Below are 113,393 nucleotides of genomic sequence, written 5' to 3'. Positions count from 1 at the left end.
CGCTCACTTCGGACAAGGGCCTGGAGTTCGCCGTCCTGATCGACCCGCCGGTGCCGTCGTCGATCCACACCGACGAACACCGCGTGCAGCAGGTGCTGCGGAACCTGCTGTCCAACGCGGCGAAGTTCACCGACGAGGGCGGCGTGCGGCTGCACATCCGGATGGCCGACCCGGGCGAGGTCGAAGCCGACTCGCTCCGCCAGGCCCCCGGCGTCCTCGCGTTCGCCGTGGAGGACACCGGGATCGGCATCGCGCCGGACAAACTCGCGATCATCTTCGACGCGTTCCGCCAGGCCGACGGCACCACGAGCCGCAAGTACGGCGGCACCGGGCTGGGCCTGTCGATCAGCCAGCAGCTGACGGAACTGCTCGGCGGCGAACTGCGCGTCCGCAGCGAACCCGGCAAGGGCAGCACGTTCACCCTGTACCTGCCGGTGAGCGCGGCGAACCTGGTCGTCCCGGCCACGAAGGCGAGCGGGGTCCCGCTGATCATGGCCGTGCCGCAGGTGATCCCGGTGTCGCCGTCGCTGCGGTTCCACGGCGAGAAGATCCTGATCGTCGACGACGACCTGCGCAACGTCTTCGCGCTGGCCGCCGTTCTGGAGCGCAACGGCCTGGAGGTCATCTACGCCGAGACCGGCGTCGCGGGCATCCGGGCGCTGGAACGGCACGAGGACACCGCGCTCGTCCTGATGGACGTGATGATGCCCGAACTGGACGGCAACGCCACGATCACCGCGATCCGGGCCGAGGCCGCGCACGAGGACCTGCCCGTGATCGCAGTCACCGCGAAGGCGACCGCGGAGGACAAGGCGCGAACGCTGGCTTCGGGCGCGGACGACTACGTGACGAAGCCGGTGGACACGGACAGGCTGCTGGACCTGATCGCGGTCCACCTGGAGGCCGATGCGGCCTCCAGCGGCCTCTCGCAGGCCGTGACGCCCGCCGCCGGCGAATCCGAGGTCAGCGCGGACTGAGGCGTCGGTCGGGGTGGGAAGGCGTGACTCGCGTGATCAGACACGCGACTCGCGTGATCAGACGGAACCGGCCCGACAGAAGGTATCCGAGAGACGGTTGGCCCGGACACGAAAGACCCGCAGGCCAGAGGGCCTACGGGTCTCGTTCGAAGCGGTGGAGCGGGTGACGGGAATCGAACCCGCGTAGCTAGTTTGGAAGACTAGGGCTCTACCATTGAGCTACACCCGCGTGCCCCCGGAGTACCGGGTGCGAAAACAGCTTAGCGTGACCCGCTAGGCTGTGCGCACACCCCCCGGCAAGATCGGGGAGTCACGGGATGTGGCGCAGCTTGGTAGCGCATCCGCTTTGGGAGCGGAGGGTCGCAGGTTCAAATCCTGTCATCCCGACTCAAGGTCTTCGACCTGCGAGTTCACCGGCCGTCCGGGCCGGTGCGAAGTCCGCGCGGCACTCGGTGATCCTTCGCTTTAATGGATTCATGGAGATCCGCAAGGCACTCACCTCTGATGCCCACGCCGTGACCCCCTTGCTCGCCCAGCTGGGCTACCCGGACAACCAGCCCGAAGACGTGCGCCGCCGGCTCGAACGCTGGGCCGGTCATCCCGAGGGTGCCGCGTTCGTCGCCGTGTCGGGCGACGGCGTGATCGGCGTCATCGCGGTGGTCGCGATCCCGCTTCTCGAACGGGACGGCGCCGTGGGCCGGATCGTGGCCCTGGTGGTGGACGAAAACCAGCGCCGGACCGGGGTCGCACGCGAACTGATCGCCGTGGCCGAAGAGCAGGCGCTGCGGTGGGGCTGCCGCGCCATGGAGGTCAGCAGTTCCCGCCGCCGGATCGCCGCGCACGCCCTCTACCGGGCACACGGGTACGAGGACCGCTGCGAGCGCAGCGCCAAGTTCTACCGCGAGCTGACCGCCTGACCCTGCTTGTCACACCGGCACAAATCACCGCTCGGGCGCCGGTGAGGTTTCTCCGTCAGTCACGAAGACGCGGGCCACGCCACGGAAACACCATTGAGTCTCCGCTTCACGAAGGAGACCCCGAATGAAACCCTTCCACTCGCGGACGTTGAGACGGCTCGTCGTCGTCCTCGCCGCCTTCATGGCGAGCTTCGCTCTCTTCGCCACTCCCTCCAGCGCCGGGGAACTCGGCGCGCCGCGTGCCGCGTTCCACGTCGTCGGCCGGATGGTCGTGAACTCGCCGGGAGCGCCGGTGCGATGCGAGGTCGGCTTCGGCAACGACGTCACGGTGTCCGGTGGCGCGCTGAGCGTCACGTGGGCCGTGACCTGCCGGTGGACCGATGACGGCCAGCTGTCCACCGAGGTCAGGGACATCATCATCCAGATCGCGATCCGCAAGAACAACCGCGTCATCGGCACGGTGCTGCCCTGTCCGCCCGCTCTCAGCCCGTCCACGACGTGCACTCACCGCGTGCCTTTCGACGGCACCTCGGGCCGGTACGACAGCGTGATCTTCGCGCGGGTCACCTGGAACGACGGCTACCCGCCGATCAGCGGCCTGTTCGGCTCCGACGGCACCATCATCACCTGATCCCGGACCTGCACCGATCGAAGCCCTCCCAGGACCGAGCTCAGTCCTGGGAGGGCTTCGATCGCAGGTCCCGGATACTGAGAGCTCTAGGCCCGCCAGCACCCGCTTGCGAATATCGGCACCGTGACCGGCAGGCGGAGCGCCAGTGCCAGCGCGGTGCTCCGCGTGGTGCTGGACGAAGGGGCGATAGCGCGCAGCACCATCGCGCGCCGCACCGGGCTGAGCGCCGCCGCCGTCACGGGGCACGTGGCCGAGCTGATGCGCCGCGGCTTCCTCACCGACCTGCCCGAAGTCGCCGGCGCGGTCGGCAGGCCGCATGTGCCGGTGGACCTCGACACGGAACGGTTCGTGGTGTGCGGCGCGCACATCGCCGTCGACCATCTCACCGTCGGGTTGCTGGACCTGCGCGGGAAAGTGCTGACGCAGCTGGAAGCCCCGCATCACGGCGCCGAGCCCGCCGTGCAGGTCGCGCAGATCGCGGAGTTGCTCGACGACCTCCTGATCGGGCACGCGCCGGAGCGGACGCCGCTCGGGTTGGGCGTGGCGACCGGCGGATGGGTCGACGAAGCGTCGGGAACCGTGGTGGAGCACGGATTGCTCGGCTGGAACGCGGTCCCGTTGCGCGATCTGCTCACCGAGGTCACCGGGCTCGACGTCCGGGTCGACGGGCATTCGCGGGCACTCATCCACGCCGAACGCCTGCTGGGGCAACCGAGAGCGCGCAGCAGTGTCGTGCAGTTGTTCACCGGCAACGTGGTCGACGCGGCCTTCGCCACCGGGGACACCGTCCATCACGGGCCTCGTTCGGCCGCGGGCGCCGTCGCGCATCTGCGGGTCGACGACAGCGAAGAACCCTGCCGCTGTGGGCGTTCCGGCTGTCTGGAGGCCACCGTGTCCGAACGCACGATCGCCCGCAAAGCCGCCGAAGCGAACCTTCTCGAAGAACCGACTTTCGCCGACGTGCTCCATTTGGCGACATCGGGAAACAAAGGCGCCGTCACCCTTTTCCAGGAACGCGCACGGATAATCGGCCAGGCCGCCGCATTGCTCTTCGACGTCCTCAATCCGGAAATCCTCATCGTGCTCGACCAGAGTGTACGCGACGTCGAAGGCTGCCTTTCCACGATCCGGGACGAGGTCTCCCAGCGCTCCTGGATCTGTCAGAACGCGACCGAAAACGTTGTGGCATCCAGCTTTCCCGGAACAGAGCTGGCGACGGCGGGAGGGGCGGTCATGCTGAACGCCCTCTACGAAGATCCTCTTTTCGCGAGCCTCGCCAACGCCTCTTGATACCGGATTACTTCACTAAATCGCAAAATTGACGCTCTCCGCCGGGCCTGCGAAGAATCGTCTTCGACGACGCGAACCCGAACGAAAGAGCCCACCGTGAAGAAACCAGTGCCCTTGATCGCCGCGCTCCTCGCCGGATTGGCGCTGTCGGGCTGCGGCGCCTCCGCGAGCCCGCCGGGCGTGGCCGGGCAACCGGAGAAACTCGAACTCCGTTACCAGGGTTCGGCGAACAACGTGACCTTCCCCGAACTCGCCGAAGACCTCGGCTACTTCGGCCCGGTGAAACTGAAGTGGGTCGGCAACACGATCAGCGGACCGCAGGACATCCAGTCCGCCGCCACCGATCAGACCGACTTCGGCGGCGCCTTCACCGGCGCGGTCGCCAAACTCGTCGACGCCGGCGCCCCGATCAAGGCCGTCGTCAACTACTACGGTTCCGACGAGAAGACCTTTTTGGGCTTCTACGTCAAGGAAGACAGCCCGATCCGCACTCCCCGCGACCTCATCGGCAAGAAGGTCGGCGTCAACACCGTCGGCGCGAACCTGGAGGCCGCCCTCGACACGTGGCTCAAGCGCAGCGGCCTCACCGACGCCGAGATCGACCAGGTGCAACTGGTCGTCCTCCCGCCGATCAACACCGAACAGGCCCTGCGCAACGGCCAGATCGACGTCGCCGCGCTCAACGGCGTCCTGCAGGACCGCGCCCTCTCCGTCGGCGGGGTACGGCCGATCGTGAAGGACGTCGAGGCGTTCGGCCCCTACAACGGCGGGCCGTACGTGCTGCGGACCGACTTCATCAAGAAGTACCCGGAGACCACGAAAACCTTCGTCACCGGCGTGGCCAAGGCGATCGAATGGGCGCGCACCACGCCACGCGACGAGGTCATCGCCCGGTTCACCAAGATCATCCAGAACCGCGGCCGCAACGAGAACACCGAAACGCTCAAGTACTGGAAGAGCGTCGGCGTCACCAAGGGCGGGCTGATCTCCGACAACGACTACACGCTCTGGACGGACTGGCTCAAGCAGTCCGGGTTCATCAAGAACGACCAGGTCGATCTGAAGAAGCTCTACACCAACGAGTTCAACCCCTTCCGCGAAGGCGGTGGCGCGTGACCGCCAAGATCAGCCTCCGCTCGGTCACCAAGACCTTCGGCGCCCTCACCGCGCTGGACGACGTCTCGCTCGACATCGAGGAGGGCACGTTCCTCTCACTCGTCGGGCCCAGCGGTTCCGGCAAGTCGACGCTCCTCGACCTGCTCGGCGGGCTCGCGAAGCCCACCTCAGGCGAGGTCCTGATCGACGGGAAACCCGTCACCGGACCGGGTCTGGACCGCGGGGTCGTGTTCCAGCAGTACGCGCTGTTCCCTTGGCGCACGGCACGCGCCAACGTCGAGTTCGGTCTCGAAGGCGGCACGCTGAACAAGCGGCAGCGGGCCGATCGGGCACGGGAATTCCTCGATCTCGTAGGACTTTCCGGCTTCGAGGACCATCTCCCCCACCAGCTTTCCGGTGGGATGAAGCAACGTGTCGCGATCGCGAGAAGCCTCGCCTACGACCCCGGCGTCCTGCTGATGGACGAGCCGTACGCCGCGCTGGACTCGCAAACCCGCGAGCTCCTCCAGGAGGAGCTGCGGCGGATCTGGCGGCGCACCGGCAAGACCATCGTCTTCATCACCCACAGCATCGAGGAAGCCGTCTACCTGGGACAGAAGGTCGCGGTGCTCACCTCGCGGCCGGGCAGGCTCAAGGACGTCGTCGACATCGACCTCGGCGACCGCACGAGCGACGACCTGCGCTCGGCGCCCGCGTTCGTGGCGCACCGGCATCGGCTGTGGGAACTCCTGCACGACGAGATCCGGAGGGCCGCATGACCGCGACGCTCGAAGCACCGACTGTCCATACAGGACCGAAGCCGGTCGGGAAAGCACGCAAGAAGAGCAGGCTGAGCAAGGCTTTCCGCAGTTCGGCGGCGATCCTGCTCTTCCTCGCCGCCTGGGAGCTCGCTCCCCAGTTCGTTCTCGACGAGGGCACGAGGACCTTCCTTCCGCCGCTGTCGGAGGACCTCACCGCGCTCTGGGAACTGATCCTCAATGGGCAGCTGGCCGATCACCTGCTGGCGAGTCTCGGCCGGTCCGCCGCCGGATTCGTGATCGCGGTGGGCGTCGCCGTCCCGCTCGGGCTGCTGATCGCCTGGTACCGCCCGCTCGCGGAATTCCTCAACCCGCTGCTGGAACTGGCCCGCAACACCGCCGCGCTGGCGCTGCTGCCGGTGTTCACGCTCCTGCTCGGCATCGGCGAGGTGTCCAAGATCGCGCTGATCGTCTACGCCTGCGTCTGGCCGGTGCTGCTCAACACGATCGCCGGGGTGAACACCGTAGATCCCTTGCTGGTCAAGGCCGCGCGTTCACTCGGGCTGTCGAGCCCGAGCCTGTTCCGCAAGGTGATCCTGCCGTCGGCGGTGCCGACCATCTTCACCGGCATCCGGATGGCGGCGGCGTACTCGATCCTCATCCTCATCGCCGCCGAAATGGTCGGCGCCAAGGCCGGGCTCGGCTATCTGATCAACAACTCCCAGGTCAACTTCCAGATCCAGCAGATGTACGCCGCGATCATCACGGTTTCGGTGCTGGGCCTGGCCATCAACGCGGGCTTCGTCGCACTGGAGCGGCGGTTCTCCACCTGGCGTGTCAAGGAGAAGACATGAAACACTTGCACCTCAACGCGTTCGTGATGCCGAACGGTCACCACGAGGCGGCCTGGCGGCATCCGAGCACGGATCCCCGGCGGGCCGCGACACTGCGGCACTATGTCGACATCGCCCGCACGGCGGAGCGCGGCAAGCTGGATTCGCTGTTCCTCGCCGACGGCGTCGCCTTGTGGGGCAACGTCCGCTACAACTCGCACACCCTGTTCGAGCCGCTGACGCTGCTTTCGGCGCTGGCCGGGGCCACCGAGCGCATCGGCCTGATCGCCACCGCTTCGACGACCTACAACGAGCCGTACCACTTGGCGCGGAAGTTCGCGTCGCTCGACCATCTCAGCGGCGGCCGCGCGGGCTGGAACATCGTGACGTCGGCGGGCGAGGACGAAGCCCGCAACTTCAACCGCGACGCCCGGCCGGCACACGCCCTGCGTTACGAACGCGCCACCGAATTCGTCGAGGTGGCCAGGAAACTCTGGGACAGCTGGGACGACGACGCGGCCGTGATCGACAAGGCGAGCGGGGTCTACGCGGACACCGACCGCATCCACCCGATCGACCACAACGGCCCGCATTTCCAGGTCCGCGGCCCGCTGAACATCCCGCGTCCGATGCAGGGACATCCGTTGCTGGTCCAGGCCGGTTCGTCGGAGACGGGCAAGGAGTACGCGGCCCGGTTCGCCGAGGCGGTGTTCACCGCACAGCAGACTTTCGCGGAGGGCAAGGCTTTCTACGACGACGTCAAGGGAAGACTCGCGAAGTACGGGCGTTCGCCGGAGGAGATCAAGATCCTGCCGGGGATCAGCCCGATCCTGGGCCGCACCGAGGCCGAAGCGAAGGAACGCGAGGCCGAACTCAACGCCCTCATCACGCCCGCGTACGGCGTGCGGCAACTGTCGAACATGCTCGACCACGACCTCACGCCGTATCCGCTCGACGGGCCGCTACCCGACGTCGGCACGTTCACCGAAGGCGCGCAGAGCCGGTTCGAGCTGGTCACCGGCCTGGCGCGGCGCGAGAACCTGACCATCCGCCAGCTGATCGAACGGCTCGCGGGCGGCCGTGGTCACCGCGTCTTCGCCGGCACCGCCACGCAAGTGGCCGACCAGTTGGAGCACTGGTTCACCGAAGGCGCCGCGGACGGCTTCAACGTCATGCCGCCCACCCTGCCCGGCGGCCTCGACGACTTCGTCGACCTCGTGGTCCCCGAGTTGCAAAGGCGCGGCCTGTTCCGCACCGAGTACACCGCCACGACCTTGCGCGGCCACTACGGCCTCGCCCGTCCCGTCCACCACACCCGAGTGAAGGAGCACGCCGCATGACCGCCCTCGACACCCAGGTCGAAGTCCGCAAGATCACCGGCAGGATCGGCGCGCAGGTCCTCGGCGTCGACCCGGCCGAGGAACTCGACGCCGCGACCGTCGCGTTCGTGACCGACGCCCTGCACGAGCACAAGGCGCTCGTCTTCCGTGACGTCGACCTCGACGACGCGGGCCAGCAGCGTTTCGCCGCGCAGTTCGGTGAGCTGACCAAGGCGCACCCGACCGTCCCGTCGGTCGACGGCGAACCCGCCATCCTGCCGGTCGACAGCGAGCAGGGCCGCGCGAACCAGTGGCACACCGACGTCACCTTCGTGCACAACCCGCCTAAGGCCAGCACGCTGCGCAGCCTGGTCGTGCCGCCCTACGGTGGCGAGACGCTGATCGCCAACTCGGCCGCCGCCTACCGTGACCTGCCGGAGCCGCTCCGGGCGTTCGCGGACACGCTGCGCGCCGAGCACACGAACGACTACGACTACGCGAAGGCGCCCGAGACTCTCGACGACGCGGAGCAAGAACGCCGCAAGGTGTTCGTCTCGCAGAAGTTCCGCACGGTCCACCCGGTGGTGCGGGTGCATCCGGTGACCGGCGAACGCGGGCTGTACATCGGCGGGTTCGCGCAGCGGATCATCGGGCTGTCCAAGGGCGAGTCACGGGACGTCCTGCGGCTGCTGCAGTCCTACGTGACGCGGCCAGAGAACGTCGTCCGGGTGAGCTGGGAGCCGGACCAGCTGGTGCTGTTCGACAACCGCATCACCCAGCACTACGCCGTCGACAACTACGACGACCTGCCCCGCCGCCTGAACCGGGTGACCGTGGCGGGCGACGTCCCGGTCGGCATCGACGGGGTGCCGAGCGAATCCCTCGAAGGCGACGCTTCGCACTACTCCCCCGTCGCCTGACGTCCGGAATGCGGTAAGACTGGCGTCGTGAAGGACGATCGTCAGGTGGAAGCGCTCCTGAGGGAGCTGGCCCCGCAGGTCATCGGGCTGCTGGCGCGCAAGCACGGGCAGTTCGACGCCTGCGAGGACGCCGTCCAGGAAGCCCTGCTTTCGGCCGCGCAGCAATGGCCGGAGCAGGGCATCCCGGACAGCCCGAAGTCCTGGCTCGCGACGGTCGCGTCACGGCGGCTGGTGGACGAGTGGCGCAGCGAGAGCGCGCGACGGCGGCGCGAGGAGAACGACGCGCTGATGGACCTGCCCGGTCCGGGCGATCCCTCTGCTTCGGACGACACGCTCACGGTCCTTTTCCTGTGCTGCCACCCTTCCCTGTCCGCGCCGTCGCAACTCGCGCTCACCCTGCGCGCCGTCGGCGGCCTGACCACGGGCGAGATCGCGACCGCGTTCCTGGTCCCGGAATCGACGCTCGCCCAGCGGATCAGCCGGGCGAAACAGACCATCAAGAAGGCGGGCGCCGAGTTCGTCCTGCCGCCGTCCGCGGACCTCGCCGAACGGCTCCGCGTCGTCCTCCAGGTGCTGTACCTGATCTTCAACGAGGGTTACACGACCAGCGGCGGCCCCGACCTGCACCGCGCCGACCTGACCGCCGAGGCGATCCGGCTGACCCGGCTGCTCCGGCGGCTCATGCCGGACGAGGACGAGGTCACCGGCCTGCTCGCGCTCATGCTGCTGACCGACGCCCGCCGCGCCGCCCGCGCCGATGACGACGGCTCGCTCGTCCCTCTCGCGGAACAGGACCGTTCGCTCTGGAACGCGGAGACGATCGCCGAAGGGGTCTCGCTGGTGAGCGCGGCCTTGGAAGCGGGTCCGGTCGGGCCGTACCAGGTGCAGGCCGCGATCGCCGCCGTCCACGACGAAGCCGCCACCGCGGCCGCCACCGACTGGTCCCAGATCCTCGCGCTCTACGACGTCCTCGAAAAGGTTTCGCCCGGCCCGGTCGTCACGCTCAACCGCGCCGTCGCGGTCGCCGAGGTCAACGGTCCGGAAGCGGGCCTCGAACTGCTCGCCACGCTCGACGAGGACACCCGGATGAGCCAGACCCACCGGCTCGATTCCGTCCGCGGGCATCTGCTGGAGCTGGCAGGGGACGTCGTCGCCGCGCACGAGGCCTACCTGCGGGCGGCGCGAAAGACGGCTAGCGAACCCGAGAAGCAGTATCTGACCAGGCGCGCGGAGCAGCTCTCCTAGTCTTCGGCTTTCCGCGCGGTGGCCATGGCGCGCTCGGTCTCCCAGAACGCCCGCATCGAGGCGATCAGGCCGTCCTCGCGCACCCGGTAGACGAAAACGCCGTCGGTGTCGACGCGGTAGCCGCCGGGCAGGTACGTGGTGATCGTCCCGACGTTCGCGACCTCGTCCCCGGCCGCGTGGGAATCGCGGATGGTGAACTGGAAGCGCTCGACGTTCGCGATCGTCTTGTCCCAGAACGCACTGATCCCGTCCTGGCCGTGGTGCCCCTTGCCCTCCTCGTCGAACATCGACGGGCCAATCGGGTCCTCGACGACGGCGTCCCCGGCGAAGAGCGCGAGCCAGGCGGCCTTGTCCCCGGCGGTGACGGCGGTCATCGAGCGGAACGCGGCCTGCCGCGCGGGCGGCTGTTCGGCGGCCGGATCCCAGCAGACGTCGACACCCATGCTCAGTCTCCGATCTTCGCGATGATCTCGTCGCCGAACTTCTTGATGGAATCGAGCTTCGGGCCGACCTCGGCGTCGAAACCGAGGCCGTCGAACACCCACGGCATGGTGATGATGTCGGTGACGCCGATGTCGCCCTGCTCGCGATAACCGTCGAGCCCGAACTTGTCGATGCAGACGGCCTGGTACTCGAACGGGTCGTCGGCGCGGCCCCGCTCGGCCAGCAGTCCGCGCAGTTTGGCGATCGTGTCGCGGAGGTCGTCGAACTTCATCATCGCCGAGGACCAGCCGTCGGCGACGCGCGCGGCCCGGCGCAGCGCGACGTCGGTGTGGCCGCCGATGTAGAACGGCACGCGCGACGGCGGCGTCGGGCTCATGCGGAGCTTGTCGAAGTCGAAGAACTCGCCGTGGAACTCGACCATCCCGCCGTCGAGGATCAGCCGCAGCACGTCGATGGCCTCGTCCACGCGCTTGCCGCGCTTCTCGTATGGCGCGCCGCACCACTGGAACTCCTCGGGCGACCAGCCGACGCCGAGCCCGAGTCCGAACCGGCCGCCGGTCAGCGCCGCGACCGAGTTGACCTGGCGCGCCAGCAGGACCGGGTTGCGGGAGCCCAGTTTGAGCACGGAGGTGTAGAAGGTGAGCCGCTCGGTGACCGCGCCCATCGACGCCGCCGCGACCAGTGGATCGGCCCACGGCGTCTCCTCGGTCCAGAACCGGCTGCCGTCGGGCGTGTACGGATAGTCGGCCGAAACCGTCTCGGAATAGAACAGGGAATCCGGGAGCGCGATCGAGGAGAACCCCGCCTCTTCGGCGGCCCGGGCGAGCTCGCCCAGCTGATCGAGCGGATTCATCGCGATCGACAGGGTGAACTTCATGGCGCGAACTATAACGTGTTCTAGTTTTCCCCGCCAGTGGTGACCGGGACCACGGCGGGAACCTCGGACCGGCCGTCCACGTTGTCCGGAGCAAAGGCCGAACGATTCCTGGAGTTGAACCCATGGGCACCGCGATCTTCCTGATCGTGCTCCTCGTCGTCGTGGTCGGCGGCGGCATCTACTTCGCGAAATCCCAGGCGGCGGCCAAGAAGCGCCAGCTGGACGACGCGAAGGCGGACGCACGGCGCCTCGTCGAACGACTGGGCGGTCAGGTCATGAACCTCACCGGCACGGACACCGCCTCCCAGCAGGCGATGGCGGACGCGTCCGAGCGTTTCACCGCGGCAGGCTCCCAGATGGAGCAGGCGCAGACCATCGAGCAGGCGCGGCTCGTGCGCGAGACCGCCATCGAGGGTCTCTACTACGTCCGCGCCGCGCGGGTCGCGATGGGCATGGACCCCGGTCCGGAACTGCCCGGCAGCGAAGAGCGCGACAAGGCGGGCAAGGTCACCGAGCACCGTTCGGTCGACGTCGAGGGCGAGCACTACGAAGCTTCGCCGGACCCGAGCCAGCGGACGCCGCACTACTACCCCGGCGGTCGCGTGGCGGGCCGTCCGGTGCCGCAGGGCTGGTACAGCGAGCCGTGGTGGAAGCCCGCGCTCGTCGCCGGCGCCTGGGGTCTCGGTTCGATGCTGCTGTTCAGCGCGATGTTCTCCGGGATGTCGGGCATCGCGAGCGCGTCGGCCTGGGAGTCGGGCTACGACGCGGGCCAGGAGGACGCGGCCGCGGACATGGGCGACGCCGGTGGTGACATGGGCGGCGACATGGGCGGCTTCGATGGTGGCGGGTTCGACGGCGGCGGCTTCGACGGCGGCGGCTTCGACTTCTAGCGTCGGCTTCCTTCCCAAGTACATGAAGGCCCCCTTCCTTGCGCCTGGCGCAAGGAAGGGGGCCTTCATGTACTTCAGGTGAGCGAGAGGGAGCCGAGTCGGCGGTTTCGCGTGACGGGACGGCCACCTCACGTGATCAGACGGACGACACGCGTGCTTGGACGGACGACACGCGTGATCAGAGAGACGGCACGATCGTGACCGGGCTCCGCCGCGTGTCGTCCATCCCGTCACGGGTGTCGTCCACCTGGACACACGTGTCGTCCATCCCGTCACGCGAAACCGCCACCGACCCGAGTACGTGAAGGCCCCCTTCACGTACTTGCCGAAATCCGTCAGGCGGGTTGGCAGGTCGGGCACCAGAAGAGGTTCCGTGCCGCCAGGTCACTCCGCAGCACGGCGGTCCCGCACACGAGACAAGGCTCCCCCTCGCGGCGGTAGACGTAGACCTCGCCGCCGTGCCGGTCCTGCCGCGGCGCGCGGCCGGTCGCCTCGGGCAGGTGTTCCGGCGCGACCGTGTCGATCCGTCCCACCCGGACACCGTGCCGCATGAGCGTCACCAGATCCGCCCACATGTCGTCCCACAGCCCGCGATCGAGCGCGCGGCCCGGGATCAGCGGCGCGACACCGTGCCGGAACAGCACTTCGGCGCGATACACGTTGCCGACGCCCGCCAGCACGGACTGGTCCATCAGCAGCGCGGCGATCGACGTCTTCGACCGGGAGATCCGGTCCCAAGCCTTGTCCGGTTTCGCGTCCCGGCGCAGCGGATCCGGGCCCAGCCGCGCCTTGATCGCGTCGACCTGCGGCACGTCCAGGAGTTCGCACTGGTTCGGTCCGCGCAGATCGGCGGAATGCGTCGGGCCGACCAGCCGCATCCGCACCTGACCGACCGGTTCGCCCACCGGCAGCGGCACGTCGGAGAACGTGCCGTAGAGGCCGAGGTGGACGTGCACCGTCCCGTGTGGACCGTAGTCGTGGAACAGGTGCTTCCCGTACGCCTCGGACTTCACCAGCACCCGGCCGTCCAAACGGGACGCTTCCCCGGCGAACCGCCCCTGCGGGCTGCTCACCTCGACCGGGTGACCGGCGAAACGGCGTTTGTGCAGACGTGCCAAGCGATGGAGCGTGTGCCCCTCGGGCATGTCAGTTCTCGGGGAGCGGCGGCGGCCAGCCGGTGTTCTCGTAGTCCAGGATCTGCTGGACGCGACGGCCGTGGCGCTCGTCCGGGCTCGGCGGGGTCGCGAGGAACGCCTCGACGATCTCCGTGGCCTCTTCGGTGGTGTGCATCCGCGCGCCGACGCCGATCAGCTGGGCGTGGTTGTGCTCGCGGGTGAGCTTCGCGGTCTCGACGCTCCACGCGAGGCCGGCGCGGGCGCCCTTCACCTTGTTGGCCGCGATCTGCTCGCCGTTGCCGGAGCCGCCGACGACGATGCCGAGGCTGCCCTCGTCCGCGACGACACGGCGGGCCGCCTCGATGCAGAACGCCGGGTAGTCGTCGGCCGCGTCGTAGGCGAAGGGACCGACGTCCTCGACGTCGTGACCCTGCTCCTTGAGGTGGGCCACGAGGTGGTTCTTCAGTTCGAAACCGGCATGGTCGGAGCCAAGGTAAACACGCACAGCGCGGAGTCTGCCATCACGTTCCGGAGCGAGCATGCTGTGGGGGTGGACATCCGAGGGCAGGCCGAAGCGGACATCAGACTCGAATGGGGACCCGAAGGCGTCGAAGCCCTGGGCGGGAATTGCGCCGTACTCGTCGTCGTGGACGTGCTTTCCTTCTGCACCACAACGGATCTCGTCCTCGGCAACGGCGGCCGCGTGCTGCCGGTCCGCTGGCGCGATCAGCGCGGCGAGGAAGCCGCGAAAGAACGAGGAGCCATCCTCGCGGGTGAAAACGCTTGGACGTTGCGGCCTTCGTCTGTGACGGAAATCCCTTCCGGCACGCTCCTCGCGCTCCCCTCCCCCAACGGCGCCACGCTCTGCGACGCCGCCGCCACGACCGGTGCCGAAGTCCTGGCGGGCTGCCTGCGCAACGCGACCGCCGTCGCCGCCCGCGCCGCCGAACTCGCGGACGGCGCGCCGATCGGTGTCATTCCGGCGGGGGAACGCTGGGGCGTCGACATCCGCGGAGCCCAGGAGTTCGGACCGCTGAGGCCGTGCGTCGAAGACCAGCTCGGCGCGGGAGCGATCGTCGCCGCGCTGAACGACTACGGCCGTCTGTCCGCCGAAGCCTGTCTCGCCGCCATCGCGGCGAAATCGATCGACATCGCCGAAGCCCTGACAGAGTGTTCTTCAGGGCGTGAGCTCGCCGCGGCCGGGCACGGGAACGACGTGACCCTCGCCGCCCTGCTCGACACCAGCAGCACGGTTCCGGTGCTGCGCAACGGAATTCTGGAGGATCTGTGACTTGGCTCGAACTCGCCGACGGGGTGTACGCCCGCCGGCACGAGGAGCTGGACCTGACCGTCGGCCTGGTCGTGGGCGACGACCGCTGCCTGGTCGTCGACGTCCGCGGGGACGTCGACCAGGGCGCCGAACTGGCCGCGGCGGTCCGGGAGATCACGCCGCTGCCATGGTCGGTCGTCTACACCCACGCGCATTTCGACCACGCCTTCGGCACGACGGCGTTCCTGCCGTGCGACGTCTGGGCGCACGAAGGCTGCGTGGCCGAGCTGACGACCTACGGCGAAGGCGCGCGGCTCAAGTGGATGCAGCACTACCTCGGTGAAAACCGCCCTGAGATGGCGGAAGCACTGGAACGCACCGTGATCACCCTGCCGGACAAACCGGTCGCCGACACCGCCGAGATCGACCTCGGCGGCCGCACCGTCGTGCTGCGGTTCCTCGGCCGCGCCCACACCGACCACGATCTCTTCGTGCACGTGCCTGACGCTGGGATCATCTTCGCGGGCGACGCCGTCGAGAACGCCGAAGCGGGCTTCAGCGCCTTCTCCTTCAACGACGGCAGCTGGCTGGCCGAATGGCCCGGCGTGATGGACGCGATCCTCGCGCTGGAGCCGAAGACGATCGTGGCCGGGCACGGCGACCCCGTCGACAGCGCGTTCATCGAGAAGCACCGCGACGGGCTTCGCGAACTCATCGCCTTCAAGACCCTGATCGCGGCAGGAGGCCTCACGACGGACGAAGCCGTCGCGAGGTCCTCCTACCCCGGCGATGTCACCAAGGCCGCGCTAGCGACCCCCTAGCTTTCGGACGACTTAGTCGAAGTTCAGTTCCCCGCTCCGGGTGCGCTTCAGCTCGAAGAAGTCCGGGTAGCTCGCCAGCGCGCGGGCGCCGTCGAAGACCTTGACGGCGTCTTCGCCACGCGGGATCGAGCTGAGCACCGGGCCGAAGAAGGCGACGCCGTCGATGTGGATGGTCGGGGTGCCGACGTCCATTCCGACCGGATTCATACCTTCGTAGTGACTCTTCTTGAGCGCTTCGTCGTACTCGGCCGACTCGGCGGCCTCGGCCAGCTCGGCCGGGGCGCCGATGGCTTCCAGGGTCTCCTTGATGACCTTCGGGATGTCCTTGTCGCCCTGGTTGTGGTGGCGCGTGCCGAACTCCGTGTAGAAGTCGCGCAGGGCCTCCTCGCCGTTCTTCTGCGCCAGCGCGGTCGCGACGCGGACGGGACCCCAGCCGCGGCCCAGCAGCTCCTTGTACTGCTCAGGCAGGTCCTCACGGCCGCTGTTGAGCTCGGACAGGCTCATGATCCGGAACCTCAGATCGAGGTCGCGGTGCTTCTCCACCTCCAGGATCCAGCGCGAGCTGATCCAGGCGAAGGGGCAGATCGGATCGAAGTAGAAGTCGACCTTGGTCGTCTCGGACGGGGCGGTCATCAGGTTCTCCCAGTGCCATCGTCTTGGGGTGGGCCGGTACACACACGGTGCTACACAGCGAGCCAACATCACGGCCGTCGGAGTTGTTCCCGTCGTCAGCATCGGCCCGGACATGATTGGATGCCTGTAGTTGGAAACCAGAACCGATACCGATGACCAGAGGTGCCAGTGCCCGCCCCCAATCTGACCCGAGACCAAGCCAAGCTGCGCGCGGAGCTGCTCGACGTCGAGTCCTACGACATCGAGCTGGATCTGACCGACGGCCGCGGCGGTCCCGGTGAGAAGACCTTCACGTCGAAGACGACGATCAAGTTCGCGAGCGCCAGAAGCGGCGAAGCGTCGTGGGTCGACATCGTCGCCGAGGGGATCGAGTCGGCCGTCCTCAACGGGACGGACCTCGACGTCAGCGGGTACGTCGAGGACAAGGGCGTCGAGCTGCCCTCGCTCGCCGAGTCGAACGAGCTCGTCGTGGACGCGGTCTGCCGGTACATGAACACCGGTGAGGGCCTGCACCGCTTCGTCGACCCGGTCGATGACGGCGTCTACCTCTACACGCAGTTCGAGACCGCCGACGCCAAGCGCATGTTCGCCTGCTTCGACCAGCCCGACCTCAAGTCGGTCTACCGGCTCACCGTGATCGCGCCGAAGGACTGGAAGGTCATTTCGAACGCGCTGATCGAGTCCGCCGAGGAGACCCCGGAAGGGGCCGTCCGCACCGTCTTCAAGGTGTCCGAGCGGATCTCGACCTACCTGGTCGCGCTGATCGCGGGCCCGTACAGCGAGTGGCGCGACGAATTCTCCGACGAACACCGCACGATCCCGCTGGGCATCTACTGCCGCGCCTCGCTCGCCGAGCACATGGACGCGGACAAGCTGTTCACCGAGACCAAGCAGGGTTTCGCCTTCTACCACGAGAAGTTCGCCACCCCGTACCCGTTCTCCAAGTACGACCAGCTGTTCGTGCCGGAGTTCAACGCGGGCGCGATGGAGAACGCGGGCGCGGTCACCTTCCTGGAGGACTACGTCTTCCGCAGCCGCGTCACCCGCTACGCCTACGAGCGCCGCGCCGAGACGCTGCTGCACGAGATGGCGCACATGTGGTTCGGCGACCTGGTCACCATGCGCTGGTGGGACGACCTGTGGCTGAACGAGTCGTTCGCGACCTTCGCGAGCGTGCTCGCCCAGGCCGAGGCGACCGAGTACAAGAACGCGTGGACCAGCTTCGCGAACATCGAGAAGTCGTGGGCGTACCGGCAGGACCAGCTGCCCTCGACGCACCCGATCGCCGCGGACATCGTCGACCTGCACGCGGTCGAGGTGAACTTCGACGGCATCACCTACGCCAAGGGCGCGAGCGTGCTCAAGCAGCTCGTCGCCTACGTCGGGCTCGAACACTTCCTCGAAGGCCTGAAGGTCTACTTCGGCAAGCACGCCTGGGGCAACGCGACCCTGGCGGACCTGCTGGGCGCGCTGGAAGAGGCCTCGGGCCGCGACCTGTCGTGGTGGAGCGCGCAGTGGCTGGAGACCACCGGTCTCAACTCGCTGAGCCCGCGCTACGAGATCGGCGCCGACGGCACGTACACCGCGTTCGCCGTCACCCAGACCGGTGCCAAGCCGGGTGCCGGTGAGCTGCGGACGCACCGGGTCGCGGTCGGCGTCTACGACGAGGACGAGAACGGCAAGATCGTCCGCAAGCACCGCGTCGAACTCGACGTCGACGGCGAGCGCACCGAGGTGCCCGCCCTGGTCGGGCTCCCGGCGGGCAAGCTCGTGCTGGTCAACGACGACGACCTGACCTACTGCACGATGCGGCTCGACCCGGCGTCGCTGACCACGCTGATCGACCGCATCGCCGACATCACCGAACCGCTGCCCCGCACGCTGTGCTGGTCGGCCGCGTGGGAGATGACGCGCGAGGCCGAGCTCAAGGCCCGCGACTTCGTCACGCTGGTCCAGCGCGGAGTGCACACCGAGACCGAGGTCGGCGTGGTGCAGCGGCTGCTGCTGCAGGCGCAGACGGCGCTGAACTCGTACGCGAACCCGGCATGGGCGGCGGACAAGGGCTGGCCGGAGCTCTCCGCGCGGCTGCTGGAGCTGGCGCAGGGCGCCGAAGCCGGTTCGGACCACCAGCTCGCGTTCGTCAACTCGCTCGCCGGTTCGGTGCTGGACGACAAGACGCTCCAGATCATCGCCGGCTGGCTCGACGGCACGGCGCCCCTGGAGGGCCTGACCGTCGACACCGACCTGCGCTGGCGGCTGCTGCACGCGCTGGTCGCGCACGGCAAGGCGGAGAACCCGGAGATCGACGCGGAGCTCGCCAAGGACGACACCGCCGCCGGACGGCGTCAGGCGGAGCGCTCGCGGGCGCTGCGGCCGACCGACGAGGCGAAGGCCGACGCGTGGCAGCGGGCGGTGTACGACGACGAGCTGCCCAACGCGGTCAGCGACTCGCTCATCACCGGTTTCTCCCACCCGGGTCAGAAGCACCTGCTCGGCGGCTACGTGACGCGCTACTTCGAGGTCATCGACGAGGTGTGGCAGCGGCGCTCCAGCGAGCGGGCGCAGCCGACCGTGGTTGGGCTGTACCCGTCGTGGGCCGTCGAGCCGGCGACCGTCACGGCGTCGGACGAGTGGCTGGCCGGGGAGCACCCGGCGGCGCTGCGCCGTCTGGTGTCGGAAGGCCGGGCCGGGATCGTGCGGGCGCTGGCCGCCCGGGAGTTCGACTCGCAGGCCGGGATCTAGTCCGCTGTTCGTGTCATGAGGGGTCCCTTCCTGACGAATTTCGTCCGGAAGGGACCCCTCATGACACGCGGGAACCCCGGAAAGCCGTGAAGGCCTCCTTCCCTACCTTGAGAGTAGAGAAGGAGGCCTTCACGGCTTTAGAGCATTGAGCGTCAGCGCTGCGGAGCGCCCGCCTGGTCGCTCAGCATGCGGAGGGCGTTCACGAGACCGCCGATGAGGTCGCCTTCCTTGAAGGAGGCCACCATGCTGGCCACGGCGAGCTTCGCGCCGCGGTCGGGCAGGCGGTGCCGGGCCTGCGAGCCCGTCACGATCTCGATGGCCCGCTGACCGGGCGACACGGCGACGACCACGGAGTCGGCCGCGTTGTCGGTCGAGGCCAGCAGGCCCTCGGCGGTGGCGCGGGTGTCCTCGCCGAGGTCGCCGAGATACACGCTGAAGTCCAGCCCGGTCTCACGGCTGGCCAGGGTCAGCGCCTCGTCCAGCCGCGCAAGCTGCTGGGTCGTGAATGGGCTGATCGGACCAGCGGGTTCGTACATCTTGGCGGCGGAAACCCGGCCGCTGGAGGTAACGGCGGCGCCGTAACCGGGCTCTTCGTCCACAGCGGTGGACGAATGGGTCAGTTCACCAGTTGCCACGAGCGCCTCCCGTCACCGAAGCTCCGTTCGCCGCGTCGACGGCTGTCGCGCCGCCCGCGTGCGAATGCCTGGCGCCGACACCGTCGGGGTTGGCGCTCCACCACATGGCCGGGTACTCCCACGGCTGCCCCGGCCGGTACCGGGCGACGCCCGCGCCCTTCGACCGCAGCGTGGCCACCCCGCACAGCGCGTAGATGACCAAGGGGATCACCGCGAAGACCAGGATCGTCTCGACAAGGTTCACGCGCGTGAGCGTATCCGATGGCGTGTGACCGCACCCGCTCGCACGGGTGTGCGCCGGAGCACCTACCGCTCACCGTCCGGAGGCCGCCGTCCGCCGCTTGCCACGAAAGCGCTCCCACGTTGGGGCGAAGCCCTCAAGGCCGAAAGGTTGCAACTCAACGTACGGGCGGCCGCACCCGGCGCTGTCGTCTTGTCCGGGCCTTGAAATCCTCGTAGCTTTTTCACCTGTACGGGCCTTGCGCCCAGCTCCCCCACCCCAGCAGGTAACGCACCGGTCGCAGGAGGACATGTCATGCAGAGCACCCAGACACCCGGCCAGGCGATCATCGACGACATTTCGTCACTCTTCGAAATGGGTTTTGTCCCCGGTACGCGTGTGACGGCGGGCACACGGGTTACGCGCGGTACTCGTGTCACTCGCGGTACCCGGGTCACCGCCGGAACCCGCGTCACCCGCGGCACCCGGGTGACCAGGGGCACCCGCGTCACCGCCGGCACTCGCGTCACCCGTGGCACGCGAGTCACTCGTGGCACCCGCGTGACCGCCGGAACCCGCGTCACCTGCGGAACCCGGGTCACCCGCGGCACGCGCGTCACCCGTGGCACCCGCGTCACCTGCCAGAGCGACTTCTCCCTCGCCGCCTGAGCTTCGAGCACGACCGGCCAGTAGGGGATCCACAGCGGTAACCAGCGTCACCACGGCATCATCGGCCCGCCCCGGCCGCCGAAAGGCAGCCGGGGCGCCGACGTATTCAGAAACCGATCAGGCCGCCGTGCCCAGGTACGGCCGCCACAACGGGTCGGCCTCCTTGGAATGGGCGAGCAGCCGCCAGTGCGGCCCGTGCGGGGCCCTCGGCACGACGCGCAGGCGCCAGCCGATCTCGGAGAGCAGTTTGTCCGCCTTCCGGTGGTTGCACTTGGCACAGCAGGCCACGCAGTTCGTCCAGCTGTGGGGACCGCCGCGACTGCGCGGGACGACGTGGTCGATCGTCTCGGCCCGCCCTCCGCAGTAGGCGCAGCGGTACCGGTCGCGATGCATCAGCCCGGCCCGGGTCAGCGGCACCTGCGCGCGGTAGGGCACGCGCACGTAGGTGCTCAGCCGGATCACCGAGGGCACGGGCAGCGAGACCGTGGCGGCGTGCAGTTCGAGCCCCGCGGGGTCGCCGTGCACCACCTCGGCCTTGCCGCACATCACGAGGACCACCGCGCGCCGCAACGGCAGCGCCGTGAGCGGCTCGAACGTGGCGTTCAACAGCAATACCCGTCTGCGGCCCCATGACGACGTCGTAGTCGTGGTGGGTACCGCCGTAGTCGACGGATCCCGCCCTCTACGCTGTCCGGGCGGGCGGGCAACACCCCCTGGCCGCGTTCCCGGCCCGCCCGGTGGAGCCCCGTGCGAGGGGGCACCTCCCGGATGGGCGCGCAACACGACCTCCGGCGCCTGTCCGGCCAAGGCTTGGCTCGGGACGCCGAGGGGGATGGGTTGTCGGTCTGGCACTCGACCACCTCCACCGGTGCAGGCATAGTCGACCACAGATCAGCCCCAAAGTGCACGTGTGTTACTGGACGTGTCATATGCGCGCGACCCGGCGGCCACATCGAGTTGGCTGTTTCGCCTCCGCCGGGGCGCCTGTCGCGCCGAGCAGCGCGAACGATCCCCGCCGAGCACGAAAGGACATTTCTTCTCCGTGAACCTGCTGCCCACCGAACCCCCGGCATGCACGAAGGACGCCAGCACCCTGTGCGGCCAGGTGTTCCAGGTCACAAACAACGAATGGCTCTCCGCGTCGGCGGGCTGGCTGCTGACGAAGCCGATCAAGATCCTGATGATCGTCGCCGTGGCGTTCCTGCTGCGCTACGTGGTGCGGCGCCTGATCAACCGCGTGACGCGGATGCCGAGCGGCTCGTCGAAGCTTCCCGCCCTCTTGAGACCGCTGCGGGAGAAGGCTCCCGAAGTGCTCGGGTCCGCGGTGATGGAACGACGCCGTCAGCGCGCCGCCACCATCGGCTCGGTGCTCAAGTCGATGGCGACACTGTTCATCTACGGCCTGGCGTTCATCCTCGTGCTGGGCGAACTGGGCATCGACCTGGCGCCGATCATCGCCAGCGCCGGCATCGTCGGGGTCGCGCTCGGTTTCGGCGCGCAGAACCTCGTCAAGGACTTCCTTTCGGGCATCTTCATGATGATCGAGGACCAGTACGGCGTCGGTGACGTCGTCGACGTCGGCGAGGCGTCCGGCACCGTCGAGGCCGTCGGCCTCCGGATCACCACCCTGCGTGACATCAACGGGACCGTCTGGTACGTCCGCAACGGCGAGGTGCTGCGGGTCGGCAACTCGAGCCAGGGCTTCGCGGTCGCCGTCGTCGACGTCCCGCTCAGCTACTCGGCCGACGTCGAGAAGGCCACCGAGCTGATGGCCGAGAAGTCGAAGACGCTCCTCGAGAGCGAAGGGCTCGCACCGAACGTGCTGGAGCCGCCCGAGATGCTCGGTGTGGAGACCGTGACCCCCGAAGGCATCAAACTCCGCCTCACCGTGAAAGTCCGCCCAGGAAAGCAGTGGGCCGTGCAGCGCGCGCTGCGAGCGCACCTGCTCGCGGTGCTGGACGAAGCCGGCTTCGAGCCCCCGCTGGGGCGCTTTATGTCGTCCGGCCCCGCCGGGCAGTAGGACAAGGGCAGAATGGAGCTGTGTCCGTGACCGAACCTGACCCCACCACCTTGTACGAAGCGATCGGCGGTGAACCGGTGTTCACCCGGATCGTCGCGCGGTTCTACGCCGAAGTGGCGGTCGACGAGGTGCTCCGCCCGCTGTATCCCGAGGAAGACCTCGGCCCGGCCGAGGAGCGCTTCCGGCTGTTCCTCATGCAGTACTGGGGCGGCCCGCACACCTACTCGGACCAGCGCGGCCACCCGCGCCTGCGGATGCGGCACGCCCCGTTCAAGATCGGCCCGATCGAACGCGACGCGTGGTTGCGCTGCATCAAGATCGCGGTCGACGAGGAGAACATCGAGGAGCCCTACCGAGGGCAGCTGTGGGCGTACCTGGAGATGGCCGCCAACAGCATGATGAACAGTTTCGTGTGATGGAACGCGACGTGGCTTGGTGGGACCAGGCGGTCTTCTACCAGGTCTACGTGCGCTCGTTCGCCGATTCGGACGGGGACGGCGTCGGTGACCTCGAAGGCATCCGCGGCAAGCTCGGTTACCTGGAGCTGCTCGGGGTCGACGCGCTGTGGCTGACGCCGTTCTACCGCTCCCCCATGGCCGACCACGGGTACGACATCGCCGATCCGCGCGATGTCGACCCGATGTTCGGCACCCTCGGTGATTTCGACGTCCTGCTGACCGAGGCGCACAAACGCGGCATCAAGGTCACCATCGACGTCGTCCCCAACCACACCAGCAACACCCACGCCTGGTTCAAATCGGCGATGGCGGCGCCGCCGGGCGGCCCGGAGCGGGATCGCTACATCTTCCGCGACGGGCTCGGCCCGCGCGGCGACGAGCCGCCGAACAACTGGGTCAGCGCGTTCGGCGGCCCGGCGTGGACCCGGGTCCCGGACGGACAGTGGTACCTGCACCTGTTCTCGCCGCAGCAGCCGGACCTGAACTGGACCAACCACGAGGTCGCCGCGGATCTGGAGCGGACCCTGCGGTTCTGGCTGGACCACGGGGTCGACGGCTTCCGCGTCGACGTCGCGCACGGCATGGCGAAACCGCCTGGTCTGCCGGACATGGACCCGCGCGTGAACGCGATGGGGCCGAGCGAGTTCTACGACCCGCGGTTCGACAACGACCGCGTCCACGAGATCCACCAGATGATCCGCAAGGTGCTCGACGAGTACCCGGGCACCATGGCCGTCGGCGAGATCTGGGTGACCGACGAGGAACGCCTCGCCCGGTACCTGCGCCCGGACGAACTGCATCTGGCGTTCAACTTCCGGCTCGTGCTCACGCATTTCGACGCGGACGCGCTGCGGACGGCCATCGAGCGGTCCCTGGCGGTGCCGAAGTCGGCCGGGGCGCCCGCCACCTGGACGCTGAGCAACCACGACGTCTGGCGGCAGGTCAGCCGGTACGGCGGCGGTGAGCGCGGCGTCCGGCGCGCGCGGGCGATGGCGCTGGTCGAACTCGCGCTGCCCGGGGCGGTCTATCTGTACAACGGCGAGGAACTGGGACTCGGCAACGTCGACATCCCGCCCGACGCGGTCGCGGACCCGCGCGCCAAGACCTCCGGCGCCGAGTTCGGCCGGGACGCGTCGCGGGTGCCGCTGCCGTGGGAAGGCGACATGCCGCCCTTCGGCTTCTCGCGGAATCCGCACCCCTGGCTGCCGATGCCCGCTTCGTGGGCGTCGGTGACCGTGGAAGCGCAGTTGGAGGATCCGGCGTCGACGCTGTCGCTGTACCGGCGGGCGATCGAGATCCGCAAGTCGCACAAGGCTTTCGGCGGCGACGAGCTGGAATGGTACGGCGCACCGGCCGGGTGTTTCGCGTTCCGGCGGTCCGGCGGCGGGCTGGTCTGCGCGCTGAACACGTCGGCGAGCCCGATCGCGCTGCCGCCGGGCGAGGTGCTGCTGTCGAGCGTGCCCTTGGTGAACGGGAAACTACCGCCGGACGCGGCCGCCTGGCTCGTGTGAGCGCCCCTCGGAACGCCATGAACGGTCCGTTCCTTGCGAATTTCGCAAGGAACGGACCGTTCATGGCATTACGGATCAGTTGTTGAAGCCCGGGTGCAGCTTGTACTGCGTCTGGGCGTTGAACTGGTTCTGCCGGACGAGCTTCGCCGGGAAGGTCCGCCAGTCGTTGAGGTCCAGGACGTCCAGGCCCTTCACGATGTCGGACGAGAAGATGTGGCCGTTGTACCAGTACGTCGACCACGTTCCACCGGTGACGAGCTTCTCGTTCGAGAGCGGGCCCCGCTCCCAGTACGCGATCTCCTTCGGCTTCGCCGAGTCGGTGAAGTCCCACACCGAGACGCCGCCCTGGTACCAGGACTGGACCATGATGTCCTTGCCCGGCACCGGGATCAGCGAGCCGTTGTGCGCCACGCAGTTCTCGTTCTCGGACTGCAGCCGCGGGATCTTGTAGTAGCTGCGGAACTCCAGCTTGCGGTTGTCGCCGCGGCCGGTGATCTCGTAGATGCCGTTGGCGCCCCGGGTGGAGCCGAACTTCTCCAGGCAGGTCGCCATCCCACCGCCGCCGAGCTCGTCGGTGAAGACGACCTTGGTGGCATCGTTGTTGAAGGTGGCGCTGTGCCAGAACGCGAAGTTCACGTTGTCCTGGACGCGGTTGATGACGCGCGGCTTGAGCCGGTCGGAGATGTCGATCAGGACGCCGTCACCCATGCAGGCACCGGCCATCAGGTCCTTCTCCGGCAGCGCCGTCAGGTCGTGGCAGCCCGTGGTCGCCGAGCGACGGGTGCCGTCAGGGTTGTCGCCGCCGGCGTTGCCGCCGTCCGGGAACAGCACCGGCGTCGCGACGAGCTCCGCCTTCGCCGGGTCCTTCAGCGGGACCTTGACGATGGAGATCTTGTCGTGCGGCGGCTGGCAGTCGGGCAGGTTGGCCGCGGGCGCGTACGACGAGACGTAGATGTAGACGTCCTTGCCGCGCTTGTCCGGCACCAGGGTGTTGGTGTGCGAACCGCAGTCGGTCTCGACCGCCGCGACGTACTTCGGCGCGGCGAGGTTCGAGATGTCGAAGATCTTGATGCCTTCCCACGCCGACTTGTCGGACGCGGGCTTCGGGACGCTGGAGCACGAGTTGTCGCTGCGCGAGGCGTCGGTCGAGAGGAAGAGCAGGTCGCCGGAGATCGACACGTCGTTCTGCCCGCCGGGGCAGAGGACCTGGCTGACGATCTTCGGGCGGTACGGGTTGCGGACGTCGAAGACGTTGAAGCCGTCGTACGTGCCGATGATCGCGTGCCCCTTGGTGAACGCGATGTCGGTGCCGGTCGATTCCTTGGTGAACGGTCCCTGCTGCGGGATGTTCGCGATCGACCGGAGGTTGGGGCTGTGGACGATCTCGTCCACACCCGGGATCGTGGTCGCCGACGGCTCCGCGATGACGGCGGGCGCGGCGAACGCGCTGGAGGCCCCGAGGGCGGCGACCGCGGCCGCCGACACGAAGACCCTGGTCAAGCGACGTTTCAGCCCAGGTTGCAGCACGATATGGCTCTCCTTCCACCCAGCTTTACGCGAACCTTATTACTTATTTAGGCTCAGCAGATACCCACCAACGGAGGTTCTCCCGGGATGAGAAAAAGTTTGACATCGGCGCTGGTCGTGGCCGCTTTCGTCGTCTCGGGCTGCACCGGCGCCGAGGAGCCCGCCGCCCCCGCTCAGAGCGCGCCGGTGATCGTTCCCGGCAAACCCGGTGAGCAGGCGGGCACCGGCTCCCCCGGTCCGGTGAACCGCGATCAGCCCAACGAGGCCGACGTCGAGTACATGACGATGATGATCCCCCACCACCAGCAGGCGAAGGTGATGACCGACCTGGTGCCGGGCAAGACGGCGAACGAGCAGATCAGGGCGATCGCCGGGCGGATCTCGGTGGCGCAGGACGGCGAGGTCACGATGATGAAGACGTGGCTGGCCGACCGCGGCAAGCCGGTGCCGGGTGAGGGACACGCGGGCCACGGTGATCACGGTGGCGGTCACGATCACGCGCTCATGCCGGGGATGGCGACCGAGGCCCAGCTCGCGGAACTGCGCGCGGCGAGCGGCGTGGCGTTCGAAAAGATGTTCCTCGACCTGATGATCGCGCATCACACGGGCGCGCTGACGATGGCCGAGACCCAGCTCGGCAAGGGTGTCGAGATCAAGGCGCAGGAGATGGCGCAGGAGGTCATCACCGGCCAGTCCGCCGAGATCGAACGCATGAAGACGATGCGCGCGAAGCTCTAGGCGTCGCCCGAGGAGCCCATGTCGCCGGAGTCGCCTGAATCGCCGACGGTGCCCGAGACGATCCAGGTCGCCAGCGCGGCGGCCTGGACGTAGGGCGCCGCCGCCGCGGCGGCCCGTCCGGCGGCCTTGGCGCGGCCCCATTTCTCCGGGCGTTCGGCGCGTTCCGGCGCCTCCTCACCCGGCGGACGCTCGGTCCGCCACGGGGTCTCCTCCGGCCTGACCTCGGCGAGGAAGTCCGCGGTCGGGTCCTCACCGCCCTTGTCGTTCATGAGGACAGCCTGACACCGCGGGCGGCCGGAAGCCACCCGCGGCGCTCGGCGGTAAGAAACCCGTCAGAACAGCAGCGGCAGAAGCGCGTGACGGCGTTTGATGACGGCGCCGTACCGCGCGTCGATGCGCATCCACGAATCCGTCGCGGTGACCCGGACGACGTCGCCGTCGATCGACGAGTCGACGAAACCCATCCCCGACAACGCGAACAGGCACCGCATCTGGACCTTGATCTCCAGCTCGTTGCCGGAAACGGTGAGCACCGCCTGGTCCATCAGCGACGCGGGCGGCGTGCCGTGCGGGCCGACGTTGTCGCGGGCGAGCGTGACCCCGCGTTCGGCCAGCTCCGAGATCACCGTCGCCGGCAGTTCGTCCACCAGCTGCCAGCGCCCCGGGGCGGGCAGCTCGGAATGCCACAGCAGGTCACGGGCGGGGCCGGGATCCATCCGCTCGCCGCCGGCCACGGTCAGCGCGGCGAGCAGCTCGTTCCCGGACACGGTGATGTCGGACGGCGTGATGTCACCGGCGACGGCCCTGGTGGCGAGGACCTCGAACGGCGTCGTGCTCCATGCCTCGACGACGCCGTCACCACGCTGCCGCAACCGCACCAGCGTGTTCTGGTCGAGCCGGACCGCTCTGGCCACGAAGGCGCCGAGCGTTTCGCGGTCGCCCGCGTCCGGGATGAAGAGCTCAGGCATCCGCGAACCCCTTCTCCAGGAAGGCGCGCTCGTCCTCGGTCAGCCGCCGGGGCCGCTCGGACGCGGTGTCGAACGGCGCGAGCACCGTCTCCGCGGTGACCGCGACCTTGTCGGCCTCGGCGGGCCCGTCGTGCACCTTGTAGCCGAGGGTGAAGCTGGCGTGCTTCAAGTCCTTCAACGAGATCTCCACCCGGATGTCCTGATCGGACACCACGATCGGCGAACGGTAATGGACGGCCAGCTTCACCACCACGATGCCCTTGGGCAGTTCGGTGAGCCCGGCCCGGACGGCGTCCCCGAACAGCAGGGGGATCCGCGCCTCTTCGAGCAGTGTCACCATGTTCGCGTGGTTGACGTGCCCGTAGACGTCCATATCCGACCAACGCGGCCGGATCAGGGAAATGTAGCTCACTACCGCACCGTGCTCCGGATCTGCCTCGCCGCCACCGACAGCGTCGCGAGGTCGAGCTTGCCGGACTGGCTGATCTCGTCCAGCGCGACGCGGGCCCGCTGCAGTCGTGAGGCGTTCGTCTTCTCCCAATGGACGATCTTCTCGTCCGGGTCGGTGTCCGAATCGCTGTGCCGCAAGGCATCCAGCGTGATCGCGCGCAGCGAACCGTAGACGTCGTCCCGCAGCGCCAGCCGCGCGAGCGCGTGCCAGCGGTTGCCGCGTTCGAGACCGCTGATGGACGTCAGCATCTTGTCGATGCCGAGGTGGTCGGACAGCGCGTAGTACAGGCCCGCGGTGTCCGCCGGGGTGTGCACCGCGTCGATCCCCACCTGCTGCTCGGCGAGCTCCGCGACGTCGGTGACGTCGAGCAGGCCGAAGGTGTGCAGCAGGAGCGCCACGCGCTCCGCCAATTCCGCCGGGACGCCCTTCTCGATCAGCCGCTCGGTGTTCTCGTCCACCGAAGCGCACTCGACACCGCGAAGCAGCTCGTGCGCCCGCGGCGCCATCTCGCCGACGACCCGGCCGAACCGGTTGATCTCGGCGAGCGGAGCGAGGGGCTGCGGCCGGTTGGTGAGGAACCAGCGGGCGGCCCGGTCGAGCAGCCTGCGGGTCTCCAGCATCATGTCGTCCGCGACCTCGGTCGGCACGACGTTGTCCAGCGCGTCGATCTGCGCCCAGAGCGAGGGCAGGTCGTAGACGTGGGTGACCACGGCGTACGCGCGGACGGCGTCGGTCGCGGTCGCGTTCATCTCCTCCATCAGGCGGAAGACGTACGAGATCCCGGCGCCGTCGACGACCTCGTTGGCCACCATCGTCGTGATGATCTCGCGCTTCAGCGGGTGCTGGAAGATCGCGTCGCCGAACTGCTCCCGGAGCGGCTTCGGGAAGTACTCGGGCAGACGGCGCGAGAACACCTCGGAGTCCGGCAGTTCGCTCGCCAGCAGCTCGTCCTTGAGGTCGAGCTTGACGTGCGCGAGCAGCGTCGCCAGCTCCGGCGAGGTGAGGCCTTCGCCCGCCTTCTCCAGCGCGCGGAACTCCGCCGAACTCGGCAGCGCTTCGAGCTTGCGGTCGAAGGCGCCCTTCGCGACCAGAGCCGCGACGAGCCGCTGGTGCACCGAGACCATCGGCCCGGCGTGCGCCCGGCTGACGCCGAGCACGGCGTTCTGCCGGTAGTTGTCGGCAAGCACCAGCTCGCCGACCTCGTCGGTCATCTGTTCCAGCAGCTCGTTGCGCCGCTCGGCACCCAGCGACCCGGTCGAGACCAGGTGGTCCAGCAGGATCTTGATGTTGACCTCGTGGTCGGAGCAGTCCACACCGGCGGAGTTGTCGAGCGCGTCGGTGTTGATCTTGCCGCCCGCGCGGGCGAACTCGATCCGGCCGAGCTGGGTCAGCCCCAGGTTCCCGCCCTCGCCGACGACCTTGACGCGGAGCTGGTTGCCGTTGACGCGCAAGGCGTCGTTGGCCTTGTCGCCCGCGTCCGCGTGGGACTCGTTCTCGGCCTTGACGTAGGTGCCGATGCCGCCGTTCCAGAGCAGTTCGACCGGGGACAGCAGGATCGCCTGCATGAGGTCGTTCGGCGCCAGCGAAGTGACGTCGTCGGCGAGCCCGAGCGCCTCGCGGACCTGCGGACTGACCGGGATCGTCTTGGCGGACCGCGAGTAGATCCCGCCGCCCTCGCTGATCAGCGAGCGGTCGTAGTCCTCCCACGACGAGCGCGGCAGGTCGAACAGCCGCCGCCGCTCGGCGAACGAGGTCGCCGAATCCGGGGCCGGGTCGAGGAAGATGTGCATGTGGTTGAACGCGGCCACCAGGCGGATGTGCTCGGAGAGCAGCATGCCGTTGCCGAAGACGTCGCCCATCATGTCGCCGATGCCGACGACGGTGAAGTCCTCGGTCTGGGTGTCCTTGCCCAGCTCGCGGAAGTTGCGCTTGACGCTCTCCCAAGCGCCCTTCGCGGTGATGCCCATGGCCTTGTGGTCGTAGCCGACCGAGCCGCCGGACGCGAAGGCGTCGCCGAGCCAGAACCGGTAGTTCGCCGAGACCTCGTTCGCGATGTCGGAGAACTTCGCGGTGCCCTTGTCCGCCGCGACCACGAGGTAGCTGTCGTCGCCGTCATGGCGGACCACGTTCGGCGCCGGGACGGTCTTGCCCTCGACGCGGTTGTCGGTCACGTCCAGCAGGCCGGAGATGAACATCCGGTAGCAGGCGATGCCCTCGTTCAGCTGGGCGTCACGGTCCAGGCTCGGGTCACCGGTGGCCGTCGGCGGGCGCTTCACGACGAAGCCGCCCTTCGCGCCGACAGGCACGATGACCGCGTTCTTGACCGCCTGCGCCTTGACCAGGCCGAGGATCTCCGTGCGGAAGTCCTCCCGGCGGTCGGACCACCGCAGACCACCGCGCGCGACGTCGCCGAAGCGCAGGTGCACACCCTCGATCCGGGGCGAGTACACGAAGATCTCGTACTTCGGCCGCGGCTCGGGCAGTTCGGGCACCGCGCTCGGGTCGAGCTTGAGCGCCAGGTACTGGCGGGAGTTCCCGTCCTCGTCGGTGACGTGGTAGTTCGTGCGCAGCGTGGCGAGGATGACCGCCATCAGCCGCCGCAGGATCCGGTCCTCGTCGAGGCTGGTGACCTCGTCGACCAGCTTGCCGATCTCGGTGGTGAGGTGGTCGGCCTGCGACGCGCGGACCTCGTCGCCGAGCGAGAGGTCGAAGCGGGTCTCGAACAGCCGCACCAGCGCGGTGGCGATGTCGGTGTGCGCGAGGACGGTGTTCTCGATGTACTCCTGCGAGAACGGGATCTTCGTCTGGCGCAGGTACCGCGAGTAGGCCCGCAGGATGGCCGCCTGGCGCCAGGTGAGCCCGGCGCGCAGGACGAGCCCGTTGAAGCCGTCGACCTCGCAGTCGCCGCGCCAGGCGGCGTGGAAGGCGTCCTGGAAGCGGATGCGGAGGTCGTGGTCCGCGTGGTCGAGGACCTGCGGGTCGATCAGCAGGCCGAAGTCGTAGATCCAGGACCGGCCGCCGTCTTCGCGGCGCAGTTCGTACGGTCGCTCGTCGACGACCTCGACGCCCATGCGCTGGAGGACCGGGAGCACCTGGGAGAGGGTGACGCCCTCGCCGCGCAGGTACAGCTTGAAGCGCCGCTCCCCCGCCTCGGCGTCGGCGGGCAGGTAGAACGACAGCGACAGGTCGCCCTCGTCGGTCAGCGACTCCAGGGCGCGGAGGTCCGCGAGCGCTTCGAGCGCGGTGAAGTCCTCCTTGTAGCCCTCGGGGAACACCGCGGCGAACCGCTGGCCCTGTTCGCCCGCGGACTCCTCGCCCAGCAGGCCGATCGCGACGCCGCTGTCCCCGGCGCGCTCGCGGCGCTCGGCGAGGATCGCCTCGACCATCCGGTCGTCCCAGCTGCGAACGGCTTCGTTGAGCCGTTCCTGGATGCGCAGGGTGTCCGGTTCGGACCGCTGCGAGGGATCGGTGTGCACGATGAAGTGCACCTGCGCGAGCACGGTCTCCCCGATGCGCGCGCTGTACTCGAGCTGGGTGCCTTCGAGTTCTTCGAGCAGGACCTCCTGCATCGCGAGCCGCGAACGGGTCGTGTAGCGGTCACGCGGGAGGTACACGAGGCAGGAGTAGAAGCGGCCGTACGGGTCGCGGCGCAGGAACAGGCGCAGCCGTCTGCGATCCGAGAGCGTGATCGCACCCGTCGTCGTCGAGTACAGCGAGTCGGTGTCGGCCGAGAACAGGTCCGCGCGCGGCCAGTTCTGCAGCACTTCGAGCATCCGCTGGCCGGAGAAGGACTCCATCGGGAAGCCCGCGCGGTGGATGACCTCGCGGACCCGGTTGCAGACCACCGGGATGTCCAGCACGTTCTCGTGCAGGGCGGTGGTGGTGAACATGCCGAGGAAGCGGTGCTCGCCGGTGACGTTTCCCTTGTCGTCGAACGTTTTCACGCCGACGTAGTACGGGTAGACCGGGCGGTGCACGGTGGACGGCGCGCTCGCCTGGGTCAGCACCAGCAGCGTCGGCGCGAGCGCGGACGCCGCCGTGTCGGGACCGGCGGTGAGGCTGCGCGCGGCCAGGCTGTCCTGGCGCAGCACGCCCAGCCCGCTGGCCAGTACGGCGCGCAGGGCGGGCTCGTCGCTGTCCGGGTGCGGGTTGTCGATCAGTTCGTAGCGGCGGTAGCCGAGGAAGGTGAAGTGACCGTCGGCGAGCCAGCGCAGCAGCCGGGCACCTTCGGCGACCTCGCTCGCGGCCAGCCGCGGCGGGTTCCCGTCCAGCTCGTCGGCGAGACGGCACGCGGTCTCGGCCATCTTGTCGGTGTCCTCGACGACCTCGCGCACGTCGCCCAGCACCGACGACAGCCGGTTGTCCAGCTCGCGCGCCCGGTTCGGATCGGTCACCAGGTCGATCTCGATGTACATCCACGACTCGGCCGCGGAGTTCGCCGGCGGGTCGGCCGGGTCGGCGTCCGGGTGGACCTCCAGCAGTTCGCCGGTGAGGTCGCGGCTGACCACGACGATCGGGTGCACGATCCGCTGCACCTGCACCCCGTCCCGCGCGAACTCGGCGGCGACGGAGTCCACGAGGTACGGCATGTCGTCCGTGACGACCTGCACGACGGTGGCTTCACGCGTCCAGCCGTCCTCGGGGCCTGTCGGGTTCAGCAGCCGCACGGCGGGGCGGCCGGGCATCCGGTCCTTCGCCAGCTGCAGGTGCGAACGGACGGCGCCGACGAGGTCGACCGGGTCGTCGCCGAGAATCTCTTCGGCCGGGATGTGCCGGTAGTACAGGCGGATCAGGTCGCCGATCTCCGGGGCGTACGCCGCGGCGGCGTCGATCAGGTCGTCCCGGATCTGCTCCGGGTTCACCGACCGGCGCCGGGCGCCATCCTCGGTGCCGACATCTTTTCCGGGCAGGGACGAGACTCCCGTCGAGCTCATTTGAGGCAACTCTCCACAGTAGCGAGATTGACACCGCGACCGGCACGACTCTGTACCGGCCCAGACCCCAACCTACAGCTCCGGACTGTCGGCTCCACAAGGCCGGGTCATTCCCGTCCGTCGAAGATTTCCCTGCTCAGATACCGGAATCGCCGTGATCGGTTCAGCTACTCGCCGGTCACATCGACGGTCTGTCCGGGCCGCCCCGCGTACCACCGCACCGGGGGTGACCAGCGCCCCTTGCTCCACACGGACCCGCCGCGTGGCGTCACCCGCTCGACTGAATCGTTCAAGACCTCTTCGGCTCACAGCGAGGTGAGCAAGGGACCTTTACTGTCGCCCGGTCAGTCGCTCCCGTTGGCGCGGTGGCGGTCGCGACCGTTGACCGGACGCTTCGCCGAGTCCTGGGAGCCGAGCTGTTTCACGAGCGCGGCGGCACTCGCCGTCCCTGCCTGATGCTCGGCGAGCGCACGGGCGAGCAGATCGGCGAGACCGGCGTCCGGCGGCGGTTCCTCCTCCGCGATCGCACGGGCGTAGCTCTCCGGGAACGGGGTCACCGGCCGCCAGGAGCCGGTGTCGGTAAGCGGGTCCAGCGCGGGCGGCATCCGCAACCGCGGCAGCCACGGATCCGCGACCTCTTCCTGGGCACCCTGCGGAGGGGCGCCATTGCGCGGCGGTGCGGGGTCTTCCCGAGGCGGTGGCGCGAGCGGGACGGCGGGTTCGGCGTACTCGACCGGAGGCTTTTCCCGGCGGGCGCGCGCGGGCTCGGCGCGTTCCTCCGGAACGGGTTCGGGTTGCACGGGATCCGTGGCGTCCGCGCGACGGCGGCCACGGCCTCCGCCGGTACTCGAGATCCCGAGCCGGTCCAGCACCGATTTCGCCGCCACGGAACCATGTTCGGCGTCGTGCCTGGTCTTGCGCGAGGCGGGCGCGGCGGACCGGCGAGCTCGCTCTTCGGCCGCCCACTCGTCGCTCTCCCACAACGGGGCGGCTGTTCCGGGCGGACGCGGCGGCTCGGCCTCCGCGGTCATGCGCGGCCGGGGTTCGGCCGCCGGTTCGGGAGCCAGAAGCAGTTCCGGGACAACGGGTTCCGGGGCCGATACGGGCACCGGCTCCTCATACCGGACAGGCACCTCGGGCTGCCGCCGAGCGGCCGGGGCCGGGGTGTCCAGACGGGCGACCGCCGGATCTTGAGGCGCGACCTCGCGAGCCGCGGGGGTTTCGCGGACCGCGGGTTCCTCTCGACGGCGGCGTCCCGTCGTCGGCTCCGGCCGCGGCGCCGCCTCGGCGCGTGGCGCGGGCTCGGGGCGTGGCTCGGGCTCCGGTTTCGGCGGCGGCGGCATCAGCTTCGGTGCGGCGGGTTCGGCCTTGGGCTCGAACCTGATCGTCGGCTTGGGTTGCCGAGGCTTCGCCGGCACGCGACGGCGCCAATCGCTGTCGGATGCCGCGACCTCCTGGACCGGCTCCGGACGGGACGGTGGTTTGAGTACCGGCGCTTCGGGCTTCTTCTCCACGACCGGGTTTTCCACGACGGGCTTTTCGGCGACCGGCTCCACCGGCCGCGGGGGCGCGGCGGGGCGCGGAGGCTCGACAGGCGCGTACCGCACCGGCGCCGGTTCCGGTTCCGGCTGCCTGGTCTGCCGCACGGGCTGCGGCGGCTCGCGGCGAACCGGCGGCTCGGCGGCGGCCCGCTTCGGCGGTGCCGCGTCGATCGCCGCCATCACCGCGGTCACCTCGGCCGATTCCGGCGCGGGGACCGGAGCCCGGGTCGGGGCGGGGGCAGGCGCGGGGGCCGGAGCCGCGGACGGCCGCGAGGCGACGGCGCGCAAGACGTCGTCGAGGTCGACGGCGGCGTTCTCGGCCGCACCGAACTCGCCGACCAGGACGTTGCACGCCTGCCTGCGCGCGCGGGCGTGCAGATGCTCGGCGGCGCGCGAACGATGCAGGCAGCCGATCGCCTCCTCGGCCCGGCCGAGCCGTTCCTCGATCTGCGCGAGCTCCAGCCACAGCCGTGCCGTGACGGCGTGGAGGTTGTGGTCCTCGGTGGCCGCGACCGATTCACGGACGAGCATGCCCGCGGCTTCCCCGGATCCCGCGGGCAGCAGGACACGGGTGGCCACCGCCAGCCGCAGCCACGCGGCCGGCGCGACCCCGGCGGCCCGGACGGGCGCGTCGAGGATCGGCTGCGCGACCTCCATCGCCATTTCCGTGTCGCCCCGGTCCAGCAACGTGCAGACGAGGTGCAGGATCAGCCTGATCCGGACGAGACCGCCGTCGTCGTCAGGGTTTCCGAGCTTTTCGAGCATGCCCAGCCCGGTCCGCGCGGCGTCGGCCGCCGACGTCAGGTCGCCGTGCCGACGACGGTGCGCCGCCACCCCGACTCGCAGCATCGCGCGGATCAGCAGCTGCGAATCCGCCGTCATCGAGCCGTCGCCGAGCACGAGCTTGTCCGCCTCGGCGAGCACGCGGTCCAGTTCCGCCTTGCGGCCGAACTGCGCCAGGCAGCCGACGAGGTGACTCAACGCCTCGGCCCGGTGCGCCGGTGAGACCGCCGGATCCGCCAGCAGCGGCCGCAGCGCGGCCAGCCCGGTCAGCGGGACGCCCACGCTGCGCGCGCAGACCGCCAGGTCGATCCTCAGCCGAGCGGCGATGTCGCCGTAGCCCGCGTGCTCGGCGGCACGCAGGGCTGCCACCGCCCGGCCGACCGTCCGGGGACGGCCACCGAGCCGGACCCGGGCGGTCACCACGAGGCTCTCCGCACGGATCCATTGCTCGTCGGCACCGGCCGCCTCGGCGAGCGCGGCCGCGCGCTCCCCGAGGACCAGGGCGAGTTCGGGCGCCCTCGAGTGCAGGGCGTCCGCACGTTCGATCAACCTGCCGACAGCGGACAGGGTTACCCCGGTGGCAGCCGTCCGCCCGCCCACCATGGTGGTGGGCGAGCCCGGCCGTTGGCGCTTGCTGGCTTCCACGGGGAACCCCCGGCCCTCAGTCGCGGGTCAGCTTGCGATGGGTGACGCGGTGCGGACGAGCCGCCTCGGCACCGAGACGTTCGACCTTGTTCTTCTCGTAGCCCTCGAAGTTACCTTCGAACCAGAACCATTGCGAGGGGTTCTCGTCGGTGCCTTCCCAGGCGAGGATGTGCGTGGCGACCCGGTCGAGGAACCACCGGTCGTGCGAGATGACCACGGCGCAGCCGGGGAACTGCTCGAGAGCGTTCTCCAGCGAGCCCAGGGTCTCGACGTCCAGGTCGTTCGTCGGCTCGTCGAGCAGGATCAGGTTCCCGCCCTGTTTGAGGGTCAGCGCCAGGTTCAGCCGGTTGCGCTCGCCACCGGAGAGCACGCCCGCCGGCTTCTGCTGGTCCGGACCCTTGAAACCGAACGCGCTGACGTAGGCACGCGAGGGCATTTCGGTCTGCCCGACGTGGATGTAGTCCAGCTTGTCCGAAACCACCTCCCATACCGTCTTCTTCGGGTCGATCCCGCCACGATTCTGGTCCACATAGGACAGTTTGACCGTCTCACCGATCTTGACCCGGCCGTCGTCCGGCTCCTCGAGCCCGACGATCGTCTTGAACAGCGTCGTCTTGCCGACACCGTTCGGCCCGATCACGCCGACGATGCCGTTGCGCGGCAGGTCGAACGACAGCCCGTCGATCAGCACGCGGTCGTCGAAACCCTTGCGCAGCTTCTCGACCTCGACGACCACGCTGCCCAGCCGGGGCCCCGGCGGGATCTGGATCTCTTCGAAGTCGAGCTTGCGGTGCTTGTCCGCCTCCGCGGCCATCTCCTCGTAGCGGTCCAGCCGGGACCGCGACTTGGTCTGCCGGGCCTTGGCGTTGGACCGGACCCAGTCGAGCTCGGACTTCAGCCGCTTGGCGAGCTTGGCGTCCTTCTTGCCCTGGACCTCGAGGCGCTCGCGCTTCTTCTCCAGGTACGTCGAGTAGTTGCCCTCGTAGCCGACGACGCGGCCGCGGTCGAGCTCCATGATCCACTGCGCGACGTTGTCCAGGAAGTACCGGTCGTGGGTGACGGCGAGGACGGCGCCGGCGTAGTTCGCGAGGAACTGTTCCAGCCACAGCACGCTTTCGGCGTCCAAGTGGTTGGTGGGCTCGTCGAGGAGCAGCAGGTCGGGCGCGGACAGGAGCAGCTTGCACAGCGCGACCCGGCGGCGCTCTCCACCGGAGAGGTGGGTGACCGGCTCGTCCGGCGGCGGGCAGCGCAGCGCGTCCATCGCCTGTTCGACCGTGGAGTCGATCTCCCACGCGTCGGCGTGGTCGAGCTCCTCCTGGAGCTTGCCCATCTCCTCCATCAGCTCGTCGCTGTAGTCGGTCGCCATGAGCTCGGCGACCTCGTTGAAGCGGTTGAGCTTGACCTTGATGTCGCCGAGGCCCTCTTCGACGTTCTCGCGGACCGTCTTCTCCTCGTTGAGCTCCGGCTCCTGCATGAGGATGCCGACGCTGGCGCCGGGCTGGAGGAAGGCTTCGCCGTTACTGGCCTGCTCGATCCCCGCCATGATCTTCAGAACGGTGGATTTACCCGCGCCGTTCGGCCCCACCACGCCGATCTTGGCGCCGGGGTAGAACGCGGTGCTGACGTCGTCGAGGATGACCTTGTCCCCGACGGTCTTGCGCACCTTCTTCATGGTGTAGATGAACTCGGCCATACAAGCGATCGTAGAGCGAGCCGATCGAGGCCTTGACGGCGGTCACCACCGAACTACCCACAGTCAGCCCGACATCACTGAGTGAGCATCGGGACCTCACCCCACGGACGCGTCCTCCAGCGCGGTGACCATGGGATTCCCCGACGGCGGCGGGGCCAGCGGAATCGCCCGGGGCCGATCGCGCCCGGCTCGCTGGATCTCGGCCGAACACCGTGCGAGGTTGGGGCCGATGGAGAAGGCCTCAAGCTCAGGTAGACCGAGAGGTGCCGGGATCTCCTCGGCGGTCTCGGCGCCGCGCAGCCGCCCGGCCACGATCACCGGGTCGCCCTTGCTCAGGCACGCGAACGCCGCCATGGCCAGCTTCCGCCAGCAGGTGACCTTGACCGCGAGCTGCCTCCCCTCGCCCCACTCCCCTCTTTCCTTGTCGTACCGGCGTTCGACGCTCCGCAAGCCGAACGACACGACGTCGTGCCCGTGCACGCGTTCCGGATGGTGGACCGGTTCGCTGGTCAGGTTGCCGATCATGGTCACCCACGTCTCGCCCATCGCCATCACACTCGCCTTTCTCCTCGATCCGGGCCGTTCCCGGTGTTTCCCTTGATCACAGAGTGCCTCGGATCAGAGGGCGGAAAAGAGCGTGAACGGGATCTGTGGACAACTGCGGGAGTTGTGGGCTTCCTGTGGACAACTCGGGTGGGAACCCGAGCGGGGCCGGACGGATGTGGTAGCGACGGCGACCGTGTCTTCGGCTGGGGTGAAGGCGTCTTTTGTTTCGTCTGACGCGGCGAGGGACGCCTTCGCCTCGTGGCGTCACGAACGGACTTGTCCTGAATGGGTCCTTCAGGACGTTGAGCGTCTCGAAAGACCCCTTCAGGACAGGCCCGGCGGACTGGACGGGCCGACGCTGTCTTGGGCACGTGCCGGGCGGGCGGTGTCGCGTGCTTGAAGGGACGACACCCGTGACTGTCTGGACGACACGCGTGTCCAGACGGACGACACGCCCGGCAACGAGCGTGCCCGCCTAGGAGCCCTTCCCCGGTCCCCGGCCCTGATCGGCGAGGTTCTTCAGCATCGCGTTGTAGGCGTTGAGATCCGCGTCGCCCGAGGCGTCCTCACGGCGATCCTTCCGCCGGGCCTCACGCTCGTCCTGACGTGCCCACTGCACCAGCAGCGCGACGAGCACCAGCAGGACCGGCAGCTCGCCGGACGCCCACGCGATCCCGCCGCCGAGCCGCTGATCGCTCAGCAGGTCGGTGACCCACGGCAGTTTGAGCCCGCGGTAGAAGTCCTGGCCCAGCACGGTCTGCATGCTCATCAGCGCGATCCCGAAGAACGCGTGGAACGGCATGGCGGCGAACATCATCCCCAGCCGTCCCAGCGGCGGCATCCGGCGCGGCGCCGGATCGACACCGATCACCGGCCAGTAGAAGACGTAACCGGCGAGCAGGAAGTGCGCGTTCATCGCCAGATGCGCCCAGTGATAGTTCAGCGCGGCGTCGAACAGGCCCGAGAAGTACAGGCCGTAGAAGGAACCGACGAACAGCAGCAGCGCGACGATCGGATGTGTCAGGAACCGCGAAAGCGGCGAGTGCACGAAGGCGAGCACCCATTCCCGAGGTCCGGGCGGGGCGTCCTTGCCCGCCGCGGGCAGCGCGCGCAGCGCGAGCGTCACGGGACCGCCGAGCACGAACAGCACCGGCGCCACCATGGACAGCAGCATGTGGTTTCCCATGTGCACGCTGAACATCGCGGGCGCGTACCGCCCGATGCCGGACGACGTCGCCATCAGCAGCACGAAACAGCCCGCGAGCCAGGCGACGATCCGGCCGGTGGCCCAGGTGTCGCCGCGGCGCCGCAGCCGCCGGACCCCGGCGAGGTACAGCCCGGCGAGAACGAGCGCGAGAGTGCCGTAGACGAGGTCGAACCGCCAGTCCGTGAGCAGCCTGAAGACGGTTGGCGGACCGTAGAGGTCGTAACCGATCAGCAGTTCCGTCGTCGACGGCTGGGTGAGCGACTCCTGCGGCGGCGGGGTCTTCGCGAGTCCGGTGGCGATGCCGATCGTGACGAACATGATCAGCACCTCGACCGCGGCGAGCCGCAGCAGCTGACCGCCGCCGGCGCCGTTCACCAGCCCGGCGACGCCCTTCTGCCGTTGCTGGTGCCCGAAGACGCCCAGCAGCAGCAACGCGACGATCTTCGCGACCACCAGCAGGCCGTAGTCGGTGGTGAACAGGTCGGCGATCCGGATCCGCACGAGCGCGTTGACGATGCCGGAGACCGCCATCACGATCCAGCAGACCAGCGCCAGCTTGGAGAACCGCGTGGCGGCGAGCTTGAGGTTCTCGCCCCGGCGCCAGCCGAGCGCGAGCAGCGCCACCAGGCCGCCGACCCACAGCGCGGCGGCGACCAGGTGGTACAGCAGGCTGTTGGTCGCCATGTCGTGCGAGCCGCCGCTCGCGGAGTGCCCGGTGACCGCGACCGGGATCAGGCCGCCGACGGACAGGAAGAAGACCACCGTCGTCCAGCCCCAGGTCAGCGCGAGACGGCAGCCGAGCGCGACCAGCAGCGCGATCAACGCGGTGAACAGCCAGGCCTTGGGCTGCTCGATGGCGTCCACGAGGTCGATCAGCACCTGCGGCGAGAGCACCTCGGTGAACGGGCGCCCCGCGCCGTCGGCCGCGGAGAAGAAGATCGACGCGGCGGCCGCGACGAACCAGACCCACGCGGCGACCCCCGCGACACGGATGGCCGCGTAACCGTCCGCGGCGAGCGTGCCGGACTTCTGCGGCGGGACGAGGAACGCGGCGAGCAGCAGCGAACCCACGCACAGCACCGAAGCCGCTTCGGCCAGCACCCGCACGACGGTGATGCCGTAGCGCGTCACCAGCCCCGGATCCGGCAGACCGGCGATGACGTAACCGGCGCCACCCGTCAGCGCGACCAGACCGACGGCGACCACCGCGGCCAGGAGCGCCCCGATCGACACCAGCGGCAGGACACCGGCCTTCCGTGCGGGCGGGGCCGGCTTCGTCTCGGGGTCTGAAGGCACGTCACGAGGGTAAGCCGGACGCGAAACGGGCAAGATGGCGGCGTGCGGATCATCCTGCTGAGGCACGCCGAGTCGCTCGGCAACGTCGACGAGCTCGCCTACACCCGGATCCCCGACCACGCCCTTCCGCTCACCGAAGAAGGCCGCGAGCAGGCCAGGCTGACGGGACCGGAAATCGGGGAGCTCCTCGGCGGCCGGCGTCCGGCGGTCTACGTCAGCCCATACCTGCGGACGCGGGAAACGTTGCGGCTACTGGACATCAGCGACGTCTGCGAACGGATCGTGCAGGAGCCGAGGCTGCGGGAACAGGACTGGGGCAACCTCCAGGACCCGCGCGAACAGGAGATCCAGAAGCAACGCCGTCACGAGTTCGGGCACTTCTTCTACCGGCTGCCGTTCGGCGAGTCGGGGGCGGACGTCGACGACCGGGTCGCGGCGTTCCTCAGCGAACTGGCGTCGTGCGGCGAAGATCACCCCGAGACCGTGCTGGTCGTCTCGCACGGCCTGACCATCCGGTTGCTCTGCCGACGGCTCTTCGGCTGGAGCATCGAACTGTTCGAGTCCCTGTCCAATCCGACGACCTGCGAATACCGCGTAGTCGAGCGGGTGGGCGACAAGTGGACGCTGGACCGGCCGTTCCGTCAGTGGCGTGACTCACCCGACGGGGACACGCAGGACTGACGGAGCGAGAAGCACGACTCTCGTCCCGAGCCCCGGGCTCGATTCGATCCGCGCGAAGCCGCCGACTTCCGCCATCCGCGCGATGATCGAATTCTCGAGACCGAAGCCGCGGCGCCGGTCGCCGACGTCGAAACCGGCGCCGTGATCGCGCACCGTCAGGGAAACCCCGCCACCGATCTCCTCGACGCTGACGACGGCCCGCCTGGTCCCGGAGTGCTTCAGCGTGTTCCGCAAGGCCTCCCTGGCCGAGTCGTGCAGGGCCATGGCCGCCTCCTCCGAGAGCTCGGGAGCGCCTTCGTCCTGGATGACGACCTCGGCACGCAGGCCCTCCGCGGCCATTTCGGCGGCGAGCAGCCGGAGACGCTGATGCAGCCCGACCGGTCCGGTGGGTTCGTGCTCGAGGCTGATCCGGATGCGCATGGCCTGGGCGCGTGCGGTGCGGCGGAGCCGGTCGAGGCTGGCCGCCGGGTCAAGTTCGTCGGCGGGCGCGGGGATCGCGAACGACTCCATCACCTGCAGCACGGTGTCGTGGACGTCGCGGCGGTGCCGTTCGCGTTCGGCCGCGCGCCCTTGCTGCTCCCCGAACCCGAGCGCGAACCGCATCGACGCCCCGACCAGGCCGACCAGCGCGAGCGAGGCCACCAGCGCCGTCGTGAGCGTGAGGAAGAGACCGAGCGTGGCGGCCGGGTCCAGCGCGGTGTGCAGCGCCACCGCGACGCCGATGACCACCGCTCCCGCCGGCGCACCGCGCAGCAGCGTCCAGATCATCACCGTCCCCATCAGATGGGTCCAGGTGATCGACGTGATCACCGCGTCCTGCTCGACCAGCGTGGTCCCGAGGACGAAGAGGACGGCGACCGCGGCGTCGGCCGCCGGCACCAGCCGCGTGCCCGCCGGGGACCACCGGAAGATCCAGACGGCTTCGGCGACGTTCGGCACCAGGTGCAGTACCGCGAACGTCCATAGCACCGAGGATCCGGTGAGACCGGCCATCCACAGCGCCTGCGCCAGCATCACCAGCCGGAACACCACCGGGACCAGCACGAGCCGGGGCAACGTGGTCCGCACCAGCCGGGCCGGGATCCCCCTGCCGCCCCCGAGCATCAGCACCCTCACGCCGCTCCTCCCCCGGATCAGCCGCCCTGAAACCGCGAACAGGTCGCATTCATCTCAGTTTACCGAGCAGCTTGCCCGCGGACCGGCGAGGCTGTCAACGGGCGACGGGTTCCGAGACCTCCTCCCGTTTCCGCGCCCGTGCCGCGGCGATCGCGGACGGCACGATCAGCGCGGCGGTCAGACCGACGAACAGGAACGACACCGACAGCGACGTCACCTGCGCGATCCCGCCGATCAGCGGCGGGCCGGCGAGGAAGCCGGTGTAGGCGATCGCCGTGACGAAGGCCAGTTCCCGCTCGCCTCCGGTGCCGTCGGCGCGTTTGCCCGACGCCCCGGCCAGGCTCAACGCGATCGGGAAGGCCGCGGCAAGCCCGGCGCCCGCCAGCGCGAAACCGACGAATCCGAACGCCGGGAGGGGCGCCAGCGCGGCCAGCACGAGCCCGGCGGCGGCGATCCCCGCGCCCACCGCCAGCGCGCGGGTGGCGCCGAAGCGCTTCTGAAGCCAGGCGCCCGCGAGCCTGGCGAGCGCCATGGCCAGGGCGAACCCGGAGTAGGCGAAGGCCGCGGCGCCGTCGCCGACCCCGTGCACGGACGTCATCAGCAGGGCGGACCAGTCCGAACTCGCGCCCTCCGCGATCGCCGAGAACAGCGCGATGGCGGCCAGCAGCCAGAGGACCGGACGCTTGATCGGGGGCACCCGCGGCTTCTCGACGGGTTCGGCGTGCTCGGGTCGCGCGCCGGGAACGGCCGCTATGACGAAGGCGAGGACGACGAGCGCGGCCAGCGCGGCGACGGTGAGATGCCGTCCCGGCGACCATTGGTGCGACGCGGCGAATCCGGCGGCGACGGAACCGGCCAGCGCGCCGAAGCTGAACCCGGCGTGCAGGACCGGCATGATGGCCTGCCCGGACCGGCGCTCCACCTCGACGCCCGCGACGTTCATCGCGACGTCCAGCGCGCCGACGCTCGCGCCGAGGACGAACAACGCCCCGGCGAGCAGGGCGACCGACGTCGAGAAGCCGATCATCGGCAGCGCGGCGCAGGCGATGATCGTGCTGCCGGCGACCACGGCGCGGGCACCGTGCCGTTCGATCAGCCGCCCCGAGACCGACGCCGCGATCAGCATGCCGACGCTGGCGCCCAGCAGGGCCAGGCCGAAGACGCCCGGCGAGGCGTTCACCCTCTCCGACAGTGCCGGAGTCCGCGGCGCCCAGGAGCCGAGCGCGGCCCCGTTGAGCGCGAACACGACGAAAACGGCCGTACGGTCACGCATAAACCCCAGTCTCCTTCCGCTTCCTGTTTCCCCAGAATGACTTAAGCGCTTCAGAAAGTCCACCTGTCCCGGCCGGGTCTAGACTGCGCCGGTGACCAGCACGCGACGGCGAAGGCCGACGTTGGACGATGTCGCCGACGCCGTCGGGGTGTCGCGGGCGACCGTCTCCAACGCCTACAACCGGCCCGATCAGCTGTCCGCCCAGCTGCGGGAAGAGGTGCTCCGAGCGGCCAAGAAGATCGGGTACGCGGGCCCGAACCCGACGGCGCGCAGCCTGGCCACCAGCCGTACCGGCGCGATCGCCGTCCTGCTCGACACGAATCTCTCGACGGCGTTCTCGGATCCCGCGCTGTCGGTCACCCTCGACGCGCTCTCGACCGTCGTCGACCCCGAAGGCCACGCCCTCCTGCTGCTTCCCGGCGACGGCGAGAGCGGCGGACCTCGCGCGGAGCGGATCCTGGCCGCACAGGCCGACATCGCGGTGGCGTATTCGCTGGCCGACGGCGCGCCGGCGCTGAGCGCGGTCCGGGATCGAGGTCTGCCGCTGGTGGTGATCGATCAGCCGCACATCCGCGGGTCGGCCAGGATCGGGGTGGCGGACCGGGCCGGGGCGGCCGCGGCGGCCCGGCACCTGCTGGAACTCGGGCACCGGCGGATCGGGATCTTCTCGGCGCAGTGCCTCTCGGCGCCGCGAGGCGGCGAACTGAGCGCGGCGGAGGCCGGGAACAGCCGGTTCCACGACAACCGCGAGCGCATGGCCGGCTACCTGGAGACGCTGGCCGAGGCGGGTGTCCCGGTGACGGACGTGCCGATCTGGGAGGCGTCCGGACTTTCGGTCGAGGGAGCGCTTCCGAGCGCTTTCGGCCTGCTGGACCGGCACCCGCGGCCGACGGCGCTGCTGTGCATGTCGGATCTGCTGGCACTGGCGGCGATCTCGGCGGCCAGGCACCTCGGGCTGTCGGTACCGGGTGATCTTTCCGTCGTGGGTTTCGACGACGTCCCGCCCGCGCGCTGGTCCGAACCACCGCTGACGACCGTCCGGCAGGACCTCGCCGCCAAGGGACGGGCGGCCGGCGAACTGGTCCTGGGCCTGCTGCGCGGGGAGAAGACACCCGCTCCCGCCGAGGTTCCCGCCGAACTGGTCGTCCGGGATTCCACCGCGCGCGCTTAGCAGCCGATTTCGGCACACGCAAGGCGCCCCGGCGATATGTGGACAACTCGCCCCGATCGAGCGGCGCACAACTACTTATCCACAGAAGTAGAAATGCGGGCAGACAAAGCCTTCCTGGCGCGCCATCGTGGAATCACACATTCACCGACGGCCGCGAGCCGCCGATCCACGGGGGAGATCCCAGCCATGCAACGACGTCTGACGAACCTGCGCGCCCGCCTCCCGCACGTGCTCCTGCTGGCCATGCTCGGCCTGCTGACCAGCACCGGCGTCGCGAGCGCCGCCACCGCGCCGCCCGCACCCGCCTGCCAGAAGGGCGAGTTCTGCGTCTGGGGCGAAGAATCATTCAGCGGCACGGTGCATAAATTCGACCTGCGCACCGCCAATCCCGAGGAATGCATTCCGCTGCCCGAAGGATTCGACGGGCATTCGTTCGTCAACCGGCTGAGCCGGGACGTGACGATTTACCAGAGCGAAGAATGCACGACGGAGGGAGATTTCATCACCTATCCGGGTGGCGGCACCTACGTACCCCAGGGACCGTTCGTGATCCGCGCCCTCAAGATCTGGGACTGACCACCCCGGCGGTTCGCGCCGGTCGCTCGCGGAGGAGTCGACTCGCGACCTGCGCGAACCCAGGGGCCGCTCCCCCGAAGCGGCCCCGGCCCGTGAGCGCGTCACCCCGCGTCGTGACGCGCTCACGGGCGTTCCAAAAAACGGTGGGCTCGACCTGAAACGATCTGGCGGTGTCGAACGATCGACAGGTTGGCGACGGCTAAGCTGCCGATGCTGGGCGACACCCAATGTCGCCGACGTCGGCCCTCGTAGCTCAGCTGGATAGAGCAAGAGCCTTCTAATCTCTAGGTCGCAGGTTCAAGTCCTGCCGGGGGCACGCCGCCAGGGAAGCCCCTGGTCACGAAAGTGGCCAGGGGCCCCGTACTCCTCGACGTCAGGATCCACCATGGTTTCCCGCGCCGAGGCCGACAACTCACCGTTGATCCGCGGCTGCCGGATACCCGGCCACACCGGGGTTATTTCGAGGGACCGCTCACCAAATGCAGGCAGGGCTGGAACACCCAGCCCTGGTACGGGAACCGAACCTCGATGTAAGTGGTGACAGTCGCCGCACCGATGCCGCAGGTGTCGGTGCCCGGCTCGCCCTGTGTCGGTTGACAAGCGCCGAGGACGGGCTGGCTGATGACATTGATCGTGCTGTACTGCTCGGTGGTCAAGCGAGGCGCCGGACGTACCCGCACAGGCGTGCCCACCAGTTTGTAGGTGCACTCGTCCGCCCTCGGCTGGTCCTCCGGCGCCGCCGTACCGGCCGGAAGCGTCCGGCTCCAGGTGACGATCACGATGATGACCACCGCCGCCAGCAGGAACGCCGCGGCCAGCGCGCCAGCCGCCACATACTTCCGGCGCGCAGGAGCGGCCGCAGTGGCTTCAGGCTCGGGTTCGGGCTCGGGTTCTGGGCCACCGCGGCCGTCACCGGCCGGCTCCCGCCGGGCGTCGTCCAGCCGCTCCCAGGCTTCGGCCCACGGTCCCATCCGCGCGACGCCCACCCCGAGCGCCCGCAAGATGGCCTCGTAGATCTCCGCCGGAGCGAGAGTCGAACCGGACAGATAGCTGTGCAACGTGCTGCGGGGGACCTCACTCCCCCGCTCCTTCTCCACCCGGGTGACCAGATCTTGCAGCGACAGCTGATGTTTGCCGAGCGGGCGTCCGGCGGCTCGGCGAAGCAAGTCGAATTCCTGTTTCAGGTCGCCCGGCGTATGAATTCTGTTCGGGTCCGCCTCGTCCACCACAAACCCCCTCGAACACGGTGGGTGACCATTCTGACACAAGATCATCCATGGACGTCCGTAAGCGTCCAGGGCCGTCCGGATTGAGGCCAACCGCAGGTCGGGCCGGTGTGAACTCGGGAAAGCGAGACCTTCTCGCAGCACCTGAACACCGGATCGGAAGTGAGTGATCATGAACAGGAACACCTCCTCGGACCGTCGGCGACGCGTCGTCACGATGGCCGGAATGGCAGTGCTCGCCGCCCTCGCGCTCGGGAACTCGACAGCCCACGCCACGTCCGCGACCGTCGCGGACGGAGGCGATCACACCACCGTGGCCGCGGCGGCGCCGGTGATCCTCAAGGTCTCCTGGCAGCACCAGACCGAGAGCTACAACTGCGGCCCGGCCGCGACCCGCATCGCGTTGTCGGCGCTGGTCCGGCCCGACCGGCTGCCGAGCCAGCGGCAGCTCGGGATCGACGAGCACACCAGCCCCGGCAGCGGGACCTATCGCACCGGAGTGGCGGCGGGGCTGAACAAGTACACCCCCAGCCTGCGCTGGCAGCCCAGCACCGGTGACGTCTGGACCGGCGTCACCGGCGCGATCAACAAGAAGCGCCCGCTGCCCATCGCGATCGAGATCGGCAGCAAGTCCGAACTGCCGCCGGGATGGAGCGGCAACAAGGTCGGCGTGCAGCACTGGTTCACCGCCATCGGCTACAACCCGGCCACCAAACAGGTCCTGGTCTCCGATCCGGCCTCGGGCGGTGCCGGGTTCAACAAGAACGCCGCCTACTGGATCACGCTGCCGACCTTGAAAGCCATCCACGTCGCCCACGTCCGCCCCACTGCCTGACCAGGACAAAGACTGGAGCCGATCATGAAACACCCGCACCAGGTCAGCGCGTTCCTGGCGGTGGCCGCCGCCATCCTGTTCGCTCCACCCGCCGACGCGGCGGCATTCACGCCGCAGCCGGCCCCCGAAGCACTCGCCCGCCACTGCGGGACCGGGCACATCTGCTTCTGGGACCACGCCGGCTACACCGGCAGGAAGTGGGAAGTCGGTCCCTACACCGGGCAGACCTGCCGCCGCACACCGTTCCCGTACTACTCGGTGTACAACCACACCAACCAAGGACAAAGCCTGCTCAACGGCTGCCCCAACCCGACAACCGGGGTACCGCTGAAGCCCGGCTACTCCGCCTCCGGCTATCGGCACGACGGGTTCGCCCACACCTGATCTCGCGCTGACATCCGGTCAGCACGGGAAGGTCACCTGCCACGCGGAGCACCTGCCGGCGGGGTCCCTGGACAGCGCGCGATCCAGGAACCCCGTCGGCGCTATAGGTTGTGCGCATGTACGTACCGTCCCCGCCACAGAGTGACCCACGGGCGGCCACCGGGCAGCCTTGGTGGCTGGTCATCGGGCCCGGTTTCGCCTCGCTCATCGGCCTTTTCCTGGTCACCGTGATCTACCGCTTCGATGGCGGGTCGGCCCTGCAGATCGATCTGGGCATGTCCAGTCAGTCCTTGCTGCTGAACGGCCTCGTCGCGTACCTCGTCGCGGCCGCGATCGCCTTCCCGGCGGGCATGCTGCTCGGTGCGCGCTTCCCCACGCCTGTGGCCGTGCCCGCGATCGCCTTGATGCTCCTCGGCGTGCTGTTGGTCGTCTTCGTCCCGAACACTGGCCTGTTCCTGGTCGGCCGGGTGCTCACCGGGCTCGGCGCGGGCGCCGTTCTCGGGGTGACCGTCGCCCTGATCCGGCGGCTCCAGGCCGGTCGCGGGGCCGCGGCCGGGGTCACGGCGGGCCTCGGTGTCGTCGCCTTGGTGCTCGCCCCGGTCCTCGGCGGACTGCTCTCGGACGCCACCGGTTTCCGCGTGGTGTTCATGGTGGCCGCGCTGTTCGTGTTCGCCGCGCTCGTCGTCGCCGGAGTCCTCGGCATCGTCGCGCTGGTCAAGGCGAAAACGCCGGCCCGGCCGATGCCGTACCCGCCGCACGCCTGACCTTCAGTCGCCGAGACCCCGCAACGCCGCGAGCAGCTCGTCCGGCACGTCGAGCCCGGCTTCCACTTCCGACACCTTCGCGGCCACCCGCCGGTGCGTCGCCCGGCCGCGGGCGCTGAGGTGGACGAGTACGCGGCGCCTGTCCGCGGCGTCGACCTCGCGGTAGGCCTGCGCGGTGGTCACCAGCTTGTCGACCACCCTGGTCAGGGTCGGGGCGGTGGCCAGCGTCCGGTCGGCGAGGTCGGCCATCGCGAGACCGCCCTTGCCGCTCAGCGCGGCCAGGACCAGCCACTGGTCCAGGGTGAGGCCTTCCTTGGCGAGCACCTGCTCGACCCTGGAGGCGACGGCCCGGGCGGCACGGGTGAGCGAGCCGGTGATCGACATTTCGGCGGTCGCGACGCCGCGTGTCCCCATATCCCGTCCCCTTGCCAAAACCGGACACCCTCGTAATACTTCCAGGTGAAAGCACTTTGACCTTACCGGGCCACCGCACGGAGCGCCATGCCCCTACGCCTCGCCACACGGCCCCGCGACGACACCTGGCGCGTGGCCATGGTGGTCCCGTTGCAGGGGCCCGCCGGGCTGTTCGGCCCGTCCTGCGAGGCGATCACGGAGCTCGCCGTCCACGAACTCAACGAGTCCGGCGGGATCCTCGGCAGGCAGGTCGAGGCCGAGGTGGTCGACGGCGGCGGCAGCCCGGGGCGGGTGGCCGAAGACCTGCGGCGCCTGGTCGACAGCGGGCGGGTCGACGCGGTGAGCGGCTGGCACATCTCCTCCGTCCGGAACGCGCTCGCGCCGGTCGTGGCCGACAGGATCCCGTACGTGTACACGTCGCTCTACGAAGGCGGCGAGCGCCGTTCGGGCATCTTCTGCACAGGCGAGACGCCGCGGTGCCAGATCGAACCGGCGCTGCGCTGGCTGCGCGACCACATCGGCGCACGGCGCTGGTTCGTCGTCGGCGACGACTACGTCTGGCCGCACCGGTCGGCGCGGGCGATCCGGCACTACGCCAAGGATCTCGGTCTGCGCATCACCGGCGAGGCGTTCGTCGGACTCGGCGAGGGCGATATGTCCACAGTGGTCCGTTCGGTCGAACAGTCCACAAGCGACGGTGTGCTCATGTTGCTGGTCGGACAGGACGCGGTCCGCTTCAACCGTGCCTTCGCCTCCCAGGGACTCAGTGACCGCTTGATCCGCTTCAGCCCGTTGATGGAGGAGAACATGCTCCTCGCCAGCGGCGCGAACGCCACCGGCGGCCTCTACGTCTCCGCCGCCTACTTCCGCTCCATGGTCACCGCCGACGCGATGGACCTGCTCGGCCGCTACGTCGACCGCAACGGTCCCGGCGCGCCGGCTTTGAACAACGCCGCCGAATCCTGCTACGAGGGACTGCACACGCTGGCGGAACTCGTCCGCCGGGCGGGGACGCCGGATCTGCCCGCGCTCAACGCGGCTATCGACGGCGTCGCGTACCACGGCCCGCGCGGCACGATCGAGTTCCGCGGGCAGCAGGCCGACCAGCACGTCCACCTCGCGGTCGCCGACGGCTACGACTTCGAAGTCCTCACCCGGCTGTAGAACCAGACCCTCTTGACTCGCTCCGGCACACCACATACTTTCATTTGAAATTATTCCACGTGATGCACGTTACGCAGAGGTGAGCATGGGCAACGTGGGCCTGCTCTATGTCGGCGCCGCCTTGATGATCAACGGCCTGATGTTGCTCGGCCGGATACCGGCGCGCTCGGCGGCGGTGCTGAACCTGTTCGTCGGCGCACTGCAATGCGTCACCCCGACCGTGCTGATCGTCCAGGCGGGCGGGAATCCGGACGCGATCCTCGCCGCGTCCGGGCTGTACCTGTTCGGTTTCACCTATCTGTACGTCGGCATCGCGAACCTCGCCGGACTGGAGCCCGAAGGCATCGGCTGGTTCTCGCTCTTCGTGGCGGGCGCCGCCGTGGTGTACGCGGGAATCGCCTTCTGGCACGACAACGATCCGGTGTTCGGCGTCATCTGGCTGTCCTGGGCGCTGCTGTGGACCTTGTTCTTCCTGGTGCTCGGCCTCGGCAAGGAGAACCTGACGCGGTTCACCGGCTGGACCGTCCTGCTGCTCAGCCAGCCGACCTGCACGGTGCCCGCCTTCCTCGGCCTGACCGGTGCCTACCGCAGCGATGCCGGGACGGCGTTGCTGGCGGCCGCGATCGCGGTGGCGCTGGTCGCCGCGGCGGGATCTCTCGACGTCCTGAAAAACCTTCCGAGAAAAGGAGTCTTCATGCGACACGGTGACATTTCCGCCAGCCCGGACACGGTCGGCGTCGCGGTGGTCAACTACAAGATGCCGCGGCTGCACACCAAGGCCGAAGTCCTCGCCAACGCCCGCAAGATCGCCGAAATGGTGGTGGGCATGAAGACCGGGCTGCCCGGGATGGATCTGGTGATCTTCCCGGAATACTCGACGCAAGGCATCATGTACGACCCCAAGGAGATGTACGAGACGGCCGCGAGCATTCCCGGCGAGGAAACCGAGATCTTCGCCGCCGCCTGCCGGGAAGCCCAGACCTGGGGCGTCTTCTCCATCACCGGCGAGCGGCACGAGGACCACCCGAACAAGCCGCCGTACAACACGCTCGTGCTCATCAACGACCGCGGCGAGATCGTCCAGAAGTACCGCAAGATCCTGCCGTGGTGCCCGATCGAAGGCTGGTACCCCGGCGAGGAGACCTACGTCAGCGACGGCCCCAAGGGCATGAAGATCTCGCTGATCATCTGCGACGACGGGAACTACCCGGAGATCTGGCGCGACTGCGCGATGAAGGGCGCCGAGCTGATCGTGCGCTGCCAGGGCTACATGTACCCGGCCAAGGACCAGCAGGTGCTGATGGCCAAGGCGATGGCATGGGCCAACAACTGTTACGTGGCCGTCGCGAACGCCGCCGGTTTCGACGGCGTGTACTCCTACTTCGGCCATTCCGCGATCATCGGCTTCGACGGGCGCACGCTCGGCGAGACCGGCGAGGAGGAATACGGGATCCAGTACGCGCAGCTTTCGGTGTCGGCGATCCGGGACGCGCGCACCTACGACCAGTCGCAGAACCACATCTTCAAGCTCCTGCACCGCGGTTACACCGGCGTGCAGGACGCGGACGAAGGCGACAAGGGCGTCGCGGACTGCCCGTTCGACTTCTACAAGCTCTGGGTCACCGACGCCAAGAAGGCGCAGGAGAACGTGGAGTCGATCACCCGCGACACCATCACTCCTCGGAACCCATGATGAGGACGGTGAGCCGGACACCCCGTGACGTGTGGGCGAAACTCGCCACCAGCGGGACGAGCACCAGCGCGAAGTAGGTCCACAAAGGCCAGTGGTACAGATGGTTCAGGTGCCAGGTTTCCTTGAGGGCGATGAAGAACGCGCCCCCGGTCACGATGAACCAGCCGCGGGCCTTGTTGGCGAAGGTGGCCATGGTGCGCCGCTGCTCGGTCGTGAGCGACTGCATGACCTCGCGGTGCGCCTTGGCCCGCCGTCGCCGTTCCTTGGCGATGGCCACCGGCGGCAGCAACCACCACCACCGCGAAACGGGCTTGCCGAACGAGGGACGCGGCGCGTCCTTGACCGACCGCAGATCGCCGAACCGCTCGCTCTCCTCACGGAGTTCGAGCGCGCCCTGGTACATCGGCCCGGCGACGAGAAGCCAGCCGCCGAGAAAGGCGGACCAGGCGATGAAGTACTCGATGTGGATCACCCCTCCCCGGACCACCGCCGTCCGTGATCCGCGTCGAGCAGCCTATCCGCCCTAGACTCGGGACCATGGACAGGATCGACAGCGGCAGCCGGATCATCACCGCATCGCCCGCGACCGTCTACAACGCCCTCCTCGACCGGGAATCCCTCGAAGCGTGGTTGCCGCCCGAGGGCATGCGCGGCCGGATCGAGCACTGGGACCCGCGGCCCGGCGGCGGCTTCCGGATGACCCTCACCTACCTCGACGCGTCCGCCGCGCCCGGCAAATCGTCGGACGCGACGGACATCGTCGAAGTCGGCTTCGCCGACCTGGTGCCTGCGGAACGCGTGGTGCAGCTGGCCGTCTTCGAGTCCGACGACCCGTCGTTCGCGGGCACCATGACGATGACCTGGGATCTCGCCGCCGCGGGTGACGGCACCGAAGTGACCGTCACCGCGACGGACGTGCCGTCCGGCATCGGCCAGGCGGATCACGAAGCCGGGATCGCCTCTTCCTTGGCCAATCTGGCTTCCTTCGCCGAAGCCCGCTGACGGCGGGGCGCGATGATGATCGCGGCGACGACGGCCATCACCAGCGGCACGACCAGCGCCGCCCGGAAACCGCCGAGTGCGGCCTGCGGCGAACCGTCCCCGAGGGCGGCCGCGCTGACAGCGGTCACCGCGGACAGCCCGAGCGCCGCCCCGAACTGGAAGGCGGTGTACAGCAGGCCGCCCGCCAATCCCTGCTCCTCCTCGGCGATCCCGTCGGTGGCGACGATCGTCAGCGGGCCGTAGGCCAGGGCGAATCCGAGGCCCAAGAGGATCATCGACGGGAACATCGCCGCGTACGTCCAGTCCATGCCCAGCGGCAGGAAGAGCGCGTACGCCACCGAAGCGAGCACGAGGCCGCCGAAGATCACCCGCGTGTTGCCGAACTTCGCCACCAGCCGGGGAGTCAGCGTCGGCGCGAGGATCGCGTCGATCCCGGTCGCCAGCAGCGCCAGACTCGTCTCCAGCGTCGACCAGCCGCGGAGTTCCTGCAGGTACAGCGTCACGAGGAACTGGAACCCGAAGAACGAGCCCGCGTAGAGCAGGGCGCTGGTGTTCGCTCGCATCAGCGGTCCCGACCGCAAGATGCCCAGCCGCACCAGCGGCGCGGGTGAGCGGCGTTCGAGGGCCACGAAGGCCGCCAGCGCCGCCACTCCCCCGGCGAAGGAAGCGATCGTCCAGCCCCAGCCCTGCCGGGGATGTTCCAGCCGGACCACCCCGTAGGCGAGCAGCAGCATCGCCGCGGTCACGGTGACGGCTCCGCCGATGTCCAGGCTTCGGGGGACCCGTGCCTGCTTCGACGGCTCCTTGATGAGCCAGAGCGCGGCGGCCAGGATGACCGCGGACAGGATCACCGGCGTGAAGAACACCCAGCGCCAGTCGATCCTGGTCAGCAGTCCGCCGATGACCAGGCCCAGCGAGAAGCCGCCCGCCGCGGTGCCGGCGTAGAACAGCAGTGCCTTCGTGCGTTTCGGGCCTTCTTCGAAGCTCGTGGTGATGATCGACAGGCCCGCGGGGGTCATGAAGGCCGCGGCGACCCCGGTGACGAACCGGGCGAGCAGCAGCATCCAGCCTTCGGTGGCGAACCCGCCGAGGCCGGAGAAGACGAGGAACACCACCAGCCAAGTGAGGAACATGCGGCGGCGGCCGTACAGGTCCGCGGCGCGCCCGCCCAGCAGCATGAACCCGCCGTAGCCGAGCACGTAGGCGCTCACCACGCCGCTCAGCGTCGCTGTCGACAGGCCGAGTTCGGCCCGGATGGACGGCAGCGCCACGTTCAGCATCGCGACGTCGATGCCCTCCAGGAAGATGGCGCCGCACAGCACCAGGAGCACGCCCCAGGCACGTCCGCTCATCCGGTCCGCGGCACGCGTTGTAGTCAAGATCGATTCTCCCTCAGTGACCAAGGGACCGACGGTTACCCATCTGCCGGTCGGTTCCCTCTTGTAACCAAGGAGATCTTCGGACACTATCGGTGACCATGGAAGAAGGCACTTTGAACTCACCCAGTCGTTGTGAACTCACCGAGGAGGACTACGAGGCCTTCCAGTGGGACACCCGTGAGGACTGCGAGGTCCGCCAGATCCTGGACCGGGTGGCGGACAAGTGGTCGCTGCTGGTCATCGCGCTGCTCGACCGGAACACCCTCCGGTTCACCGAACTGAAGTACAAGATCGACGGCATCAGCCAGCGGATGCTCACCACCACGCTGCGTCACCTCGAACGCGACGGGCTCGTGTCCCGGACCGTCTATCCGGTCGTGCCGCCCCGCGTGGACTACGCGCTGACGCCGCTGGGCATGACCCTGCACAAGACCATCCAGTCGCTGGTCACCTGGACCGAAGACCACCAGAGCGAGATCGCCGTCGCGCGCGCCCGGTACGACAAACGCGTCACCGCCTAGGGAGTCGCATGGCCAGACTGTCCGGAGGGGATCCGTCACTGCTGCGGCGGCTCAACGCCGTCGCCGTCCTGCGAGCGCTGTACGCGGCCGAGGAACTCACCCTCGCGGAACTGGTCAAGGCGAGCGAGGTGTCCCGGCCGACGGTCGAGGAAATCGCCTCCGACCTCGGCGGGCAGGGCCTGGTCGAGGAGGTCCCGCTCTCCCCCGGCGCGCCGAGACCGGTGGGCAGGCCCGCCAAGCGCTACCGCTTCCGCCCCGAATCGGGGCAGGTCGCCGGCCTCGAAGTCGGCTCGCGTCAGGCGTTGTGCCTGGTCGCCGACCTGCGGGGCGAGGTCATCGGGCGGGTGAAGGCCGACCTCACCCCGGAAATGGCCGCGGCCGACCGGCTCGGCACCGCGCGCCGGGTGCTCGGCGTCGCCGTCCGGGGCCACACGAACGTGCGGGTGCTCGGCATCGGCACGACGGGCGTGGTGTCCGGCGGCAAGGTCGTCCGGGACGACCGTCTTCCCGGCTGGACCGGCGTCGACCTGCCGGTGGAGTTCGGCGGCGGCTGCCCGGTGCTGGCCGGGAACGACACCAAACTCGCGACGCTGGCCGAGCACTGGCGCGGTGTCGCGCACGGCGTCGACGACGTCGTCTACGTGCGCGCCGGGCGCACCGTTTCGCTGGGGCTGCTGCTCGGCGGGAAGCTGCACGACGGCCACCACGGCGCGGCGGGCGAGATCGGCGCCCTGCGGCGGGCAGGCGGATTCGTCGACCTGGTCGCCGCGGCCGTGCTCGCCGTCGACCCGCGACTCGTCGTGATCGGCGGCGCCGGAGACCGGCTGACCGCGCCGCTGCGCGCCGAGCTCACCCGGCTGTGCCTGTTCCCGGTGCGCGTCGAGACGTCGACGCTCGGCGAGGACTCGGTGGCGCTCGGCGCGGTGCGGCTGGCGCTGAGCCGCGTGGAACGCGAACTGTTCAGCGTCGCGGACGTCGCCTGAGCAGGCTGATCACCACGATCAGCACGGCCACCGCGCCACTGGTGAACAGCTGCGTGCGCGCGTCGGCGTCCGTCCACATGAGAATGAGGACGCCCGCCATCGCGATCAGGGCGACCCAGCTGAGCCAAGGGAAACCCCACATCCGCACCGGCAGGTCCGCGGCCGTGCCGTCGCGTTCCGCCGCCTTGCGCAACCGCAACTGGGACACGGCGACGAAGATCCAGACCAGCAGGATGTTCGCCCCGATGGCGTTCAGCAGGAACGGCAGCACGTGTTCGGGCGCGAGGAAGTTCAGCAGCACGGCCACGAAACCGAAGGCCACCGACGACAGCACCGCCGTCCGGGGAACGCCCGCGCCGGACAGCTTCAGCATCGCGCGCGGCGCTTCCCCGCGCTCGGCCAACGAGAACACCATCCGCGAGGCTCCGTAGAGGTTCGCGTTCAGCGCGGAAAGCAGCGACGTCAGCACGACGAAACTCATCAGCAGCGCCGCCGCCGGCACGCCGATCCGCTCCAGGATCATCACGAACGGGCTGGCGTTGGCCGAAGCGGTCTCCCACGGCAGCAACAACACCATCAGCGCCACGGAACCGACGTAGAACAGCAGCAGTCGCACGATGACCGTGCGCGTGGTGCGGCGGATCGAGTCCGCCGGGTCTTCGGACTCCGCCGCGGCGATGGTGACCAGTTCCATGCCACCGAAGGAGAACGCGACCGCGAGCAGGCCGGTCAGCACACCCTGCAGGCCGTTGGGCAGGAACCCGCCGTGCCCGGTCAGGTTGCTCAGGCCGACCGGCGTCGTCCCCGGCAGGATGCCGAACACCGCCAGCGTGCCGAGCACGAGGAAGCCGACCACGGCGGTCACCTTGATCGCGCCGAACCAGAACTCGAACTCCCCGAACGAGCGCACGGCGAACAGGTTCACCACGGTCAGCACCGCCATGAACAGCAGCACCCAGGTCCACTGTGGAATCCCGGGCAGCAGCCCGTTCGCGATCCCGGCCGCCGCGGTCGCCTCGGCGGCCACCACGACCACCAGCAGCGACCAGTACAGCCAGCCGACGGTGAACCCGGCCCAGCGTCCGAGCGCCTTCTCCGCGTACACCGAGAACGAACCGCTGCTCGGCTCGGCGGCCGCCATCTCGCCCAACATCCGCATGACGAGCACCATGAGCAGACCGGCGACCACATAGGACAGCAGGATGCCGGGACCCGCGGTCTTGATCCCCGCGCCGGTGCCGACGAACAGCCCGGCGCCGATCGCCCCGCTGATGGCCAGCATGGTGACGTGCCGCCGCCGGAAGCCGGTGCCGAGCGACCGGGTCTCGGTCGCGGTCACGGGTTCGGCGGGGCCTGGTGCGGGCATGGCGGTTCCATTCGTTCGCAGCGGTACTCGGAGTTCAACCGCGGGACAACTCTTCCAGCCGTTCGTGCAGCCGGTCGACGTGGTCCTCGCTTTCGGGCTTCATCAGCACGCTACGCAGGATCCTCGCGCCGTCCGCGTCCGCGTCGACTCCGGTGTGACGCAGACCGAACCGCGCCTCGCTCACCCGGAGCGTGCTGAGGAACACCGGATCCTTCGCCGCGGCCATGCCGACGCGCATGATCCGCGCGCTCGCCTCGTCGATCTTCGACAGCGCAAGCGGTTCCGTGCGGGGGAAATAGGTGATGATGTCGAGCTCCGGCGGCTGGTAGAGGTCGAACCGCTCGGAGTCCTCCAGCAGTTTCGCCCATCGCAGCGCCGCGCGGCGTCCGGCCGCGAGGACCTTGCCCAGCCCGTCGGGCGTGGGCGGCAGCACCCGGAAGGTGAGCCACAACGCGGCGGCGGCCGCGCCCGCCCGCGAGCATTCGAGGCTGATCTCACCGAGGTGCAGATCCTCCGAGGTGAAGTAGGTGTACGGCGAATCGTGCAGGTAGAACCGGCCCACCGTGGGGTCCTTGAACAGCACCGCGCCGCAGCCGTAGGGCTGGAGACCGTGCTTGTGCGGGTCGATCACGATCGAATCGGCCTCGGCGATGGCGTTCCACGGGGCTTCGGGCAACCCTTCCGGACCGTCCAAACCGGACAGAAGCCGGAAGAAGCCGCCGTAGGCCGCGTCGACGTGCACCCGGACGCCGTAACGTTCGCGCAGCGCCAGGGCTTCGTGGATCGGTTCCACCGTGCCGAGCGCGGTCGTTCCCGCGGTGAGCACCACGGTGCCGATCTTCCCGGTGCGCAGCAGGTCTTCGAGCGCGTCGAGGTCCATCGCGCCGCGGGCGTCGACGGGCACCGTGTGGCCCTCGACGCCGAGCACGCCGCACATCCGGCCGTGCGTGTAGTGCGCCTCGGCGCTGTACGCGATCCCCTTGCCCGGATGCGTTTCCCGCGCGACGAACAACGCCTCCAGGTTCGCCACCGTGCCGCTGGTGGTCAGATGCCCCAGATGTTCCGTGTAGCCGAACATCGTGGCCAGCTGCTGGACCACCTCGCGTTCCATCCCGGCCGTCGCGGGGCCGCCGTCGAGCGCGTGGTTGTTGGGGTTGACCAGCATCGCGGTCAGGTAGCCGACCACCGCGGCCGGATGCGGCGGTTTGAGCATCTGGCCCGCGTAGGACGGATGGAAGAACGGGTAGTTGTCCTTCAGGCGCTCGGTGAACTCCTCGAACGCGGTCTCGAACCGCCCGTCGGAGATCTCCAGCGACGGATGCGGCCGGACGGGGGTGAACGTCTCCGCCCACGCCTCGTTCGACGTCAACGCCTGCCCGAGCCAGTACCGGAAGTCCATCAAGGGCGCCCTTCGATCGTTCGGCTCCAAAAAACGTAGGAGTCGCCGGAGGTCTCGCGCAACCGTCTTCGGTAGGGGTCAGCGCCCCTTGGCGACCGCCGCCTGGCGCCGCTCTTCACCCTTCTCTTCCAGTTGCTTGACGATCTCCCGCAGCGATACCGCCAACTCGGTGCATTCCGCCGGGTCGAGCCGCTCGGTGACGAACGCTTCCTCCTGGTTGAACTCCGGGAACAGCTCCCGCATCAGCCGCTCCCCCTCGGGCGTCAGCGCGAGCAGCACCAGCCGTCCGTCGTCGGGGTGTTTGCGCCGGGTGACCAGGCCGTGGGCTTCCAGGGTCTTCATCACCCCGGTCAGCGTGCCCTTGGTGATCCCGGACTCCGCGGCGACGTGCCTGGTCTCCTTCTCGCCGAAGATCCACACCACCCAGAGCACCACGAACGCGGTCCAGGTGAGACCCGCGGTGCGCAGGACCGAGTTCTCGAAATGCAGCCGGACCGCCGTGGCGGCGCGGTGGAGGTTGGCCACCGCCTCCATCCGCTCCCACAACAGCGGGATCCCGCCCAGCTTGGCGCGCACGGCGTTCTCGGTCTCGGCCAGCGTGTGATACCCGGTCAACAGCCCACATCCTCACCGGCCCCCGGAGGCACCAGCCCGATGGGCACGCACCCCCGCGCACCCGATCCGCCGATCGTAGGCGGAACGGCGTGAGTCCACAGTGGTCTTTTCGGGTCCCGATCCTGTCCTGTTCCGGACAACCCCGGGCCGCCTCACCGGACGGGAACGGCCGCGCGGTGCTCGGTGATGTCGCCGAACAGGTCGCCCATCTCCTCGACGCGCTCGATCACCTGATCGGCGGTGAACAGCAGGTCGGCGGCCTTGCGGCAGGCCTCGACCTCCTCCCAGGTCACCGGGGTGGACACGGTCGGGACGGCGCGGCCGCGCAGCGAGTAGGGCGCGATGGTGGTCTTGGCGGTGTTGTTCTGGCTCCAGTCGATGAACACGCGGCCGGGACGGATCGCCTTCGTCATGCGGGCGACGACGGTTTCCGGTGAGCGGCGCGCGAGCTCCTCCGCGACCGCCTTGGCGTACTCCGACGTGCGCTCGTCGGAACGGGTGCGCACCGGGCAATACAGCTGCATTCCCTTGTTCCCGCTCGTCTTCGCGTACACCGTCAGGCCGTCTCCGGTGAGCAGGTCGCCGAGCGTCTCGGCGACCCGGCAGCAGTCGACGACGTCCGCGGGCGGACCGGGATCGAGGTCGAACACCAGCAGATCGGGCGGCTTCCGCGCGCCACGCGGCCCGACCGTCCACTGTGGAACGTGCAGTTCGAGCGCGGCGAGATTGGCCGCCCACATCAGCGTCGGGAGATCCCCGACCACCGGGTAGTCGAGGGTCTCCTCACCGCCCCGGCGGCCGCGGTTGGTGAGCCGGGCGGTGCGCACCCATTCGGGCGCGTGACGGGAAACGTTCTTCTCGTAGAAAGGTTCGCCGTCGACGCCGTCCGGGAACCGGCGGAACGTGGCGGCGCGGTCGCGCAGATGCGGGAGCATGGCCGGGGCGACCCGGCGGTAGTAGTCGAGGACCTCGCGTTTGGTGAAACCGTGTGCCGGATAGAGCACCTTGTCCAGATTGGACAGCCCCAGCCGCCGTCCCTCGACCTCGACCGTTATCCGCTCCTCAGGCACCCTTCGACGATAGATCACCGGCGGGGTTTCCGGGGTACCGTGAGGCATGAGTACCGTGCCGGACGCGATCGCCCCGATGCTGGCGACCGACGGCGACCTGCCCACCGGCGGGTGGGGGTACGAATACAAATGGGACGGCTACCGCTGCTGCCTGCGCGTCGCGCGCGACGGCGAGACGCGCCTGACCAGCCGTCGCGGCCTCGACATCACGGCGACGTACCCGGACGTGACCGCTCAAGCGCTCGAAGGCCGCGAAGTCGTCCTCGACGGCGAGATCGTCGTTCTCGACGACAAGGGACGGCCCAGCTTCCCGCTGTTGCAGACCCGGCACCTGCGCACGCCCGACGCGTCGCTGCTGGAGCGCAGCCCGGTGCACTTTTTCGCCTTCGACGTGCTGCTCCTCGACGGCGACAGCCTCCTCGACGAGGCCTACGCTGCCCGCCGCGACGTGCTGACCTCGCTGGACGTCGGCGGCCGCGTCGTCGTCCCGCCGGGCTACACCGACGACGACATCTCACCCGATTGGTTGCTCGACGTCGTCCGGCAGCATGGCCTCGAAGGGCTGATCGCGAAGAAGCTCGACAGCCGCTACCACCCCGGCAAACGGACCCGGCAGTGGATCAAACGGGCACTGTGGCTCACGCAGGAGGTCGTGATCGGCGGCTGGCGCCCCGGTGAGGGACGGCGCTCGGGGACCTTGGGCGCGCTGCTGCTGGGCGCGCACGGCGAGTCCGGCGAGCTGCGGTACGTCGGCGACGTCGGGACCGGGTTCAGCGACAAGGTCCTCGAAGACCTGCACGGCCGCCTCACTCCGCTGGAGCGGAAGACGCCTCCCTTCGCCTCGGAGGTCCCGCGTGATCGGGCGCGAGGGGTGCACTGGGTGGAGCCTGAGCTCGTCGGCGAGGTCGTGCACCGGAACTGGACGCCGGACGGACGGCTGCGGCACACCACCTGGCGGGGGCTGCGGGCGGACAAGGCGCCGGAGGACGTCGAACTGCCGTGAGCACGACCGCGCGGCCCTTCTTCCTCACCCAGCACCTCCCCGTCGCCTGACATCGCGTCCCCGGCGTGTCAGCGCGGTGGCGGTCCGGTGTCAGCGCGGTCGGCGATCGTTGCCTCGACAACACCAGAGCACCACCACCGAGGGAGTTCCCACCATGTCCGTCTTCACCACGCTGTCGCCGATCACCGCCACGCTGACCACCGCCGGCGCCCGGGTGCGCGTCACCGCGAGCGACCGTTCGGACACCGTCGTGTCGGTCGAGCCGATCGACGCCACCAGCAAGTCGGACGTCAAGGTCGCCGGGAACACCAAGGTCGGCTTCGCCGGCGGCGAGCTGACCATCGAGACGAAGAAGGCCGGCGGCAAGAGCGGCTCAGTGGCGATCACGATCGCGGTGCCCACCGGTTCCAAGCTGGTCTTGAACACCGCTTGGTCGGACGTGCTCGCCGAGGGCCGGTTCGGGGACTGCGAGCTGGAGGTGGGTTCGGGCAAGATCCAGGTCGACCGCGTCGCGGCGGTGCGGGGCAACCTGGCGGCGGGCGAGGTCGCCATCGGACACGTCGCCGGGACCGTGACCGTCGAAGGCAGTACGGCGGGGCTGCGGATCGGCGAGGTCGAAGGCACCGTCAAGTACGTGGGCGCCACCGGGAAGGTGTGGATCGGGCACGCCCGGTCCGGCGTCGACTTCTCCGGTTCGGGCGGCAGCTTCGACATCGACCGCGCCGACGGTGACGTCATCGCGAAGGCGGCCAACTGCCCGATCCGCGTCGGGCGGCTGTCGCACGGCGCGGCCGAGCTGGTGAACGCGTCCGGCGGCATCGAGGTCGGCATCGACGGGGACACCGCGTCGGTGGACGCCGTGAGCACGAAGGGTTCCGTGCGCAACTCGTTCGCGGCCGGCGGCGAGGGCGGGGTCAGGGTCTACGCGCGCACCCGGCTCGACGACATCGTCGTTCAGCGCGCTGCCTGAACTCTGATCGCGGTGGCACCCTTCTCGGGTGTCACCGCGATTTCGTCCGGGTCGTCTCACCACCCGCTGGAGGCGAAACGGTCCAGGGCTTCCAGCTTCCAGGTCCGTTTCAGATCGCTCGAATGATGACCCGAGTCGTCGTCGATCAGCAGTTCCGAACCCGGCCAGGCGCGGGCGAGTTCCCAGGCCGTGTCCACCGGGCAGCTCAGGTCCCGGCGCCCGTGGATCAGCACGCCGGGAATGTCCCGCAACCGGCCGGCGTCGCGGATCAGCGCGCCGGGTTCCAGCCAGCCCGCGTGGGAGTAGTAGTGCGTGACGATGCGCGCGAACGCCAGTTCCCATTCCCCGATCGGACCATTGTGGACGGTCGCGCTGGGTTCCAGGGAAAGGACGGTGTCCTCCCAGACACACCAGGAACGAGCGGCTTCGGCGCGCACGTGCGGATCGGGATCCTCCAGGAGACGCGCGTAGGCGGCGACCAGATCGCCGGAGAGATCGCCGCGGAAGAGATCCCACGCTTCGGGGAAGAACCGGCCGGCACCGTGATACAACCAGTCGATCTCGGAAGGACGTGTCGTGCTGATCGAGCTGACGACGATCTCCGTGACCCGCTCCGGAAAGCGTTCGGCGTAGGCGAGCGCGAGCGTCGTGCCCCACGAACCGCCGGTGACGAGCCAGCGTTCGATGCCCAGATGTTCCCGCAGCCGCTCCATGTCGGCGACGAGATGTTCCGTCGTGTTGTGCCGCATGTCGGTCGAGGGATCGCTCGCGTGTGGCGTACTGCGTCCGCAGCCGCGCTGGTCGAAAAGCACGACGCGGTAGCGTGCCGGGTCGAACATCCGCCGCATGCCCGGAACACAGCCCTGTCCGGGACCGCCGTGCAGCACGACCGCGGGTTTCCCGGCCGGATCGCCGCAGGTCTCCCAATGGACGAGGTTGCCGTCGCCTACGTCGAGCAGCCCCTTGTCGTAAGGCTCGACGGGCGGATAAAGGTCGATCATGAAGCCAGCCTAGACCGTCAGTGAGAGCACGAAACACTTTCGCCGCAACGAAGTTCAGCACACCGGCCCTTTCCTCGCCGGACCGGAAGGGGGAGATTCATTCCTACCGGCGAAATCCCCCAGAAATGGAGAACCATGGCGCTTGACGGCATGAACTTCACCCTTGGTGTGGAAGAAGAGTTCGTCCTCCTGGACCCGATGGACGGTTCGGTCGCGTTACGCGCACCCGATCTTCTCGAGAACCTCGCCCTCGAACCGGATGTCACCGGTGAGCTGATGAGGTTCCAGATCGAGACCGCGACCGGCATCTGCCACGGCCTGGACGAAGTGCGCTCGGACCTGACCCGGCTGCGGCAGATCGTCGCGGCGGCGGCGGAGGACGACGGCTGCCTGATGGTGGCGGCGGGGATCCCGCCCGGCGACCTGCGGAGGGACGCGCTCACCCCCGAACCCCGGTATCGGCGGCTGGCCCAGGCGTTCCCCGACCTGATCGACGACGCGGGAACCTGCGCCTGCCACGTGCACGTCGGCTTGCCGTCGCGGGACATCGGCGCGCGGGTCCTCGCCGGGCTCCGGCCGTGGCTCGCGCCGTTGCTGGCGATCAGCGTCAACTCCCCGGTCGAGCACGGCGCCGATTCCGGCTGGTCGAGCAGGCGCTTCCCGATCTGGGACCGGTGGCCGACGGCGCGGCCCCCGGACGAATGGCCCGGCGCGGCCGCCTACGACCTGAGTGTCCGGGAAGCCTTGTGTCACGGCGCCGCCCTCGACACGGCGGGCGTGTACTTCTACGCCCGCCTCTCCCCGCGCCACCCCACGGTGGAAGTACGGATCGCCGACGTCTGCCTGGCCGTCGACGACGCCGTGCTTCTCGCGGCGCTGGTCCGCGGACTGGTCGCGACGTGCGCCGGAGCGGCTAGGCTGCCGCGGGCCCGCGGGTCGCGGATCGGCGCCGCGCTCACGGCGGCCGCGCGCCGGGGTCTCGACGGGCCGGGCATCGACGTCTTCACCGGCGGGGAGGCCGATCAGCGGGAGCTGCTCGGCGAACTCGTCGCCTTCATCCGGCCCGCCCTCGACTCCGTCGGCGACACGGAAGACGTCGAACGAGGGCTGGACTCGCTGTTCGAACACGGGACAGGCGCGGCCCGGCAACGCCGTTTGCTCGCCGAAGCGGCTTCCCCCGGCGAGTTCGCCGCGGATCTCGCCCACGCGACGATGAACGTGCCGACCCGCTGACGCCCGGCGGCGTCACAGCCAGCCGGACTCCTTCGCGATCCGCACCGCGTCGACCCGGTTGCGGGCGCTGAGTTTCGACACGATCGTCGTCAGATAGTTCCGCACGGTACCGGCGGACAGGAACAGTTCCGCCGCGATCTCGGTCGGGTCGGAGCCGACCGAGGCCAGCCGCAGCACCTCGATCTCCCGTGCGGTGAGCGGGCATTCCTCGCTGTCCCAGGCGGCGAGCGCGAGATCGCCGTCGACGACGCGCCTGCCGGCGGCGACCCCGCGGACCGCGTTGGCCAGCCTGTCGGCGGGCGCGTCCTTGCGCAGGAAGCCGTTGACCTTCGCGGCCAGCGCCCGCCGGAGGGTTCCGGGGCTGCCGAGCGAGGTGAGGATCAGCGTCCGCACGCCGGGCAGTTGCTCGTGCAGCTCGGCGGCCGCGGTGAGCCCGTCCTTGCCCGGCAGGTCGATGTCGATGAGCGCGATGTCGGGGCGCGCGGACCGGGCGAGCGGGAGGATCTCGTCCCCGCTGGCGCATTCGGCGACGACCTCGATGTCGGCCTCCAGGCCGAGCAACGCGACCAGGGCCCCACGGACAATGTGCATGTCCTCCGCCACCAGGACCTTGATCATCGACCCATCTGCCTTTCGCCTGCGCCTCGCCCCACGAGCCGACAATACTAGCCTCACACAACTGTACCGCGAAATGGAAACCGGCCCTTGACCGCCGCGGGGGGACGCGGTCAAGGGCCGGTTCTGTGTTGCCGCGGGAATACGTTCTTCGGACCGCGCCAACACGGCCGGGGAAGTTCCGGCGTGAATGCGCTACCAGGAATTTTGCGGTCGCACGCTGCGGAGATCCAGTGTTCACACCACCGGCGACCTGTGGTTTTCGCATGGTCACCCCATGATGTGCGGCCTTCCCGGGACCCGCCGCGGGGACCGTGAAATTTTCACGTCCCCGCACACATGAATCCATATCCGGCGGTGAATCAAGCACTTCAGGAGAAGCGACGGCGAACACTACTGTCGAAACCGCAAAGCACGCCAGAAATCCTCGAGCGAAAGGACGGTACAATGGATGAGACTGTCCGGCGAGCCGTGGAGCGAGCCATTGGCGCCATGAACGAGAAACTGGGCGAAGAGCTCACTATCGACGACATCGCCCGCGCCGCGACGTTCAGCAAATTCCATTTCACCAGGGTGTTCCAGCAGGCCACCGGCGTCTCGCCCGGCAGGTTCCTGTCCGCGCTGCGGCTCGACGAGGCCAAACGCCTGCTGCTGACGACCTCGATCACGGTCGCCGACATCAGCCACCGCGTCGGCTACAACAGTGTCGGCACCTTCAGCACGCGGTTCAGCAGCCGCGTCGGACTCTCCCCCTCCGCGTACCGCCAGCAGGGCGGTTTCCAGCACCGTCTGACGGGCGAACCCCGTCCCGGGACGAAGCCGGCGATCGTCCGCGGTTTCGTGTCGGCGCCGCCGGAGATCTCGCCCGGCCTCGTCTTCGTCGGTCTTTTCCCGACCCGTATCCCCGAGGGCGCGCCCGTGCGCTACACGGTCATCGACGCCCCCGGCCCCTATCAGCTGACCGAGGTGCCGGAGGGCACCTGGCACCTCGTCGCGCACTGCGTGACCGGACCGCTCACCCGCCGCGGCACCGGGTACACCGGGCACCACGGCCCGATCACCGTCGAGCCGGGCGTCACCGCGCGGCTGGCGGACCTGCGGGTGCGCCCGAAGCGCCTGTTCGACCCGCCGGTCCTGCTCGCGCTGCCCGACCTGCGGCACCGGCCGGAGCCGTTCAAGCACGCGGCCTGATCCTCACTCCCGAGTGTCATGAGGGGTCCCCATGAGACATTTTCCGTCTCATGGGGACCCCTCATGACATCCACGGGACCGGGAGCGGGAGCTCACGCGGACAGGCGGCCCGCCGAGGGAGCGAAACCCTCCCGGATGTTCTGCCGCCAAAGCTCGTAGGCGGGTGTCCCGTCCGCGGCGTTCTCGACGACCTCGGTCGAGTCGGCCAGGTCGACGGCCTCCTCGATGCTCAGCCCGGCGAGCGTCCGCGCGGCGCGGCGGGTGTGCGGGGGCACGAACGACGAGAACGTCCGCGCCTTCACCGCGAAGACGACGCCGAGGCCGAGTTCGTCCTGGTGCTCCCCCGCCGACTCGCGCAGCCGGGCCAGTCCGGGCTGGTCGCAGCCGCCCGCGAAGGTCGAGGCCAGCCCGACCCCGGCCCACAGATCCGGACGCCGTCCGGCGGGGAAGCGGTTCACCGCCGCCGCGACCTTCACCGGGTCGGCGCCGTTGATGAACCACAGCGCCCGCCCGATGCCCTGATCGCAGGCGCGCGGGAAGTACGCGGGGGCGCCCGCCCACGGGTACGGCTTGGGGACGAACTGCCCGTCGACCCACTTGCGCGTGTCGAAATACGCGCGGTCGAACGCGTAGCCGTCGACGGCCAGCCAGCTCATCGTCGGATGGAACGGCACCCCGTCCAGATCCGGCAGGACCTTCTTCCACAGCGGCCGGGGCAGCCGGGCCATCGCGAACCCGATGCCGATGTAGGTCAGGAACACGTGCGGGAGGCCGGGGCCGCTCATCAGCTCGGCCGTGCGGTCCTTCCGGCCGCCGGGCATGACGTCGAGGATGGTGAACGCCATCGCCGCGCCCTCGTAGGCGAACCCGCGCATCTCCTGCTCGACCATGTCCAGCCGCCGCTCGGCCTCCCACAGCCGCGGCGCGTGGATCCCCCATTCGAACCCGCACACCACCGCCTGCGGGATCGCTTCCAGCCGGGCGGTCGCCGGCGTCGGCGGCACCCCGAAGCCGCGCCCCTCGAAACCGACCGAAGCCAGCGAAGGCGCGAACAGGGCCTGACGGAGTGCACCCAGCAGTGAGCTCATCACATACGTCCTTTGTGGATAGTGGCGGTTTCGCGCGCGAACTCGGCTCTTGCCGAGGAGACCACGCCGGGCTCGCCGTCCACTCGACGGCCGATCGAGGCCGGCGCCGGTACCGCCGAACAGTCCATCCCCGCCTTCGGCAATGGCGATTTCACCCGTTCGCCGGACGAATTCACCGGAGTGGAACGTACTCGACTGGGAATGAAAAGCACTTATGGCGGCAATTTTACCGTCTCCTAGCCTGACACTGAGTAATCGATCGATAGCAGTTCTATGATCCTCGAACCTTGCCCATCGCCGCAGCTCACCAGGGCATTGATCGGCCGAGCAGGCCGCCGAAAAAAGCACAACCTTGAATCGTGCGTTTCAGATTCACTCTTCCGGGTTTGCTATGTACACTGAGAGTTAGCGCGTTATGGGGAAGAGGAGGTCGGAGTGATCCGAGTCCTATTGGCCGAGGATATGCACATGGTCCGCGGCGCCTTGGTCGCTCTGCTGAACCTCGAACAGGACATCGAGGTCGTCGCGGAGGTCTGTTCGGGCGACAAGATCCTCCCGATGGCCGCGGAGTACCTCCCGGACGTCGCGATCATCGACATCGACCTGCCCGCCAAGGACGGACTCTCCGCCGCTTCCGAGCTCTACCAGCAACTTCCCAGCGTCCGCACGCTGATCCTCACCTCGCTCGGCCGCCCGGGCACCGTGCGCCGGGCGCTCGACGCGAAGGTCAACGGCTTCCTTCTCAAGGACGCGCCCGCCGACAAACTCGCCAACGCCGTCCGCTCGGTCGCCATCGGCCGCCGGGTGATCGACAGTGAACTCGCGTTGTCCGCCTGGGAAACGGAAGACTGCCCGCTGACACCGCGGGAAGTCGAGATCCTCCGCCTCGCCGCGAACGGGCGCACGGTCGCCGACATCGCGGCGGAACTGTTCCTGTCACCGGGTACCGTGCGGAACTATCTCGCCACGGTGGTCACGAAACTCAACGCGCGCAACCGGGTCGACGCCATCCGCATCGCCTCCGATTCCGACTGGCTCTGAAACCCCGCCGCGTCTTCTCCTTTGCCGCAAAAGGTTCCGCGCTCCAGGTCGTGACGATCGCATACGGGGCAACGAATAAATCACGGTTCGCCGGGTGTTCACGGCACTGTTCCGAAGGTTCCGCCTCTGTCACCGTCACAGAGGGGGAGTCCGCCGGAGGGGCAGGGGATGCACGCGATGACGATGGAACCGGGAGACACGGCCACCGCGCCGGTCGCCTCGAACCGGGAGCCGGACGCGGTACGCGCCCGGCTGCTCGGACCTCTGGAACTGCACGCCGGCGGCGCCGATCGCGCGCCGACCACACCGAAACTCCTGCAACTGCTGGCGATGCTGCTCATCCGTCCCGGCAAGACGGTCCACGTCGATTCGCTGGTCCACGAGCTGTGGAACGACGCGCCCCCGCGCAGCGTCCGCCGGACCCTGCACACCTACGTCCACCACCTCCGCCGTCACCTCGATCCCGACGGCGACGCCGGGCTCCTGGTCACCAGCCCGCCCGGGTACCGGCTGGACGTCGACCCCGCCATGGTCGACGTGTCGGAGTTCCAGCGACTGCACCGGCTCGGCCGCGACCTGCTGGACGCGGGTGACGACGCGGAGGCCGCGCACGCGTTCCGTACCGCGCTGGACCTGTGGTCCGGTCCCCCGCTGGGCAACATCCACTGTGGACCGACGCTGGCCGCCTACACCGTCTATCTGCTGGAGCACCGGCGCAACGCCCGTGACCTGTGGATCGAGGCCGAGATCCGGTCCGGGCGGCACCGGGAGATGCTCGGCGTGCTGCGGTCGCTGACCACCGCGAACCCGTTCGACGAAACCCTGCACGGCCAGCTGATCCGCGCGCTGGGACTCAGCGGGCGGCGCAGCGACGCCTTGGCGGCCTACCACTGGCTGCGGACCCGGCTCGAGGACGAACTGGGGGTGGAACCCTGCGCCGAACTGCGAGAGCTGCACCGCGAGCTGCTCTCCGAGGGACACCCGATCCGCTGAACGAGCACCACCACGCCACCAGATCAAGGAAGTTGAGGAGTCAAGCATGACCGCTCGCACCTACGGCCAGTTCTGCGGCCTCGCCCGCGCGCTCGAGATCATCGGGGAACGCTGGTCCCTGCTCGTGATCCGCGACCTGGTGCTCGGCCCGAAGCGCTTCGACGAGCTGCAGCAGGGCCTGCCGAAGATCCCGACGAGCATCCTGTCGACCCGGCTCAACGAACTCGAGCGGCACGGCGTCGTCCAGCGCCGGGTGCTCTCGCAGCTCGACGCCGGCGTGGTCTACGAGCTGACCGAGTACGGCAACGACCTCGACCAGATCCTGCTCCAGCTGGGCCTGTGGGGCGCCCGTTCGCTCACCGACCCGGCGGCCGACGACCTGTTCACCCTCGACGCGGCCATCCTGTCGCTGTACACGACGTTCCAGCCGGACGCCGCCCGCGGCGTCCAGGGCGCTTTCGAGCTGCATTACGGCGATCAGATGATCGTCCACGCGGTGGTCGAGGACGGCGCGGTGACCGCGGGCGAGGGCCCGCATCCGGAGCCCGACCTGGTCATCGAGCCGCGCGGCCCGCTCATGCTCAAGCTGCTGAACGGCGAACTGGACGCCACGAGCGCGCTCACCTGCGGCGCCGTCGCCATCAAGGGCGACCCGGCGAAGCTGGAGCTGTTCACCCGGCTGTTCCACATCCCGTCGGCCCCGTCGAAGACCGAAGGGCTTGTCACCCACTGAGGACGTGTCCGCGGCGGGACCGGGCCACCGGTCCCGCGCGGTCACTCGAAGCGCGAGGTGTCGCCGGCGCCCCGGCGCACGATCTCCGGCTCGCCCGACGAGAAATCGATGACCGTGGTGGGCTCGACCCCGCAGTCGCCGGAGTCGATCACCGCGTCCACCACGTGTTCCAGCCGCTCCTTGATGTCCCAGCCCTGGGTCATGGGCTCTTCCTGGTCGGGCAGCAGCAGCGTGCTCGACAGCAGCGGTTCGCCCAGTTCGCCCAGCAGGGTCTGGGTCACCACGTGGTCCGGGATGCGCACGCCGACGGTCTTCTTCTTGGCGTGCAGCAGACGGCGCGGGACCTCCTTGGTCGCCGGGAGGATGAACGTGTAGCTCCCCGGCGTGGACGCCTTGACCGCGCGGAAGACCGCGTTGTCCACGTGCACGAACTGGCCCAGCTGGGCGAAGTCCTGGCACACGAGTGTGAAGTGGTGGCGGTCGTCCAGCTTGCGGATGCTCCGGATGCGGTCGATGCCCTGTTTGTTCCCCAGCTGGCAGCCGAGGGCGAAGCAGGAGTCCGTCGGATACGCGATGAGCCCGTCCTCGCGCAGGATGTCGACGACCTGTCCGATCGCGCGCCGTTGCGGATTCTCCGGATGTACGTCGAAATACCTGGCCATGCGAGGAGCTTAGGGCCACCGGCGCCCACGCGCCGTCGGAGCCCGCCCCGCGTGGCGGACACGATGCCGTACGCGGCGGCCTACCCGACGTACACAGTGGAACCCCGACGCGCCTCACGTCTTCCATCGTGGCGTGTTCCGAGATCGTCCACAGGGTCCGAACGTCCCACACCCGCACGGGTGGCCGCCCGGATTTTCCCTGTCCCCGGAGGGGAAAACGTCTCCTTGTTCGTCGTTCTCCCTTACCCGGAAGGATCAACCGGGGTAACAAGCATGGGTTAGGATCCGAATACACCGCGATGGAAGGTCGTGCGGCGCCCGGCCTCGGCCGTCGCGAGGGCGAAGCACAACGAAGAAGAGACGTCTCCTGTTACCACTGGGGTGCCTGTGCCGGAACAGCTCGCGGTGACCGCCGAACCTCTGGGTACCGCCGGGATCGACCGGCGCCCCCGGAGAGCACTGTTCCTCGCCGGGCTGATCATCACGGTCGTCTTCGTCAACTCCTGCCTGTTCGGTCTCCTCGCGGTGCTGCTGCGCCCCGGGGTCGACTTCTGGCAGGGCCTGCTGGCGGTGCTGTACGTCGGCCCGGTGCTGGCGATCCAGCTGCTCTACTTCAGCCGTCCGGCGGTCCGCCTGGACACCAGGCTCGCGAAAGGCATGCTGGTGGTCCAGGCGTGCCTCGCCTACCTGCCGACACTGCACTTCGAGGCGGCTCTGAGCTCCCTGACCACCCTCGCGGCGGGCAGCGCGCTGCTGTTGTTCCGGCCGAGGACGGGCTGGACGGTGTTCACCGTCTTCATGGCCGGGACGACGTGGATCCTGTGGACCTACGACGACACGTGGCTCGGCGCGGTGTTCGACAGCATCACCGCGATCTTCTACGCGCTGGTCGTGTACCTGCTGACCTGGCTCGCGAGGCTGGTGACGGAGCTGCACCAGGCCAGGACCGAACTGGCGAGGCGGGCCGTGGCCGAACAGCGGCTGGCGTTCGCGCGGGACCTGCACGACCTGCTCGGGCTCAGCCTGTCCGCGATCGCGCTCAAGGGCGAGCTCGTGCACCGGCTGCTGCGCAAGTCGCTGGACCGGGCCCGCGAGGAACTCGCCGAGATCACCGGGATCGCGCAGCGGACGCTGTCGGACGTGCGGTCGGTGGCCCGGGGGTACCGGGAGCTTTCGCTCGACAAGGAGTCGCGGACCGCGGTGTCGCTGCTCTCGGCGTCGAACGTCGCGGTGCGGCTCGACCTCGAACAGGTCAAGCTGCCGGTGAAGCTGCGCACGCTGCTGGCGAAGGTGCTGCGGGAGGGCGTCACGAACGTGCTCCGCTACACCGGCGTCGAGCAGTGCGAGATCACCGTGCGCGAGAGCGCGGGACAGGTCGCGCTGGAGATCGTCCACGACGGGACGGCGCACGAGGACGTCCCGGCGGAGACGGCCGAGAGCCTGCGCGAGGTGACCGCCGAGGTCTCCGGGCACGGCGGGACGCTGAACGCGGGTCCCGACGCGTCGGGCCGGTGGCGGCTGCGCGCCGAGCTCCCGGTGCCCGACCAGGCCGAACCCACCGAGACTGCGCTGGCCCAGGCACCCGGCCACTGGTCCCGGATCGACGCCAGGAACGTCCAGTGGACGCTGACGGTGGTCTTCATCCTCTTCGGCCTGTCCGCGATGGCCAGGGCCTTCATGCTGACCGGGTTCGACGACCTGTGGACCGCGCTGACCGAGAACACCTGGTACATCGCGTTCACCGCCGGCTATCTCATCGCGCTGATCACCCTGCAACTGTCCTATTTCGCCCGGCCGAACGTCCGGCTGCGGTCACGGCAGAGTTACGCGCTGCTGCTCGTCCAGGCCTGTCTGACCTTCCTGCCGCTGATCCCGCTCGGGAGCACCTGGGTGAGCCTGCCCAGCCTGTTCGCCGGCACCGCGCTGCTGGTGCTGCCGCCGCTGCTGGGGTGGACGGCGTTCGCCATGACCGCCGCCGGCGTGGTGCTGGTCCGGATCGAGTACGGCACCGACTTCATCGGCGGCTTCTACAGCTTCGCGTCCATCCTGAACACCGGGCTGATGGTCTTCGGTCTCATCTGGCTGATCCGGCTGGTGACCGAACTCGGCGAGACCAGGAAGCGGCTCGCCGAGGTCGCGGTCGCCGAAGAGCGGCTGCGGTTCGCCCGCGACCTGCACGACCTGCTGGGGATGAGCCTGTCGGCGATCGCGCTCAAGAGCGAGCTGACCAGCCGGATCATGGACATCGACACCGACCGCGCCTCCGACGAGCTGCTGGAGATCCTCGGGCTGACCCGGCAGGCGCTGACCGACGTCCGCTCGGTGGCGAGCGGTTACCGCGAACTGTCGCTGGATCAGGAGTCCCGGTCGGCGCAGGCGGTGCTGGTGGCCGCCGACGTCCAGGTGCGGCTGGAGATCGAGCACGAGGACCTGCCGCCGACCGTGCGGACGGTGCTGGCCGTGGTGCTGCGCGAGGGCGTGACGAATGTGTTGCGGCACAGCAAGGTCGAACGCTGCGAGATCGCCGTGCGGCGGATCGCCGACGGGGTCGCGCTGGACATCGTCAACGACGGCGTCGAGAACGGACGGCCGCCGAAGCCGGAGCGGCCGGTGCGGGTCGAGGCTGCGGGCAGCGGCATCACGAACATGTCCGACCGGGTCGCCGGGCTCGGCGGCGAGCTGACCGCGGGGGTCGAGGCGGACGGCCGGTTCCGGCTGCGCGCCGTGGTGCCCGTCTAGCTCGTGTCGTCCGCCTGATCACGGCCGCGGGCCGTCGCGGCGAGAAGCCGCTGTGGCGAGATCGGACACCAACGGACGGCACGCGTGATCAGACGGACGACACGAGGTGGTGCCCGGCTAGATCCAGCCGGACTCCTTGGCGATGCGGATGGCGTCGACCCGGTTGCGCGCGTTGAGCTTCGAAACGATCGTGGTCAGGTAGTTCCGCACGGTTCCGGTGGAGAGAAAGGCTTTCGCCGCCACCTCCAGGGTGTCGCGGCCCTCGGCGGTCAACCGCAGGACGTCGATCTCCCGCGGGGTCAGCGGGCATTCCACGGTGTCCCAGGCGGCGAGCGCCAGATCGCCGTCGACCATCCGCCGTCCGGCCGCCACGCCGCGCACGGCGTTGGCGAGTTTCTCCGCGGGCGCGTCCTTCAACAAGAACCCGTTCACTTTGGCCGCCAGGGCGCGGCGGAGCGTCCCGGGCCTGCCGAGGCTGGTCAAGATCAGCGTCCTGACCTCGGGGAGCTGTTCGTGGAGTTCGGTGGCCGCGGTGAGCCCGTCCTTGCCGGGGAGATCGATGTCGATGATCGCGACCTGGGTGCGGGAAGTCCGTGCGGCGGTGAGGATCTCGTCTCCGGACGCCACTTCGGACACCACTTCGATGTCCGGTTCCAACCGCAGCAGCGCGACGAGCGCTCCCCGCACGATGTGCATGTCTTCGGCCACGAGAACTCTGATCACCATCGCGCCGGCCCCCTTCACGCACGCCCCCGTGCCCCAACATAAACACGCCCGGACGGAACGCGTTCCACCGTTCGGGTGGTGAGTCGGCCAGGTCCACTTCGGAGGCGCTACGGCAAAAGGGTCATACAGCTACGGATTCCGCAGTCGGTCGGTGACTTTCCGTCGTCAGGGCCGGAACCCGCACCGCGAGGAGCGCCGCGGCCGCGAGCACGGCCGCCAGCATGAGGAACGTGGTGCGTGCCGCGGCGAGTTCGCCGCCGGCGAGACCGGCCTGGAACAGCACCCCCGCGACGGCCGCGCCGAGTGCCGAACCGACGTGGCGCGCGGTGTTGAGCACGCCCGACGCGGCACCGGCGGCGTCCGGCGGGATGGCGCGGAGCGCTTCGGTCGTCGCGGGCGCGATCGCGAGCCCCTGCCCGACACCGACGGCGATCAGCGGGACGAGGAAGACCGCCGCCGTCGACTTCTCGTCCGGCAGCAACGCCGTCGCGGTCACTCCCGCCGCGTACAGCGCGAGCCCGCCCACGAGCAGCCAGCGGCCGCCGACACGGTCGGCCAGCCGTCCCGCCACTGGGGCGACCGCGCTGAGCGCCAGCGTCCACGGCAGGGCGGCCACGCCCGACATCAGCGGGCTCATCCCGAGCAGGTTCTGCGTCAGGAGCACGAAGACCAGCAGGAACCCGGCGATCGAGAACGCCGTCGCGCCGGTGAGCACGGTGGCGATCCGGTAGCCGCGGTCACGGTAGAGCCCCAGCGGTATCAGGGGATCCTTCCGCCCGCGTTCCCAGAGGACGAACGCGGCCAGCGCGGCGATCCCGGCGGTGAAGCCCGCGATCGTCCCGGTCTTCTCGATGAGGCCGTAGACGACGCCGACCAGGCCGGCGGTCACCAGCAGCACCCCGACGACGTCGAACCGGTGCGGCCTGCCGGTCCGCGCGTCCGGCACCACGCGCAGCGCGAGGACGATGCCCGCGAGACCGACCGGGACGTTGAGCAGGAACACCGACTGCCAGCCGAACCGGGTGACCAGCAGCCCGCCGAGGGTGGGCCCGCTGATGGCGGCGATCCCGGCGACCGCGGTGAACAGGCCGAACGCGGCGCCGCGGCGCTCGGCCGGGAAGATCGCCGCGATCAGCACGAACGCCTGCGGGCTCAGGATCGCCGCGCCGATCCCCTGCGCGACACGGGCGGCGATGAGCCACGCGGGGTCGTCCGCGAGGGCGCAGAGCGCGGAGGCGAGGGTGAACACCGCGAGCCCCAGCACGAACAGCCGTTTCGGTCCGGCCAGATCACCGAGCCTGCCGAAGAAGACCAGCAACGACGCCAGTGCCAGCAGGTAGCCGTTGAGGATCCAGAGGATCTCGCCGATCCCGACGTCGAGCCCGGTCATCATGTCGGGCACGGCGGTGTTGACGATGGTGGTGTCCAGCAGCACGAGGAAGTTCGCGACGCAGAGCACGCCGAGGACGCGCCACGGATTCGGCCTGGCTGTGCTCATCACGTTTCCCTCCCACGCACGAACCGGCCGTTCCCCGCGTTCGGGAAACGGCCGGCAGGGGTGCCCTCAGCTCGCCTCGGCCAGGGGCGGAGCGGTGCAGCAGGCGCCGGTGAAGCAGTTGAAGACCTCACCACGCGGCTGGTTGGTCCAGTGGTCGAAGCGGTCGATCACCAGCTCGACCTGGTTCCCCGCGGAATCGGTGTCGATTCCCTGGACGGCGAAGAGCGAGCGGACGTTGTCGGTCACAGCGTTCTTCATCGAATGGCTCCCAGGCGTTTCGGCGTTTTCCTTCGATGAGGAAATCGTGCTTCCCGGGGCCGGTTCACAACCAGTGCCATGCATCATCGCGGGAATGTGCTTTTCGCCTAAGCCAGACGGTTCGCGCGACTGCTCCACCCCCGCGATCATGGTCGCCGAATGGAGTAGCGAGAGCCGTTTCCGGTCACGGACCGTGCCCGGCTGGACTCAGGGGAGCAAGGTGACCGCTTGTGGTCATCACGCCGGATTCATGACCCGGATGGCGTAGTCACCCGGCGAGCAGGCGCGCCAGCCCGGCGTACCCGCCCTCCTTCAGCCGCACGCCCGAGGTCTGCGCGTACGCGGCGTCGGCGCGGATCCCGAGGCCTTCGACCATCCGGTTCATGAAGTTGAACAGGGCGCATACGAGCACGGCGTCGTGCAGCGCGGCTTCGTCCCAGCCCTCGGCGAACACGGCTTCGGCGTCCTCTTCGGTCACCTGGGACGGCGTGCGCGTCAGCTTGCCCACGTAGGCCAGCACGGGCTTCATCCGCCCGTCCACGGGCGAGGAGTCGAGATCGGTCAGCGCGGCGGCCAGAAGTCCTTCCGGCACACCGAAAGCCTCCGCGGTGACGGTGTGGACCCCGTGGCAGTACCGGCAATCGTTGACGCCGGAGACGTAGGCCGCGATGAGCTCCCGCTGTCCCGCGTCGAACGCCGACGGCGCCCGCATGATCAGTTCGTGGAAGTCCAGCAGTTTCGACGCGGGCGCGGGGAACTTCTGGAAGACCTGCAGCAGGGTGGCGTCAGTCGGCAAAGACCCGAGATAGGACATCGTGTGTACCGCTCCCCTTTTCCGGTGCCCGCCCGTGTTCGGCGAACTCGTCGACGTCGTCGCGCCGCAGCCAGCAGGCCGCGAGGCACGCCACCGACGCCGGTCCCAGCCCGGAAACCGTGGCGATGACCCGCGCGGTGGTGTGTTCCCATTCTCTGCGCAGGGAACCGGCGGACGTCATCTCCGGACCTGCTTCGATCAACGGGCGGACCGCGCGCCAGCGCAGGATCCCGGCTTCGGCCAGCGCGCCGGTGCTCAGGTCGAGCGCGTCGTGCCGGGCCTGGTCCACGGCGAGGGCGACCAGCGCGGGCTCGTCGGCGAGCCGCGCGAGCCCGACGCCGGCGAGCAGGCGTTCGGCGTCCAGGCCCATCAGGATCACGCCCGCCTCGGTCGAGGGGGCGTCGTCGATCGAGGGCAGGGTGAACCGGGAGTCGTAGGGCTCAGACACGGGCGACGTCCTTCGCGGCCGTCCGCAGCGGGATGTCCCGGCGCAGGTTCTCGGCGACGGTGGCCGCGACGCGCGCGGTCGCGACGCGGTGGCCGTCGATGTTGCGGGCGGCCGGGCCCAATGCCATCCCGGCGGCCGCGCCGACGGCGAAGACCCGGGGCGCGCCGGCGTAGGCGAAGGTGCGTTCGTCCAGCGTGGGCCAGCCGCCGCGGTCGAGGACGGCTTCGTCGGGCATCAGGCCGTCACCGATCGACGGCGTGGTGCCGAGCGCCAGGACGACGTGGTCGGCCGAAACGCGCGAACCGTCTTCGAGGTGGAGACCGACGCCCGGGGTCACCTTCGTGATCGCCTTGCCGCGATGCACGATCAGCCGTCCTTCGGCTTCGGCCGCTTCGAGCAGCGGCCGGAACTCGAACATGATCGACGCGCGGCGGAAACGGCCCATCAGTTCGAGCCTGTCGGACCAGCTCACGCCGTCGAAGCGGGCGCGGCCTTCGGGACGGAAGAACGACGAGTTGACGTCGGCGCATTGGTAGCGTTCGCCGGTCTCACGGACCACCCAGTGCACTTCGCGGCCTTGGGCGAGCCCGGTGGAGATCAGATGCGCGGCGGTGAGGCCCGCGCCGACGACGGCGAGCCGTTTTCCTTCCGCGGGAACGGGTTCGTCCCAGTAGCTCACGCCGCGCGGCGGATAGCCGCCTCCCCACCAGGTGTCCGGCGCGGACCGGCGCTCCTCGCCGAGGCACAGCACCGCGTGGCGCGCGGTGACGGAGAACCGGTCGGCGCGCACGGTGACCGCGTCCGCCGTCGGCAGGACTTCACGGACCGAACCGCGCCAGGTCCGCTCGGTGACGTGATGGCTCGCGGCGAGATGACGGCAGTAGGCCTCGAAGACGTCGACGGGGACGACCGAGCGATGCCCGGCCTGCGCCATCCGGATCTCGCGGCGCTCCACCGGGGTCAGCACCGACCAGTGCAGCCGGGCGAAGTCGAGGAGTTCGCAGTCCCGGTAGCCCTCGACTCCGGGGTGGTGTTCGTACGGCGACCGCAGCACGCGCTGGCCGAGCAGGTCGACGCGGTCGAAGAACCGGCCGCAGGGACGCCCGTCGCGGTCGACGACGACGATGTCGCGGACACCGTGGTGCCACAACGCGGACGCTACCGCGAGCCCGGCGGGCCCCGCGCCGACGATGACGACGTCGGCGCCGGCGGGTGGCTCGGGGGTGGCGGCCGCGCGGGTGGCCGGGAGGACCGGCCATTCCCGTCCGCGCGGCGATTCGAGCAGATGGGGCTCCGGGACGAAGGTGATCACCGGCGTACTCAGCCGATCACGGTCACCGGGACGATCAGCTCGATCACGGGGCGCTGCTTCATCCCGTTGCTGATCATTTCGTCCAGGGTCTGCCGGGACTGCTCGGCGGTGTCGGTCGCGATCGGGCTGTAGCGGGAGTAGGAGTAGGTCGGCTTCCGCCCGCCCGCGTCCAGCGAGTACACCTTCAGCACGGCCTCGCCCGGCCGGACCTCGCCGTCGTAGAAGGTGAGGCGGCGCTGATCCGGCGTCATGAAGGACTTGGAGAACTGCCGGGAAAGCACCAAGGTGTCGGCGTCGTCGACGAAGGTCGAGTCCTCGTCGGTGACGACCTGCATCGCGACCCAGGTCTTGTCGGTCAGGTTGGTCTCGGACTTGATCACCTGCCAGCGACCCGGTTCCGGCAGGTTGACGCTGACCGAGACGTCGTGGTCGGTGGTGTCGATCGCGCCGGAGATCATCAGCACCCGGCGACGGACGTCGGCGACCCCGGCCATCTGGATGTCACGCGCGCGTACCCGTGTGGAAACGTCCAATCCCGGGAATTCAGGTGACGACATCTTTCATGCCTCCAGACCTCGATAAACGCAATTTCGACCCGGCGTTATTTCCCCATCCGCAAACACGGGAAGAATTTCACGCCGAAGCGGACGATGTCAAGGTGAGGAACACACGATCCCTTGCTGCGAAAGGCTGCCGGTACAAGTCCCGTCACTGCTCCGTTCGGCGGTACGAGACCTGGTTCTTTCGGGCTCACCCGCCGGTCCGGCGGGTCAGCTACCGTCGGAGTCCTCGGCCCACGCCGCGGCGGGCGTCCCGTGCTCCAGCGCGCCGATGTACACGATCTCGAACGAGGAATCGGTGCGTCTGAGGCTTATCCTGATGACGAGGTCGTGTTTCACCAGAATGATGAACTGATGCGGATCCCGGCCATCTCCGAAAATGTCGTAGATGAGAAAAGCGGATCCGTCGGCTACCGCGAAAAGAGCTTCGTAGATAACATTGCGATCGGCCTGGGGAGCGTTGATCGCCCATTCTTCGAGCACCTGCAGACCCGACGTGAGCTGGAGGCGCATAGCCATCCGAAGGCCTCCTAGAGGTCTCGCCGGGTCGCGGGTGAACTTCATTCTCTCGCGCGGTATACCCGGTGGTCTTCTTTGTCCTTGCCGTCTTCCCTGGTCGTGGCTCATGTCCGCTAGTTGTAGCCGAGCACGATGTGGTCGGCCGGGAACTCGTTCTCGGCCGGCTGCCTCGGCTCCGGGACGAACGCCGCCGCGTCGGCGTCGGCGATCCCGCTCGGGTCGAAATCATCGGTCACGACCCAAATTCGCACCTGTGCCGTCATGACGTTCCTCCCGGCCTTCGATGAAGAGCTCACTTGACAACCAAGGATGACCCCCTCCGATCGGGGTCCGGTCGTGGCACGCTCGAAGACGGCTGGAGATCCCGATGAGCAAAGCACAAGTCGCCGGTGCGGGGGTCCCGGTAGTGCCCTTGTGGTACCCCGGAAACCCAAGGAGCACACCATGACCGAACGCCTCGACCCGTACGAGATCTACGCCGACGACGAGCTCGACGTCGACCTGCTGGGCCTGACATGGCCCGACCCCGCCGTCCCCGAGCAACGGGACCGGCCGTGAGCGCCGCGGATCGTCAGCGGTCCTGCGCGGCCTGTGGCGGTTCGTTCGCCCCGGGCGAGAGAACGGGGCTGGAGGCCGTGCTCGACGGCGAGATCCTTTACGTCGCGGTGCATCCGTGGCACAGCACGTATCCGCCGCGGCGGGAAGCCGAGGCGACACGCCGGCTCACCACCGTCACCGCGGCGTGATCAGACGGACGACACTCGTGATCAGAGGGACGACACGTGTGATCAGACGGACGACTCATGAGTCGTCCGTCTGATCACACGTGTCGTCCGTCCAGTCACGCGTGTCGTCCGAATCAGCGCAGGGTCGAGGTGCGCCAGGTCGCCGAAGCGAGAGGCGACCAGGCGGAACGAGCGGGCGCGGCGGGCGCCGGAAGCGCGGCCGAGGCGAGCGCGGTGAAGACGGCGACGAGCGCCGCCAGGTCGGCGTCTTCCGGGTCCCCCCGCAGAACCCGGAAGAGCGGCGCACTGTCCATTTCGGACGGTGACATGGTTCCCCCGTTCAGATCGGGTGGTTGCCGTGCTTGCGCTGGGGCGCCGCCTTTCGCTTGTCCTGCAGCATGTCCAGCGCCCGTGCGACGGCGGAGCGGGTGTCGGCCGGGTCGATGATGTCGTCGACGAGCCCGCGTTCGGCCGAATACTGCGGGTTCATGAACTCCTCGGTGTACTCGGCGACCAGGTGCGCGCGCAGCGCGTCCGGGTCCGGCGCCGCGGCGAGATCCTTGCGGAACAGCACGTTGACCGCGCCCTCGGCGCCCATCACGGCGATCTGGTTGGTCGGCCACGCCAGCGACAGGTCGGTCCCGATGGACCGCGAGTCCATCACGATGTACGCGCCGCCGTAGGCCTTGCGCAGGATGACCTGGATCCGCGGCACGGTCGCCTCGCAGTAGGCGTGCAGCAGCTGCGCGCCGTGCCGGATGATCCCGGAATGCTCCTGCTCGACCCCGGGCAGGAAGCCCGGGACGTCCACCAGGGTCACCAGCGGGATGCTGAACGCGTCGCAGAACCGCACGAACCGCGCCGCCTTCTGCGAGGCCGGGCCGTCGAGCACGCCGGCGAACACCACCGGCTGGTTGCCGACCAGGCCGACCACACGCCCGTCGACCCGCGCGAGCGCGCACAGCACGTTCTGCGCCCAGCGTTCGTGCAGCTCGAAGAACTCGCCGTCGTCGGCCAGTTCCGCGAACACGTCCCGCATGTCGTAGGGCTTGTTCGGCTCCACGGGGACGAGTTCCGCGAACCGCGGCCGCCGGTCCTTGCCCGCGTCCTGCGACGGCTCGCGCGGCGCCGGCTCCAGGTAGTTCGACGGCAGCAGCGACACCAGGTAGCGGACGTCGGCGAGGCAGGTCTCCTCGTCGTCGTGCACCACGGTCGCCACCCCGGACGACGCGCCGTGCACGTCCGCGCCGCCCAGTTCGTCGTGGCTGACGCGTTCCCCGGTCACGGTCTCGACGACGTCCGGCCCGGTCAGGTACATGCGGGCGGTGTCGCGCACCATGAAGACGAAGTCCGCGAGCGCGGGCGAATACGCCGCTCCGCCCGCGCACGGCCCCAGCACCACGCTGATCTGCGGGATGACGCCGGACGCCTCGACCTGACGGCGGAAGATGCCGCCGTAGCCGTTGAGCGCCATGACGCCTTCCTGGATCCGCGCTCCCCCGCTGTCGTTGAGCCCGATCAGCGGGGACCCGGTGGCGATCGCCAGGTCCATCACCTTGTGGATCTTCGCCGCGTGCGCCTCGCCGAGCGAACCGCCGAAGACGGTGAAGTCCTGCGCGTAGACGAACACGCGCCGTCCGTCGATGGTGCCCGAGCCGGCGACGACGCCGTCGGTGTACGGCCGGTTCTCCGCCAGCCCGAGCCCGCTCGCCTGATGCCGCCGGTACAGCTCGATCTCGGTGAAGGAATCGGGATCCAGCAACAGATCCAGCCGTTCCCGCGCGGTGTGCTTGCCGAGCGAGTGCTGCCGACGGACGCCGTCGAGCCGTCCGTCGACGATGTGCTCGCGCAGTTCGTCGCGCTGCGTGCGCAGCAACGGCATCGTCGGTTCCGGCGGGTGCACCGGTTCGGCGCCGCGGGCGAGCGGGATCACCTGCCCGTCGGTCGCCCTCGGGATCCGGGGGCGCCGCAGCCGGTCTTCCGGCAGCGGCACCACCTCGGACTCGTCCGTGCGCTGGGCGCCCGGATCGCCTTGCAGGGTCACGCCGCCTCCTTCAGCCGGGCCTCGCGCTCGAGCTCGTCCATCTCGATCTCGCGCACGATGTCGCGCCAGCACACCCCCCGTCCGAGCCGGGGCATCGTGGTGACCACCGGCGGCCGCTCCGGCGAGAGGGCCGGGGCGGGCGTGGTGGGTTCGTTGGTGGTGGTCATGACAGTTCCTCTCCCTTTAGGCCGATGCCCGTACCCGGCCGTCGATCTGGTGGTAGCCGCCGCTGTAGAAGACCAGCGAGTCCTGTGCCGTGCCGCGGCTGGAGGCGACCACCTTGCCGAGGAAGATCGAGTGGTCACCGCCCTCGTAGACCTCCGCCAGCTCGCATTCCAGCCACGCCAGCGCGCCGTCGAGCAGCGGGGCGCCGGTCTGCGGCCCCGCCGTCCAGTCCACCGAGTCGAACTGCGCGAGCCCGGCCGGGCGGCGCCAGTCCGCGAAGTACTTCGCCAGGTCCTTCTGGTCCGAGGCCAGGACCGTGACCGCGTACGAGCCCGCCGTCACGATCGCCTCGTGCATCCGGGCCGCGCGGGAAACGCAGCACAGCACCATCGGCGGTTCCAGCGACACGGAGGTGACGGCGTTGGCGGTCATCCCGTGGGCCCGTTCGCCGCCGGCGGTCAGCACCGTGACGCCGGTGGCGAACTGGCCCATCACCTCCCGCAGCCCGGCCTGCGCGGACAACCGGCGCCGGGCCGCGGGGGTCGGCAGGCGTTTCAGCACCGGCCGCTTGGGCTCTTCCTCGCTGCCCACGTCACTCTCCCTTGCGATCGACCGTGTACGGGGCCAGCGCCTCGCGCAGCTGTTCGGGCACCCTGCTGGGCACCGTCGCCGTGTTCGGGCCGCGCATGCACGCGATCCGCTGCCGTCCGCGGGCCACCAGCCGCTCGCCCTCGTCGGTGAGGTGGACGTAGTCGAAGGTGAACTGGATCTGGGTCTGGGTCAGCTCTTCCAGCCGCAGCCGGATGGACAGCTCGTCGAACGCGGTGATCTCCGCGTAGAACTCGCAGTCGACCTTGAGCGTGAACAGCTTGAGGTCGTGGCGGACCTCTTCGAGCACCGCGGGAGCCTTCTCCTTCAGGAACATCTCGCGGCACCGGCCCTGCCAGCGCACGTAGTTCACGTAGTAGACGTTGCCGACCAGGTTGGTCTCCTCGAACCCGACCGTGTGAAGGATCTCGTAGTAGTCGGCCATGTCAGTTCTCCTCTCCCTGGAGCACCGCGAAGACGACGGGATCGGTCCGGTCGTTGACGGTCGTCACCCAGGTGGCGATGCGGGCACTGCCGTGGGAAAGCACCGCCCAGCCGTCCGGGTCGACCCGGTGCACGGTGAGCGCCTGTGTCATGTCTCCGGTCTTGCGCACGCATTCCAGCGCGCTCCAGACCCTGGTGTGCGCGACCGAAAGCGGCTCGCGGGCGTCCGCGGCGAGCAGTTCGCCCACCGAGAGCAGGTCCTCGCCGAGCAGGCCCGCCCAGTCTTCCGGCGTCCGCTCGATCGCCGTCTCGACGTCGCACGCGATCCGTCCGGTGCCCGTGATCGCCAGGGTGAGGCCGGCGCTGTGCGACGCGCTCACCTCGACGCCGTCGGCCTCCGGTTTCCCGTCCGGGCGGTAGCGGATGTCGAGCGGGGTGTCGACGGCTCGGCCGGCGGCCAAGGCCGTCTGCGCCCGCCGTTCCGGCGTGGTCTCCACGGAAACGCCCACCGGGTCCGGTTCGACGACGATCGCGCGGGACGAGCCGAGCAGCCGTTCGACGGAACGCTCCAAATAGGACCCGAGCATCGACGGGACCCAAGGTCCTTCACCGTCGCGCTTGCGGACCGCGCGCAGCTTCAGCCCTTCCCACCGTTCGACGAGCTTCCCGTCCGGGTTGCGGACGTCGAGGTCGTAGACGTAGCTGTCGCCGTCCTGCGAACGCTCGCGGGCGTCGAGGAGCACGTACTCCGGGTCCTGCTCGCCGGGCTCGGCCAGGTACAGCCGCTCGATCCCTTGCGGCAGCAGGGTCGCGTCCGGCACGCAGCACTGGATCGCGTGCATCATCGCGTCGCGGGTGCCCGGATCGGCCAGGAGCTGTTCCTGCGGGAGGAACGGCGCGAACCAGTCGACCTCGGCGCCGGTCGCGATCTCCGCGACCGCGTGCCGCGCGCTCGCCCGCCGGTAGCCAGTGACGCGCTGGAATCGCTTGCCCTGGAAGAGAACCGTGCCGTACAGCTCGGTCGTCGGGTCGACCGGGACCGGCGGCAGCGCGACGTCGCGGACGACGGTCTCGCCGAGCGGGTCCGGCCGGGAGAACCGCAGCCGGGCGTGGAAGTGATCCGCGCTGAACCCGGTCTCGCCGCTGCGCAGCACCACGTCCACCGTTTCGGCGTCCCTGGCCAGCGCGGCGAGCCGGATCGTGGTCGACCCGCCCGGCGAGACGATGATCGGGCGCAGGAACTCGACGTCGGAGAACACCGGCGCCGGCAGGGTTTCCGCACCCAGCGCGGCCTTGGCGACCTGGGTCATCGCCTCCATGCCGATCACCGCCGGGAACAGCAGCTGACCGTCGAGCAGGTGGTCGGCCAGGTACGGGTCGCTGCCCGCGGAGAGGTCGGCCTCGGTGATCAGCTCGACACCCGGGTAGTGCACCACGGCGCGGTCCACGAAACGGGTCAGCGGCAGTTCGCGCTTCTCCACCGGCAGGGTGGCCAGCCCCGCGGTACGGCCGCAGACGACCAGTACCGACGGGGCGGCCGGATCGCCGACGACCTGGCGGAGGATCTCGATGCCCTCCTCGGTCGGGATGGGGGTGATGCCGTCGCGCATCAAAGCGCTGACGACACCGAGCTTTTCGCCCATCCCGGTCCCGGACCAGACCGACCATTCCAGCGCGATCGCCCGTGCCCTCGGGTGTTCGCGGCCGAAGCGCACGGTCAGTTCGGTCATCCAGTCGTTGGCCGTGGCGTAGTGCGCCTCACCGCGCAGGCCCGCCCGTCCGATGATGCTGCCGAAGGTGACCAGCAGCTTGATCTTGTCCTTGTCGACGGCGTCGAGGACGGCGTTGAGGCCGCCGATCTTCGGCGCGAGGGTCTTGCGGAAGCTCTCCTCGGTCAAGGAGAACAGCGCGGCGGGCTCGTTGCGGCCCGCGCCGTGCAGCACCGCGGTGACCGGGCCGAACTCGGTCTGGATCCGGCCGATCGCGTCGGCCACCTGCGCGGAGGCGGTGACGTCGGCGCGCTCGTAGCGGTAGGTGATGCCCGCCGCGGCCATGCGCCCGAGGTTCTCCGACAGTTCGGCGTCGTCGGCCGGGTCGCTCCGGCCGAGCAGCGCCAGTTTCGCGCCGGAGTCCTTGGCCAGCGCCAACGCGCTCTCCGCGGTGATGCCCTTGCCGCCGCCGGTGACGAGCAGGACGTCGTCGGTGCCCAGCGGTGTCCCCTCCGCCTCGGCGGGGGTCAGGGCGCCGAGCTTCGGCACCGTGCGGACACCGGCGGAGTCGTAGCGGACCTCGCTGAAGTCGTTCGTCGCCGCGACCTCGGTGACCACGGTGGACACCGCGGCGCCGACGGCCTCGGGATCGATCGGGTTGACGTCGGCGAGATCGACGATCGTGGTGCGGGCCGACGGGTCCTCCAGCCGCAGCGTCTTCGCCAGGCCGGAAGCGCCGAGTCCGTGCTGCACCACGACGAACCGCGTGCCGTTGGGCGCGGCCAGCACCGCGCGGCCCGCGTCCAGGAACAGCCCGACGTCGTCCGCGTCGCTGTCCTCGTTCAGGCACAGGAGGACACCGTCGCCGACACCCGCGCCCGCCAGCGCCGCGCGCAGCGGCTCCTTCAGCGGATGGCCGTCGGGCGCGAACGCCGTCCATTCGGCGGTGGAGATGCCCGGCGTGAGGTCGGGCGCCGGCTTCGGCGCGACGACGTACTCGACCGCGAACGGCCGGACCCACGGTCCGACACCGGTGACCTCGGCCTGGTTGCCGTCGGCGGGTTTGGCGGTCTGCGCGAGTTCGTCGATCATCTCGGCGAGTTCGCCGAGACAGACGGTCGCGAAGTTCGGCATGCCCTCCAGCGCCGGGCGGCCGAGCGCGCGGGTCACGTCGTTGACCAGCTGGCCGACGGTGATCGACGACAGGTGCAGGTCGTCGAGCGGATGCGTGTCGGCGGTGACCGCTTCGAGCGGCAGTTCGACCCGCTCGGAGGCGAGCTTGCGCAGCAGGTCGAGCGTGCTGCTGCCGCCGTTCTCCGAGGCCTCGCCCGCCGTGGCTTCGGCGGGATCGGCGACGCGGTCGCGGGCCAGTTCCGCACCGATCGACGGCGCGGCCTCGCACGGGCTGGCGAGGAAGGAGAACTCGCCGTCCACCGGAAGTGCCCGCACGACCCGCCCGGCGAACAGCGCGGAGGTCTCCAGCGGGACACCGAACGCGAACGCGGCACCGGCGACCTTCAGCACCGCGGCCAGCGTCGGGCTGTCGGTGTCGATCGCGAGCACCGGCGTGCCGGGCGCGATCTCGCCGAACAGCCCGGTGAGGACCCGGCCGGGGCCGACCTCGATCACCAGGTCGCTGCGCTCGGCGACCTTCGCGGCCGCCTCACGGAAACGCACCGGCAGGACGACCTGGTCGCGCAGCAGATCGCGCAGGTCCTCGGCGGCGTGCAGGACGTCACCGGTCACCGTGGACACGACGGGCCGGTCGAGCCGGGCGAAGTCGAACGCGGTGAGTTCCTCGGTCATCGCCTCGGCGGCCGGGACGACCGCGGGCGAGTGGAAGGCGTGCGAGACGTTGATGCGGGTGGCGGTGAAACCCTCCGCGCGGGCACGCGCGACGACCCGGTCGATCGCCTCCGACGGTCCGGAAAGGACGGTCTGCTCGGGCGCGTTGTAGCCCGCGATGACGACTTCTTCGCCCTCGGCGAGCCGTTCGGCGACGCCCGGGGTGGCGGCGATCCCCGCCATGGCACCGTTTCCGTCGCTCGCGGTCGCCATCACCTTGCCGCGGATCTTCGCGAGCTTGAGGACTTCGCGTTCGGTGAGCGCGCCGCCCCAGTGCAGCGCGGTCAGCTCACCGAGGCTGTGCCCGGCGGCCGTCTGCGCCTCGATGCCGAGGCTCTTGAGCACGCGGAGCCCGGCGAGCGAACCGGTGACGATGCGCGGCTGCGCGACGTCGGTGGCGACCTGGTCCGCACCCGTCGAAAGCCCGGCGGCGCGGTAGATGTCGTCGGCGTGGGCGAAGCGTTTGCGCACCGCGCCGACCGTGCCCTGCCCGGAACCCTGGCCGGGGAACAGGAACCCGACCTTCGGGTCTTTGGAGCGGGCGCCGGCGAAGATGCCATCGCCTGCCGAGAAGACCTCCGGCTCGCCCTCGCCCAGGAGATCGAGGAGCTTGGCCAGCTTGCGCTCGGCGTCCTCCGGGCTGGTCGCGACGACCGCGGCGCGGACCGATTTTCCGGACAGTTCCGCGGAAAGCGTCCCGGCGAGGTCCGCGAGCTCCGCGAACGAAAGCCTCGGCACGACCTCCAGCAGCCCGGTCACCCGGCCGCGCAGCGACGCCGCGTCGTCGGCGTCGAGCAGCAGCAGCTCGCTGTCCTGCCGTCCGGCGACCAGCGACCGGGTCTTCTCGTCGAGTTCCTTGCGCCGCGCCGCGCCCGGCGCTTCGGTGACGGTGACGTGCGAGTTGATGCCGCCGAAGCCCATCGCGGAGACACCCGCGCGGACGGGGTGGTCCGACGGCCACAGCCCGGCCTCGGCCGGGACGTACATCCGCGCGGAGTCGCCGACCAGCGACTCGTGCGGTTCGAAGTGGCCGGTCGCGGGCGGGATGACCTGGTGGTAGACCGCCAGGGTGGCCTTGATAAGCCCGGCGACGCCCGCCGCGGCCTTGGTGTGGCCGATGTTGCCCTTGATCGTGCTCAGCGCGGCGCGGTCGGCGAGCGGGTCCGCGTCGCGGCGGGCGGTGGAGAGCGCCTCGATCTCGGTGGCGTCGCCCAGCGCGGTCCCGGTGCCGTGGCCCTCGAAGTAGGACACGGTCTCGACGCCGTACCCGGCCTTCTCGTACGCCCGCTTGAGCGCGAGGCGGTGACCCGACGCCTCGGGCCGCGTGATGCCGCCCTTGCCGTCGGAGGAGACACCCCAGCCGCCGATGGAGGCGTAGATCCGCTTGCCCTGCGCGATCGCGTCCTCCTCGCGCATCAGCACGAGCATGCCGGAGCCCTCGCCGGGCCAGAAGCCGTTGGAGTCGGCGTCGTAGACCTTCATCTCGCGTTTGGCGAGCGCGCCGGTCTTGGCGAAACCGATCACCTCGAACGGGTCGATCGACAAGTCGACACCGCCCGCGATCGCGACGTCGAGGTCGCCCTCGGACAGCGCGTTCGCCGCGGTGACCACGGAAAGCAGCGAAGACGAGCAAGCACCGTCCACGGTGAACCCGCCGCCGCCGAAGTCGAAGAAGTTGCAGACGCGGCCGGCGATCGTGTTCGCCAGGCCGCCCGCGAGCGTGTCCTCGTCGATCTCCGGGAACGGCGCCTTGTACTGCGCTTCGAGGTCGTGGAGGAACTCGGCGGTGTCGCCCTCGGCCCAGCCGCGCTCGGCGAGCGCGGCCGCGACCGTGCGGCGCACGTACGGCCAGCGCAGCCGCATGATGTTGGCGCGCGAGAACTCGCCGGTGAGGCTGTTGCCGATGACCACGCCGGTCGCGGTCCGCGGAAGTCCTTCGCCCTCGGGGAAACCCGCGTCCGCCAGGGCCTGCGCGGCGACGTCGAGGGCGAGCCAGTGCGTGGTGTCGGTCGACCGGAACGTGCTGCCCGCGACCTTGTACTTGATCCGGTCGAACTCGTAGTCGCGGAGGACCGCGGCCTTCTGGGCGTAGAAACGGTCCGGGGCCTTGGGGTCGGGCGAGTAGTAATCCTCGCGGTTCATCCGCTCGTCGGGCAGTCTCCGGAACGCCCGACGGCCGGCGAGGACGTTCTCCCACAGTTCGTCCGGGGAACCGGCGTCCGGGTATCGGAGACCGATACCGACAATCGAAATCCGCTCAACGCTCATGCCACCGCACTCCCCTAGCTCTCAACCACTCAAGTCTCGGAATCCGGTTCCGGCGCCGGGTTCTGTCCTCAGAAACACGGCGGCCGTCCGCATCTGCAGTCCGGTCAAGCATGACCCCGATCCGGGCCGACGGTCTTCTCTCATGTTGTTGAAGGCGGTCCCCAGCGCCATGAACGGTCCGTTCCTTGCGGAATTCGCAAGGAACGGACCGTTCATGGCGTCGGAAACCACCGCATTCGGCGGACTAAATGCGGGAAGGGGTCAGCGAGACACAGTGAGCGGCGGCGGCGAAACTCGCCCACCCCACCAGCTCGACCAGTTCTCGATCGTCCAAACCCGCCGCCGCGACCAGGGCGTCGTCGACCTGGTAGGGCGCTTTCGCGACCACCAAAGCCAGCCGCACGACGGGATCGCCCGCCGCGGCGGCCCACGAACGGCTCAGCCCCGGCGGGGAGCCGTCCCATGTGGACAGTTCCCGTGTCACGACTTCCCGCGCGGCCGAAGGAACCGCCAGCGAGCCGAACACCGCGGCAGCACGCGCGAAGGCGTCCTCGACGAACGGATTCCCCGCCGCCCAGGAGAAGTCCCGCGAGCCCGCCGGAACCAGCTCCAGCGCCTCGCCCGGCGTGGCTCCCTCGCCGGGCCGGAGGAACCGTCCCAAGACCGCCTTCGCCTTCGCCCGTGCGGAATCCGGCACGGTCGACGGCAGCGGCGACGGCCCGAGGAACACGCTCACCACCCGGTTCAGGTAGTGGAACGTGAACGCGACCGCGGTCAGCTCCGCCCGGGCGGCGGGCGACAGCTCACCGGCCAGAGGATCCGAAACGGCAAGGCCCGCGGCGATCGCCGAAGCCTCCGAAGAGCGTCCGAGCGAGCTCAGCGCCATCCCGTGCACTTCGACACAGTACGGACACGAATTCGCCTGTGACACCAGGGAAGCGACGACCTCCCGGTCCGCCCGGCCCGTCTCCCCCGCCGCCACCAGCGACTCCCGCAGCATCGCCCAGCTCGCCGCGAGCACCGGAGGAGACGGCGAATGCAGCGCCACCGGCGGGGCCAGCATGCCGAAGTCCCGTTCCAGCTGACGGTAGACGTCGCGCACGAGCCCGGACGCCCGGCCGAAGGGAATCGGCCGGACGTGCCGGACTTCGCGCAGCACCCGCCGCAGCGCGAGCCGCACCAGCCTGGGCGCCATGATCAGCTCCCGGCCACCAGCGACAGCTTGCTGACCGCCCGCCGCCCGGTGATGGACCCGTCCGGGGCCGGAGCGCCGTAGGAGACGTCGACGCCGCGCGCCTGGAGCGCCCGCACGATCCCCGGCACCGACCGTTCGGCCAGCGCGGCGATCGTCATCGCCGGATTCACCGTCAGCGCGCCCGGCACGGAGGCGCTGTCGGTCACGAAGATCCCGGGGTGGTTGCGGAGCTCGTGGTTCGGGTGCAGCGCCGAGGTCTCCGGGTCGTCACCGATCCGGCAGGAAGCCAGCGGGTGCACGGTGTACGCGCCGACGACGTCGTTGGTCCACGGCGCCACCTTCGCCAGGCCGTCCTTCTCCAGGATCTCCTTGCATTCCGCGTCGGCCAGCGACCAGCCGTGCAGGGTGTTCGGCGTCGGGTCGTACTTCAGCGGGCCGCGGCCGAGCATCTGCTGTGAGATGCGGTAGGCGTTGCCGGTGGGCGGCGGCGTGCCGAAGACGCCTTCGTTGTCGTCCTCGGTCATCAGGAAGATGGTCAGCCAGGAGGCCCACTGCTTCAGGATCTCCTTCTTCTGCGCCCCGAACCAGCGCGGTTCGTCACCGTCGGGCACCTGCGCGAGAATGGTGCCGAGCCCGGGCGGGAAGTACAGCTGCTCCAGGGAGTACCGCTCGTACTCCGGCAGCGATCCGTCGAGCTTGTCCCAGTTCGCCACGGTCGGGCCCTTGCCGATGTGGTTGGCCTCGTAGACCTTGCCGTCCTCACGGGACAGCCCGAGCACCTCGCGGACCCGCTCCTCGTTGATGATCGCGGTGTTGAGCCGCTCACCGTTGCCCGAGAAGTACCGGCCGACGGCGTGCGGCATCTCGCCGAGCGCCGATTCCGAACGCTGAAGGATCACCGGGGTCGCCCCGGCGCCGGCGGCGATGATGACGATCTTCGCGTCGATCGTCCCGCTGCCGGTCTGCACGCGGTAGTCGGAGTCGTCGACGGTGTTGAAGTGCACGCGGTAGTCGCCGTCGTCGATGCGCTCGATCCGCTGGACCTCGTGCAGCGGGCGGATCCGCGCGCCGTGCGCGAGCGCGGCGGGCAGGTAGTTGGTCAGCAGCGAGCGTTTCGCGTCGAACCGGCAGCCCGCCATCATGAAGTTGCAGTTCACGCACCGGTCGTTGTCCACCGCGACCGGCGCCGGGTTGGCGGTCCGGCCGGAGTGGTTGCAGAACGCCCCCCACAGCCCGCCCGCGTACGAGACGTCGTTCCAGTCCTGTTTGGACACCGGGAGCGAATCGGAAACCCGGTCGTACCAAGGTTCCAGCGAGTCCCGGGTGATCGCCGAAGGCCACATACGGCGGCCGATGCTGCCGTGACGCTCGAAGACGAACTTCGGCGCGCGCGGCATCGCGGCGAAGTACACCACGCTGCCGCCGCCGACGCAGTTCCCGCCCAGCACGCTCATCCCGTCGCCGACGACGAAGTCGAACGCCCTGGTGTAGGACGAGCCGAGCAGGTAGTCGTGCTCGAACTCCTTCGCCTCCAGCCACGGCCCGCGTTCCAGCACGGTGACCTTGGCGCCGCCCGCCGCCAGGTGGTAGGCGGGGATCGAGCCGCCGAAACCGCTGCCGACGATGACGACGTCGGTCTTGTCGTAGGCAGTCATGCGGGGCTCCCGGAAGGCGTGGTGTCGGGGTGGAGTCGCGCCACTTCGCGGCGGTAGGAGAACTTCGGGAACCGCCAGAGGCCGTCCTCGTCCGGCGCGGTGTAGCCCATAGCCAGCAGGCCGGGGTGGCCTTCGGCGATGGCTTCGGCGGTGTGCTTGTGCGCCGCGCTGTCGAAGGACATGTTGCAGAACAAGGCGAGGCTGACCCAGCCGTCCTTCTCCGGATGCCCCGGCGCGGTCAGCGACCGCACGAGCGCCGTCCTGTCCGCGAAGGACAGTGCGACGAACGACGGCAGCGACTCGTCCAGTGTGAGGTCGTGTTCCTTGGCGTAGACCTTCGCGTGATCGTTGAGGGACTGCGCCAGATACGGCAGCCCGACGGTCACCCCGGTCGCCTCGGTGTGCAGCAGTTCGAGCGCGCCCGCGACGACCGCGCCCGGTCCCTCCGAGGCGCCGGCGATCGCGTGGTCGCCGGGGAATCGCTTCTCCCCCGGCACGATCGTGTCCGCGTAGGCCTCCAAAGTGGACACCTTGACCTGTTCGTCCGAATCCACGGAACCTACCTCCTGTTCCTGGTGTGCACGGTCATCGGCAGCCCGCCGCGGACCCGCAGCGACAACATCGCCTCGGGGACCACGTCGTACCCCGGGAGCTTCCTGATTTCGAGATCCCGCAGGACCATCGTCAGCACGAAAACGGCCTCCATCACGCCGAGGCTGTTGCCGATGCAGAACCGCGGCCCGGCGCCGAACGGGATGTAGGCGTACCGGGGCCGCCCGCTCGGCCGGTCCGGATCGAACCGGTCCGGGTCGAATTTCTCCGGCTCCGGCCAGAACGCCGGATGCCGGTGCAGCGTGTAGGGCACGACGACGACGTCGGAGCCGGCGGGGATGTGGTAGCCGCCGATCTCGTCGTCGGCCTGCGCCACCCGCGGCAGCAGCCACACCGGCGGATACAGCCGCATGACCTCTTCGACGACCCTCGACGTGTACGGCAGCCGGTGCAGGTCGTCGTGCGTCGGCAACTGGTCGCCCAGCACCGCGTCGGCCTCGGCCCGCAGTTTCGCCGCGACCTCGGGATGTTCGTCGAGCAGGTGGAACGCCCAGCCCAGGGTGCTCGCCGTCGTCTCGTGCCCGGCCAGCAGCAGGGTGATCAGCTCGTCCCGCATCTGCTCGCGGGTCCCGTCGGTCGCGATGAGACGCGACAGCACGTCCTCGCCGTTCTCCACCGGGTTCGCCAGCCGCTGCTCGACGAGCTCTTCGGCGATGCGGCGGAGGTCGTCCCGCGACTCCCGGAACCGCCGCTGCTTCTTCAGCGGCGCCCACTCCGGGACCATGCTCAGGGTCACCGCTTCGAACATCGCCTGGTCCTGCACGGCTTCGAACGAATGCCCCAGCGAGGTGAACCCGCCGAGGTCCGCGTCGAGCAGGGTCTTGCCGAGCACACCGAGGGTCAGCCCGGTCATCTCGTGCAGGATCTCCACCGGTCCCTCGGTGTCCCGCAAGCGTTTCACGAGACCTTCGACCTCGTTCGCGACGACCGAGGCCTGCCGCGCGATCCGCTTGGGCTGGAACACCGGCTGGATGGTCCGGCGCTGCTTCTTCCAGACGTCGCCGTCGCTGGTGAGCAGCCCGTCGCCGAGCGCCCGCCTGGCCTCCTGGAGGCCGATTCCCTTGTGGTAGTTGGCCGCGTTGTCCGCGAGCACGTGTTTCGCCAGCTCGGGGTGGTTCACCAGGTACATCGTCTTGGGACCGATCGCGATCCGGACGACGTCCCCGTGCGCCTCCGCCGAATCCGACATGAGCGCCAGCCGGTCGGTGAAAAGCTTCTTCAGCAGACCGAAGGTCGCTCGGCGCGGCGGCCCGGGGGGCGCGAGACGCGCCCCCCGGGTTGATTCCGCACTCTGGGTCATGCCGCCACGGCCCCGGTTTCCGTCTCCGGCTTCTCGGCCGGCTTCGGCAGGGTCGTGACCTCGGCCGACTTCGCCTGCTCGGCCTCCCACTTCTCCGTGGCCTTCTTGGAGAAGTGCAGGCCCCACAGGAACATCCCGCGGATGAGGCAGACCAGGGCGGTCGCCAGGAACAGGCCATAGGCGACGTGGACGATCATGAAGAACCCGTACGCCAGTGCCACGCCCGAACCGAACAAGACCTGCGACGCGGGCTTCGACGGGGTCGTGCCCGGGTCGGTGACCATGTAGTTCGTGTAGAGCACGAACGCCACCCCGGTCATCATCCCGAGCGCGCCCGGGATCGCGGTGTCGAACACCAGACCACGGATGATCGCCTGCAGCGCGAACGTGATCAGCCAGGCGCCGATCAGCCACATCCGCTGGGTCAGCATCGCGTTGAGCACGGTGCCCGAGATCATGATGATGCCGACGATCAGCCAGCCGACCCACGAGTCGACCTGCTCGGTGAAGTGGTAGGGCGGCGCGATGCTCGCCCACGGGAACACCAGCAGGATGATCGTGATGCCGAAGTTCGACGGGTTCATGTAGTGGCGGAGCCGTCCCCGCACCGGGGCCTGGAGGACCCACTTGGCGCCGACGGCGACCACGACGCCGAACATCATGACCAGCACCTGGTCGTTGACGTAGGTCAGCATGTTGAGCGCGAGACCGGTGATGTGCGCCGGGAAGAGGAACTCCACCAGTCCCTTGAAACCGTTGCCGCGGAAGCGAACCGGACGGCCCTGGACGCGGGCCCCGATGATCTCCAGCAGGATTTCCGTGGTGTACGCCGTCGCCAGCGCGATGAACGGATAGGTGTACGGCTGCTCGAAACCGAGCACGGTGTAGCCGATGATGTTGAAGATGGTGATCGAGATCGCGAACCGGCGCAGGGCCGTGATCGTCTTGTTGCTCTTCGGTGCCGCTAGTGTCTGCTCAGCCATGACGGTCACTTCTCCTTAGCCTGAGCGCCGAGCTGGAACGTGTGGCTGCCCGGGTTCAGCTGGACTTCCTGCATGCGGATCTGCCCGGTCAGGTCACGCCACTGCAGGCACACCTTCACCGGCCCGGTGACCTTGCCGAGTCCGATCTGGACCTCGTGGCTTCGCTTGCCGGAGTGGCCGCTGCCGCCGTCGACGCGGTCCATGTACTTCTTGCCGTCGGGGGTGATGACGGTGACCTGCGCGCCGATCGCGGCGGTGCCCGCGGCCGGGAGCGGCCCCTCGGACGACGCCTTGTCCTGCACCAGCTTCAGGTTCAGGTACGAACCGGAGTCGGGGCTGACGTTGTGGTAGAAGATCGGCTGCTCCCACTGGCGGGCCACGGCGAAGTCGAGCTTGCCGTCACCGTCGGCGTCACCGGTGGCGATGCCGCGGGTGGGCACCGGGACCGCGAGACCGAGGCGCGGGGCCAGGTCGGTGTAGCGGCCATCGGCGCTCTTGGCCCAGAAGTGCAGGGTGTGGTCACCACCGACGTCGTCACCGGCCCGCATGTTCGGCCAGAACGTGGGGTGCTTCAGCAGTTCGTCGTTGGACGTCGCCAGTTCCTGCAGCTGCGGCCAGCGGTTGACGTCGCCCTTGACGAAGCCGGTCGCCTGGGTGATCACCGATTCGCCGCTGTTGTTGTAGTCGGCGATCTTGACGTCCCAGCCCCAGCCGGACCACGCGGTGCCGGCCTGTGCGCTGCGGTCCACCCACGGCGCCTCGCCGCCCTGCAGACGGCCGCGCAGATCCGCGGTGTCCTTGGCGGTGTTCATGAACTGGAAGTGGCTTTCCTCGATACCCCAGGACGTCGTGATGTTGCTGACGTACAGGTCGTAGAGACCGTCGTGGTCGAGGTCGGCGAAGTCGACGCCCATGCCCTTGAAGGAGTCGTTGCCGAGCACCTTCGACTTCGGCTCGTTGGGTCCGCGGATCCCCTTCACCTCGGCGAACTCGACCTTGCCGGGGCGGGACTTGTTGTACAGCAGGCGGTCGTGACCGAAGTCGTTGCCGATGTAGAGCTCCGGCAGGTTGTCGCCGTCGACGTCGGTGGCGCTGGCCGCCAGCGACCAGCCGCCTCGGGCGTCGGCCGGGATGGCCTGGTCGTCGCAGACGAACGTGGCCGTCGGCTTCGCGCCCTGGGTGGCGCCGGTGAACCGGAAGATGTACTTGCCACCGGCGTTGTCGGCGTGCGACATCGACTTGTTCATCTCGACCCCGCCCTCGACCCGGTCGTCGAGCACCGCGCTGTCGGGGAAGTAGTTGCCGATGAAGATGTCCTGGTGGCCGTCGCCGTCGAAGTCACCGACCGTCGCGGCGTTGGTGTTCCACAGTGGACCGGCGTATTCGCCGTTCTTGGAGTTGTTGCCCGGCACCAGTTCCACCGGCTCGTAGGCCGACGGCTCCAGCTTGGTCGCGCCCGGCTTCGAGAGGAACAGGATCGGGGTGCGGCCCCAGTAGTAGGCCAGCAGGTCGACCCGGCCGTCCTCGTTGAAGTCACCCGGCACGCAGCCCATGGGCGCGATGTACTTGCCCATCGGCAGCGGCGACGCGTCGAGCGCGAACGGCTTGTACCGGTCACCGCCCTTGCCCGGGGTCGGGGTGACGACCACCTGGTCGCTGCGCGGGTCCACGAAGCACAGGTCGTTCGCGAGCTTGTCGCCGTCGAGGTCGTTGACCGCGATCGCGGCGCCGACCGAGGAGATCCAGGCACGGATGTGCTCGTACTCCTTGTTCACCGTGCGGATCGACTGGCTCTTCGCCGCTTCCGGCAGGGCGATCGTCAGGGGTTCGAACGCGTACTTCGAGGCCATGGTGTCCGCCTCGGCGGTCGAGACCGTGGGCAGCTGCGCCACCACGAACAGTCCCGCCATCAGCAACAGCGCCACGATGCCCGCAAGCTGCTTGCGGAGCCAGCCCAAGGTCGCGGTCATTTACCTGCACCTCCAGAAGTGAGTACCTCGGCGGCGATGCGCTGTCGCCAGGTTTCGAAATGCGGGAGCTCGCCGTCGACGACCACGGCGGGGCGAACTTCCTGGGTGATGGCCGCGGCGCGCTCGGCCGGCAGCCCGCAGATCGCCTTCGTGGCGACCTCCGTCTCGGGGATCAGCAGCCCGGCACGGACGCGGGCTTCGGCGGCGAAAGCGCTGCCCTGGGCCAGGTTTCCCCGGTGCTCACCGGCGAACTCGGCCAGCTTCAGCAGCTCGTCGGAGGTGACACCGCACGCGTAGGTCGAGGCGAGCCCGATCCCGGCGTAGAGGTCTCCGTGGCGGTGCTCGGGGAATCGCGCGACGGTGTCGGCGACGAGATCGACGTCGGTGCCGCAGATGAACCACAGTGCCCGGCCGATGCCCTGGTCGATCGCCCGCAGCGAATACCCGTTGTTCCCGGGCGGCCAGGCGAAGTCCGGGTCCTGGAACTGGCCGTCGACGTACTTCGCCGTCTTGAAGTACGCCTGGTGGAACCCGTACCCGTCGAGCACCAGCCAGCGCAGCAACGGGTCGAAGTCCTCGGCGGACGGCCAGCGGAAGCGCGGCAGCCGCGCCATCGCCCAGCCGACGCCGACGTAGATGATGTAGTCGTGTTTCTCACCGGGACCGGCGAGGAAGTCCGCGATGTGCCCACGACCTCCGCCGGGAAGTCCGTCCAGCATTCCGTAACCCATTCCCGCGCCTTCGTAGGCGAAACCGCGGTATTTCACCGGAATGCGTTCGAGCCATTCTTCGGCTTGGTCGACGGAACGCGCTTCGACCGCGTGAGCGTAACCGAGCAGGAATTTCTCTCCGACGGTCTCCAGCAATTCTTGAGCGGCCGGGCTCTTCTTGTGGAAACCGCGCTTGTCCAGCGACGTCTCGGAGACGTCCGGGGTGATCATGCGACGCCTGAACGTGCGCCAACCATTGCCCAACACACTCTCCCCCTAACGGGTGGATTCGAATTCTGCGGACTGGTTAAAGGCTCACATGCGTGGCGACAGGCCAGCTACTCCACGGTTGCGCCCGCGGTTCTCCCGGTTTGCGGCACCGGGAGAACGCGGGAATAACCGCGGTTAGGCCGCCGCGCGGAGGTAGTCGGGGGCGGGCATGGTCATCCGGTTGCCGGTGGAGGTCGGGCCGCCGGCGAGGGTGATCGCCATCGGCGCGTCCGTCGGCCGCGGGGTGCGCATCGGCATCCGCAGGTGGACCCGGCCGTACCGGGTGATGTCGACGCGGCCGGGCAAGGTGCCCACGGAGAAGGAGGAGGCCGCGGTCCCGGCGGCGTGCTCGGCGACCGCGATGACGGTCCACCGGCCCTCGGGGACGTTCTGGATCTCGATGTCCGCCGACAGGACGTTCGCCCTGCCGCCGAACGCGACCGGGCCGCACTGCGGGATCGACTCGGCGAACAGTCCGATGAGGACGCTCGCCGGGCCCGCCCCGCGCGGCGTTTCGACGCGCACGCTGATCGTGCCGGTGCCGCTGCGCATCGTCGCGCAGCCCATTCCGGCGCTGTGCAAGGCTTCCAGGGTCGGCAGGCGCTGGAAGTGCGGCGCCAGCGCGACGAGCAGCTCACCGACCTCGGGGTCGCGATACTGGGTCGGGGTCATCCCGACCGCACGGGTGAAGCGGCTGGTGAACGTGCCGACACTGCTGTAGCCGACGCTGCACACGATGTCCGACACCGTCAGCGACGTCGTCAGCAGCAGCCGTTTCGCCTCGAAGAGCCGGATCGCGGTGAGATAGCGGCCGGGCGTCACGCCGGTCGCCTTGGTGAAGATCCGCGAGAAGTGGAACGGGCTGACGAAGACTTCCGATGCCAGGTCGCCCAAGGTGATCGGGTCGAAGTACCTCGCGTGCATCGATGAGATGGCCTGCAGCACCGCCGGTTGCAGGGGGGACGCCGGCTCGGGGAGCCGACCGGATTCGATGAGGCCTTTCTCGTTCGCCGCCGTGGCGACTGTTCGTAGCTGCATCAGACCAACCTCGGATTCGCTGTCGCTTTTCCTCTGCACGCCAGCAAACGCGCCGGCGGTTTCGGAGCACTCGACACGCGATCGAGATGGGGTGTGCGCTGGTACTACTCGGCCCTGCGCGATCGGCGAACGGTCGGCGCGAGGCCGCGTACACCCCCGGCGACCCGACCGCGAAAGTCCGTGAAGCCCCCTTCACTACCTTCGGTCGACATACCTCGGCCGAGGTCGCGGACGAACGCATGTCGCGAAAGCCACTTTCGCGACGTCCAGTGTCCCGAAAGTGGCTTTCGCGACACGCCCGCTCGCCTCGATGCCGGGCCACACCGAGCGCGACCAGGTGACCGAACCCGGAACTCGCGTGACTCCCGCCTGCGCGTCACGCGGGCAGGTCGAGCACGCATTCGCCGACGCCGACCTCGGCGGGCCATTCGAGCTTCAGCGCGCGGTCCACGCGGTCCCCGGCGTCGACCGGGACGGCGTGCGCGGCCAGCCCCATGGCGCGGGCGACGAGGTAGAGCGTCTGCTGCAGGGCGCCGACGTGCGCCAGAGTCGTGGCGTACGCGCCGCCACCGAGCACCGACGCCATCCGCGGCATCCGCGTGGTCACCGTGATCAGCGCCGAGGGGCGCCGGTGGTTGCCGCCGCCGATCATCGCCATGTCGAGCATCGCGTCCAGATCGGACACGTCGTCGTTGACCAGGCTGAGCCGGTGTTCGAGCGGATCGTAGTGGTAGATCCCGCGATCCAGCCCCGAGCAGCGGTTGATCGAGACGTACAGCTCAAGCTCGTACAGGCAGGCGACGCTGAAGTACGGCCGCTGCGACGCACTGTGCGCCGGTCCATTAGGGAAGTGCGCGGGCCCGATCGACCGGATCCGCGCGCCGCGGAACAGGAACTCGCCGATCTGCTCGGCGGACAGCACACCCTCGGTGAACTCGGGGCAGGTGTGGTCGTTCTCCAGCAACGCCGTCAGCGTCGGATCGGTCGCCGCGCGCTCGGTCAGGTCCGGCCGGTACAGCGAATAGACCGGTCCCTCACCGGTGGAGGCCTTGACCACCGGCGGCTTCCCGAGTCCCGGCAGATCGGCCGGGCCGCCGGGCCGCCAGGTCCGGCTCGTGGTGTGGAACAGCAGTTCGTCCGGGGACCACAGGCTCAGTTCGGGGTCGTCGTCCTCGGCGAACCGGCCGTGCTCACCGGCGACCTGGACGACACCCGCGGCGACCAGATAGGACACGATCGCGCCGACCACGGCGGGCCCGATCCCCGTCGTGGCCACGATTTCCCCGACGGATTTCGCCGTCGCCAGTGTCGCCGCGACGTGCACGGCCCACGGTTGGTAGAGCACGACCCGGTAGCGCGCGGACGGCGACTCCAGGCCCATCCCGTACGCGTCGGATCGCAGGGAACTGAAGCGGGACAACCGGATCGGCCGCGAGGCGGGGATCTCGACCGGGGCGAACACCGGCGCGAGCGCCACCGGGATCACCGACAGCAAAGGCCCCCTGCCGTCGGCGAGACCGAGTGAGTGCACCACGGAGCCGCCGAGTTCCTTGAGCGCCTGCCGCAGCGCGTCGGCTCCCTCGGCGGTCCAGCTCAGCTCGCCTTCGAGGTCCGGCTCCCGCTCGACCGGCTCCCACGAAGACGTCACGTTTGCCAGCGACACCGGCCCCAGCGCCATCCGCCGCAACGATTCCCGGACCAGCGGTTCCGCACGATCGAAGTCGTACTCCCCCCAGCGCGTGACGACCACCAGTGACCCGTCCTCACCGATTTCGACGAGACTGTCGTCGGTGAGCGACCACAAGGGGATCGTCTCGGCCACACCGCCGGGGGGATCTGTCCTCAATTGTCGCTCCAGCCGGATCTACAAGAACATGGGGAAGGGGTTCAGCCGGTCGTACGGGGTGGGTTCGGGGAGCCTGCCCAGGCGCACGGGCACGTCGAACAGCCGCCCGGGGGCGAAGCGGCTCCAGAACGGGCGCAGCCCCGGAACGACCACCCTGACCACCGGAAGATCGATGTCGGGCCTGGTCTGATCCAGCACGAGCGTCTCCATTCCCAACGCGGAAAGCTTGCGTACCAAGCACTCCACGTCGTCCCGTACGTCGGGCCGCCGGACGAACTTGAAGTCCGCGGCCCGTTTCGCCGAGCGTCCGGGCGCCGGCAGCAGATACGGCTGGTTGGCGACCGTGGCGTGCCGGAGCCACTGCGCCGCGTCGGGATCGTCGAGTTCGACATCGTTCGCGAGCACCGCCGGGATCATCTGGTTGAGCTCGCTGACCGCCCTCCGCAGCGCCGTCCTGGGATCCAGGTGGGCGCCGAATCCCATCATGACGTTCTCGCGCGGCCCGGCGATACTCCTGGACAGCGCGACCATCACCGGGACACCGAGATCCGCGGTCAGGTCGAGGACCCACAGCTCCCGGCCCGCCCGCGCGTACTGGCCGACCATCTCCTCGGCCCACGGGTCGTCGAACGACGCGATGTCGACGCCGGGCACCCCGAGCCGGTTGTACCACCACATCGCGACGGCGTCGCGTTCGACGAGTTCGAGCAGGCCCTGCAGGACGGCGTCCTCGATGCTGCTTCCGGCCGCGCAGCCGTTGGAGTCCGCGCGCATGCCGGTGATCCCGCACTCCGGCGGCACCCCGTAGTAGAGGTACGCCGTCGGCATCAGCTTCCGGCGCTGCTGCGACAGCGACCACAGCGGCGTCCAGTCGACGGCTGCCTCTTCGTCGAACCGGTCGGGGACGTGCTGGAAGATCGCGTGCTTGGCGTTCCACTCGTCGCGGGTCTCGTACTGGCGCTCGTCGAAGAGCATGCACGAGTTCGGGTGGACGGCGTCCGTGCCGAGGGCCTTGAAGGTGTCGCGGATCCGCAGTTCGTCACCCTGGTAGTTGGCCGAGAACCGTTCGATCGCCTCGCACAGCGCGCCGACCTCGGCGTCGATCGGGCTCGCGCCCTTGCCGCCGTTGTCCCCGCGCAGCCCGGCCTGCAGGCCGGCCTCGCCGCGCACCCGGCGCGCGACGTTCAGCCCGGAGCGGTAGGCGTTCACGAACGCCGGCGCCCTCGGGTCGCGGGCGATCTCCTTGACGATGCCGGTGACCGGGCTGACCAGGTGGCCGAAGCGGTCGAGCACCTCGACCGGGGTGAGCGTCCGGTGGCCGCCCCCGCCCGACGTCGCCTTCTTGGCCTCGTGCAGCACGACCGGTTCGGCCGTCCGCGCGGCGACGATCCCTTCGTCACCGCATTCCGGGCACTGCGGGCGCCGCCGCAGTTCGTGCAGCCGTCCCTGAAGGTCGAGGGTGTCCAGGATCCATACGGCCTGCTGCCCCGGATAGCGGTGGCCCGCCAGCCATTTGGACGCTTCGAGGGAGATCAGGTGGGAGGCGGCCGCGGTCAGCGGCGGCACGGCGGGCATCGGGAACGAGGCCGGGCCGTCGTGTCCGAGGACCTCCTGCACGCAGGCCTCCGCGTGCCGGTGCCCCCACAGCCGGTTGGTCAGGCAGTGCCAGCAGCCGGACCGGCCGGGCTGCATGATCGGGCCGATCCACACCTGCGAACCCGACGGCCTGGCCAGCAGCCACGGCCGCCCGGTGCGCCGGTGCTCGGCGTCGATCTCGGCCAGCCTCGGGTCGAGGTAGTCGTCACACAGCACGATGGCCAGTTCGGAGGCGGTCTCGACCACTTCGATACCGCTCGCGACCAGCGCGTTCTCCACCTGCGAGGTGTCGACGCCGCGGCCGATCGCGGTCAGGCTCGCCGTCGCCGGCTTCTGACGGCAGGCCACGGCGGACGCGTCGAGCCCGCACGCGTCCCAGTACGCGAGCGCGCGTTCGTCGCCGCTGAGCTCGTCCGGGACACGAACGGTGACCAGACCCGCTTCGACGAGCTTCGCCAGGACGCCGGTGACCTGCTCCGCGCTCATCCCCTCGGGGCAAGCGGACAGGAGTCCGTCGAGGTCACGGGTGCCGTCGAGCAGGGCCGCGACCGACGCGACCTGCGCGCCGCGCATCGCGATGACACCCTGTTCCGAGAACAGGTAGGCGCCGTTGCCCTCGCTGATCTCCGCTCGCAGATGCCGTTTGAATCCCAGACCGCCGCTGATCGAGCCGGACCCGTTCGACACTGCCTCGCGCATGGGAACCCCCAGTAGGTCGGTGCGGTCCCCCGAATCCTGCTTCGCGGGGCCGGGTACCGGCCAGTGCGCGATTCACGGGTCGGACATGAAAAACCCACGTTTTTCCGGGACGCACGCACGCGGGACCTGGTGGACGGCTCACTGGCCCGGCGCACCGCCGCTCTGTCACTGTCGACGCACTGGGAAATCAGTCACGACGCGTATCGAGCTGGAGGGCGCTTGCGATGTACCCCGGATCACGAGTAGCGGACACGCGGCACGGCTCGGCACCCAACCCGATTCCGGCCCCGTCCGCAAGTCCCCTCCGCTTCACCCTCCTCGGCCCGCTCGAACTCGTGCGGGACGGGATCGACTACGCGCCGACGACGCCGAAGCTGCTGCAGGTGCTCGCCATGCTGGTGATGAGCCCCGGGAAGATCGTGCACATCGACACGATCGTCCAGGAGCTGTGGGCCAACGAGCCGCCGCGCAGCGTCCGCACCACGATGCACACCTACGTCTACCAGCTGCGCCGCTGCATCGACGAGAACGACCTCGCCCCGTACGGCGAGACCATGCTGGCGACGAAACCGCCGGGGTACGTGTTCCGGATCCAGCCGGAGCAGGTGGACGTCTTCGAGTTCCAGACGCTCCAGAAGCAGGGCCGCGAGTTGCAGCTCCAGGGCGAGCACGCCGAGGCGGCGAAGGCCTTCCGGGCCGCGCTCGACCTGTGGTCCGGGCCGCCGCTGGCGAACGTCCACTGCGGACCCGTGCTGTCGGCGTACGCGGTCGACCTCGTCGAACAGCGGCGCAGCACCCTGCACCTGCGGATCGAGGCGGACATCGCGGCCGGGATGCGGCACGAGCTGATCGGCGAACTGCGGTCCCTGGTCACCGCGAACCCGCTGGACGAGGCCCTGCACGGCCAGCTGATCCGCGTCCTCGGCCGCAGCGGCCGCCGATCCGACGCGCTCGCGACCTACCGCCAGGTGCGGTCGAGGCTCAACAATGAACTGGGCGTCGAACCCTGTGACGAACTGCAGGTCCTGCACCACGACCTGCTTTCCGAGGGCGAACCCGCGTGAAACCCATCGCAGTCACGGCGAACGAAAGCGAGGATCGGCGGATGAGTCGTACCTATGGGCAGTTCTGCGGCCTGGCCCGCGCGCTGGAGATCATCGGCGAACGCTGGTCGCTGCTGATCGTCCGTGACCTCGTCCTCGGCCCGAAGCGGTTCACCGAACTCCAGGCCGGCCTGCCCAAGATCCCGGCGAGCACGCTGTCCGCGCGGCTCAACGAACTCGAACAGTCCGGTGTGCTCCGCCGCCGCCTGCTCCCCCAGCTCGACGCCGCGGTCGTCTACGAACTCACCGAGTACGGCAGCGAACTCGACCAGATCGTGCTGGACCTCGGCCTCTGGGGCGCGCGATCGCTCGGCCGCCCGGCCCCCGAGGACGTCTTCACCCTCGACGCGGCGATCCTCTCGCTGTACACGACCTTCCAGAGCGAGAAGGCCAAGGGCGTCCAGGCCACCTACGAACTGCACTACCCGGGCGGGATGGTCCTGCACGCGATCGTCGAGGACGGCGCGCTCAAGGTCGCCGACGGCGCGCACCCCGGCGCCGACGCGATCATCGAACCGCTCGGCCCGTACATCAAGGACCTGCTGAGCGGGGAGCTCACCGCCGACGAGGCCCTGCGGACCGGCAAGGTCCGCGTCGAAGGCGCCTTCGAGTATCTGGCGCTGTTCACCGAGCTGTTCCACATCCCCGCCGCGCCCAAGGCGTCCCAGGGGATCGTCGTCCGCTGAGCCATCCGGCGTAATACGCAGGTCGGATCAGCAATCCGGAGTAACGGAAACGGTCGTTTCGCGAGTTATCTTCGACATCCACCATCGGCCGGTCTTTCGCCCAAGGAGCCCTTTCATGGCCGCACTCGATCCCCACCGTCCCGGCCTGCTCGCTTCGCTCAACGGGAAATACCACCGCGCGGCGCTCCTCACCTTCGCGGTGGTCGTCGTGGCCCACTGGGCGGAACACCTCGTGCAGGCGTTCCAGATCTACGCCCTCGGCTGGAAGACCGCGGACGCCCGCGGCGTGCTGGGCATCCCGTTCCCCAAGCTGATCAGCTCCGAATGGCTGCACTACGGCTACGCCATCGTCATGCTGGTCTTCCTGTTCGCCCTGCGCAAAGGCTTCGCCGGCCGCTCGCGGCAGTGGTGGAACCTGGCCCTGGGCCTGCAGTTCTGGCACCACATCGAGCATCTGCTCCTGCTGATCCAGGCGCAGAGCGGCTGGCGGCTCGGCGGCGGCACCGCGCCGAGCAGCATCATCCAGCTGTTCATCCCGCGCGTCGAGCTGCACCTGTTCTACAACACCATCGTCACCATCCCGATGATCATCGCGATGATCGTGCACCGGAAGGCGCCCGCCGCCGAACGGGAGCTGACCGGCTGCACGTGTTCGCCCGAAAGCCGGCGTGAGCTGGCCACCGCCGCATCGTGACCAGGAGGGTCTTCGCGCTCCTGGCCCTGGTGGCCGCCTGGCTGGGGGTCGCGGTGCTCGTCGCGGCCCCGGCCTCGGCCCACGTCGAACTCCTCTCCTCGAACCCCGCCGACGGCGCCCGGCTCACCTCGGCGCCCGCGCAGATCTCGATCACCCTGTCGGAGAACATCGGCATCCAGCCGAACTCGATCAAGGTCGTCGATCAGCAGGGCACCGACGTCGTGTCGGGCCCGGTGTTCCAGCCCGGTGACATCGCCGAACAGGTCGCGGTCAAACTCGAACCCGATCTCCCCGACGGCAGTTACCTCGTCGAGTACGCCTTCGTCTCGGCCGACTCGCATCCGGTGCGCGGCACGCTCGCGTTCGTCATCGGCACCGGTCCGCTGATCACCTCGGCGGGCGCGGTGTCCGCCTCCACCGGCACCGATCCGGTGACCGACGCGTTGTTCACCACCTTCCGCTGGGGCTCGTTCCTCGGCGTCGCGCTGCTCGGCGGGCTGGTGTTCCTGCTGGTCTGCCGTCCGGGCGGCCGGACCGACCCGGCGGCGCGGAAGCTGCTCACCGCGGGTCTGTGGCTCTCCGGCGTCACGGCCGTGGCCGGGTTCCTGCTGCAAGGCCCGTACGTCGCGGGCCGCGGCGCGGGCTCGCTCTTCGACCAGGCGCTGATCGAGGCGACCCTGCGGGTGGCGTACGGGAAGCTCCTGCTCCTGCGCCTGGCCGCGATCGTCGCGCTCGCCTTCCTCGTACGACGGCTGCTGGCGGGCGATCTGCCGGACCGGCTGCGGTCCCGGTACGAGAACCTCGGCATCGCGGCCGGGTTCGTGGTGATGCTGAGCTTCTCCGCGACCGGGCACGCGGTGGCCGACAAGATCATGTTCCTCTCGGTCAGCGCCGACCTCGCGCACTTCGGCGCGATGGCCGTCTGGGTGGGCGGGCTGATCCAGCTGGCCGTGCTCCTGCGCGGCCGGTACTCGGCGGAGGAGGCCGAGCCGGCGCTGGCGCGGTTCCATCCGATCGCGACCACGTCGATCGTGGTCATGGTGGTCAGCGGCGCCTATCTGGGCTTCCGGCTCGTGCCGTCGGTGGAGGCGCTCTGGACGTCGGCCTATGGCGTCGTCTTCCTGCTGAAGCTGACCGGGTTCGCCGCGTTGCTGCTGGTCGCGAACATGAGCCGGAACGCGGTGCGCCGCGGGATCTCCGGCCGCGGCGGCACCGGCGTCGTGACCGCCGACCTGCGGAAACTGCGGGTCAGCGTCGGGGTCGAGGTCTTGATCGTGGCCGTGGTGCTCGCGCTGGCCGCGGCGTTGTCCTCGATGTCCCCGACAGTCTGATCAGCGTTCGGTCCCCTTCTCCGGCGGGGCGAACGGCCCCCAGGTGAAGGCCCGGAGCCACGGCTCGGGATCGCCCAGCCAGTCCATGGCGGCGATCTGGGCCGGGCTCCGGCGCCCGGCGAGCGACCGGTAGACGTCCACCGGCGCGCCCGAGAGCACCGCGGCGACCGGTTCGGTGCCGGCGATCCAGGTCGCGCCCTCGATCTCGATCCGCATCCCGGGCAGTCCGTGCTTCCCCAGCGAGGAGCCGAGACCGCCGACGAGCACTTCGAAACCCCGCAGCCAGGCCGCGTGCGCCTCGGGCGGCGGGGCGCCGAGCGCGTACCGGAGATCGAGTTCGTGGGTGAAGGCGTCCATCACCATGATGTCGCCGCGGCTCTCGCCCTCGCCGTCGGCGGCGAGCAGCGCGTCGGCCTCGGGTCCGCGCTCGGCCCACAGCCGCAGCAGTTCGGCGGTCGAAGCCGTCTCCGGGATCGGGCAGGCCTCGCCGCCGAAGCGGGTGATGACCCGGTCGCAGATTTCGGTCAGATGCGCGAGCAGATCCCGGACGGTCCACTGTGGACAGGCCGGGACGACCCGTTCCCCCGCGCCCGGATGATCGGCGATCAAGATCGCGAAGTTCTCTCTGACCTGCCGATATCCTGCGGCCGCCGTCGCCGTATTCCAGCCAGGGACCCGAATTCGGCTGCTCGTCACGCGGCCACCTCCATAAAGGGTGAAACGATGGTCGTCCATTCTCCCACCGTGGGCGGGATGCCACTTCTTCCCGATTGCGCCCGACCGTTCAGCGCAAGATCACCCACCCGTGACGCGTGTCCTCACGGCTTCGGGCACACTGGTCGGGGAAAGCCCCGTGTGGCAAGGACTCTGTCCTCCCAGCAAATGTCGCACCGGTGACGGATCGCCCACTGTGGAGGTGACCAATGGAGATGCCCGGCTTCGATCTGGCGTGGCGTGGTTTCAACCGCGCTCAGGTCCGGGAATTCGTTCGCGAGGTGGAAACCGAGCTGCGACGCGTCGCCGCCGAACGCGACGAGGCGATCCGGCGCGGGGAGGCGCTCGCCGCCAGGCTCACGGCGGCGCAAGAGGAAAACCGCGAACTGAAGGACAGCGTCGATCGGATCAGCCGCGTGCCGATCGCGCCGGACGCGCTACAGGAGCGGTCGCGCCGGATGCTCGAACTCACCCGCGAAGAAGCCGCCGACATCACCGCGCGTGCCGCCGAGGAGGCCGCCAAGGCCGAGGCGGAGCGGAAGAAGGTCGCCGAAGACTTCGAGCGCGCCATGACGCTGCGCCGCGCGGAGGCGATGCGCGCGCTCGCCGCCCGGGACGAAGCGTCGCAGGCGAAGGCGCGGAAACTGCTCGAAGACGCCGCAGAAAAGGGCGAGCGCCTGGTCGCCGAAGCGCGACAGAAGGCCGATGTGGCCCTCGGCCTGCGCGACGACGTGCTGAAACAGCTGGTCGGCTGCCGCGAACTGCTCGCCAAGGCCGGAACCGTTTTGACGATCACCGCGGAACCGGAAGTGCCCGTTCAGCGCCGGAGCAGGCCAGGGGCCCGCGCCGGCACCGAAGCGGCCGCCACCTAAGCGTCGTCTCCTGAAGAAAAGACCACGGGCCGGATCTCCATCGCGTTGATGTGCGCGTCCGGGACCTGGCCCGCGATCTCGATCGCGCGCTCCTTGCTGTCGCATTCCACCAGGTAGAAGCCCGCCAGGTACTCCTTCGACTCCGCGAACGGGCCGTCGGTGACCACCGGCACGCCGTCACGCACCCGGACCACCGTGCTCTCCTTCGGCTCCCCCAGCGCCTGTGTCCCCAGCAGCTCGCCGCTCTCGGTGAGCTGCTTCATGAAAGGGTCGATGCGGGCGACCACCTCGTTGCGCTCCTCCTCGGGGAGGGCGTCCCAGGCGGTCGGGTTCATCGTGATCATGATCATGTACTTCATCGGGTGTTCCTCCTGGTCGTCCGGCCGGTGCCCGGCCACTCACGCAGGAGTCGGAGCCGCCGGATCGTCCTCGACATCCTGGCACCCACGATTTTCACCCGCCGGGGGCGGATACGTGGGGAGGGTATAGTGGACAGCGGCAGGGAACGACGAGAGAGCGGGTGCGGGATGACGGGCTACGGCAGCGAGCGGGAGGCCTACCTCAAGCGCCTGCGCCGGATCGAGGGGCAGATCCGCGGATTGCAGCGGATGGTCGAAGAGGACAAGTACTGCATCGACATCCTGACCCAGGTGTCCGCGGCCACCAAGGCGCTCCAGTCGTTCTCCCTCGAACTGCTGGACGAGCACCTCGCCACCTGCGTGGTCCAGGCCGCCGCCGCGGGCGGTGAAGAGGCCGACCTCAAGGTCCGGGAGGCGTCCGACGCCATCGCCCGGCTGGTCCGCTCCTGATCAGGCGAACCCCCGGAACCTGCGCAGCCGCAGGCTGTTGGTGACGACGAAGACCGACGAGAACGCCATCGCGGCCCCGGCGATCATGGGGTTGAGCAGGCCGAGCGCGGCCAGCGGCAGCGCGGCGACGTTGTAGGCGAACGCCCAGAACAGGTTGCCCTTGATCGTGCCGAGCGTGCGGCGCGAGAGCCGGATGGCGTCCACGGCCGCGCGCAGGTCGCCGCGCACCAGCGTCAGGTCACCGGCCTCGATCGCGGCGTCGGTTCCCGTGCCCATCGAGAGGCCGAGGTCGGCCTGCGCGAGCGCGGCCGCGTCGTTGACGCCGTCGCCGACCATGGCGACCACGCGGCCTTCGGCCTGCAGCCGCTTGACGACGTCGACCTTGTCGGCGGGCAGCACCTCCGCGACGACCTCGTCGATCCCGACCTCGGCGGCGACCGCTCGCGCGGAACCGGTGTTGTCGCCGGTCAGCAGGACCGGCCGGAGCCCAAGGGCCTTCAGTTCGGCGACGGCCTGGGCCGACGTCGGCTTGACCGTGTCGGCGACGACGACCACACCTCGCGTCTCACCGTCCCAGGCGACGACGACGGCGGTCGCGCCGCGTTCCTCGGCTTCGGCCTTGACCTGGGCGAACGTGTCGCCGACAGTGATGCCGTACCGGTCGAGGAGGGCGGGTCGCCCGGCCAAGACCTGCTTGCCTTCGACCTCGCCGGCGACGCCCAGGCCCTCGACGTTGCGGAACCCGCCGACCGGCGGCAGTGCACCCAGCCGATCCTCGGCGGCCGTGACGATCGCGCGGGCGATCGGGTGTTCCGAGGCGTGCTCGACGGCCGCGGCGAGCCGGAGCACCTCGGTCTCGTCCTCGCCGTGAAGATCGGTGAGGCTCATCGTCCCGGCGGTCACCGTGCCGGTCTTGTCCAGGACGACGGTGTCGACCTCGCGAGTGGATTCGAGGACTTCGGGGCCCTTGATGAGGATGCCCAGCTGCGCGCCGCGGCCGGTGCCGACCAGCAGCGCGGTCGGTGTGGCCAGGCCGAGCGCGCACGGGCAGGCGATGATCAGGACCGCGACGGCGGCGGTGAAGGCGGCGTCCGCGCCGCTGCCCGCACCGAGCCAGAAGCCGAGCGTGCCGACCGCGAGCGCGATCACGACGGGGACGAACACGGCCGACACCCGGTCGGCGAGCCGCTGGACGCGTGCCTTGCCGTTCTGCGCGTCCTCGACCAGCCGCGCCATCTGCGCGAGCTGGGTGTCGGCGCCGATCCGGGTGGCGCGGACGACGAGCCTGCCGCCGGCAGCGACAGTCCCGCCGACGACGGTGTCCCCGGTGGTCACCTCGACCGGGACGGCTTCCCCCGTCAGCATGCTCAGGTCGACCGCGGATCCGCCGTCGGTCACGACACCGTCGGTGGCGATCTTCTCCCCCGGCCGCACGACGAACTCGTCGCCGACCTTCAGCAGGCCGATCGGGACGCGGCTCTCGACGCCGTCCTTGAGCAGGGCGACGTCTTTCGCGCCGAGTTCGAGCAACGCTCGCAGAGCGGCTCCGGAGCGACGCTTGGAGCGGGCCTCGAAGTAGCGGCCCGCGAGGAGGAACGTGGTCACCCCGGCGGCGACCTCGAGGTAGAGGTTGCCCGCGCCGGTGCCGCGCTCCATGGTCATCGCGAAGCCGTGCCGCATCCCGGGGACCCCGGCGGTGCCGAACAGCAGCGCGTACAGCGACCAGAGCGTCGCGGCGAGGACGCCGAGGGAGATCAGGGTGTCCATGGTCGCGGCGCCGTGGCGGAGGTTGGTCCAGGCCGGGCGGTGGAACGGCCACGCGCCCCAGGTGACGACGGGCGCGGCCAAGGCCAGTGAGACCCACTGCCAGTAGGTGAACTGCCAGGCCGGGACCATCGCCAGCACGATCACCGGCACGGCGAGCACGGCCGAGACCAGGAGACGCGTCCGGAGCGAGCCCGCCTGGTCTTCGTCTTTGTCGGGCGTCGGCGGCTGGGCCGTGTAGCCCGCGGACTCGACGACACCGACGAGGTCGCCGACCGAGACCGCGGCGGGGAAGTCGACCTGCGCCTTCTCGGTGGCGTAATTGACCGTGGCGGAGACGCCGTCGACCTTGTTCAGCTTGCGTTCGACGCGCGAGGCACACGACGCGCAGGTCATCCCGCCGATGGCCAGTTCGACGCGCTGGGACGTCCCGACGTTCACGGCGTGCCTCCCGTGTGTCCCTCGTGATGCCCTTCATGCCCGCTGGTCGGCGCCGGCGGAGGAGGCGGCGCCTCGTCCAGCGGTCCGACGGCGGACCCGATCGCCCAGGCGACGACGAACACCGCGACCAGGGCCGCGGCGAACGCCGACACCTTGACGGCGGTGCTCACGAGACGAGCTGGTAACCGGCCTCGGTGACGGCCGCGTCCACGATCTGGACATCGAGCGCGGTGTCGCTGGTGACGGTTACCTTGCCGCTGGCGACGTCCACGTTCACGGCGCTGACGCCCGCGATGCCGCCGACCTCCTCGGTGACGGAGGAGGCGCAGTGCCCGCAGGACATGCCCTTGACGGTGTAGGTGGTTTCGGCCATCGGTACGAACTCCTCTACAGGACAAACGAAGCGATCACTTCTTTTATACCCCATGGGGGTAGGGGTGTGCACGGAGGGTGCGGGCACACTGCGGAAATGAGGAAGATCTCCGCCATCGGCATCGGCGCCGGCGACCCGGGACACCTGACCGTCCAGGCCGTCCGGCGGCTGAACGAGACCGACGTGTTCTTCGTGCTCGACAAGGGGTCGGAGAAGCAGGATCTGGTGGGGCTGCGCCAGGAGATCCTCGACCGGTTCGTCGAGCGGCCCGGCTACCGCGTCGTGCGGGCACCGGACCCCGAACGCGACCGTACTCCTGACGACTACCGGAAGGCCGTCGCCGACTGGCACCGGCTCCGCACCGACGTCTACGAGAGCATGATCGCGTCCCTGGGTCCCGATGAGCGGGGCGCGTTCCTGGTGTGGGGAGACCCGGCGCTCTACGACTCGACCCTGACCTTGCTGGACGCCGTGCTCGCCCGGGGGAACGTCGAATTCGAGTACGACGTCATCCCCGGGATCAGCAGCGTGGCCGCGCTGACGTCACGGCACCGGACCACGATGAACCAGATCGGCCGCCCGGTGCTCGTCACGACCGGCCGCCGTCTCGAGGCCGGCTGGCCCGCGGACGTCGACGACGTGTTCGTGATGCTGGACGCGCAGTGCACGTTCTCACGGTTCGTGGACACGGGACTGGAGATCTACTGGGGCGCGTACCTCGGGACGCCCGACGAGCTCCTGCGCTCCGGCCCCCTGACCGCCGCTCTCGCCGAGGAGATCCAGGACGTTCGCGCTTCGGCGCGGTCACGCAAGGGCTGGATCATGGACATCTACCACCTGCGGCGCCCCGCCCTCTCCCGCCCGAACCCGTAACCCACGTGCCCAGCCCCGTGTTTCGCGTGTCGGGGGCCGTCACTGGCGTGTTTGGGGGCGGATCTCGCGTGTCCGGTCGGACGGCACCTGTGCTTACCGGGACGTCTCGTGTGATCAGACGGACGACACGACGGCACCGGCATCCGGGGCCGTGTCGTCCGTCTGATCACACGTGCCGTCCGTCTGATCACGTGTGTTCCGTCTCTGGTCACGCGTGTCACGCAGGTTGGGGTGTGTGTTGAGTTCCTTGAATGAAGAAAAAGGGTCTGGGACCTGGGAGAACCTTGCGGGTTCTCGACCAGGTCCCAGACCTTTATCAATGTTAGTCCGGCGGTGTCCTACTCTCCCACAACCCTTCGGTTGCAGTACCATCGGCGCTGTCAGGCTTAGCTTCCGGGTTCGGAATGGGACCGGGC

Annotated in this window: 107 protein-coding genes, 3 tRNA genes, 1 rRNA gene and 1 pseudogene (1 of these 112 running past the window's edge); 49 read left to right on the top strand and 63 right to left on the bottom strand. The window is 69.3% G+C overall.

Annotated elements, in window-relative coordinates; genetic code table 11:
- Positions 1-977 carry the end of a HAMP domain-containing protein gene (locus AB0N89_RS07985; RefSeq protein WP_364201453.1) on the top strand. It extends 3,664 nt beyond the left edge of the window, so the window shows 977 of its 4,641 coding nt (coding positions 3,665-4,641); its start codon lies beyond the left edge, outside the window; the stop codon is at positions 975-977.
- Between the two features lie 155 nt (positions 978-1,132).
- Here AB0N89_RS07985 and AB0N89_RS07980 read toward each other — a convergent pair.
- Positions 1,133-1,206 (bottom strand) — tRNA-Gly (locus AB0N89_RS07980).
- Positions 1,207-1,290: 84 nt separating this feature from the next.
- Between AB0N89_RS07980 and AB0N89_RS07975 the strand changes: the two genes are divergently transcribed.
- The 10 genes from AB0N89_RS07975 to AB0N89_RS07930 all read left to right on the top strand — a co-directional run bounded on the left by AB0N89_RS07975 (position 1,291) and on the right by AB0N89_RS07930 (position 9,985).
- Positions 1,291-1,364 (top strand) — tRNA-Pro (locus AB0N89_RS07975).
- Positions 1,365-1,453: 89 nt separating this feature from the next.
- Positions 1,454-1,894: a GNAT family N-acetyltransferase gene (locus AB0N89_RS07970; protein WP_364201450.1), complete on the top strand. Its 441-nt coding sequence runs from the start codon at positions 1,454-1,456 to the stop codon at positions 1,892-1,894.
- A 124-nt stretch (positions 1,895-2,018) separates the two neighbouring features.
- Entirely contained in the window at positions 2,019-2,525 is a 507-nt protein-coding gene (locus AB0N89_RS07965) for a hypothetical protein (protein ID WP_364201447.1), read from the top strand.
- 123 nt (positions 2,526-2,648) lie between these two features.
- Positions 2,649-3,815 carry an ROK family transcriptional regulator gene (locus AB0N89_RS07960; RefSeq protein ID WP_364201445.1) on the top strand — a complete coding sequence of 389 codons (1,167 nt, stop codon included), beginning with the start codon at positions 2,649-2,651 and terminating at the stop codon, positions 3,813-3,815.
- A gap of 96 nt (positions 3,816-3,911) precedes the next feature.
- Positions 3,912-4,931: an ABC transporter substrate-binding protein gene (locus AB0N89_RS07955; RefSeq protein WP_364201442.1), complete on the top strand. Its 1,020-nt coding sequence runs from the start codon at positions 3,912-3,914 to the stop codon at positions 4,929-4,931.
- On the top strand, positions 4,928-5,689 hold the full coding sequence (locus tag AB0N89_RS07950; protein ID WP_364201439.1) for an ABC transporter ATP-binding protein: 762 nt from the start codon (positions 4,928-4,930) through the stop codon (positions 5,687-5,689). Before AB0N89_RS07955 ends, AB0N89_RS07950 begins: the two co-directional genes overlap by 4 nt.
- Positions 5,686-6,522, top strand: a complete 837-nt coding sequence (locus tag AB0N89_RS07945; RefSeq protein ID WP_364201437.1) for an ABC transporter permease — start codon at positions 5,686-5,688, stop codon at positions 6,520-6,522. Before AB0N89_RS07950 ends, AB0N89_RS07945 begins: the two co-directional genes overlap by 4 nt.
- Positions 6,519-7,841 (top strand): LLM class flavin-dependent oxidoreductase, encoded by a 1,323-nt coding sequence (locus AB0N89_RS07940; RefSeq protein ID WP_364201434.1) that lies wholly within the window; start codon positions 6,519-6,521, stop codon positions 7,839-7,841. Before AB0N89_RS07945 ends, AB0N89_RS07940 begins: the two co-directional genes overlap by 4 nt.
- A complete protein-coding gene (locus tag AB0N89_RS07935; RefSeq protein ID WP_364201431.1) occupies positions 7,838-8,740 on the top strand; it encodes a TauD/TfdA family dioxygenase in 903 nt (300 codons plus the stop codon). The genes AB0N89_RS07940 and AB0N89_RS07935 overlap by 4 nt, the downstream gene beginning before the upstream one ends.
- A gap of 27 nt (positions 8,741-8,767) precedes the next feature.
- Positions 8,768-9,985 (top strand): sigma-70 family RNA polymerase sigma factor, encoded by a 1,218-nt coding sequence (locus AB0N89_RS07930; protein WP_364201428.1) that lies wholly within the window; start codon positions 8,768-8,770, stop codon positions 9,983-9,985.
- Here AB0N89_RS07930 and AB0N89_RS07925 read toward each other — a convergent pair.
- Positions 9,982-10,428 carry a nuclear transport factor 2 family protein gene (locus tag AB0N89_RS07925; protein WP_364201426.1) on the bottom strand — a complete coding sequence of 149 codons (447 nt, stop codon included), beginning with the start codon at positions 10,426-10,428 and terminating at the stop codon, positions 9,982-9,984. The genes AB0N89_RS07930 and AB0N89_RS07925 overlap by 4 nt on opposite strands.
- A gap of 2 nt (positions 10,429-10,430) precedes the next feature.
- Positions 10,431-11,306 (bottom strand): TIGR03619 family F420-dependent LLM class oxidoreductase, encoded by an 876-nt coding sequence (locus AB0N89_RS07920; protein WP_364201423.1) that lies wholly within the window; start codon positions 11,304-11,306, stop codon positions 10,431-10,433.
- 122 nt (positions 11,307-11,428) lie between these two features.
- Between AB0N89_RS07920 and AB0N89_RS07915 the strand changes: the two genes are divergently transcribed.
- Positions 11,429-12,196: a hypothetical protein gene (locus tag AB0N89_RS07915; RefSeq protein WP_364201421.1), complete on the top strand. Its 768-nt coding sequence runs from the start codon at positions 11,429-11,431 to the stop codon at positions 12,194-12,196.
- A gap of 335 nt (positions 12,197-12,531) precedes the next feature.
- On the opposite strand, the gene AB0N89_RS07910 is transcribed toward AB0N89_RS07915, so the two are convergent.
- Positions 12,532-13,341: a DNA-formamidopyrimidine glycosylase family protein gene (locus AB0N89_RS07910; protein ID WP_364201418.1), complete on the bottom strand. Its 810-nt coding sequence runs from the start codon at positions 13,339-13,341 to the stop codon at positions 12,532-12,534.
- A gap of 1 nt (position 13,342) precedes the next feature.
- A complete protein-coding gene (locus tag AB0N89_RS07905) occupies positions 13,343-13,816 on the bottom strand; it encodes a ribose-5-phosphate isomerase (protein ID WP_364201415.1) in 474 nt (157 codons plus the stop codon).
- A 45-nt stretch (positions 13,817-13,861) separates the two neighbouring features.
- Here AB0N89_RS07905 and AB0N89_RS07900 point away from each other — a divergent pair, with 45 nt between their 5' ends.
- A complete protein-coding gene (locus AB0N89_RS07900) occupies positions 13,862-14,602 on the top strand; it encodes a 2-phosphosulfolactate phosphatase (RefSeq protein ID WP_364201412.1) in 741 nt (246 codons plus the stop codon).
- Positions 14,599-15,402 carry an MBL fold metallo-hydrolase gene (locus AB0N89_RS07895; protein ID WP_364201410.1) on the top strand — a complete coding sequence of 268 codons (804 nt, stop codon included), beginning with the start codon at positions 14,599-14,601 and terminating at the stop codon, positions 15,400-15,402. Before AB0N89_RS07900 ends, AB0N89_RS07895 begins: the two co-directional genes overlap by 4 nt.
- 12 nt (positions 15,403-15,414) lie before the next feature.
- Here AB0N89_RS07895 and AB0N89_RS07890 read toward each other — a convergent pair whose 3' ends face one another.
- Complete coding sequence (locus tag AB0N89_RS07890) at positions 15,415-16,035, bottom strand: disulfide bond formation protein DsbA (RefSeq protein ID WP_364201407.1); 621 nt, start codon at positions 16,033-16,035, stop codon at positions 15,415-15,417.
- Between the two features lie 168 nt (positions 16,036-16,203).
- Between AB0N89_RS07890 and pepN the strand changes: the two genes are divergently transcribed.
- Positions 16,204-18,777, top strand: a complete 2,574-nt coding sequence (gene pepN / locus AB0N89_RS07885) for an aminopeptidase N (protein WP_364201404.1) — start codon at positions 16,204-16,206, stop codon at positions 18,775-18,777.
- 152 nt (positions 18,778-18,929) lie between these two features.
- Here pepN and AB0N89_RS07880 read toward each other — a convergent pair whose 3' ends face one another.
- The 3 genes from AB0N89_RS07880 to AB0N89_RS07870 form a co-directional block, all read right to left on the bottom strand.
- Positions 18,930-19,412: a DUF5130 family protein gene (locus AB0N89_RS07880; protein WP_364201401.1), complete on the bottom strand. Its 483-nt coding sequence runs from the start codon at positions 19,410-19,412 to the stop codon at positions 18,930-18,932.
- Positions 19,399-19,656 carry a hypothetical protein gene (locus tag AB0N89_RS07875; protein WP_007034712.1) on the bottom strand — a complete coding sequence of 86 codons (258 nt, stop codon included), beginning with the start codon at positions 19,654-19,656 and terminating at the stop codon, positions 19,399-19,401. Before AB0N89_RS07875 ends, AB0N89_RS07880 begins: the two co-directional genes overlap by 14 nt.
- 762 nt (positions 19,657-20,418) lie before the next feature.
- The gene (locus tag AB0N89_RS07870) at positions 20,419-20,913 is read right to left on the bottom strand and encodes an HNH endonuclease (protein WP_007034711.1); all 495 of its coding nucleotides are present in this window, start codon (positions 20,911-20,913) and stop codon (positions 20,419-20,421) included.
- Positions 20,914-21,343: 430 nt separating this feature from the next.
- Here AB0N89_RS07870 and AB0N89_RS07865 point away from each other — a divergent pair, with 430 nt between their 5' ends.
- From AB0N89_RS07865 to AB0N89_RS07855, 3 genes are read left to right on the top strand one after another with little or no spacing between them, the layout of a single operon-like run.
- Complete coding sequence (locus AB0N89_RS07865; RefSeq protein ID WP_364201398.1) at positions 21,344-22,321, top strand: mechanosensitive ion channel family protein; 978 nt, start codon at positions 21,344-21,346, stop codon at positions 22,319-22,321.
- Between the two features lie 20 nt (positions 22,322-22,341).
- Entirely contained in the window at positions 22,342-22,737 is a 396-nt protein-coding gene (locus AB0N89_RS07860; protein ID WP_038517366.1) for a globin, read from the top strand.
- Positions 22,737-24,290: a glycoside hydrolase family 13 protein gene (locus AB0N89_RS07855; protein ID WP_364201395.1), complete on the top strand. Its 1,554-nt coding sequence runs from the start codon at positions 22,737-22,739 to the stop codon at positions 24,288-24,290. The genes AB0N89_RS07860 and AB0N89_RS07855 overlap by 1 nt, the downstream gene beginning before the upstream one ends.
- 75 nt (positions 24,291-24,365) lie before the next feature.
- Here the strand turns inward: AB0N89_RS07855 and AB0N89_RS07850 are convergent, their stop codons facing one another.
- Positions 24,366-25,817, bottom strand: coding sequence for a hypothetical protein (locus AB0N89_RS07850; protein ID WP_364201392.1), 1,452 nt, complete (start codon positions 25,815-25,817; stop codon positions 24,366-24,368).
- Positions 25,818-25,904: 87 nt separating this feature from the next.
- On the opposite strand from AB0N89_RS07850, the gene AB0N89_RS07845 reads away from it, so the two are divergent.
- On the top strand, positions 25,905-26,555 hold the full coding sequence (locus AB0N89_RS07845) for a DUF305 domain-containing protein (protein ID WP_364201389.1): 651 nt from the start codon (positions 25,905-25,907) through the stop codon (positions 26,553-26,555).
- On the opposite strand, the gene AB0N89_RS07840 is transcribed toward AB0N89_RS07845, so the two are convergent.
- The 8 genes from AB0N89_RS07840 to AB0N89_RS07805 all read right to left on the bottom strand — a co-directional run bounded on the left by AB0N89_RS07840 (position 26,552) and on the right by AB0N89_RS07805 (position 40,619).
- Positions 26,552-26,824 carry a hypothetical protein gene (locus AB0N89_RS07840; protein WP_364201387.1) on the bottom strand — a complete coding sequence of 91 codons (273 nt, stop codon included), beginning with the start codon at positions 26,822-26,824 and terminating at the stop codon, positions 26,552-26,554. The genes AB0N89_RS07845 and AB0N89_RS07840 overlap by 4 nt on opposite strands.
- Positions 26,825-26,887: 63 nt before the next feature.
- Complete coding sequence (locus tag AB0N89_RS07835) at positions 26,888-27,523, bottom strand: hypothetical protein (protein ID WP_364201384.1); 636 nt, start codon at positions 27,521-27,523, stop codon at positions 26,888-26,890.
- Positions 27,516-27,935 carry a thioesterase family protein gene (locus AB0N89_RS07830; protein ID WP_364201381.1) on the bottom strand — a complete coding sequence of 140 codons (420 nt, stop codon included), beginning with the start codon at positions 27,933-27,935 and terminating at the stop codon, positions 27,516-27,518. Before AB0N89_RS07830 ends, AB0N89_RS07835 begins: the two co-directional genes overlap by 8 nt.
- On the bottom strand, positions 27,935-32,908 hold the full coding sequence (locus AB0N89_RS07825; RefSeq protein ID WP_364201378.1) for an NAD-glutamate dehydrogenase: 4,974 nt from the start codon (positions 32,906-32,908) through the stop codon (positions 27,935-27,937). Before AB0N89_RS07825 ends, AB0N89_RS07830 begins: the two co-directional genes overlap by 1 nt.
- A 344-nt stretch (positions 32,909-33,252) precedes the next feature.
- Complete coding sequence (locus tag AB0N89_RS07820) at positions 33,253-35,877, bottom strand: hypothetical protein (RefSeq protein WP_364201375.1); 2,625 nt, start codon at positions 35,875-35,877, stop codon at positions 33,253-33,255.
- A 16-nt stretch (positions 35,878-35,893) separates the two neighbouring features.
- Positions 35,894-37,570, bottom strand: coding sequence for an energy-dependent translational throttle protein EttA (gene ettA / locus AB0N89_RS07815; protein ID WP_364201373.1), 1,677 nt, complete (start codon positions 37,568-37,570; stop codon positions 35,894-35,896).
- A 96-nt stretch (positions 37,571-37,666) separates the two neighbouring features.
- A complete protein-coding gene (locus AB0N89_RS07810) occupies positions 37,667-38,116 on the bottom strand; it encodes a single-stranded DNA-binding protein (RefSeq protein ID WP_364201370.1) in 450 nt (149 codons plus the stop codon).
- A gap of 475 nt (positions 38,117-38,591) precedes the next feature.
- Entirely contained in the window at positions 38,592-40,619 is a 2,028-nt protein-coding gene (locus AB0N89_RS07805) for a cytochrome c oxidase assembly protein (RefSeq protein WP_364201367.1), read from the bottom strand.
- Between the two features lie 42 nt (positions 40,620-40,661).
- On the opposite strand from AB0N89_RS07805, the gene AB0N89_RS07800 reads away from it, so the two are divergent.
- On the top strand, positions 40,662-41,300 hold the full coding sequence (locus tag AB0N89_RS07800) for a histidine phosphatase family protein (RefSeq protein ID WP_364201364.1): 639 nt from the start codon (positions 40,662-40,664) through the stop codon (positions 41,298-41,300).
- Here AB0N89_RS07800 and AB0N89_RS07795 read toward each other — a convergent pair.
- Both AB0N89_RS07795 and AB0N89_RS07790 read right to left on the bottom strand, forming a co-directional pair.
- The gene (locus AB0N89_RS07795; protein ID WP_364201592.1) at positions 41,274-42,410 is read right to left on the bottom strand and encodes an ATP-binding protein; all 1,137 of its coding nucleotides are present in this window, start codon (positions 42,408-42,410) and stop codon (positions 41,274-41,276) included. The two genes, AB0N89_RS07800 and AB0N89_RS07795, sit on opposite strands and share 27 nt — an antisense overlap.
- 100 nt (positions 42,411-42,510) lie before the next feature.
- Positions 42,511-43,689 carry an MFS transporter gene (locus AB0N89_RS07790; RefSeq protein WP_364201362.1) on the bottom strand — a complete coding sequence of 393 codons (1,179 nt, stop codon included), beginning with the start codon at positions 43,687-43,689 and terminating at the stop codon, positions 42,511-42,513.
- Between the two features lie 121 nt (positions 43,690-43,810).
- Here AB0N89_RS07790 and AB0N89_RS07785 point away from each other — a divergent pair, with 121 nt between their 5' ends.
- The 3 genes from AB0N89_RS07785 to AB0N89_RS07775 all read left to right on the top strand — a co-directional run bounded on the left by AB0N89_RS07785 (position 43,811) and on the right by AB0N89_RS07775 (position 45,752).
- Positions 43,811-44,860, top strand: a complete 1,050-nt coding sequence (locus tag AB0N89_RS07785; protein ID WP_364201589.1) for a LacI family DNA-binding transcriptional regulator — start codon at positions 43,811-43,813, stop codon at positions 44,858-44,860.
- A 186-nt stretch (positions 44,861-45,046) separates the two neighbouring features.
- Positions 45,047-45,436, top strand: a complete 390-nt coding sequence (locus tag AB0N89_RS07780; protein WP_364201359.1) for a peptidase inhibitor family I36 protein — start codon at positions 45,047-45,049, stop codon at positions 45,434-45,436.
- A gap of 242 nt (positions 45,437-45,678) precedes the next feature.
- Positions 45,679-45,752: transfer RNA gene (locus AB0N89_RS07775), tRNA-Arg, on the top strand.
- 139 nt (positions 45,753-45,891) lie between these two features.
- Here AB0N89_RS07775 and AB0N89_RS07770 read toward each other — a convergent pair.
- A complete protein-coding gene (locus AB0N89_RS07770; protein ID WP_364201356.1) occupies positions 45,892-46,662 on the bottom strand; it encodes an XRE family transcriptional regulator in 771 nt (256 codons plus the stop codon).
- Positions 46,663-46,888: 226 nt separating this feature from the next.
- Here AB0N89_RS07770 and AB0N89_RS07765 point away from each other — a divergent pair, with 226 nt between their 5' ends.
- The 3 genes from AB0N89_RS07765 (at position 46,889) to AB0N89_RS07755 (ending at position 48,645) form a co-directional block, all read left to right on the top strand.
- Positions 46,889-47,497, top strand: coding sequence for a C39 family peptidase (locus AB0N89_RS07765; RefSeq protein ID WP_364201353.1), 609 nt, complete (start codon positions 46,889-46,891; stop codon positions 47,495-47,497).
- Positions 47,498-47,521: 24 nt separating this feature from the next.
- The gene (locus AB0N89_RS07760) at positions 47,522-47,881 is read left to right on the top strand and encodes a peptidase inhibitor family I36 protein (protein WP_364201351.1); all 360 of its coding nucleotides are present in this window, start codon (positions 47,522-47,524) and stop codon (positions 47,879-47,881) included.
- A 116-nt stretch (positions 47,882-47,997) separates the two neighbouring features.
- Positions 47,998-48,645, top strand: a complete 648-nt coding sequence (locus AB0N89_RS07755; RefSeq protein WP_364201348.1) for an MFS transporter — start codon at positions 47,998-48,000, stop codon at positions 48,643-48,645.
- 3 nt (positions 48,646-48,648) lie between these two features.
- Here AB0N89_RS07755 and AB0N89_RS07750 read toward each other — a convergent pair whose 3' ends face one another.
- Positions 48,649-49,059: a MarR family transcriptional regulator gene (locus tag AB0N89_RS07750; RefSeq protein ID WP_364201345.1), complete on the bottom strand. Its 411-nt coding sequence runs from the start codon at positions 49,057-49,059 to the stop codon at positions 48,649-48,651.
- Positions 49,060-49,146: 87 nt separating this feature from the next.
- On the opposite strand from AB0N89_RS07750, the gene AB0N89_RS07745 reads away from it, so the two are divergent.
- From AB0N89_RS07745 to AB0N89_RS07735, 3 genes and pseudogenes are all read left to right on the top strand, one after another.
- The gene (locus tag AB0N89_RS07745) at positions 49,147-50,223 is read left to right on the top strand and encodes a substrate-binding domain-containing protein (protein ID WP_364201342.1); all 1,077 of its coding nucleotides are present in this window, start codon (positions 49,147-49,149) and stop codon (positions 50,221-50,223) included.
- 85 nt (positions 50,224-50,308) lie between these two features.
- Positions 50,309-50,931, top strand: a pseudogene (locus tag AB0N89_RS07740) (AmiS/UreI family transporter).
- On the top strand, positions 50,918-51,916 hold the full coding sequence (locus AB0N89_RS07735; RefSeq protein ID WP_364201339.1) for an aliphatic amidase: 999 nt from the start codon (positions 50,918-50,920) through the stop codon (positions 51,914-51,916). The pseudogene AB0N89_RS07740 and the gene AB0N89_RS07735 overlap by 14 nt, the downstream one beginning before the upstream one ends.
- On the opposite strand, the gene AB0N89_RS07730 is transcribed toward AB0N89_RS07735, so the two are convergent.
- On the bottom strand, positions 51,897-52,388 hold the full coding sequence (locus AB0N89_RS07730) for a hypothetical protein (protein WP_364201336.1): 492 nt from the start codon (positions 52,386-52,388) through the stop codon (positions 51,897-51,899). The genes AB0N89_RS07735 and AB0N89_RS07730 overlap by 20 nt on opposite strands.
- A 65-nt stretch (positions 52,389-52,453) precedes the next feature.
- On the opposite strand from AB0N89_RS07730, the gene AB0N89_RS07725 reads away from it, so the two are divergent.
- A complete protein-coding gene (locus AB0N89_RS07725) occupies positions 52,454-52,918 on the top strand; it encodes an SRPBCC family protein (RefSeq protein WP_364201333.1) in 465 nt (154 codons plus the stop codon).
- Here the strand turns inward: AB0N89_RS07725 and AB0N89_RS07720 are convergent.
- Positions 52,858-54,270: an MFS transporter gene (locus AB0N89_RS07720; RefSeq protein WP_364201586.1), complete on the bottom strand. Its 1,413-nt coding sequence runs from the start codon at positions 54,268-54,270 to the stop codon at positions 52,858-52,860. The two genes, AB0N89_RS07725 and AB0N89_RS07720, sit on opposite strands and share 61 nt — an antisense overlap.
- 125 nt (positions 54,271-54,395) lie before the next feature.
- Here AB0N89_RS07720 and AB0N89_RS07715 point away from each other — a divergent pair, with 125 nt between their 5' ends.
- Positions 54,396-54,818: a helix-turn-helix domain-containing protein gene (locus tag AB0N89_RS07715; RefSeq protein ID WP_364201331.1), complete on the top strand. Its 423-nt coding sequence runs from the start codon at positions 54,396-54,398 to the stop codon at positions 54,816-54,818.
- 8 nt (positions 54,819-54,826) lie between these two features.
- Positions 54,827-55,801: an ROK family transcriptional regulator gene (locus AB0N89_RS07710; protein WP_364201328.1), complete on the top strand. Its 975-nt coding sequence runs from the start codon at positions 54,827-54,829 to the stop codon at positions 55,799-55,801.
- On the opposite strand, the gene AB0N89_RS07705 is transcribed toward AB0N89_RS07710, so the two are convergent.
- The 4 genes from AB0N89_RS07705 to ligD (AB0N89_RS07690) form a co-directional block, all read right to left on the bottom strand.
- A complete protein-coding gene (locus AB0N89_RS07705) occupies positions 55,779-57,167 on the bottom strand; it encodes an amino acid permease (protein WP_364201325.1) in 1,389 nt (462 codons plus the stop codon). The genes AB0N89_RS07710 and AB0N89_RS07705 overlap by 23 nt on opposite strands.
- Positions 57,168-57,201: 34 nt before the next feature.
- The gene (locus AB0N89_RS07700; protein WP_364201322.1) at positions 57,202-58,566 is read right to left on the bottom strand and encodes an aminotransferase class V-fold PLP-dependent enzyme; all 1,365 of its coding nucleotides are present in this window, start codon (positions 58,564-58,566) and stop codon (positions 57,202-57,204) included.
- Between the two features lie 78 nt (positions 58,567-58,644).
- A complete protein-coding gene (locus tag AB0N89_RS07695; protein WP_364201319.1) occupies positions 58,645-59,181 on the bottom strand; it encodes a MarR family winged helix-turn-helix transcriptional regulator in 537 nt (178 codons plus the stop codon).
- A gap of 152 nt (positions 59,182-59,333) precedes the next feature.
- A complete protein-coding gene (gene ligD / locus AB0N89_RS07690; protein ID WP_364201316.1) occupies positions 59,334-60,251 on the bottom strand; it encodes a non-homologous end-joining DNA ligase in 918 nt (305 codons plus the stop codon).
- A 46-nt stretch (positions 60,252-60,297) separates the two neighbouring features.
- Here ligD (AB0N89_RS07690) and ligD (AB0N89_RS07685) point away from each other — a divergent pair, with 46 nt between their 5' ends.
- Positions 60,298-61,254, top strand: a complete 957-nt coding sequence (gene ligD, locus AB0N89_RS07685; protein WP_364201313.1) for a non-homologous end-joining DNA ligase — start codon at positions 60,298-60,300, stop codon at positions 61,252-61,254.
- A 154-nt stretch (positions 61,255-61,408) separates the two neighbouring features.
- Positions 61,409-62,224, top strand: a complete 816-nt coding sequence (locus tag AB0N89_RS07680; RefSeq protein ID WP_364201310.1) for a hypothetical protein — start codon at positions 61,409-61,411, stop codon at positions 62,222-62,224.
- A 56-nt stretch (positions 62,225-62,280) separates the two neighbouring features.
- Here the strand turns inward: AB0N89_RS07680 and pip are convergent, their stop codons facing one another.
- Complete coding sequence (pip, locus tag AB0N89_RS07675; protein ID WP_364201307.1) at positions 62,281-63,225, bottom strand: prolyl aminopeptidase; 945 nt, start codon at positions 63,223-63,225, stop codon at positions 62,281-62,283.
- A 135-nt stretch (positions 63,226-63,360) separates the two neighbouring features.
- On the opposite strand from pip, the gene AB0N89_RS07670 reads away from it, so the two are divergent.
- Positions 63,361-64,458: a YbdK family carboxylate-amine ligase gene (locus tag AB0N89_RS07670; RefSeq protein ID WP_364201305.1), complete on the top strand. Its 1,098-nt coding sequence runs from the start codon at positions 63,361-63,363 to the stop codon at positions 64,456-64,458.
- 12 nt (positions 64,459-64,470) lie between these two features.
- Here the strand turns inward: AB0N89_RS07670 and AB0N89_RS07665 are convergent, their stop codons facing one another.
- Positions 64,471-65,076, bottom strand: coding sequence for a response regulator transcription factor (locus AB0N89_RS07665; RefSeq protein ID WP_364201302.1), 606 nt, complete (start codon positions 65,074-65,076; stop codon positions 64,471-64,473).
- A 489-nt stretch (positions 65,077-65,565) separates the two neighbouring features.
- On the opposite strand from AB0N89_RS07665, the gene AB0N89_RS07660 reads away from it, so the two are divergent.
- Positions 65,566-66,264: a helix-turn-helix transcriptional regulator gene (locus AB0N89_RS07660; protein ID WP_364201300.1), complete on the top strand. Its 699-nt coding sequence runs from the start codon at positions 65,566-65,568 to the stop codon at positions 66,262-66,264.
- Positions 66,265-66,356: 92 nt separating this feature from the next.
- Here the strand turns inward: AB0N89_RS07660 and AB0N89_RS07655 are convergent, their stop codons facing one another.
- Positions 66,357-67,352 (bottom strand): DUF1702 family protein, encoded by a 996-nt coding sequence (locus AB0N89_RS07655; RefSeq protein WP_364201297.1) that lies wholly within the window; start codon positions 67,350-67,352, stop codon positions 66,357-66,359.
- A 21-nt stretch (positions 67,353-67,373) separates the two neighbouring features.
- On the opposite strand from AB0N89_RS07655, the gene AB0N89_RS07650 reads away from it, so the two are divergent.
- The 4 genes from AB0N89_RS07650 to AB0N89_RS07635 all read left to right on the top strand — a co-directional run bounded on the left by AB0N89_RS07650 (position 67,374) and on the right by AB0N89_RS07635 (position 70,119).
- On the top strand, positions 67,374-67,592 hold the full coding sequence (locus AB0N89_RS07650) for a hypothetical protein (RefSeq protein ID WP_364201295.1): 219 nt from the start codon (positions 67,374-67,376) through the stop codon (positions 67,590-67,592).
- Positions 67,593-67,787: 195 nt separating this feature from the next.
- Entirely contained in the window at positions 67,788-68,393 is a 606-nt protein-coding gene (locus AB0N89_RS07645; protein WP_364201292.1) for a response regulator transcription factor, read from the top strand.
- Between the two features lie 168 nt (positions 68,394-68,561).
- Positions 68,562-69,386 carry an AfsR/SARP family transcriptional regulator gene (locus tag AB0N89_RS07640; protein ID WP_364201290.1) on the top strand — a complete coding sequence of 275 codons (825 nt, stop codon included), beginning with the start codon at positions 68,562-68,564 and terminating at the stop codon, positions 69,384-69,386.
- Positions 69,387-69,432: 46 nt separating this feature from the next.
- Positions 69,433-70,119: a winged helix-turn-helix transcriptional regulator gene (locus AB0N89_RS07635; protein ID WP_364201287.1), complete on the top strand. Its 687-nt coding sequence runs from the start codon at positions 69,433-69,435 to the stop codon at positions 70,117-70,119.
- 41 nt (positions 70,120-70,160) lie between these two features.
- On the opposite strand, the gene AB0N89_RS07630 is transcribed toward AB0N89_RS07635, so the two are convergent.
- Positions 70,161-70,781 (bottom strand): L-threonylcarbamoyladenylate synthase, encoded by a 621-nt coding sequence (locus AB0N89_RS07630; RefSeq protein WP_364201284.1) that lies wholly within the window; start codon positions 70,779-70,781, stop codon positions 70,161-70,163.
- Between the two features lie 387 nt (positions 70,782-71,168).
- On the opposite strand from AB0N89_RS07630, the gene AB0N89_RS07625 reads away from it, so the two are divergent.
- Entirely contained in the window at positions 71,169-73,520 is a 2,352-nt protein-coding gene (locus AB0N89_RS07625; RefSeq protein ID WP_364201281.1) for a histidine kinase, read from the top strand.
- A 117-nt stretch (positions 73,521-73,637) separates the two neighbouring features.
- Here the strand turns inward: AB0N89_RS07625 and AB0N89_RS07620 are convergent, their stop codons facing one another.
- The 9 genes from AB0N89_RS07620 to AB0N89_RS07580 all read right to left on the bottom strand — a co-directional run bounded on the left by AB0N89_RS07620 (position 73,638) and on the right by AB0N89_RS07580 (position 79,891).
- On the bottom strand, positions 73,638-74,246 hold the full coding sequence (locus tag AB0N89_RS07620; RefSeq protein ID WP_364201278.1) for a response regulator transcription factor: 609 nt from the start codon (positions 74,244-74,246) through the stop codon (positions 73,638-73,640).
- A gap of 121 nt (positions 74,247-74,367) precedes the next feature.
- Entirely contained in the window at positions 74,368-75,744 is a 1,377-nt protein-coding gene (locus tag AB0N89_RS07615) for an MFS transporter (protein ID WP_364201275.1), read from the bottom strand.
- Between the two features lie 66 nt (positions 75,745-75,810).
- Entirely contained in the window at positions 75,811-76,002 is a 192-nt protein-coding gene (locus AB0N89_RS07610; RefSeq protein WP_364201272.1) for a hypothetical protein, read from the bottom strand.
- A gap of 268 nt (positions 76,003-76,270) precedes the next feature.
- Positions 76,271-76,816, bottom strand: coding sequence for a carboxymuconolactone decarboxylase family protein (locus AB0N89_RS07605; protein ID WP_364201269.1), 546 nt, complete (start codon positions 76,814-76,816; stop codon positions 76,271-76,273).
- The gene (locus AB0N89_RS07600; protein ID WP_364201266.1) at positions 76,788-77,264 is read right to left on the bottom strand and encodes a DUF6187 family protein; all 477 of its coding nucleotides are present in this window, start codon (positions 77,262-77,264) and stop codon (positions 76,788-76,790) included. The genes AB0N89_RS07605 and AB0N89_RS07600 overlap by 29 nt, the downstream gene beginning before the upstream one ends.
- On the bottom strand, positions 77,257-78,576 hold the full coding sequence (locus AB0N89_RS07595; RefSeq protein WP_364201263.1) for an FAD-dependent oxidoreductase: 1,320 nt from the start codon (positions 78,574-78,576) through the stop codon (positions 77,257-77,259). Before AB0N89_RS07595 ends, AB0N89_RS07600 begins: the two co-directional genes overlap by 8 nt.
- Before the next feature lie 8 nt (positions 78,577-78,584).
- A complete protein-coding gene (locus AB0N89_RS07590) occupies positions 78,585-79,070 on the bottom strand; it encodes a DUF6423 family protein (protein WP_364201583.1) in 486 nt (161 codons plus the stop codon).
- A gap of 276 nt (positions 79,071-79,346) precedes the next feature.
- A complete protein-coding gene (locus tag AB0N89_RS07585) occupies positions 79,347-79,655 on the bottom strand; it encodes a DUF6235 family protein (protein ID WP_364201260.1) in 309 nt (102 codons plus the stop codon).
- A 113-nt stretch (positions 79,656-79,768) separates the two neighbouring features.
- Positions 79,769-79,891, bottom strand: a complete 123-nt coding sequence (locus AB0N89_RS07580) for a hypothetical protein (RefSeq protein ID WP_364201257.1) — start codon at positions 79,889-79,891, stop codon at positions 79,769-79,771.
- 318 nt (positions 79,892-80,209) lie between these two features.
- On the opposite strand from AB0N89_RS07580, the gene AB0N89_RS07575 reads away from it, so the two are divergent.
- Positions 80,210-80,401, top strand: a complete 192-nt coding sequence (locus tag AB0N89_RS07575; RefSeq protein WP_364201254.1) for a hypothetical protein — start codon at positions 80,210-80,212, stop codon at positions 80,399-80,401.
- A gap of 113 nt (positions 80,402-80,514) precedes the next feature.
- Here the strand turns inward: AB0N89_RS07575 and AB0N89_RS07570 are convergent, their stop codons facing one another.
- The 16 genes from AB0N89_RS07570 to AB0N89_RS07495 all read right to left on the bottom strand — a co-directional run bounded on the left by AB0N89_RS07570 (position 80,515) and on the right by AB0N89_RS07495 (position 103,317).
- Positions 80,515-80,709, bottom strand: coding sequence for an acyl-CoA carboxylase subunit epsilon (locus AB0N89_RS07570; RefSeq protein ID WP_364201251.1), 195 nt, complete (start codon positions 80,707-80,709; stop codon positions 80,515-80,517).
- 11 nt (positions 80,710-80,720) lie between these two features.
- Positions 80,721-82,424, bottom strand: coding sequence for an acyl-CoA carboxylase subunit beta (locus tag AB0N89_RS07565; RefSeq protein ID WP_364201250.1), 1,704 nt, complete (start codon positions 82,422-82,424; stop codon positions 80,721-80,723).
- Positions 82,421-82,591, bottom strand: coding sequence for a DUF6222 family protein (locus AB0N89_RS07560; RefSeq protein ID WP_364201247.1), 171 nt, complete (start codon positions 82,589-82,591; stop codon positions 82,421-82,423). Before AB0N89_RS07560 ends, AB0N89_RS07565 begins: the two co-directional genes overlap by 4 nt.
- 16 nt (positions 82,592-82,607) lie before the next feature.
- A complete protein-coding gene (locus tag AB0N89_RS07555; RefSeq protein WP_364201244.1) occupies positions 82,608-83,180 on the bottom strand; it encodes a flavin reductase family protein in 573 nt (190 codons plus the stop codon).
- A gap of 1 nt (position 83,181) precedes the next feature.
- Positions 83,182-83,622, bottom strand: coding sequence for an acyl-CoA thioesterase (locus AB0N89_RS07550; protein WP_020629606.1), 441 nt, complete (start codon positions 83,620-83,622; stop codon positions 83,182-83,184).
- 1 nt (position 83,623) lies between these two features.
- Positions 83,624-89,443 (bottom strand): type I polyketide synthase, encoded by a 5,820-nt coding sequence (locus AB0N89_RS07545; protein WP_364201240.1) that lies wholly within the window; start codon positions 89,441-89,443, stop codon positions 83,624-83,626.
- 244 nt (positions 89,444-89,687) lie between these two features.
- The gene (locus tag AB0N89_RS07540; protein ID WP_364201237.1) at positions 89,688-90,638 is read right to left on the bottom strand and encodes a carboxymuconolactone decarboxylase family protein; all 951 of its coding nucleotides are present in this window, start codon (positions 90,636-90,638) and stop codon (positions 89,688-89,690) included.
- Between the two features lie 2 nt (positions 90,639-90,640).
- Positions 90,641-92,293, bottom strand: coding sequence for a GMC family oxidoreductase (locus tag AB0N89_RS07535; RefSeq protein ID WP_364201234.1), 1,653 nt, complete (start codon positions 92,291-92,293; stop codon positions 90,641-90,643).
- Entirely contained in the window at positions 92,290-92,847 is a 558-nt protein-coding gene (locus tag AB0N89_RS07530; protein ID WP_364201231.1) for a DUF5987 family protein, read from the bottom strand. The genes AB0N89_RS07535 and AB0N89_RS07530 overlap by 4 nt, the downstream gene beginning before the upstream one ends.
- 5 nt (positions 92,848-92,852) lie before the next feature.
- The gene (locus AB0N89_RS07525; RefSeq protein ID WP_364201228.1) at positions 92,853-94,205 is read right to left on the bottom strand and encodes a cytochrome P450; all 1,353 of its coding nucleotides are present in this window, start codon (positions 94,203-94,205) and stop codon (positions 92,853-92,855) included.
- Complete coding sequence (locus tag AB0N89_RS07520; RefSeq protein ID WP_364201226.1) at positions 94,202-95,188, bottom strand: enediyne biosynthesis protein; 987 nt, start codon at positions 95,186-95,188, stop codon at positions 94,202-94,204. The genes AB0N89_RS07525 and AB0N89_RS07520 overlap by 4 nt, the downstream gene beginning before the upstream one ends.
- Before the next feature lie 5 nt (positions 95,189-95,193).
- The gene (locus AB0N89_RS07515) at positions 95,194-97,158 is read right to left on the bottom strand and encodes a CRTAC1 family protein (RefSeq protein ID WP_364201223.1); all 1,965 of its coding nucleotides are present in this window, start codon (positions 97,156-97,158) and stop codon (positions 95,194-95,196) included.
- Positions 97,155-98,132 (bottom strand): DUF1702 family protein, encoded by a 978-nt coding sequence (locus tag AB0N89_RS07510; RefSeq protein WP_364201220.1) that lies wholly within the window; start codon positions 98,130-98,132, stop codon positions 97,155-97,157. Before AB0N89_RS07510 ends, AB0N89_RS07515 begins: the two co-directional genes overlap by 4 nt.
- A gap of 141 nt (positions 98,133-98,273) precedes the next feature.
- Entirely contained in the window at positions 98,274-99,176 is a 903-nt protein-coding gene (locus AB0N89_RS07505; RefSeq protein ID WP_364201217.1) for an AraC family transcriptional regulator, read from the bottom strand.
- Positions 99,177-99,552: 376 nt separating this feature from the next.
- Entirely contained in the window at positions 99,553-100,998 is a 1,446-nt protein-coding gene (locus tag AB0N89_RS07500; RefSeq protein WP_364201580.1) for a SagB family peptide dehydrogenase, read from the bottom strand.
- Positions 100,999-101,040: 42 nt separating this feature from the next.
- Positions 101,041-103,317 carry a TOMM precursor leader peptide-binding protein gene (locus AB0N89_RS07495; RefSeq protein ID WP_364201214.1) on the bottom strand — a complete coding sequence of 759 codons (2,277 nt, stop codon included), beginning with the start codon at positions 103,315-103,317 and terminating at the stop codon, positions 101,041-101,043.
- Between the two features lie 224 nt (positions 103,318-103,541).
- On the opposite strand from AB0N89_RS07495, the gene AB0N89_RS07490 reads away from it, so the two are divergent.
- The 4 genes from AB0N89_RS07490 to AB0N89_RS07475 all read left to right on the top strand — a co-directional run bounded on the left by AB0N89_RS07490 (position 103,542) and on the right by AB0N89_RS07475 (position 107,131).
- Complete coding sequence (locus tag AB0N89_RS07490) at positions 103,542-104,381, top strand: AfsR/SARP family transcriptional regulator (protein ID WP_364201211.1); 840 nt, start codon at positions 103,542-103,544, stop codon at positions 104,379-104,381.
- Positions 104,382-104,422: 41 nt separating this feature from the next.
- Positions 104,423-105,106 carry a winged helix-turn-helix transcriptional regulator gene (locus tag AB0N89_RS07485; RefSeq protein WP_364201208.1) on the top strand — a complete coding sequence of 228 codons (684 nt, stop codon included), beginning with the start codon at positions 104,423-104,425 and terminating at the stop codon, positions 105,104-105,106.
- A 115-nt stretch (positions 105,107-105,221) separates the two neighbouring features.
- A complete protein-coding gene (locus AB0N89_RS07480; RefSeq protein WP_364201205.1) occupies positions 105,222-105,800 on the top strand; it encodes a hypothetical protein in 579 nt (192 codons plus the stop codon).
- On the top strand, positions 105,797-107,131 hold the full coding sequence (locus tag AB0N89_RS07475) for a copper resistance protein CopC (RefSeq protein ID WP_364201202.1): 1,335 nt from the start codon (positions 105,797-105,799) through the stop codon (positions 107,129-107,131). Before AB0N89_RS07480 ends, AB0N89_RS07475 begins: the two co-directional genes overlap by 4 nt.
- On the opposite strand, the gene AB0N89_RS07470 is transcribed toward AB0N89_RS07475, so the two are convergent.
- A complete protein-coding gene (locus AB0N89_RS07470) occupies positions 107,132-107,866 on the bottom strand; it encodes a maleylpyruvate isomerase family mycothiol-dependent enzyme (RefSeq protein ID WP_364201199.1) in 735 nt (244 codons plus the stop codon).
- 194 nt (positions 107,867-108,060) lie between these two features.
- Between AB0N89_RS07470 and AB0N89_RS07465 the strand changes: the two genes are divergently transcribed.
- Positions 108,061-108,717 (top strand): M protein, encoded by a 657-nt coding sequence (locus AB0N89_RS07465; RefSeq protein ID WP_364201197.1) that lies wholly within the window; start codon positions 108,061-108,063, stop codon positions 108,715-108,717.
- Here AB0N89_RS07465 and AB0N89_RS07460 read toward each other — a convergent pair.
- Positions 108,714-109,076, bottom strand: coding sequence for a YciI family protein (locus AB0N89_RS07460; RefSeq protein ID WP_364201195.1), 363 nt, complete (start codon positions 109,074-109,076; stop codon positions 108,714-108,716). The genes AB0N89_RS07465 and AB0N89_RS07460 overlap by 4 nt on opposite strands.
- A gap of 168 nt (positions 109,077-109,244) precedes the next feature.
- Here AB0N89_RS07460 and AB0N89_RS07455 point away from each other — a divergent pair, with 168 nt between their 5' ends.
- Complete coding sequence (locus tag AB0N89_RS07455) at positions 109,245-109,526, top strand: metal-sensitive transcriptional regulator (protein WP_009081418.1); 282 nt, start codon at positions 109,245-109,247, stop codon at positions 109,524-109,526.
- On the opposite strand, the gene AB0N89_RS07450 is transcribed toward AB0N89_RS07455, so the two are convergent.
- The 3 genes from AB0N89_RS07450 to AB0N89_RS07440 are packed head-to-tail and all read right to left on the bottom strand — an operon-like array spanning position 109,527 to position 112,104.
- Positions 109,527-111,686 carry a heavy metal translocating P-type ATPase gene (locus tag AB0N89_RS07450; protein ID WP_364201577.1) on the bottom strand — a complete coding sequence of 720 codons (2,160 nt, stop codon included), beginning with the start codon at positions 111,684-111,686 and terminating at the stop codon, positions 109,527-109,529.
- Positions 111,687-111,727: 41 nt separating this feature from the next.
- Positions 111,728-111,901 (bottom strand): hypothetical protein, encoded by a 174-nt coding sequence (locus tag AB0N89_RS07445; RefSeq protein ID WP_364201193.1) that lies wholly within the window; start codon positions 111,899-111,901, stop codon positions 111,728-111,730.
- A complete protein-coding gene (locus AB0N89_RS07440; protein WP_093933112.1) occupies positions 111,898-112,104 on the bottom strand; it encodes a cation transporter in 207 nt (68 codons plus the stop codon). Before AB0N89_RS07440 ends, AB0N89_RS07445 begins: the two co-directional genes overlap by 4 nt.
- Before the next feature lie 96 nt (positions 112,105-112,200).
- Here AB0N89_RS07440 and cobF point away from each other — a divergent pair, with 96 nt between their 5' ends.
- The gene (gene cobF, locus AB0N89_RS07435) at positions 112,201-112,977 is read left to right on the top strand and encodes a precorrin-6A synthase (deacetylating) (protein WP_364201191.1); all 777 of its coding nucleotides are present in this window, start codon (positions 112,201-112,203) and stop codon (positions 112,975-112,977) included.
- A gap of 325 nt (positions 112,978-113,302) precedes the next feature.
- Here the strand turns inward: cobF and rrf are convergent.
- A 5S ribosomal RNA gene (gene rrf, locus AB0N89_RS07430) occupies positions 113,303-113,393 on the bottom strand; the annotation flags it as partial.

The sequence above is a fragment of the Amycolatopsis sp. NPDC089917 genome, assembly GCF_040684635.1.
Classification (GTDB): Bacteria; Actinomycetota; Actinomycetes; order Mycobacteriales; family Pseudonocardiaceae; genus Amycolatopsis.
Note: the sequence above shows the minus strand (reverse complement) of the source record. Positions and strands in the feature narration are given on the sequence as shown.

Bases quoted from the DNA above. Each gene is read 5' to 3' on its own strand.
- AB0N89_RS07965 (WP_364201447.1), top strand. From the start codon at position 2,019: ATGAAACCCTTCCACTCGCGGACGTTGAGACGGCTCGTCGTCGTCCTC.
- cobF (WP_364201191.1), top strand. From the start codon at position 112,201: ATGAGGAAGATCTCCGCCATCGGCATCGGCGCCGGCGACCCGGGACAC.
- AB0N89_RS07935 (WP_364201431.1), top strand. From the start codon at position 7,838: ATGACCGCCCTCGACACCCAGGTCGAAGTCCGCAAGATCACCGGCAGG.
- AB0N89_RS07470 (WP_364201199.1), bottom strand. From the start codon at position 107,866: ATGGACGACCATCGTTTCACCCTTTATGGAGGTGGCCGCGTGACGAGC.
- AB0N89_RS07945 (WP_364201437.1), top strand. From the start codon at position 5,686: ATGACCGCGACGCTCGAAGCACCGACTGTCCATACAGGACCGAAGCCG.
- AB0N89_RS07855 (WP_364201395.1), top strand. From the start codon at position 22,737: ATGGAACGCGACGTGGCTTGGTGGGACCAGGCGGTCTTCTACCAGGTC.
- AB0N89_RS07455 (WP_009081418.1), top strand. From the start codon at position 109,245: ATGACGGGCTACGGCAGCGAGCGGGAGGCCTACCTCAAGCGCCTGCGC.
- AB0N89_RS07735 (WP_364201339.1), top strand. From the start codon at position 50,918: ATGCGACACGGTGACATTTCCGCCAGCCCGGACACGGTCGGCGTCGCG.
- AB0N89_RS07570 (WP_364201251.1), bottom strand. From the start codon at position 80,709: ATGTCACCGTCCGAAATGGACAGTGCGCCGCTCTTCCGGGTTCTGCGG.
- AB0N89_RS07780 (WP_364201359.1), top strand. From the start codon at position 45,047: ATGCAACGACGTCTGACGAACCTGCGCGCCCGCCTCCCGCACGTGCTC.
- AB0N89_RS07615 (WP_364201275.1), bottom strand. From the start codon at position 75,744: ATGAGCACAGCCAGGCCGAATCCGTGGCGCGTCCTCGGCGTGCTCTGC.
- AB0N89_RS07915 (WP_364201421.1), top strand. From the start codon at position 11,429: ATGGGCACCGCGATCTTCCTGATCGTGCTCCTCGTCGTCGTGGTCGGC.
- AB0N89_RS07485 (WP_364201208.1), top strand. From the start codon at position 104,423: ATGAGTCGTACCTATGGGCAGTTCTGCGGCCTGGCCCGCGCGCTGGAG.
- AB0N89_RS07665 (WP_364201302.1), bottom strand. From the start codon at position 65,076: ATGATCAAGGTCCTGGTGGCGGAGGACATGCACATTGTCCGTGGGGCC.
- AB0N89_RS07540 (WP_364201237.1), bottom strand. From the start codon at position 90,638: ATGGCGCCCAGGCTGGTGCGGCTCGCGCTGCGGCGGGTGCTGCGCGAA.
- AB0N89_RS07440 (WP_093933112.1), bottom strand. From the start codon at position 112,104: ATGGCCGAAACCACCTACACCGTCAAGGGCATGTCCTGCGGGCACTGC.
- AB0N89_RS07940 (WP_364201434.1), top strand. From the start codon at position 6,519: ATGAAACACTTGCACCTCAACGCGTTCGTGATGCCGAACGGTCACCAC.
- AB0N89_RS07925 (WP_364201426.1), bottom strand. From the start codon at position 10,428: ATGGGTGTCGACGTCTGCTGGGATCCGGCCGCCGAACAGCCGCCCGCG.
- AB0N89_RS07745 (WP_364201342.1), top strand. From the start codon at position 49,147: ATGCCCCTACGCCTCGCCACACGGCCCCGCGACGACACCTGGCGCGTG.
- AB0N89_RS07525 (WP_364201228.1), bottom strand. From the start codon at position 94,205: ATGACCCAGAGTGCGGAATCAACCCGGGGGGCGCGTCTCGCGCCCCCC.
- AB0N89_RS07585 (WP_364201260.1), bottom strand. From the start codon at position 79,655: ATGGCTATGCGCCTCCAGCTCACGTCGGGTCTGCAGGTGCTCGAAGAA.
- AB0N89_RS07660 (WP_364201300.1), top strand. From the start codon at position 65,566: ATGAACGAGAAACTGGGCGAAGAGCTCACTATCGACGACATCGCCCGC.
- AB0N89_RS07760 (WP_364201351.1), top strand. From the start codon at position 47,522: ATGAAACACCCGCACCAGGTCAGCGCGTTCCTGGCGGTGGCCGCCGCC.
- AB0N89_RS07635 (WP_364201287.1), top strand. From the start codon at position 69,433: ATGACCGCTCGCACCTACGGCCAGTTCTGCGGCCTCGCCCGCGCGCTC.
- AB0N89_RS07620 (WP_364201278.1), bottom strand. From the start codon at position 74,246: ATGGTGATCAGAGTTCTCGTGGCCGAAGACATGCACATCGTGCGGGGA.
- pip (WP_364201307.1), bottom strand. From the start codon at position 63,225: ATGATCGACCTTTATCCGCCCGTCGAGCCTTACGACAAGGGGCTGCTC.
- AB0N89_RS07460 (WP_364201195.1), bottom strand. From the start codon at position 109,076: ATGAAGTACATGATCATGATCACGATGAACCCGACCGCCTGGGACGCC.
- AB0N89_RS07670 (WP_364201305.1), top strand. From the start codon at position 63,361: ATGGCGCTTGACGGCATGAACTTCACCCTTGGTGTGGAAGAAGAGTTC.
- AB0N89_RS07700 (WP_364201322.1), bottom strand. From the start codon at position 58,566: ATGGACTTCCGGTACTGGCTCGGGCAGGCGTTGACGTCGAACGAGGCG.
- AB0N89_RS07480 (WP_364201205.1), top strand. From the start codon at position 105,222: ATGGCCGCACTCGATCCCCACCGTCCCGGCCTGCTCGCTTCGCTCAAC.
- AB0N89_RS07450 (WP_364201577.1), bottom strand. From the start codon at position 111,686: ATGACCTGCGCGTCGTGTGCCTCGCGCGTCGAACGCAAGCTGAACAAG.
- AB0N89_RS07590 (WP_364201583.1), bottom strand. From the start codon at position 79,070: ATGGCCGGGGTCGCCGACGTCCGTCGCCGGGTGCTGATGATCTCCGGC.
- AB0N89_RS07560 (WP_364201247.1), bottom strand. From the start codon at position 82,591: ATGACCACCACCAACGAACCCACCACGCCCGCCCCGGCCCTCTCGCCG.
- AB0N89_RS07640 (WP_364201290.1), top strand. From the start codon at position 68,562: ATGCACGCGATGACGATGGAACCGGGAGACACGGCCACCGCGCCGGTC.
- AB0N89_RS07710 (WP_364201328.1), top strand. From the start codon at position 54,827: ATGGCCAGACTGTCCGGAGGGGATCCGTCACTGCTGCGGCGGCTCAAC.
- AB0N89_RS07605 (WP_364201269.1), bottom strand. From the start codon at position 76,816: ATGTCCTATCTCGGGTCTTTGCCGACTGACGCCACCCTGCTGCAGGTC.
- ettA (WP_364201373.1), bottom strand. From the start codon at position 37,570: ATGGCCGAGTTCATCTACACCATGAAGAAGGTGCGCAAGACCGTCGGG.
- AB0N89_RS07840 (WP_364201387.1), bottom strand. From the start codon at position 26,824: ATGAACGACAAGGGCGGTGAGGACCCGACCGCGGACTTCCTCGCCGAG.
- AB0N89_RS07655 (WP_364201297.1), bottom strand. From the start codon at position 67,352: ATGAGCTCACTGCTGGGTGCACTCCGTCAGGCCCTGTTCGCGCCTTCG.
- AB0N89_RS07715 (WP_364201331.1), top strand. From the start codon at position 54,396: ATGGAAGAAGGCACTTTGAACTCACCCAGTCGTTGTGAACTCACCGAG.
- AB0N89_RS07750 (WP_364201345.1), bottom strand. From the start codon at position 49,059: ATGGGGACACGCGGCGTCGCGACCGCCGAAATGTCGATCACCGGCTCG.
- AB0N89_RS07835 (WP_364201384.1), bottom strand. From the start codon at position 27,523: ATGCCTGAGCTCTTCATCCCGGACGCGGGCGACCGCGAAACGCTCGGC.
- AB0N89_RS07495 (WP_364201214.1), bottom strand. From the start codon at position 103,317: ATGCGCGAGGCAGTGTCGAACGGGTCCGGCTCGATCAGCGGCGGTCTG.
- AB0N89_RS07610 (WP_364201272.1), bottom strand. From the start codon at position 76,002: ATGAAGAACGCTGTGACCGACAACGTCCGCTCGCTCTTCGCCGTCCAG.
- AB0N89_RS07550 (WP_020629606.1), bottom strand. From the start codon at position 83,622: ATGGCCGACTACTACGAGATCCTTCACACGGTCGGGTTCGAGGAGACC.
- AB0N89_RS07970 (WP_364201450.1), top strand. From the start codon at position 1,454: ATGGAGATCCGCAAGGCACTCACCTCTGATGCCCACGCCGTGACCCCC.
- AB0N89_RS07630 (WP_364201284.1), bottom strand. From the start codon at position 70,781: ATGGCCAGGTATTTCGACGTACATCCGGAGAATCCGCAACGGCGCGCG.
- AB0N89_RS07790 (WP_364201362.1), bottom strand. From the start codon at position 43,689: ATGCGTGACCGTACGGCCGTTTTCGTCGTGTTCGCGCTCAACGGGGCC.
- AB0N89_RS07910 (WP_364201418.1), bottom strand. From the start codon at position 13,341: ATGCCCGAGGGGCACACGCTCCATCGCTTGGCACGTCTGCACAAACGC.
- AB0N89_RS07515 (WP_364201223.1), bottom strand. From the start codon at position 97,158: ATGACCGCGACCTTGGGCTGGCTCCGCAAGCAGCTTGCGGGCATCGTG.
- AB0N89_RS07810 (WP_364201370.1), bottom strand. From the start codon at position 38,116: ATGGGCGAGACGTGGGTGACCATGATCGGCAACCTGACCAGCGAACCG.
- AB0N89_RS07505 (WP_364201217.1), bottom strand. From the start codon at position 99,176: ATGCAGCTACGAACAGTCGCCACGGCGGCGAACGAGAAAGGCCTCATC.
- AB0N89_RS07680 (WP_364201310.1), top strand. From the start codon at position 61,409: ATGTCCGTCTTCACCACGCTGTCGCCGATCACCGCCACGCTGACCACC.
- AB0N89_RS07490 (WP_364201211.1), top strand. From the start codon at position 103,542: ATGTACCCCGGATCACGAGTAGCGGACACGCGGCACGGCTCGGCACCC.
- AB0N89_RS07545 (WP_364201240.1), bottom strand. From the start codon at position 89,443: ATGAGCGTTGAGCGGATTTCGATTGTCGGTATCGGTCTCCGATACCCG.
- AB0N89_RS07705 (WP_364201325.1), bottom strand. From the start codon at position 57,167: ATGCCCGCACCAGGCCCCGCCGAACCCGTGACCGCGACCGAGACCCGG.
- AB0N89_RS07520 (WP_364201226.1), bottom strand. From the start codon at position 95,188: ATGGCTGAGCAGACACTAGCGGCACCGAAGAGCAACAAGACGATCACG.
- AB0N89_RS07465 (WP_364201197.1), top strand. From the start codon at position 108,061: ATGCCCGGCTTCGATCTGGCGTGGCGTGGTTTCAACCGCGCTCAGGTC.
- AB0N89_RS07755 (WP_364201348.1), top strand. From the start codon at position 47,998: ATGTACGTACCGTCCCCGCCACAGAGTGACCCACGGGCGGCCACCGGG.
- AB0N89_RS07765 (WP_364201353.1), top strand. From the start codon at position 46,889: ATGGCAGTGCTCGCCGCCCTCGCGCTCGGGAACTCGACAGCCCACGCC.
- ligD (WP_364201313.1), top strand. From the start codon at position 60,298: ATGAGTACCGTGCCGGACGCGATCGCCCCGATGCTGGCGACCGACGGC.
- AB0N89_RS07725 (WP_364201333.1), top strand. From the start codon at position 52,454: ATGGACAGGATCGACAGCGGCAGCCGGATCATCACCGCATCGCCCGCG.
- AB0N89_RS07890 (WP_364201407.1), bottom strand. From the start codon at position 16,035: ATGACCGCCCCGTCCGAGACGACCAAGGTCGACTTCTACTTCGATCCG.
- AB0N89_RS07720 (WP_364201586.1), bottom strand. From the start codon at position 54,270: ATGAGCGGACGTGCCTGGGGCGTGCTCCTGGTGCTGTGCGGCGCCATC.
- AB0N89_RS07535 (WP_364201234.1), bottom strand. From the start codon at position 92,293: ATGACTGCCTACGACAAGACCGACGTCGTCATCGTCGGCAGCGGTTTC.
- AB0N89_RS07845 (WP_364201389.1), top strand. From the start codon at position 25,905: ATGAGAAAAAGTTTGACATCGGCGCTGGTCGTGGCCGCTTTCGTCGTC.
- AB0N89_RS07920 (WP_364201423.1), bottom strand. From the start codon at position 11,306: ATGAAGTTCACCCTGTCGATCGCGATGAATCCGCTCGATCAGCTGGGC.
- AB0N89_RS07825 (WP_364201378.1), bottom strand. From the start codon at position 32,908: ATGAGCTCGACGGGAGTCTCGTCCCTGCCCGGAAAAGATGTCGGCACC.